Below are 115,343 nucleotides of genomic sequence, written 5' to 3' on the forward strand. Positions count from 1 at the left end.
TATATTTAAGAAGAAAAGCCATCTTTTCTACGGTTATCTTCTCACCTGCGATGATAAGATCCCCTTCATCTTCTCGCGAAGCTTCGTCAACAACAATAACAAATTTCCCCTCAGAGATATCTGCTATCGCCTTTTCTATTGGGACAAAACATGATGCAGATGCATCACCTTCGGATTTCATCATCAGAGCTCCTCCCAATTACTCACCTCTATTCTCCAGGGATGCTAATAGAAATCCCCTTTCACTTCAATCTCTTCCCCTACTTCCTCTACCCAACAACTTCCCAAGCCGTTTTTAAAGAATTTCCTAATACCTCAAAAAACTTAGGAAGAATTTTTTGAGCGGATTGCAGCTGGTATCCCAAATCTCCAAAAAGAGGCTTTCTTTGATCACCAAAAATTTTTGGTCCCAGATAAATAACGAGAGCGTTTGCTAAGCGTTCTTTCAAAAATGCCGTATGTAAAACCGGGCCACCTTCAACAAGAACCTGTAAAATCTGTTTAGTAGCTAGATAGGACATTAATTTATGTAAATTCACTCTAGAATCTCTAGGTTCTGTAACTAAGATATCGACACCAAGATCCTCGATACTTTTAATATGATCTTTTGAACATTGTGTTGTGGTCACATAGAGAGATTTTCCATGACTATGGAAAATTTTTGCCTGAGGGCCTACATTTCCCAAACTATCAACAACAACACGCAAAGGTTGATGAGAATAGAGTTCTCCGGAAGGTTCCCTTGCCGTTAGCAGGGGATTATCTTGTAAAACAGTTTTAGAGCCCACAACAATAGCTTGGGAACTCGCACGCAATTTGCCTACATCTGCACGAGCTTCTGGACAAGTAATCCATTGAGATTTTCCATGACTATCTGCAGTTTGTCCATCTACAGTAGCCGCACTCTTAATCACCACCCAAGGGGTACCATAAGTCCGTTGGTGAATGTAAGATTTTAAAGATTCCTCAGCTTCTTTTTTCCCTAGACCTTCAAAAACACGAATACCAGCCTCTTTTAAAGAGGCTACCCCTTTACCAGCAACCCGACTATCAGGATCTAACAAAGCCACGTAGACAGTAGATACCTTATGTTTAATTAATAGATTGACGCAGGGAGGCGTATTGCCATAATGGCAACACGGTTCTAAGGTTACATAAACTTCACTACCTTCTACAGATACAGATGTAGAATTTATGGCATTTTCTTCGGCATGTAGCTGACCTCTTTTTTCGTGATACCCCTCTCCTATAATTTGTCCATTTTTTACAATTACACAACCTACCCAAGGGTTAGGGGGAGCAGAAAATCTTCCTTTTTCGCCCAATTCTATAGCGCGACGCATAAAAAATAGTTGTTGCTCAGAGAAATCTTCCATATACTTTGCCTTTGTAAGAAAAGGTAATTAAAGAGATATAAGGATGTTGGATATAAAATTAATACGCAAGGCACCCGAAGAATGTGAAATCCGTCTTCGTAAGAAAGATCCCAATATTTCCCTTCTCCCTATTCTTGATTTGGATAAAGAAGTCCGCAGATTAAAAACCGACTCGGAATCTCTACAATCTCAAAGAAAACTTTTATCTACACAAATCCATAAAGCTAAAGCTCAAGGTGAAGACGCCTCTAATATGATTAGTGAAGTGGAGAGGATCTCCCAAGATCTAGAGAAATTAGAAGCTTCACTAGAGGAAAAGAACGCAACTTTACAAGACCTTCTTGTACGCCTTCCTAATTACCCTGAAGAAGATGTGCCCGTATGTCCTGACAAATCAGGAAATCAGGTAATTAAAAGTGTAGGTGCTTTACCAACATTTTCTTTTACTCCTAAACATCACGTAGAGCTTAATCAAAAATTACAAATTTTAGATTTTAAACTTCCTGCAAAAACTTCGGGATCTGGATGGCCTGCCTATAAAAATCAGGGAGTGATGTTAGAATGGGCATTGCTCACTTATTTATTAAATAAGCAACGGGAGCATGGCTTTCAATTATGGTTACCCCCCCTTCTTGTAAAACGTGAAATTCTTTTCGGCTCTGGACAAATTCCTAAATTTGACGGTCAATACTATTGCGTAGAAGATGGAGACCAATCTCTTTACCTGATTCCCACTGCTGAGGTTGTTCTCAACGGATTCCATTCTCAAGAAATTTTTAACGAAAAAGATCTCCCTATATATTATGCAGCCTGCACACCCTGTTTCCGCCGAGAAGCAGGCGCCGCGGGGGCTAACGAACGCGGTCTTGTTCGTGTACATCAGTTCAATAAAGTGGAGATGTTTGCCTTCACCACGCCAGAACAAGCGGATCAGGCTTATGAAAAGATGCTCGCTGTTGTTGAAGACATTCTTACGGAATTAAAACTCCCCTACCGTCTCTCTTTACTCTCTACAGGGGATATGTCCTTCACAGCATCAAAAACTATAGATGCTGAAGTGTGGCTGCCTGGGCAACAATCGTATTATGAAGTTTCTTCTATTTCGCAGTGCACAGATTTCCAATCACGCCGTTCAGAAACTCGTTATAAAGATAGCCAAGGGAAAATGCATTTTATTCATACCCTTAATGGTTCAGGTTTAGCAACACCACGTTTATTCGTTGCTATTTTAGAAAATAATCAACAAAAAGACGGCTCTGTAGTTATTCCTGAAGTTCTACGCCCTTACTTAGGAAATCAGGAAGTATTACTACCTCAAGAATGATCTGCTTTGCAAATATGAAAAAATCTAAGGCAATATAAATTGCTACACCGAATGGATAAGATTAATGAAGACCGACTATGATCATTTCAAAAACGCGACTCCTGAAGAACACCTCAAGACTGTTAAAGATCGCTATAGAGTGTGCGTTGGCGAACCTCATACAACAATACAAGGTTTTATCTATCATCTAGCCAGTGATGCCTTATCCACTGGAGTCTTCTTATTTTTCATTAGAACACTTGCTTTTCTTCTTCCTATTTCTCAAGGAACACAAGCGGAGCTTCTATTTTCATTAGGATTAGGATGGATTTTTTATCGAGGCTGCTTGAAAGCAAAAAAAGCCTGGTCTTACATGGAGCTCTCTCATCGTTTTATGCTCCAGGAAAAAGAAGAAATAGAACAACATCCCGAACAAGAACGTCTGGAACTCCATGTGATCTTTAAAAATCACGGATTCAAATCTCCTCTTCTTGAAGAAATGGTAGATTATATCAGTTCGGATTCTACCCTCCTTCTGGATACTATGATCCGTGAAGAACTGCATATTTCTAAAGAGAGCTTCCCTCATCCTTTAAAACAAGGCGGGACACGTATGCTCGGAGGGCTTATCGGTTTAATTCTCTTCTTACCACTAGTTCTCTGTTCTAGTTATACCGTAGCAGGCGTATTATCCGGAGTGCTTATCACCATACTCTCAGCTACTAAAGCAAAAATATTAGGAAATGATGTTATTACAGAGGTTGTGTGGGTGTTAGGGATTTTCATCACCTCCATAAGCATCGTTTGCACTTGTGTAAAATTTTTATAAAGCCCAGGTATCATAGTGTTTTCACGACTATTCTCCACGCCTTTTTCACCAGAAATACTAAACAATTTTTTTGAATCAGGAATGGCTGAAGATAACAGTCCCATGTTATCTCAAAAGAATCGGTTATTAAGTCGTAACCTTTCTTTAAAGTCTGCGTCGATTTCTTTAGCGACGTATCTCTGTGCCTTAGCTTTTTATTGGTTTCGCATTGTTGATATTTCTAATCTATTTGTTGTTTTTACATTCTTTCTTGCTGGAACCCCAGCGTTGATAAAGTCGTTGGATGATATTCGCAATAAGACTGTAAATATTGATATTTTAATGACCTCAGCAGCCTTCGGTTCTATTTTCATTGGTGGGGCCTTAGAGGGTTCTTTACTCCTTGTTTTATTTGCTATTTCTGAAGCTCTGGGACAAATGGTATCTGGGAAAGCGAAGAGTACGTTAGCTTCGCTCAAACATTTAGCGCCTACTATTGCCTGGATAGTCGGCACCGATGGCAACCTAGAAAAAAAACCCGTGAGTCAAGTTCAAGTTGGAGATATTATCCGCGTAAAAAGTGGAGAAATCGTTCCCTTGGATGGAGAAATTATTCATGGTTCCTCCTCTATAAATCTTATGCATCTTACTGGGGAAAAAATTCCTAAGTCTTGTCAGATAGGCTCTATGGTTCCTGCAGGGGCTCATAATCTCGAAGGAAGTTTTGATCTGAAAGTTTTAAAAACAGGTGCTGACTCAACAATTGCTCATATTATCAATCTCGTTATTCAAGCGCAGAAATCCAAGCCTCGTTTACAACAACGTTTGGATAAATATTCTTCAGCCTATGCCTTAACGATCTTTGCTATTTCTACATCTATAGCCGTTTTGGTCCCTCTATTTACCTCTATTCCTTTCTTAGGACCTAATAGTGCTTTTTATCGTGCATTAGCATTTCTCATTGCTGCCTCTCCCTGTGCATTGATTATTGCTATTCCTATTGCTTATCTCAGTGCGGTAAATGCTTGTGCGAAACACGGTGTCTTGCTTAAAGGTGGTGTGGTTTTAGATCGCTTAGCTTCTTGTAATTCTATTGTTATGGATAAAACAGGAACACTAACCACGGGAGAGCTTACCTGTATTGGCTGTGATAGTTTTGGGCCTCAAAACCCTGATTTCTTCCCTTTTATTTTAGCTTTAGAACAATCTTCTATGCATCCTATTGCACAAGCCATTGTTGCCTATCTGATGAAGAATAATGTCACCTCGTTTCCTGCTGATGAATACTGTATGATTCCTGGGAAAGGGGTCCGGGGGATGTTCCAAGGTCAAGAGGCATTTGTAGGAAGAGTCGATACTGCCTTACAAAATGTCCCTAAAGAGTATGTTCAGGAATTAGAAGAGCGTGTGCATACTGCCAGACAACGCGGGGAAATCTGTTCTCTGGCTTATTTACAAGGCAGTTGCGCATTATTTTATTTTAAAGATACCCCACGTCAGGATGCGGGGAAAATCGTCAAAGAACTCAAGGATGAAGGTTATCCGATCACCATGTTGACTGGAGACCATCATATTAGTGCAGAAAATACGGCTAAGCTCTTAGGAATTTCTGAAGTCTTTTCTGATCTATCTCCTGATGATAAATTAGAAAAAGTCCGTGAACTTGCTAAACAACGTCATATCCTTATGGTCGGTGATGGGATTAACGATGCTCCTGCTCTCGCTCAAGCGACGGTTGGTGTAGCTATGGGAGAGGCAGGAAGTGCTACAGCTATAGAAGCTGCAGATATTGTTCTCCTCCATGACGCGATTTCGCTATTGCCGTGGATCATAAGAAAAGCAAAGAAAACACGAAGAATTGTTACACAAAACTTAGGTTTAGCCTTAGCTATTATCCTTCTTGTTTCCTGGCCTGCCTCATTAGGAATCATTCCTCTATGGCTTGCTGTAATTCTTCATGAGGGAAGTACTATTATCGTTGGGCTTAACGCTTTGCGATTGCTAAAGTAATCTTAGTATTTTGCAAACCTACGACTATAGATACTTTGTAAAATTCCTAAAGAGGCCATTGTAGAAATTACAGAAGATCCCCCGTAGGATACCAAAACTAAGGGAACTCCAGTAATAGGCATCAATCCGCACATCATGCTGATATTAATTAACACGTGCATAGAGATATGCACGGTGATTCCTGCAGCTAATAATCTACCAAAATCATCAACAGCGACAGCTACAGTTCGGCAGCCAAAACAAATGAGACAGTAAAACATCCACAAGGCGAAAAATAGGCCTATCAAACCGAATTCCTCTCCTAAAGCAGAGAATACTGAATCTGTATAGCCGTAGGGCAACCATCCTCTACCGGCAAATTCTCCAGATTTCCATCCCCGGCCTTTAACACCGCCTAATCCAATAGAGATTAAAGATGCTCGCTGATGGTGATTCGAAGGGCTTAGCCTTTCGTATTGGTATTCTTTTATCACCTTTAATGCGTAAGGTTTGACTTTCTCATGGGAAATGATTCCTGAGAAAATTAGCAAAGAGCAGAGCATTCCCAAGCCTGCAATTGTCGCGCAAATTTTCACAAATAAAGGATGGATATTCCCAAGGTAAAAAATTGTCAAAGCAACGGGGCATAGCACCAAAGCTGTCCCTAAATCTGGTTCTTTAAAAATAAGAAAAAAAGGGATTCCCACAATAATACAAGCAAGTAAAGCAGTGGTCTTCGAAGAAATTACTGATTTGCGTATATCTAGCGTGTAGCTCAGCATGATCACAACAATAAGCTTCGCATATTCAGAAGGTTGGACGCTTAAACCAATGAAAGGGATTTTGTACCATCTATGAACATTTTGCACGGTAGGGACAAAAAATAGACCTGCAAGGCTCAAAAGCATAAGAATATAGAGAACCCACGCCCAGCTTCTTAATCTATGGTAATCCAGATACATACACAAAGAGAAAGCCAGCCATCCTAAAGCAAAATGACGAATTTGCATGATGCTTTTATTCGTAAGTAGTCCCTTCGATGATGTAACTAAAATCGTAGAGGGATCCATGGAAGAAATAACAACTAAGCTAGTCATCATTAATAAAATAATGACGATAAATACCCAAGAATTGACATAGCTGAAATATCTAATGTTTCTCATAATGCTCTTTATAGCTTAAGAATGGGATACTTCCAATGAAAGTTATTTATTATGAAATAGCAGAAACTCCTTCCACAAATGAGACAGCAAAACAGCTTATGCATCTGTGGAATCGCTCCGCGCTTACTGTTGTTTCCACCCAAAAGCAAACAACAGGGAAAGGGAAGTTTAACAAAACTTGGATCTCTTCTCATAAAGATCTTACCGTATCTCTCTGCTTTTTCATTAATGAATTAGATATCGACGCGAGTCAGTTATTTCGTTTAGGGACAGAAGCCGTTCTTAATCTCATCCAAGATTTAGGCATCCCTAACGGAATGATAAAATGGCCTAACGATGTTTTAGTAAATCAAGAAAAACTCTGTGGGGTTCTTAGTGAAACAATTCCCATGCAAGGCTATTTAGGCATCATTTTAGGCATAGGAATCAATGGCAACACTACGAAAGAAGAACTTTTTTCTATAGATCAACCGGCAACATCACTAGCCATACTATTAAATCATACTGTAGATCTTAGAGAAATCCGCGAAAAGCTTGTTGAATATGTAAGAAAGAGCATCTTGCAAAAATTTTCAAAAATTCTAGCGAGAGAAACAGATCATAGGGAGATCAAGAAAACGAAATAGCCTAGAGGCTATCCATAATGACGGACTTGATCTTTGCTTTAAATATTTCTCAACAGCCTGTTCATAAGCAGCTGTCTCAAAAGCAAAGAGATTATCCCTAGCCCAAAAATCCTCTAGAAGACTAACAATATCCTCGCGTTCATGATGTTCACCTATAGACTCTACAATCTCATGAACAAGCTGAGGAAGAGTCTCCTCCATTTCCTGAAATGCAAAAAGGATATCGTAACCGTGTTTTAAAAATCCTCTCCAGGACATCTTATGATGCTGCGTTAAAAACTCTGTTTCCTGAGATAATCGTGGCGAAGAAAAATTCCCCGAACGAGAAAGAGAAAGCAAAGCTTGACGCTTTGCTATTGCATGGGAAAGCAAACTCTCCCAAGAAAGCATAATATTCTTTACGAGATAGTATAATTGACAATACGCCCCGAGAAAAGCACCTAATAATACGCTGAAAATAACTACAAAGACTAATCCTGCCATAGGCTGCATATGGCTCTCCAATGATAAAAAAGCAACAGAGGGCTATAGATACGTAAGAATCTCAGCATCGGTAAGCTCACGATATTCCCCATAGCGAAGGCCTCCAAGAACAAAACTTCCTATACGGATACGCTTGAGCTCTAAAATAGGTAATCCCGCAGCTTCAGCAAATAAACGAATCTCATGTTTTTTGCCTTCGTTTACAATAATCTTAATTGTACCACGACGGATTTTCTCAACAGAAACAGGACGGATTCTCTTACCATCTATAATCGTTCCTTCCATGAGATCTTCAAGATTTTTTGCAGTAATCTCTCGGTTTACCTTAAGCAAATACTCTTTGGTAATTCCAAAAGAAGGATGAATAATCTTATTAGAAAATTCCCCATCATTAGTGACTAAAATCAATCCAGAAGTTTCCTTATCTAACCTTCCGACAGTAAATACCCGATAAGGAAGATGGGCAAATAAATCGATCACTAACTTATCCCCTGGGAACTTTTTCTCTGAAGAACATAAGTATCCCAAAGGTTTGTGAACCATGAAATAGACTTTCTTAGTCATGCCTACACGCTGACCATCTACCTTTACAGTATCCGTTTCTTCATCTACCGTCACAAAAGGACCTGCTGCTACGCGACCATTTACAGTGACATGTCCTGAAAAAATAATCTCATCACACTTCCTCCGCGAGGCAATACCTGAAGCAGCTAAAAACTTATTGAGACGAACCTTTGCCATAATATTCTCCATTCGAGACATATATTGTGCCCAAGAAGAACAATAGAGGTCCACTGTTCTTTGTTATAAAAAAATATTGTCAAAAAAAAAGATCTTTCTTCTAGACAAAAGTTTTCTGGTTCCTATGCTAGTTTTCTTAATCCACCACTCAGGAAATCATGGCTTTTCTTATCTTATTACGACACGGAAAATCCGTCTGGAATGAAAAAAATCTTTTTACAGGATGGGTAGATATCCCTCTAAGTCAACAAGGAATTGATGAAGCTATTCATGCGGGTCAGGTGATAAAAGATCTCCCGATAGACTGCATCTTTACCTCGTCTCTTGTTAGAAGTTTGATGACAGCGCTGCTTGCTATGACACATCACAGCTCTAAAAAAATTCCTTATATTATTCATGATGATGAGCAGCAGAAACTGATGAGTAGGATCTATAGTGATGAAGAAAAGAGTATGATCCCTCTTTATCGTTCTAGCGCACTAAACGAAAGAATGTATGGGGAGCTGCAAGGGAAAAACAAAAAAGAGACTGCTGAGGAGTTTGGTGAAGAACAGGTAAAATTATGGAGACGAAGTTATAAAATCTCGCCTCCTGGAGGAGAAAGTCTCTATGATACGGGATTGCGTACGGTTCCCTATTTTCAAGAAACGATCTTCCCTTTATTGAAAAATTCAAAAAATGTGTTCATTTCTGCACACGGGAATTCTCTACGCTCACTGATTATGGATATAGAAAAATTAAGTGAGGAAGAGGTACTCTCTTTAGAGTTACCTACAGGAAAACCCATAGTATATTTATGGACCGGCCACACATTCGAACGACATCCAGAACCACTTGGTTAAATAACCAACAAGCGATTCCTCCTTCAGTTTCAGTAAGAGAAAGTTTGGAGACCTATGCGGATCCTTTTTCTTTGATACCATCATCAGCAATGAAACTACTTAATGAAACTGAAGAGGCTGCTCGTAAGCTTGTCGGTTGCTCTGAAGAAACACATACGTTTCATTTTCTCCCCCACTTCCCCCATGCTCCAGCAATTATCGTAGCGGCTTTATTGGAAAATCTTACCTTTTTCCAAGGGAGGAATCATCTTTTAGTCTCCTCTCATGAACAGCAATACATTATTGATGCTATTTGCCGACGGCAAGGCCTCGGCACTACCTATGATTGGGTAACAATAAACTCTTCGGGACGACTGTCTCCTGAGCAACTTACAGAAGCACTGACACCACGCACCCTGCTCTTTTCCTTATCTGCTGCCAATGGTATGACAGGGCTGATTGAGCCTATAGGATCTCTACAACCCTTATGCAAAGATCGTGGCGTTGTTCTACATTTAGACCTTTGTGATATTTTAGGACGCGCACCACTCACTCCAGAAATGCTCGATGCCGATATCCTTACATTTTCTTCTTTAGCTTTAGGAGGGATTGGAAATATTGGAGGGATGTTTATTAAAAAATCCCTGAGCAAGTTTTTCAATTTATGGCTCTCTAGACATTCTCCGGGAACTTTATGTTTAGGATCTGTAGCAGCCATGAAAACAGCTTGCCAAGAACGCCTATCTTCTTTTGCTTCATTAATCTTATCTTCGATAAATCTAAGAAATAAACTTACTAAAGAGCTCCAAGCAGCTTGCCCCGACGTGGAGTTTCTTTTTCCAGAACTAGAGAATAAGCTCCCTAATGTCATGATTGCCACTATAGGAGATCTCCCTGCAGAAAGTTTAGCCTTTTTCCTACATCAACAAGGGATCTATCCAGGACTTGGCTACGAGCGTTTCCAACCTCTGTCTCAAATACTACAAAATTGTGGGGTATCGCCTTTCCTCTGTCACAGTGCGCTACATTTTTCTTTCACAGAGAGAACGAAAGATGAACAATTTACAACTTTAGGACGTGCTATCCAAGAAGGTAGCGCGCACCTACAATCTGCAATTGCGAGCTCCGTATGACAATTCCATTTCAACCTGTAGCCTCTTGGGCAAGTGTATCTCCGAAAGTTATGAAAAAATTTCATAAGTTTTATTGTGGGGGGACATTTTCAGCAGAAGATGCTGAAACAAAAGGCGCCTATCTGATTATCGGCAATCAGGGGCACAGACTTACCGGTAACTATGTGATATTTTATTGGCTGATAGATAAGATAAATGGAAAAATTATCGATGCGAAGTTCCAATATTTTGGACATCCTTTCCTACTTGTCCTTGCAGAAGTCACATGCAATTTAGTTATCGGAAAAACCTATGCACAAGCCTACAACTTAACTGTAAATACTATCGATACTGAGCTGCGCTCACATCCCAATAAACCTGCGCTTCCAGAAAGTAGCTTACCCTTATACCACTGCATCATCGATGCTTTAGATATTGCCGCTGAACAATGTATGGAAATTCCTCTTGAAGATGGTTCCCTACCTTTAAAAGAATCTTTTCTCCCCTCAGAGATCGAAGATGCTAATCCCTATACTAAAGAAGCTTGGGAAGCTCTATCTATAGAATCACGACTCCAGGTCCTACGTACAACCGCGGAAGATAAAATCTCCCCCTATGTAGCTATGGATGGCGGTAGTGTACTTATCGAAAATCTTGAAGGAAATATCGTAACGATTGCCTATGCAGGAAATTGTTCTGGATGTTTTTCCGCAATAGGATCTACATTGAATTCTATAGGCCAGCTCTTACGCGCCTACGTTTATTCCGAATTGCAAATTAAAGTAAATGAGGCCTCTTTAGATTTTTCTACGTCTCAACACTCCGAAGAAACTAATTAACTTTCATTGTTAGTGAATTGTCAATAATTCACATCTTTTGATAAAGAATGATGAAATGTTAATAACCCTATAATTATTTCATTATTTTTTCTTGAGGATTGTTGTGTTTTTCCAATTCCTAAAAAAGAAAGTTGCTTCATTAGGCATCTCTCCTTTAGGCCTTTTAGTTGTTTCTGCAGCTTTAGGGAGTGCCCTCCTTTTTGGGAAAAACACTTCGAAATCTCCAGATTTTTCCCAACCATCTGAAAAAAAAACTCCAGGTTGGTTTAAGCTTAGCCAAGTAGGAAATCCGAAATTATTAGAGTCTTTAGCAAAAAAAGAACAGATAGAAAGAGATCTTACCATGTTTCATTCAGTAGCCAACGCTACTGTGGCTCTATCTTTACCTACAGAAGATGATCCCGACATTATTCCTCAAGTTTCTGTTATTCTTTCATCGCATAAGGACGAAGTCTTCTCTTCCTCTTTGCTACTTTCTATCGTTGACTATCTATCTAGCAGCATTCCTGGATTAGCTAAAGAGCACATTACCTTATCGGATAACCTAGGGAATACGTATTCCCCAGGAGAGTTCTCAAACTCTCTATTATTATCTGCATGTGAAAGTTACTTAGGAAAAATTTTCCCTAAGGAACACTTCGCTCTTACCTGCCTAAATGCGAAACAAACGCCTACTATTCAGCTAACGGTTAATGAGAAATACCTAGCGAAATTCCCAAAAGACAAAAGAGAATCTTTCCTAAAGCATGCTGAAGATCAGCTAAAGAAAATCTCTGGGGATAACCATCCTATTGTTATCGAGAAATTTCCTTTTTCACAAACGATACAGAAAGACCGTCTCTCTTATAAGCTTCTCGTTGGGGGAATCATTTTACTTTCTAGTTTAGGAATTATTGCCTTGGCAAGCTTTTACCTTGCTTTTTACGCTTACGAACGCATTCCCTTAGAATCAAAAAAAATAAAACAAGGCATAAATATTACGAAGCTGGTAGAGATACTACAAAAAGAATCTCCCGAAAAAATCAGGGTGATTCTCTCGTATTTGGATCCTAAAAAAGCCGATGAGATCTTCCAACATTTGCCTGAAGATGTAAAACACCAAGTACTGAAATTATAAACATTAAGAATTAGGTATATCTTGTGACACTGTCTCAATCTCCTGGTTCGCTTTCAGATGCTGAAGATTCCCCAGAAAGAAAAAAAGACTGGAATGAGGGATACTCCCAAGGGTTTTCAGAAGGAGAAACCTCGGGATATGATAAAGCCTTTCAAGAACTCCTCTCTTTGATTCAGATATTTCGGAAATTATCGATTCGTATGCTTTCTGAAATAGAAAAGGTTCCCCAGCAACTCAAACCTGATCTTGTAGAACTCGCAATTTTAACATGCGAGAAATTCCTCTATAAGAAATTAGATAATATTGAAGAGCTCGCACTGTTAATTTCTTCTGCTCTACAACAGCACACATCCTTGCGATCTTTATCTCCCGTAAAGATCTTTCTTCATCCTGAAGATCACAAGAAACTTAATGATTGGATAGCAACGCATGAAATCCCCATGATTAAACATGCAGAGTTTCTCCCTGACATATCTTGTAAAAAATCCAGCTATAAAATGGAGTCTCCCTCAGGAATCCTACGACAAGAAATTGGAGAAGAACTAGATCATTTGCTTTCTGTTTTAACTACATGACGAACCTAAATTACGAAAAATCCCAACTGCAGTATTGGCAGCCTTACCGCACCTGTGGGCTTCTCTCAAGAGTGTCTGGGAACCTCTTAGAAGTTCAAGGGCTATCGGCATGTCTTGGTGAGCTTTGTCGTATTTGCACTCCAAAATATCCAGATCTCCTTGCAGAAGTGATTGGCTTTCACAATCAAACAACATTATTAATGTCCCTATCTCCTATGCACTATGTTGCTTTAGGATCTGAAGTTCTTCCCCTACGACGTCCCCCATCACTACATCTCTCTGATCACCTTCTTGGTCGTGTTATTGATGGTTTCGGAAATCCCTTAGACAATAAAAAAAGCCTGCCAAAAACACATATAAAGCCATTGATTGCTCCCCCACCACCTCCGATGTCTCGACAACCTATCCAAGAGATTTTCCCTACAGGGATTAAAGCTATCGATGCTTTTTTAACTTTAGGGAAAGGACAGCGTATCGGTGTATTTTCAGAACCAGGGAGTGGGAAATCTTCACTACTATCCGCAATAGCTTCAGGCTCAAAATCTACAATTAATGTTATTGCTCTTATTGGAGAAAGAGGCAGAGAAGTCCGCGAGTATATAGAACAGCACTCTTCAGGATTGAAACAACTTCGAACTATCATTGTTGCCTCTCCAGCGCATGAAACAGCACCAACAAAGGTAATTGCTGGACGTGCTGCTATGACAATAGCAGAATATTTCCGAGATCAAGGTCACGACGTGCTATTTATTATGGATTCTTTATCCCGATGGATAGCGGCTCTTCAAGAAGTTGCCCTAGCAACGGGAGAAACCCTAGCAGCGCACCAATACGCAGCGTCTGTTTTCCATCATGTATCAGAGTTTACAGAACGTGCGGGGAATAATGATCGGGGTTCTATAACTGCCTTATATGCTATTTTACATTACCCCAACCATCCGGATATCTTTACAGATTACCTAAAATCTCTCTTAGATGGGCATTTCTTCCTTACGAATCAGGGAAAAGCCTTAGCCTCACCTCCTATTGATATTCTTCTTAGCCTATCAAGGTCTGCGAAAAAACTTTCCCGTCCTCATCATTATGCTGCTGCGGAGAAACTTCGTGCCTTATTAAAAACATACCAAGAGGCGTTAGATATCATTCAGTTAGGGGCCTACACTCCAGGACAAGACAAAGATCTCGATGATGCTGTAAAAATTCTTCCCAACATAAAAAAATTCCTCTCTCAGCCATTATCAAGTTACTGTCAGCTAGAAAACACCTTGAAAGAGTTGGAGGCTTTGGTAAATCTTGAATAAGAAATTAGCGAGTCTTTCCTCTCTATCAAAGATAAAAATTTATCACTCTTTATTAAAAGTACGACACTTTAAAAGTGAAAAGTATTATCTATCTCAAGAGCTTGTCAGTATAAAAGAGCGCATGATGGTGGTTTCTAAAATCAGGAAGGAGAGGTTTTTATACCGCGACAATATAGAACATTACAATTTGCTTTTAGAAAACTTGCAAACATTACAAGTATCTATTTATAAACAACACAATATCTCCTGTCAGCGGCTACAAGAGCATCAAAATAAATTACTAGAATTAATTAACCGTAGAAAAATTATCGAAAAGATCAAGAATAATAAGTATTCTAACATCAAGAGATAGGAACGCAAGGCTAACTGTAATGACTGACTCTGTAACCTTTCCTTCTGCTGTGGAAATGTCTTCACTAACAGAAAAACTCAAGTCTATTAATCAAGAGCATTTATTAGATTCGTGGTCGTCCCTTTCTCAAAAACAACAACAACGTCTCCATCATCAAATTTCTTCCATAGATATTGAGCTTTTCCATAAACAACGCCAGCTAATCACCTCCCCAAAATCTATTTTAAAAGACTTCCAACCTTTAACTTCTTTCGCTTCTTCTGGAGAAGATCCTGAAAGAACAAAGATCGGGACAAATCTTCTAAAAGAAAAGAAGGTTGCCTGTGTAGTTCTTGCAGGAGGACAAGGGTCTCGATTGAAATGCGACGGTCCTAAAGGGCTTTTCCCGGTATCTCCTATCAAAAAAAAGCCTCTTTTTCAGCTTGTTGCTGAAAAGGTCTGTGCAGCAAGTAAACTTGCGCATCAGCCTCTGCCGTTAGCCTTTATGACATCCCCGTTAAATAATCGCCAGACACGCTCCTACTTCGAATCTAATGATTATTTTCATCTTGATCCCAACCAAGTAGACTTTTTCTGTCAGCCTCTTTGGCCTTTATTATCTTTATCAGGAGATCTCTTCCTAGAAGATACCGACTCCCTATCCTTAGGACCTAATGGAAATGGTTGCTTAGCAACCCTTCTATATACCTCAGGAGTTTGGGAAAAATGGAAAAAAGCAGGTATCGAAATGGTGAGTGTGATTCCTATCGATAATCCTTTAGCCCTACCTTTTGATGTAGAGCTTTGTGGATTCCACGGTATGGAAAATAACGAGGTGACTATTAAAGCTGCTTTACGACAGACAGCTATCGAAGATGTGGGCATCTTAGCACAATCTCATGCTTCTGGGAAAACCTCGGTTATTGAATATTCTGAAATACCTCAAAACGAACGTTTTGCTACAAATCCAGATGGAACGTTGAAGTATTGCTTAGCAAATATCGGTTTATATTGCCTGTCTATGGACTTTATTGCCCACGCCGCTCTTCGCGAACTACCTCTTTACAAAGCCCATAAACACGCGAAACAATTAGGGCTCTATTCCTCAGAGAAAAATTCTTGGAAATTCGAAGAATTTATCTTTGATCTATTTTGCTATAGCGAACGTTGCCAAACTCTTGTCTACCCACGTCAAGAATGCTTCGCACCATTAAAAAATCTTGAAGGCAACCACAGTCCCGCGACTGTTCGAGAAGCTCTTTCTGCTAGAGAACGTCAAATTTTCCATAAAGTGACTGGAAAAAAACTTTCTCCAAACACAACATTTGAATTAGAAGCCGATTTCTATTATCCTTCAACCTCTACGTCCCTACACTGGGAAAATAAAGCGTTTTTCGAGGAACCGTTTTTTGAGGCCTCATGAAAGAGAAAATTGCCTACTTAGGCATGGGCATTTGGGGATTTTGTCTCGCATCCTTATTAGCGAATAAGGGGTATCACGTTGTTGGATGGGCCCGCAATGCTGAATTGATTGCTCAACTACAAACAGAGAAGCGTCATCCGCAAGTTCCTGATGTTCCCATTCATCCGAATCTATCCTTTACTACAGATATGGCAGAAGCTGTAGAAAATGCTTCTATGATTGTTGAAGGTGTCTCCTCAGCAGGGATACGCCCTGTATCTGAACAGCTAAAAACAATTACGAATCTCAATGTTCCTTTTGTCATTACTTCAAAAGGTATCGAGCAGCATACAGGACTATTACTTAGTGAAATTGTCGTAGAAATTTTCGGTAACGACGCTTCGCAATATCTTGGTTATCTTAGTGGCCCCTCCATAGCTAGAGAGGTGCTTAAAGGCTGTCCATGTTCTGTAGTGATCAGCGCGTATAATCCAGATACCTTAAAGAAAATACACAATGCCTTTCTCACGCCGACATTTCGTGTGTATCCTAATAGCGATCTTAAAGGTGTGGCTCTCGGTGGAGCTTTAAAGAATATTATAGCTATCGCCTGTGGGATTTCTGATGGATTTCGTTTTGGAGATAATGCCAAATCAGGATTAGTCACTCGAGGACTTCATGAAATACGGAAATTTGCCACGATTATGAACTGCCGTCCCGATACTCTCAACGGTTTGGCAGGTCTTGGAGACCTTTGTACCACGTGTTTTTCTTCGTTAAGTAGGAATACGAAATTTGGGAAATTAATCGCTCAAGGAATGACTGTTGCGCAAGCAAAAGCAGAAATCGGTATGGTTGTGGAAGGGGTCTATACAGCTCTCTCAGCATACCAAATTGCCAAACATCATAAAATCGATATGCCGATAACTACAGGAATCTATCGCGTTTTATATGAAAATCTCGACATCCAAGAAGGTATCGCTGCACTTTTACAAAGAAATACTAAGGAAGAATATCTTTAAAAAGGTGGATATTTCCACCTTTCTCATCTCCTTAGATAGAAGTCCTGTTCTCACAGAGTTTTCATTTGTACATTTTTTTATCATTTGTTAAAGATGAATTTATAGCGCATAGTAAATAAGGTCATCTACTAAATGAATAGCAAGCTGAAAAAGCATCTACGTTTAGCATCTCTCTCTCTTCTAGCTTTATCAGGAATTTTTTCTTCCTCGACTCTGAATGCTATGCCGTCGGGAAATCCTGCCTATCCTGTAATTCCTAGCATCAATCCAGAACAAAAAGGCATGTGTGCTTTTGACCTCTGCAACAGCTATGATCTCTTAGCAGCACTTACAGGAAGTTTAAAATTAGGATTTTCTGGAGATTATATTTTTTCAGAAAGTGCAAGAGTGAAGAATGTTCCTGTGGTGACATCTGTCAATACGACAGGAACCGGGCCTACGCCTACAATTACCTCAACAGTAAAAGACTTTGACTTCGATCTAAATGATTCTAAGGTTAGCGCTAGCTACATCTTTGCCTCAGTAACTCTCCAAGATACTTCACCAGCTGCTATTCCCCTTTTAGACATCAGCTTTGATGTGAAAATCGGAGGCTTAAAACAATACTACCGTCTTCCTCTAAACGCTTATAGAGACTATACTTCTTCCCCTCTTGCTTCTGAATCACAAGTTACCGACGGTCTGGTAGAAATCCAAAGTAACTACGGTTTCGTTTGGGATTTAAATTTGAAAAAGATCATTTGGAAAGATGGGATTTCTTTCCTAGGCGTTGGTGTAGATTACCGCCATGCTGCCTGCCCTATTAACTACATCGTAGTCAATAGCCAGGCAAATCCTGAAGTATACTTCGAAGATTCTACCGGGAAAATCAGCTATAAAGAATGGTCGGCGAGTATAGGAATTACCACCTATGTCAATGACTACATCCTTCCTTATGTTTCTGCTTCTGTAGGGAGTTCTTCAAGAACAGTGCCCGCAGATAGTTTTAAACGTTTAGAAAGCCAGTTTTCTAACCTTAAGTTCAAAGTACGTAAAATCACGAACTTTCATAGAGCGAACTTTTGCTGTGGTGTCACAAGCTGTGCATCAGATAACTTCTTCTATAGCGTTGAAGGACGTTGGGGTTACCAACGTGCTCTAAACGTAACCGCAGGCTTCCAATTCTAATACGAGCTGATTAGCGTGCGGTATACGTTATGCATGAGTTTCAACGATGCTGCAATTAAGCTCCACTCCTGCTGCATAGCACGCATTTGAAGTTCTAACATTAGCTGGTGCGTCTGCGCTAAATCACCATAATTTTGCACGTCAGCAAGACAGTTGTTAAAGAAATTTAACAAACCGCCTTTTGACGTTCCCTTATCGATATCAATCTCTCCATCAACAACTATATGCTCCAAATCCTGCAATGTAATGATGGAGAAGTCAGAACCCATGATCTTATATGAAGGTTCGTATTCACTATTTCCAGGAATGAAAATAAGAGAACTCAGATTTAACATCAGGTTCTTCATCTGCTTTATCATAATGACTAATTCACTATCATAGGATTTGACGATATCCTGAAGCTGTTTTTTCTGTTCATCAGACAGTGAGGCGTTGTCTTGAATATTCTTAGAAATTTGCTTTAACAAAAGCTGAGCGTTTTCAGCGCTTTTTATATCATTTTTCAAATGTAGACACTCTTCCTCATAGCGATCTACAATCATCTGATAACCGTATTTAAAATTCGCCGTGTCTGATGTTTGAGAAATATAAGACCCTAAATTGTAAATGATAGGGGCAGAGTTAAAGCTCTTTATCGTCTCTAAAAGAGGACTAAATAAGTTCTGCGCATATCCTGAAAGATTGAGCTCTCTTCCTAGAGCATATAACGCTGTTTCTTGCGCAGGAATGTATTTATCCAAGAGAATATAGGCGAATGCCGATTGGAAAGGCATTTTATTAACTATAGAGTCTTTGACAGGAGCAAGTTCGGGAGCCGTTGTTAACGCTTGTGGAGATATCCTATCTAAATGTTCCTGGAAAACCTTATTTGCTTCCTTACGTAGCTCTTTATTTTCCTTTTCCGTAAGTACGGTTTGTATCACAGCTAGTTCAAATCCTGCGTCTAAAAAGTCCTGATTTAAAGAAGCTATAAATTCCCTACGCAATCCTAAATTACTCGCCTCTTTAAGCAAGTCTTGCATGATTTTTAGGTGAGAGGCTACCTCATTCATCTTTGTATAATCTGCAGCTACCTCAGCAGGAGAAACACGACGTTCTGCAAACACCGAGCCTTCAAAAATCTGATTAGACTGCTGATATCTTTGTATTGGAGAGTTTGTCATAACTTCACCTATTTAAATCTACGTGTTAACTTCGCAAATATCTGATTCATCAATGCTAAAGCAGCGCTGACCATAGTCCATTCTTGCTGAATTGCGGAAGATTCTAACTGTAATGCGAGCTGTTGGTTTTGGTTAAAGGTTGTAAAATTCTGTTGGGTAGCTTCTAAACTCTGTAAGATCTGCTGCTCACCACCAGGAATAATCCCGTTTTCACCACCTTCAATAACAAAGCTTTCAAAAGCTGATAAGAAACGAGGCCAATTGTCAGACTTCTGTTTGTTAACCTGAATATCAAAAGCCTCATCAACTTCGTCGGGTTTTTCTACAGGAGTAAACTCCATACTGTTTAGGAAGATATAAAGATTCCCAAGATTACGCAATAAAGCCTCGAACTGAAACTCATAGCCAGAAATTGTCTGACGAAGCTCCCGTTGTTGAGAAGAGGTCAACTCGGCATCACGTTTGATGTTGTCTAAAATTTTCTTGAGTTCAGTTTTTGTCCTCAGACAACGCTCAATGTCACTTTTACAACGTACTTTTTCCTTATCTAAAACACTCTGTGCTTTCCCTAACGCATCAGTAAGAGCCTGAAGGTTCATCTGACGCAGGTATATCGCTAAAGAATAATAGACATCTGCAGTTTGGAAATTTGTAACTTGAGAAATAATTTGATTCATGTACTTAGCAGCTTTATTAGAGAATGTCATCTGTACCCCTAACGTCTCTAAAACGTGCTGCTGATTGGGTAAATATTTATCTAATAATAAAGATGAGTAAACCATTTGTATTGGAGAAGTATCTACAAAGGTCTTTTTCCCCTCTTTCATGCTCTCGAAATAATTTAATGTCGTAGGATCCATAGAATCCTTTTGAGCCATTAACTTTGCCGATTCTTCTGTCCACTTAGTAATTTGAGCTTGGATTTGCTTAATACCGTTATTCATCCCATCAATTACTTTCTGATAATCAGAACGTGACATCACCTTACTAGGTTGCTTCGTCATTAACTCAACGCATTTTTGAAAAAATTCGGGGTTAAGATTAGTTTGGCTTCCGTTGTAAAATAAAGATATCCCTTCATAAGATGTTGTAGGGCTATTAGCAAACGTCTTTAAAGGGACATCTGCAACATTAAAACTACTATTGCCCCGTTCATCCCAATAAGATAGCTCTTCCTGAAGGACTTTTTTATAATCTGCCTGGGCTGAAGAAGATTTTTCCCCATACTGTCCTGCACACACTAAGTAAGAATACAGTAAACTTAGAAAACTAGGTAAAGTAGCTCTTTCTCCCATCTTCAGCCCACCCATAGCATTTATAAAAGTGGTCACCCCAGCTTTAACTTCTGTAGGCATAGTATCGGCTGCATTACTTGAATATTTATCCATAAGCATACGATACACTCCAGCAAGCACTATGTACGTCCGCGTCATACCACCTTGCATAGCGTTATAACCAGAACCTGTTAAATTAGTTGCTGTTGAAGAGATATCCCAAACAGGATTGAGTAGATCTTTAAGGGAACTTGAAAACTGACGTATGAGCTCAATAACTTTATTCGCTTCTTCAATATTTAATGAGCACTCAGCAATTTTAATATTTAATTGTTCAGAAACAGGATAAGACAAAGAGATCATGGCATTGTAAACCACCATCATGTTCTGCCAAAAATTGATAACCTTACTTTTTGGCGGTGCGTCTTTTCCCTCTAGCTTTTCTATTGTCCCTACAAATTCCTTAGCTAAGCCATATAGAGATGTGTATTGAGCATCTGTAGGGTTTCCTTCTGTAAAGGCCTGTTTTAACGTACTTAATCTTATTCTATATTCTTGAACTAATGTCTTTTCAGCTTCTGTAGGATTAAAAATCCCCCCCTGATCAATATCCTTCAGCCAATCATCAAAACTCCTCTCAAGTCCCTCTATATAAAGTTTTGCAGCAGCAAGATTTGGATTGGCTAAGATCTCATCTACTTTCATAGAATCATAATCCACATTCGGAAATGCAATTTTCTCTTCAGGGATATTTTTAAAGGCAGCATCTACAAACTCCGAAGAAATTTGCGCTACGGGCAACTTAGTCTCTGCTTCTTGCAACAAACCAAGCGCGTATTTTAATCCTTTTGCCTTCTGATCTAATTCTTGAAAAAGAAACACAGAACTAGAAAACGGCATTGTCATATCTACCTGATCACCAAGTAGTGCCGCCGTTACATTGCGATTAAAAGTAATGTAGGATGGTTGTACCGTCACTGTAATTTATCCAGAAGAGATTAATTATTTTTCTAATTTTAAAATAAAAAAATATTTCAAAAAATAAAAAATAATTAACTTTAAAACTAAAACATAAATAACAAGTGACTTTGATTATTTAATTATTTTAATTCTCTTTCTATTCTGAATAACTCATCCGTGATTGTTTGAGGAAGGTCTGACCCGAAGATCTTACAGTACTCACGAACATTAGCAACCTCTTTAAGCCATCCAGAAACATCTACAGATAGTAGATCCTGAAGAGCTTGTGAAGATAAGTTGAGGCCCTCTAAGTTTAAAGAAGATTCCTCTGGTAGATAACCAATAGGTGTTTTCTTAGCGATGGACTCTTCGCCGTTTGTCCTTCGGAAAATCCATTCTATAACACGAAGATTGTCACTAAATCCTGGCCAGATGAAATTGCCATCTTTATCCTTACGGAACCAGTTCACACCATAGATCTTTGGTAGTTTTAAACTTGTATTAGAAGCAAAGGATAGCCAATGATCAAAATAATGTGCCATGTTGTAACCACAGAAAGGCAACATAGCAAAAGGATCATGGCGTAACTTACCCTGCTCGCCAACAATAGCTGCAGTAGTCGCCGAAGACATGCTGGCACCAATGGTAACCCCATGCTGCCAACTTAAAGCCTCATAAACTAAAGGTATAGTCTCAGAACGACGACCACCAAAAATAATCGCCTCTATAGGTACACCTTCTGGACTATTCCATTGAGGATCTAAAACAGGACACTGTTTTACAGGAGCCGTAAATCTAGAATTCGGATGTGCTGCAGGAGCCCCTCCAGGTTGCCACGGATTCCCACGCCAATCTATAAGGCCTTCAGGAGGCTGACTCGTTAACCCTTCCCACCAAACGTTCCCATCTGGCGTTAAAGCAACGTTAGTAAAGACCGAATTAGTTTTGCAAGTAGCTAAAGCATTAGGATTTGTCGTTTCCGATGTTCCCGGAGCAACACCAAAGAAACCAAACTCGGGATTTACAGCATATAACCTGCCATCAGGACCAGGACGTATCCAAGCAATGTCATCGCCAATACATTCGACTTCCCAACCAGGAATTTTAGGCATGAGCATAGCCAAGTTGGTTTTACCACAAGCACTAGGGAAAGAAGCTGCGAAATACTTCTTCTGCCCTTCAGGATTAGTCACACCGATAATTAACATATGCTCCGCAAGCCAACCTTGCGAACGAGCTATATAAGAAGCTAAACGTAATGCTACGCTTTTCTTCCCAAGTAAAGCATTACCCCCATAACCACTACCAAAAGACATGACACTACTGTCATCTTGGAAATGCACGATACGCATATTCTTAGGATTGCAAGGCCAGGCAACATCTTTTTCACCTGGAGATAAGGGGGCACCCACACTGTGTAGACACTTATGGAAAGAACCTGTTGTTCCTAGAGATTTTAATACCTCCGCTCCCATCCGCGTCATGATCTTCATAGAACAAACAACGTATGGAGAATCAGTAAGTTCAACACCAATAAGAGAAAATGGAGAATTTAATGGTCCCATGCAAAAAGGAATCACATATAAGGTTCTTCCACGCATACACCCACGGAAAAGACCTTGTAATTCCTGACGCATCTCTTGAGGATCCCGCCAATTATTTGTAGGACCTGCATCCTCTTTTTTTGTAGTGCAAATAAAAGTAAACTGCTCAACACGCGCAACATCTTCAGGAGAAGAACGTACTAAAAAACAGTTGGGGTGTACGTCAGGATTTAAAGGAATAGCCACTCCTGATTTTTCCATTATGCCATAAACTTCAGCATATTCAGAATCGGAGCCATTACATATACGAATGTCGTCAGGAGTTACTAATTCAGCAACTTCTTGGATCCATTGTTTTAAACCTTCATGCTGAATTTCACTACTCCATGCACTGGTCATACCATATTCCCTTTGCGTTTTTTGAATTGATCTAAGTGTTCTAAAGCCTTTCCTGTTCCTAGACAAACAGCAAGTAAAGGATGAGGTGCAGTAATTACAGAAAGTCCTGTATTTTTACTCAAAGCTTTATCGAGACCTTTAATCAAGGCCCCACCCCCAGCCAATACCATACCACGCTCAACTAAATCAGCAGAAAGTTCGGGAGGACACTTCTCTAAAGTTAAACGGACGCATTCGATAATTTGTTGGATAGGCTCTGCTAAACATTCACGAATTTCAACAGAGTTAATCCTTTTTGTAATTGGCAGTCCTGCCACCTGATCACGACCGCGAACTTCCATTTCAAGTTCATGATCTCCCAAAGGATACGCAGAACCAATGGTGATCTTAATTTCTTCAGCAGTACGGGGACCAATCATAAGATTATACGTACGACGCATGTAATTGATAATGCATTCATCGAATTCATCACCAGCAATACGTAAAGAACGAGATTCTACAATTCCTCCTAGAGAAATAATAGCAATCTCCGTAGTTCCACCACCAATATCAATAATCATACTTGCAGCGGGTTCGTGAACAGGAAGATCCACACCAATAGCAGCAGCCATAGGCTCTTCTATTAAAATCACCTCCTGAGCTCCAGCATGTAAAGCAGAGTCTTCAACAGCACGCTTTTCCACACCAGTAATCCCCGAAGGTACAGCAATGAGAATTCTTGGTCGGAACATACTGCGAGAAGGCGTTACACGTTTGATCAACGCTTTTAACATTCCCTCTGCTATTTCAAAATCTGCAATCACACCGTCTTTCATAGGCCGGACCGCCATGATTTTCCTTGGGGTTTTCCCCAACATAGCCTTAGCTTTGTGACCAACAGCAAGCACTGTATGCGTTTGAGCATCGACAGCAACTACAGAAGGTTCACTAAGAACAATACCCCGTCCACGAACATATACTAAGGTGTTCGCAGTTCCTAAATCGATACCAACGTTGCCAGAAAAAAAGTTGAAAACTTTATCAAAACGGCCTAAAGTCTTGTTGTACAATCGATTGGAAAGATTTTTAATTTTAAATAAGCTTCGATGTGGGCTCATAGCATCATATCTGTAGCAATTCTAGCACTTCTTCCCAAGTCAACTTGGAAACGACTTCATCATCAGAGTTGATCACTTTCTTTACAAGGCTCTTTTTCCTGTTTTGAAGAGATAGAATTTTTTCCTCAATGGTATTTAACGTAACTAGCTTATATGAAGACACTGAGCGATTCTGCCCTATACGATGCACCCGATCGGTAGCTTGATTTTCTACAGCAGGGTTCCACCACATATCATAGTGAATTACCGTATCCGCACCAACAAGGTTCAATCCTGTTCCTCCAGCTTTTAAGGAAATCAGGAAAACTAGTAATCCCGGATCCTCGTTAAACTGATTGACTAACTCCAATCTGTTCTTGGTGGAACCATCTAAATAAACAAAGCGCACTCCACGAGCCTCTAGGTCTTTTTTGATGATGCTTAACATCTTGGTGTATTGACTAAAGAGAACCGTTTTATGCCCCGTCTCAACAAGAGAAGAAAGAAGATCCATCAGCAAATCATACTTTGCAGAATCGCCTGGTTCAGGAACATCTTTTGCAAAGATAGCTGGATGGCAGCAGATTTGTTTTAAACGTGTAAGCGTTGCAAGAACATGGATGTGTATACGATCGAATCCTTCTTGTTTAACCAAACGAGAAAGCTCTTTCTTCGCTGAAGCAGCATACGAATGGTACAACTCTTTCTGAGAATCTGTAAGATGACAATGGTACAGAATTTCTGAAACAGGCGGTAAATCTTCCAATACATCTTCTTTCATGCGACGAAGAATAAATGGCGCGACCTTCTTCTTCAAAGCAACCATATTGTCGGTCTTATTCCCCATGTAATTGCCTGTGCGGATATACTTACCAACAAAGCGGTCGTAACTACTCAATAAACCAGGCATCAAGAAGTCGAACAAGCTCCATAATTCTTCGAGAGAATTTTCGATAGGAGTACCTGTTAAGATTAACCTATGTCCCGAACGAATCATTTTTACAGATTTCGCATTACGCGTCGTGCGGTTCTTAATATGATGGGCTTCGTCTAAAACTACATAGTCAAAGACAAAATCCTTATAGGTGTCGATGTCCTTTTGCAACAGATTATAAGAAGTAATAGCAACATCATATTCCGACAAAGCTGCCAACTGTCTACGTCTATGAGAAGGAATTCCATCCACTATCATAGTTTTAAATTCTGGATTGAACTTGCGAAATTCTTCTTTCCAGTTATATACTAAGGATGTTGGACAGACGATGAGAGAACATCCCTTTCCCTTCTCTAATCTACTTTGTGTAATGGCAATAATTGCTTGCAGGGTCTTTCCAAGGCCCATATCATCAGCAAGAATACCGTTTAAATGCATTTTTCTAAGACGCTCTAACCAGTGAATTCCTTCTGTTTGGTAACTACGCAATGTCGCCTGTATTTGTTCAGGAACAGCTTGGAAATCAAAAGCGACTTCTCCACGAATTTGCTTTTGTATCTCAGCAAGTTTATCCGTCATTGTAAAATTGACTGGTAAACCTTTGAAAATCTCAGGAGAAATGCCTGTCAAACTCCATAAAGGACACTTTTCTACAAAGTTATCAAGAACCTTAAAGCCTATTTCATTAAAAATCTGAACAACTGGAGAGATCTTTTCTAAATCTAAAACTAAAATACATGGAAGTTTCGTAGTGCTAGAAGCTCTACCCCTTCTAGGAGTTTTTACATTACGGCCTTTCTTAGGCAACTCTAGGAAACGCTTTTTAGCACTTATACAATCCCAAAGTAAGTCTAAGCTAATTCCCTTCAGTAAGCCATTAACTTTGAGCTCGGCTTCATAAGTATTAACTTCTGAACTCTCTTTAAAGGAAAGATCAAAGACTGTTTCATCATAAATAAATTGATCCGAGAGCGTCTCAGGGCAGTTAAATGTAATCCTATGCTGATTATTCGGGATCGTTTCTGTCATAAACTCCACGATCTTCTTTTCACTTTTTACATGAAAAGCACCGTCGCGCTCGTCATAAATAAAGCCTGAGAAAACCTCTTCTGTAATCTTACGTTCTTCAACAAGATTCCTAGCTAAAATTCCATCATCACGAATAAACGCATGAACATCTTGGTATTTTAAAGCAAACGAAGCCGCAGGAATCGTGAGCGAATCATAGATAAAATGTAACTTCGCTTCTAACTCCCCATCTAAATAACTTATATTGCAGACTCCACGGATATCCTCAACATAAGGAAGAGTAACAAAGGGATTTAAAACTTCAACATTAGAAACCTCAGCGTATTCCTTAAACACAGGAAGCGCATTTTCCCGGAAAGATCCGAACAAAGCTTCCGGAATCGTGATATCTCGCAGCCTTAAGAAAGAACGTAAATGTGCTCGTCGAATCTGAGGAGCAAAATGATGGTAGACATTATTGTGGATAATTCCAGGTACATTAGACTCTAAAAGAATCGCCTGTTCAGGCTGAAGAGTTTCATCATCCACAAGAATTAATGGCGTCATTAATAGTGCCTTGTAGGGGGTATCGAAAAAATCTAAATCAAACTTCATCTTAGCGGCAGAAGCCGACCAATATAAAGGTTCTTCAAGGTTCCCACAAAACATACCTGAAAAACTTTCTTTCTCTCCGACTTGTCCCCCACCACGATCTGCCATCTGATGTTCATACATTTTTGCCAAAATCACACCTAATGATGTCAACGTCAGATAGGCTGATTTCAATAACTTTTCTTCAGGGGCTTGATTCGCATAACGAACATAACGGATCAATAAATCTATAAGTTTGCGATCGGAAACATTGAAAGATTGCATTGTGAAGAAGAAACGACGACCATTAAGGATTATCGGTTCTTGATACAAAACTCCTTCAAGGAAAGTTTTAATATTTGAAATATAAAATGGCTTAGAACGGCCAGGAAGACGTAAAACTAATTGGAATTCCACATGCTGATTCGGACGGAATACCTCGTCATTAGAAGCAACAAATAAAACAGCAAGTTCTGCAGAATTTTTTTCCAAATATTCCTGAGGAAGGAAAAATGGATTTGCACTCAACGCATTGGCTGCATGAACGTATTCACTTAAGATTTCTTTTTGATGCGCACGGTCTTTTCTTTCTTCTTCCCTACTTGCAGCAGCTACAAAAGTTTCTTGAAGCTCTTTCTTAACTTCTTCATTTATTTCTTGATTCGTCTCTAAATCAGCCTCCTGAGAGTAGGCCACCACCATTTCATTGAAATATTTCTCTAAGTAAAACAGTAGCGCTACTATGTGCTGACAGTCATAGTTATAAGAGCAATCACAGTTAGAATCTATAGTATCAGATTTCGAACGATCAACTTCTATTTCACATTCATATACGTTGTCGTATAGACCTCGAACCTGTGCTCCTATACACACCGACTCTCCATTCATTGACAGGATCTTCGCATTAATCACAGCTCCCTGGTCAAAAAGTTCCTTGCCATCTTGCAAAATATTAGCTGTAAAATCCCTTCGTAATTTGCGAAAATTAAGCATTGCTCCTCTAAACTATGGAGTTCTGATTGAATCAGCTTACTTGTACCTGTTTACCCATGCTAAATCAATGAAAAATTTTACCAGCCCCTTTCTCTTGTGTTTTAGGCTGTATTTTTTCACTAACTATTACTATTGTAATTGACTAGTCATTGATAAAAACTCATCAAATATCTAGAATATCACTTTTCTTGCGGGTGTAGCTCAGTGGTAGAGCGCCACGTTGCCAACGTGAAGGTCGTGAGTTCAAGCCTCATCACCCGCTTTTCCTTCCAGAAAAGCTTCAAAAGGTAGTCTTGTGTCGCGAAATTTTTCTAACGAGCAATTTTCTGTTGATTTAGAAGAACAATCAGGGTGCGTTGTTTCTGCTACAGTAAAAACCACACCGCAACTCTTAGATAAACTTCATAAACAGGCTATAAAAAAAATAAAAAAAGATGTTGTTCTACCAGGATTCCGCAAAGGTAAAGCTCCTGATGGAATTATCGTTTCTCGTTATCCTAGCCAAGTCACAAGAGAATTAAACCAATTATTGATTCAATCAGCTTACCAAGCCTTATCTACTGTAGGAGACCGACGACCTCTTTCTCCACAAGCCATCAAGTCTACATCTGTAGCAAAAGCAGATTTAAACGAAGGTGGACAAGTAGATTTCACTTACGAAGCCTTTCCTGTAATTTCTGATATTTCTTGGGACAAACTATCTCTAACAGAAGAAGCTCCTGTAAAAGATATCACTGATGAAGAAATAGAAAAGGGATTACTGAATATCTCTTATTTCTTCGCTACAAAAACTCCTGTAACTCGTCCTTCTCAAGAAGGAGATTTCATCTCCTTATCTCTTCATGTTTCCAAACAAAATGAAGAAGGAACTCCTACAGCAATCTTTGAAAATAAATATTTCAAACTCTGTGAAGAGGAAATGACCGATTCTTTCAAAGCGAAATTTTTAGGAATTTCTTCGGGTCATCGTGTCACAGAAATCATTACCTCTCCCGACATCCAATCATTTTTAAATGGGGATGTTCTAACCTTTACTGTTAATGCAGTCATTGAAGTTGTTGCTCCAGAACTTGATGATGAGAAAGCTCGTCAATTACAAGCTGAATCTTTAGAAGATCTAAAGAAAAAGCTACGCATTCAATTAGAAAATCAAGCAAAAGACAAACAGCATCAACAACGCTTTACTGAAGCGGAAAATGCCCTAGCAAACATTGTCGATTTTGATCTTCCAACATCTATGTTAGAAGATCGTTTAGCCATGCTAACGAGAGAAAAACTCCTCAACGCTCGTTTGATTCAATATTGTTCCGATGAAGAGTTGGAAGATAAAAAATCAGATTTATTAAAAGAAGCAGAAGCAGACGCTAAAAAAACTTTAAAACTATTTTTCTTAGCAAACAAGATTTTCACAGATGAAAAGCTTGTGATCAGCCGTGAAGAACTTCAATATATGATGGATGTATGCTCTAGAGAGCGTTACGGAGCCCAGCCTCCTCGAGATATATCTAATGAAGCTTTGCAAGAACTCGTGATGACTGCTCGCGATCGCTTAACTTACCATAAAGCTATGGAAAAAGTTCTACTCAAAGCGAAAGAATTAGCGACAGCACCCTCTGCGTAATTTAGCTAGAGGAAAACACTTGACCCAAGAAAGTCTTAAACATAGAATTCAACATTTTAATGCGTAGGCTTGTTTCCAAACAAAAAAGCATAAAAAATGAATGTATATATTGTTGGTATTGCCTTTACGCATCTTATATGTATATGCGGGAAAGAAACTATTTTGAGAGGAAATGCAAATGACATTGGTGCCTTATGTGGTCGAGGATACAGGTCGTGGCGAGCGCGCCATGGATATTTATTCGCGTCTTTTAAAAGATCGCATCGTAATGATTGGCCAAGAAATTACAGAACCTCTCGCGAATACCGTTATTGCCCAGTTGCTTTTCCTCATGTCTGAAGATCCTAAAAAGGATATTAAAGTTTTCATTAACTCTCCTGGCGGATATATCACAGCTGGATTAGCTATCTATGATACTATTCGTTTCTTAGGTTGCGATGTAAATACCTATTGCATAGGTCAAGCAGCTTCTATGGGAGCTCTGCTACTTTCTGCAGGAACTAAAGGTAAGCGTTATGCTTTACCTCATAGTCGGATGATGATCCACCAACCTTCAGGAGGGATTATAGGAACCTCTGCAGATATTCAATTGCAAGCTGCAGAAATTCTAACGTTAAAAAAACACCTAGCAAACATTCTTTCCGAGTGTACAGGACAATCTGTAGAAAAAATCATAGAAGATTCTGAAAGAGACTTCTTTATGGGAGCTGAGGAAGCTATCTCCTATGGTCTAATTGATAAAGTGGTCTCTTCGGCAAAAGACACGAAAGATAAGGATACTATCTCCTAGAGAGTCATTATGAACAAAAAAAATCTCACTATTTGCTCTTTTTGCGGGCGTTCTGAAAAAGATGTGGAAAAACTTATCGCAGGTCCTTCTGTTTATATCTGTGATTACTGCATCAAGTTATGCTCAGGGATTTTAGACAAGAAACCTACTTCTACTCCATCATCAGGAACGCCTACAGAAACTACGCCTCAGCATTCGGATCTTCAAGTTCTTACTCCAAAAGAGATCAAAAAACATATCGATAAATATGTTGTAGGCCAGGAAAGAGCAAAAAAAACCATAGCTGTGGCAGTATACAACCACTATAAGCGCATACGTGCGTTATTAAACAATAAACACGTAAGCTATGGGAAATCCAATGTTTTACTCCTAGGCCCTACAGGATCAGGGAAAACCCTTATTGCTAAAACCTTAGCAAAAATCTTAGATGTGCCTTTTACCATTGCTGATGCCACAACTCTTACAGAAGCTGGCTACGTCGGTGAAGATGTGGAAAACATTGTTTTAAGATTGCTACAAGCTGCTGATTATAATGTTGCCAGAGCAGAACGTGGGATTATCTACATCGATGAAATTGACAAGATTGGTAGAACTACTGCTAACGTTTCTATCACTCGCGACGTTTCCGGAGAGGGTGTTCAGCAAGCGCTATTAAAAATTATAGAAGGAACTACTGCTAACGTTCCGCCTAAAGGAGGACGTAAGCATCCTAATCAAGAATATATCCGTGTAAATACAGAGAATATTCTTTTCATTGTTGGTGGTGCTTTCGTCAATTTAGATAAAATTATTGCCAAACGTTTAGGAAAAACTACAATCGGATTTTCTGACGATCTAGGAGATTTTTCACAAGAAGATCGTGATCATTTACTTACTAAAGTAGAAACAGAAGATCTTATTGCCTTTGGTATGATCCCTGAATTTGTTGGTCGATTCAATTGCATCGTTAACTGCGAAGAGCTCTCTTTAGACGAGCTTGTCGCTATTCTTACCGAACCTACAAATGCAATTGTAAAACAGTATATCGAGCTATTTTCAGAAGAAAATGTGAAGTTGATATTCGAAAAAGATGCCCTATATGCTATAGCGAAAAAAGCTAAGCTGGCAAAAACGGGAGCTCGTGCTTTAGGTATGATCTTGGAAAACCTCCTCAGAGATCTGATGTTTGAGATTCCTTCCGATCCTACCGTAGAGGCAATAAGGATTCAAGAAGACACAATCTTAGAGAATAAAGCTCCGGTAATTATCAGAAGAACTCCTGAAGCTATAGCTTAAATTTCTTCTCTTCTTTATTTAGGGATGTAATGACAACGATCGCCCTAGAAGCTGCAAAAAAAATTCTCTTGAAATTGCGTAACTCTGGTTACCAAGCATATTTTGTTGGTGGTTGCGTTCGCGATATGCTCATGGGGAAACCCATAGAGGATATCGATATTGCCACCAATGCTCCCCCCGTCATTGTTTCTACTATCTTTACCGACACTTTATCCTTAGGTGCTGCTTTCGGCATTATCGTTGTTAAAGAAAATAACCGCTTATTTGAAGTAGCCACATTCCGTAGTGATGAAAATTATGAAGATGGACGCCATCCCGAACGCGTTGTATTTTCATCGATGAAAGAAGATGCCCTACGTCGAGATTTCACAATAAATGGGATGTATTATGATCCCTTTGAAGAGAAACTCTTTGATCTTGTTGAAGGAAGAAGAGATCTTGAAAAACGCGTTGTACGTGCCATTGGTCATCCTAAATTACGTTTTTCAGAAGATAAACTCCGTATACTACGTGCCGTACGCTTTAGCAGCTCATTAGGCTTTTCTCTAGACCCAGCTACAGAACGCGCGATTATTAAGGAAGCCCCCACCCTAGTAAATTCCGTATCTCCGGAAAGAATCTGGCAAGAACTAAGGAAAATGCTGAAAAAAAATCCTTATGAAGCCTTGTCCTTATTGATAAAACTGAAGATCATTACCGTGATTTTCCCAGAGCTTCGCGATGTTCCCCCTAGCCTATTACGAGTCAATATCGAGTTTGCCAAAAAACTTAATCCCCTAGAATTTCCGGAAATTTGCTTCCTACTCCCCCTATTTCAAGGAGTCAGCGAAGAAGCCGCTTGCGTAGCATTTACCCGCCTACGGGTATCAAACAAAGATTTAAAACTAATACAACTATGGTATCAAGCACTTCCACAATTTCAAAATATTAGTAATAATCGTGTTTTTTGGGCTCATTTTTTAGCCTCACCAACAGCACATCTATTTCTATCCCTATTTTCAGCAATCCAAAAAGACCCTTCCAAACAGCAGCATTTTATTGCTCGCGTTCAAGAATTAGAAACACGCCTAGAACAATTCATTTTAAGAATCAAAACTTCTTCACCCCTGGTTTCTGCTCCAGACCTTATTTCTAGAGGGATTGCACCAGGTCGACTACTCGGAGATCTTTTAAGGGAAGCTGAAACACTTTCTATAGAAAATGAGTGTCATGACAAAGAAAAAATTTTATTGCTTCTAAAGGAAAAAGGCTTCTGGAAGTAAGATTTATCTTAAAATAAACTTCTCCCTTAAACACTCAATCGATTTTATTTCTTTAGATTTAATTTTTTAGCTTTTATTATTTTCTCTGTAATTATTCAAAACTGAGATTAACTGGCTTATCATGCTACGGATCGCTATTTTAGGAAGACCTAACGTCGGGAAATCCTCTCTTTTCAACCGCATGTGCAAACGATCTTTGGCTATTGTCAACTCCCAAGAAGGGACAACACGAGATCGCCTATATGGAGAGATACGTGGATGGAGTGTTCCTGTACAAGTAATTGATACTGGGGGCGTTGATAAGGATTCCGAAGATCACTTCCAAAAGCACATCTACAAACAGGCTTTAGCGGGAGCTAACGAAGCAGATATTTTGCTGCTTGTTGTGGATATTCGCTGTGGCATTACGGAGCAAGATGCCGAGCTAGCCAAAATGCTGCTTCCTTTAAACAAGCCTTTGATCCTCGTCGCGAATAAAGCGGATACTTTCAAAGATGAACATCGTATTCATGAATTATATAAACTAGGAATCTCTGAGATTCTTGCTGTATCAGCAAGTCATGACAAACATATTGATAAGCTTTTACAAAGAATTAAAACTCTCGGTAATGTTCCTGAAGTTGTGGAAGAATTTTCAGAAGAAGAGGTCGAAGAAGAAGCCGTTCCTTCAATGGAACTACTCTCCAAAGAGCCTTTATCAGATTATGAAGAAGAAGAAATCCCCTTCTCTACAACATCAGCACCAGATAAACCTCTAAAAATTGCTCTTATTGGTCGTCCTAATGTAGGAAAATCTTCCATTATTAACGGACTATTAAATGAAGAGCGCTGCATCATCGACAATGTCCCAGGGACAACTCGCGATAACGTCGATATTCTATACTCTCATAACGACCGCTCGTATCTATTTATAGATACAGCCGGTCTAAGAAAAATGAAAAGTGTAAAAAATTCTATAGAGTGGATCTCTTCATCTAGAACAGAAAAGGCTATAGCACGCGCAGATGTTTGCTTACTAGTCATTGATGCTCAACATCATTTATCTTCTTACGATAAGCGCATCCTTTCTTTAATATCTAAACATAAGAAACCTCATATCATCCTCGTTAACAAATGGGATCTGATAGAAGGTGTACGTATGGAGCACTATATCCGCGATTTACGTGCTACTGATGTTTATATCGGTCAATCTAGGATTCTCTGCATATCAGCAGCGACAAAACGTAATCTACGTCATATCTTTTCATCAATTGACGAGCTCTATGAAACCGTATCCAGTAAAGTACCGACACCTGTTGTTAATAAAACACTCGCCTCAACACTACAAAAACATCATCCTCAAGTAATTAATGGAAGAAGATTGCGTATTTACTACGCCATTCATAAAACGGCAACACCCTTCCAGTTCTTATTATTTATTAATGCAAAATCATTACTAACTAAACATTACGAGTGTTATTTAAGAAATACTTTAAAATCATCTTTTAATTTATACGGGATACCTTTTGATTTAGAATTCAAAGAAAAAACGAAAAGAACAAATTAATTTGTTTAAAAAATAAAATATTATTATTACAAAAATAATAATAACAAATTAATTATTTCTTGGAGACTTTAACCATGAACCATGATCATTATGACGCATCAGAAGCTGATTACCACCACTCACTAGATGAACTTCTCTATCAATCAGAAGAAGCTTTCTCCTTGGATAAATACCAAGAAACTGGAGTTTATGTTGAAGAAGACAAGGAAAACGGCGATCTCCTTATCGTTCTTGGAGAATCTATCCTTAAAGGCGTTATACGTCAATTCTATATCAGTGATGATAACCACGCGTACACACGTAGCTGCCTGACAGGAGATTGGGAATTATGGTTTAATATTCCTCCAAAAACAATAGAAAGCAAAACTTACGACTTTAACTCTCTATTAGAATCCGATTTCCTTCTTACTACAAATGTAGAAGCGTTTGCAAATGCTCCTAAAGATTTCCCTAAAGGTTCAGAATCCTTAAATAACATTATTATTTGCATGACGACTCGTAATCGCGATCATCATGTACAGTTTCTGATTGGGGATAATCATAGAACATTTTGGATACGCCACCATGATGGAGATGCATGGTCTGAGTGGTCCACATTCATTTAAAATTATGCATTGGAAAGGGGAAAAGGCTGGAAGCTAGCCCAGCCCTAAAAGCTCTTTCTTATTCGTCGTCGTCAGCATCACTGATAACAGTTAATTCCATAGGACCAAAGTTCTCATCATTTTGGAATGATGTCGCAACAACAGGAATCACGTTTTGCGGTCTTTGTTCCCTAGTCATAGTTAACTCTAGACGGAATAAATGTTTTACAATGGCAATACGAATATCTCGAACAAGACTTTCAAATAGTAAGAATGACTCGTGTTTAAATTCGATTAGAGGATCTTTCTGACCCACCGTACGTAAACCTACTTCACTACGCAGTAAATCCATATCTACAAGATGAATTTTCCATTGCTCATCGATATGCATAATCATTACTGAACGTATGATGTCTCTACAAATACCTTTAGCATCAACATCATCTCCAGCAGCTGTAGTGATTTCCTCCACCATAGAAGAAAACTTATTTTGGAAAACTTCTATCAAATCTTCCGCTACTTGTTCTGCAATAGCGTCTAAAGTTGTTAACTTACGCAACTCATCAAGATTTAACTTTATAGGGAAGGAATAGTTCATCCACTCTTCTAAATTAGGAAGAGAGTGGCCCGTAGGGTGGTTACGACTTGTAATCAATGAAGCTATCATTAACGACACATGATAGATCGCTTCCTTAGCTAAGGGGAAGACATCCTCAGAACGTATAATCTCATTACGAAAAGCATAGATGGTTTGTCTTTGCTTATTCATAACATCGTCATACTCTAGAGTATGTTTTCGAATCGTGTAATTCCTTGCTTCAACACGCTTTTGAGCAGTTTCAATCAGCTTGTTAAACATAGGATCTGACATTGCCTCTCCTTCAGGAGGACGGAAATGTCGAATCAAAGCATTTAACTTCGGCGAAGCAAATAAACGCATTAAACGATCTTCAAAAGATAAGAAGAACTTCGCAGCACCAGGATCTCCTAAACGGGCACAACGTCCACGTAACTGCCGATCAATACGTCGAGACTGATGGCGGCTTGTACCAATAACATGAAGACCACCAACGACTACAGCTTCCTCATCTAACTTAATATCTGTTCCACGACCCGCCATATTTGTAGCAACAGTAACAGCACCTAGCTTCCCAGCTGCAGCAATAATCTCCGCTTCTTGAGCATGATTTTTCGCATTTAAAACCGTATGATCTATGCGATTCTGTTTCAAAATACGAGAAAGCTTTTCAGAGACTTCAACAGACTCTGTCCCTATAAGAATAGGATTACCCTCTTTGTGCACACGAGCAATTTCATTAACGATCGCATGATACTTCTCACGCTCTGTCATATAAAATTCATCATTATGATCTATACGTAAGCACGTTTTAAATGTAGGTACTTGTAAAACGTATAGATTATAAATCTCTTTAAATTCTTTAGATTCGGTAATCGCTGTTCCGGTCATACCTGCAAGCTTTTCATAAAGACGGAAGAAGTTCTGTAAAGTTACCGTCGCAAAAGTTTGTGATTCCTTACGGATGGTGACATGTTCTTTTGCTTCTATTGCTTGATGGAGGCCTTCAGAAAAACGACGACCAGGTTGTGGACGACCTGTATGCTCATCAATAATGATAATTTGATCATCACGGACAATATAGTCCACATCACGTTCCATAAGAAGTTGCGCTCTCAAGAGCTGTCGCAAACCATGTGCACGAGCTTTTCTTTGAGTATCTTCTTCAGAAACGGCAATTTTTCTATTAATTTTATCTGTTGGAGAGAGAGATTCGTCACTATCTATGAGAGAGTATTCATGCCCCATATCCATCATGACAAAATCTTCAGCAGAGCCTCCGGCCTTATCAACCCACTGCTGCATACCGCGGTCTGTCAATTCAAAATCATTATTGTGCTCATCAACAATGATATAAAGTTGAGATAACTGCTCTATACTCTCTTCCTTATTTTGCTCAGCATGATAATAAATATCCCACTTATCAATCATAGCGCGCAAATCTGGGTGTTCACGTACTCTACGTAAAACACGATTCAAAGGCATTCCCTTACTAACCAACCATAAACTACGGCAAAATTCAGAGATCCCTTCGACAACTTTTTTATCCTTAGGAAGGATATCCATGTCTAAGTAAAGTTCTAATCCCCTTCTAGCCTCAAGAGCTAATTGGTTGCATAGTTCCCTTTGCAATTGAACTAATCCAGCAACCTTATCTTTAAGCTCAAAATAAACAGGATTATGTTTCTCTCCAGGTCCGGAAATAATTAAAGGAGTTCTTGCTTCATCAATTAAAATTGAATCTACTTCATCAATAATAGCAAAATAGAAGCCACGGCCTACCTGCTCATCAACAGAAGTTGCTATAGAATTATCTCTAAGATAATCGAATCCAAATTCCGATGCTGTGCCGTAAACGACGTCACAACGATAGATTTCTTTTCGTTTTTCTAAAGGAGAACCTGCGATCAATACTCCGGTAGTTAAACCCAACCAACGCAATATAGAGCCAACCCATTCACAGTCCCTTTGAGCAAGGTAGTCGTTAACTGTGACCAAATGCACAGGCTTGCCTGTTAAAGCATTCAAATATAAAGGCATAACTGCTGTAAGAGTTTTCCCCTCGCCTGTTTGCATCTCAGTGATAAAGCCTTTATGCATAGCTATGGCACCGAGAATCTGAACATCATAGGGAACCATGTCCCAATTCTGATGATAACCAGAAACTTCTACAGGGGTTCCTGTTAAACGCCTACATACGTTTTTAACAACGGCATAAGCTTCGGGAAGCATATCGTCTAAGGATTCGCCTTCCTGATAGCGTTTTTTTAACTCTACTGTTTTATTACGCAACTCCTCATCGGACAAAGGAGCAAGCATCTCATCATAGAGATTTACCTTATCCACAAGTTTTTGAAATTTTTTTAAGGTACGCTCTTGAGAAGATCCAAAGAAACGTTTAAGAAAATCTAACATACGTCGCTTAATTCAATATAATTGCTTGGAAAATAATCTATTAATTCCTACGTGAACTCATCTGTCAATACCATACTCGATTCCAGTGAATAAAAGGAACAAAAGTTCCCTTGCTTGTATTCTTCTTTCTCCTGAACAAGAGATAAAAAACTTTTGTTATAAAGACAGAGAAATGAAAAAAAAGAATTTAAGCAGCAAGTAGCGTATCTACTTCTACAATATGCTGATGATTCAAAGGTAACTTCTGGCGTAAGTTACGCATAATTTGCGAGCGGCGCTTCTTTTGCTCTAAAGAAACATCTTGAGCCGATAAAAACGCTTGTATTTCATAAGCAGCATCAAAATTTCCCGAACGAGCTTCGCAGGCACTTAATAGTTCTAGAGTCTCCAAGGAATGATTTAACTGGAGAGCCTTTTTTGCATACTCTAAGCCAGCTTCTGCTGTTACTATTGAAGCGTATCCAACTCCTGAAAGCCATGCTAAAGCTTTGCATGCTGTAGGGCAGGAAGGATTTTTCTGAATGACTTTAAGATACATCTTTTCAGCATCAGAATATTTTTTTAAACAACATAAGCTAAATCCATAGCCTAAACCACATTGCCAATCTTCAGCGTATGCAGCGCATTGGAATGCCAAATTCCAACAGTACTCAGCTAGTGAGTAATCATTTTGATCCATAGCAGCGAAAGCTGCATGTTTCATTAACAAGGCATCTCCTCGAGACCATAAATCACTACTTTGATAGATAAGTAATGCCTTTCTCGATCGACCTTGTCTTTGTTCACACAAACCAATGTTAAATAAAGACTCTTCTCTATAGCTTGGCTCGGATAATAACTTGCGAAATAGCTTCCCTGCTTCAATATAGTTACCACAAATACGAGAAGAATGCGCTAAGTTATAGGTAACTTCTACAGGACAGGGGCCTAAAGCATAAGCGCGATTATAAAACTCTATAGCATCTTGATAGCGCTTTGACGTGAAGTAAATATCCCCAACGGTAATGTAGGTCTCTTGATGGGATAAAGGAGAAATCCAAGGCTCAATAATACTACACGCAGCATCCAAATGTCCTACATGCACCAAAGCAGATGCATACTTTGCAGCATCTTGTTCTTCGAATAGATCTTTCGCAATCAAAGAAAAGGCTTGGCAAGACTCTTTATATGCTCCATGACGATAAGCCTTGTAAGCAATCTCTAATAAAAATTGAGGGCCTCTCAAATTTAACTTTTGAGCTTCGGCTAATAGCTTTTCTACCTCATCAAAGCGATTCATACCGCGAAGAATACGCATGTAATCAAATAAACACTGACGACGGTAGGAACGCTTTTTTAAAATGGGCAGGAGCTTTTGTTCAGCAACAGACCATTCTTTCAATTCCATGCTCAGATGAACTTCTCGAATAATCTGCGCCGCATAACGACGGAAACGGGAAATATGACTATAGACTTTAAAAACTAAAGCTACCGTCAAACTTGCAACTAAAGCCCATAGGGTGACTAGCCACATAATTCGCCAATTTGCACTTTTCTCTCTCTTTGCAATACCAAAAAAAACCTTTAAAGTCTTTAAAATTATTCTCTCAAAGAACGCCCTAAAGACTGCCCCATAAGGCAACGTGTTTCTAATCCCATCCGCGAGTTCTTCAATAAGTCTGCGTCAAACTGAATAACTCCTGGTTCAAACAACACGATTACAGTAGACCCTCCGATTTCAAAAAAGCCCTTCTCATTGCCTTTAGAATACTTTTTTTCTGCCGTGTAGGTCTGAACAATGGAACCAACATTTAATGCTCCCACCTCCAAATAAAGCACGTCTCCGAACTTCTCTGTTTTCAGTTCAGTTAACGTACGCTTGTTCTCGCAAAAAATATTGAAATTATCTTTCAGCGCCATGGGGTGTACAGAAAATAAATAACCGTTAATGTTCCGCGTCGGTCCTGCCAAACAGTCTACGGGGAAATGAAAACGGTGGTAATCGAAAAGAGCTAACCGAGCAAAAACTACACTGCCAGAGGCGTATTTCTCAACAAGCTTAGCATCGCCTAATAATTTCGAAAGAGAGAATCGCTTAGATTTAACAACAAACTCCCCGAACTCGGCGATGTTTGGATAAATCAAATACGCCCCATCGACAGGCGTGACGCAGATATCGTCCCCCCGAGCAATAGGCCGTGCTTCCGGGCGCAGCTCTCTGGTAAAAAAATCATTGAAAGAGGTAAACTCGGAAATAGATTTTTTAAATTCTTTTGTACAGATGCGATTTTTCTTGATAAACCCTGGGATCTTTTTACGTGTCCAAGAACGTTTTTGAATCCAGCCATAAAGACGAGATAAAAATGGGGTTCTCGATAATAGCGTGGACACGCCTTTCCCTAATCTAGAGGTGTATAGAAACATCATAGTCTTTTCATAACACACCACTTCCGTTACTCTTTGATTAGTGGAACGGTCAATATACTGCAGTTTTTTCACTTGCCCTCGATCTGTAAGATCAAACAGGCGACTATAAAAAGTTATTAAAAATATTCCAAACTAATTAAATAGAAATCATTAAAAAACCTGCCTACATCTTTAATATGAAACCTGATATCCTATCTCTCAAGTTAGTTCAATTTTCATCCGTTTTTTATGATCAAAAACGATACTATTGCAGCTATAGCTACTCCCCCGGGAGAGGGAAGCATCGCTATAGTTCGTATATCGGGCCCGGAAGCTATTCAAATCACAGATAAAATATTCTCAGGATCCGTACCGTCTTTTGCCTCACACACCGCTCATCTGGGAATAGTAAATCATAAAGACCGTCAGATTGATCAGGTACTTTTGTTAATCATGCGCGCCCCACGCTCATTTACTGGAGAAGACGTTATTGAGCTACAATGCCATGGCGGCTACTTCTCTTGTTCTCAAATCCTAGAGGCTTTGGTATCCGAAGGGGCTCGGCCTGCTCTCCCTGGAGAATTTTCTCAACGAGCTTTTTTAAACGGGAAAATAGATCTTATCCAAGCGGAAGCCATTCAAAACATTATTGCCGCTGACAACTTAGATGCATTTTTTATTGCTCAGAACCATTTCCAAGGGCATTTTTCTAAAAAAATTCAGCTGATTTCTTCATTGATTGTCGAATCCTTAGCTTTCATTGAAGTTCTTGCCGATTTTCCGGAGGAAGAACAGCCTGATATGGACGTTCCTAAGCAAAGATTAAACGAAGCCATGCTCATTATTGAGGATCTTATATCGAGTTTCGATGAAGGGCAGCGCCTCGCTCAAGGGACGAGTATTGTTCTTGCAGGCCACCCTAATGTAGGAAAATCTTCTCTTCTTAATGCCCTAACGAATAAAAATCGCGCTATTGTTACCGATATTCCTGGAACTACAAGGGATATATTAGAAGAAAACTGGACGCTACAAGGAAAGCGTATCCGTCTTATAGATTCTGCAGGACAACGAGAAACTGATAATCTTGTCGAACAAGAGGGCATCGAACGGGCAATTTCTGCCATGGAACAATCTGAAGGAATTCTTTGGGTTATGGATGCTACGCAACCTCCGCCCTCTCTTCCAGAAATTTTATTTCAAAAACCTTCCCTCCTTCTTTGGAATAAATCCGATCTTGCATCACCACCACAACTCGATACTTCGCTCCCCCAACTAGCTATCTCTGCAAAGACAGGGGAAGGAATTTTTGAACTCAAACAATTTATCCAAAAATGGATGCAACAACAACAGCTAGGAAAGAACGCAAAAGTCTTTCTTGTTTCTTCTCGACATCATACCATATTGCAACAGATGCGTTCGTATTTGCTCTCGGCTAAAGAAGGCTTGCTAGCCCAACTCCCTCCCGAACTTATTGCTCTAGAGCTCCGACAAGCTCTACAAGCTACTGGGAACCTTTCCGGATCTGAAGTTAATGAAACGATATTAGGAGAAATTTTTAGCAGGTTTTGCATTGGAAAATAAAACTCTTATTAAAAATTTTATCATTTCTACATTAAACGATCTCTTCCCAAATCCGAAGCCATCTTTAACGGGGTGGGAAACTCCATTTCAGCTACTCGTTGCTATTTTGCTTTCAGGGAACTCTACCGATAAGGCTGTAAATTCTGTAACACCGGAATTATTTTCGGCAGCACCTGATGCGCAAGCATTAGCAAAACTTCCCTTAGACAAGTTATACTTTATTATTTCTCCTTGTGGCCTTGGCAAGAGAAAGGCTGCATATCTTCACGATTTATCAAAAATCATTTCAGAAAAATATCGTGGCGAACCCCCAGCTTCTTTGGAATTGTTAACTAAATTACCTGGAGTGGGGAGAAAAACAGCATCCGTCTTTCTTGGAATTATTTACAATATGGCAACCTTCCCAGTAGATACACATATCTTGAGACTAGCCCAACGTTGGGGCATCTCTAATAAGCGGAGCCCTTCAGCAGCAGAAAAAGATCTTGTCAGGTTCTTTGGAGATATGAATTCTCCAAAACTTCATTTACAACTCATCTACTACGCCAGAAACTACTGTCCGGCTCTCCATCATGATGTGAATACGTGCAGGATATGCTCGCACTTAAGAGATCTCTCTAGAAAAACAAACTAAATTCCTTAAGAAATAGGAGCTTCTGTTTATGAAAACAGAAACGATTCCCCATAAAGCTTTCTCTCTGTATATATCGAGGATGAAATTTACTTTGCTTTCTAACGGAGAAATCTTTTAAACTGGGAAATTACTTACTACTTCGATATCGCAATTTTTAATATAATGAATAAAAACGCTTCTAATAGGGCCAGCTCTAAAAAAGAGCTCTCTGTTTGGTCGATTGGAGGGTCTATTTTTGCTATGTTCTTTGGAGCAGGCAATATAGTATTTCCTCTAGCCTTGGGTTATCACTACCATTCGCATCCTTGGTTCGCCTGTTTCGGAATGATACTTACTGCGGTTTGTGTTCCTCTATTAGGTTTGTTTAGTATGCTATTGTATTCGGGAGACTACAAAAGTTTTTTTTCCTCTATTGGAAAGATTCCTGGGATGGTTTTCATTATAGCAATTTTATGTTTAATAGGTCCCTTTGGGGGGATACCTAGAGCTATTGCTGTATCACATGCAACTTTAGCATCTCTATCTGATTCAAAAACAACATTACTCCCCAATCTACATATTTTCAGTTTGATTTGTTGTGTTTTGATCTATCTATTCACATGTAAACTTAGTAAACTCATCCAATGGCTGGGGTCTGTATTTTTCCCCATTATGTTAGTCACATTGCTTTGGATAATTTTTAAAGGATTGACTATTCCTGCAAACCCCAGTTTCTTAGAATCTGCAAATGCTCGACAAGCTTGGGTAGCTGGAATTGCAGAAGGCTTCAATACTATGGACCTTCTTGCAGCTTTCTTCTTCTGCTCCATTGTATTAATTTCTATACGACAAATGATAGTAAATGGAGATGCTAGTGATGAAATACCTTTAAACTTTCAAAAAATCAGTAAAAAAGACAAACGCACTTTAGGTTTAGCTTTTGCTTTAGCTGCGGCTCTTCTTGGAATCATTTATTTAGGGTTTTCCCTATGTGCTTCTCGGCATGCAGGTTTATTAACCCATGTAAATAAAGGACAAATTCTAGGAAAAATTTCTGCTATTGCTCTTGGACCCAATAGTTTATTGACTGGTGTATGTGTGTTTGTTGCTTGCTTGACCACAGAGATTGCTTTAGTTGGGATTATTGCTGACTTCTTAGCCCGCATTATCTCATCGAAAAGAATGACGTATTCTAATGCAGTAATTTTCACTCTGATACCCTCCTACCTAATTTCTATTTTAAACTTTGAAAATATCAGTCTCCTTCTATTGCCCCTACTACAGCTAAGTTACCCTGCATTAATCGCTTTGACTTGCGGAAGTATTGCTTATAAGTTGTGGAATTTCCGACACGTCCAAGCTTTGTTTTATTTAACCCTCTCTCTTACGATTATTTTACGATTAGTGAGTTGAGATAACGCCTGTATTTGCTAACTAGCATAACGTTATGGTTTTAAACGCTTTAGCTGGCTTTCGTCAAACAGCGATAGATTATCTCGCTACGAATCGCCAAGACATCGCTTTAGATTTTTCTGGAGATTGTTACAATATCCGCATCCCTGATGAAGATTCTCCTGATGGGAATTGGCTCAGCACACTGAGATTTAGTGATATTGACAATCTAACTTTTGCCTCTTGTAGTTGCCCTGATGGGGATTGTTGCGTTCATTTAATGACCGCTTTTTTCTCTGCCTATGATGCTCACGGGTGGCTACCTCTACATCATAAATTTGACATATCTTTTTGGCATGCATTGTTCTTGAAGTTATTTCTAGAAGAGGCGCAGTTGCATGCTGATGGTGACCGACAGTATTCTATAACATCTCCCCACATAACATTAGAGATTTCTGCGTTATCTTCGGAGGCTTTTACAGAATGGTTGCCTATCATTCATCAAACTCCAGAACCTAAAACTTATACAAAGAAAACTTTCCCTCAGTCTGTTTTATATCGCGTAGCAAAACAGTTTTTCTTCTTTTCTGAAGCAGGAGCACGTTTAGATCTTATTGAAAATAGTCAGGGTTTCCCTACGCAATTTGCAATGCAATGGGAAGGCATCTCTTTAAAAGGAGAGATTTTAGATTTCTCTACTTTGGAAAATCTATTCCCAAAGATTAATTTCTCTCAAACATCTCTCCCCGGAAATTACAGTGATTTTTCTATAACGAAAGTACGCGTAGCTCCTGAAGAATCCAAAATATACTTCACCGTTGAACCTATCGCGCACGATCATGCAAATCAACCTATAACCGAAATAGGCTCTATTGGCTATATAGCAGGGTCTCAACAGGTTATTCTTCCCTCAAAAGAAACCTTCGTTTCTATTTATCTGATCTCCCTCCTTCCTGAAACGCTGAAAAAACAAATATTAGCACTGCTACATTACGATTCTGAAGAACGTCCTATTCGTTATTCTATTCATTTCTTAAGAGACTCTTCTATTTCCTTTTCGGCATATTTAGACACTCCTGGAGATCTAGAGAATGGGAAATTAATCTATCCTGATTTTTGTTATGTTCCTGAAAAAGGGTTATTCACAGTTGTAGGTTTACTCTCTCCCCAAATCTCATTTGTTATTAAAGCAGATCAGGTTGAAGAGTTTTTAAATAATGAAGGTATGTTAATTCGCGAACCGGGATTTGAGGTATTTACCGATCGCATTCCTGAAGGCCAATTAACCTATAACATTACACAACAGGGTGTTTTGTTATTCCATTACAACACAGGAAATCCCGCAGCTATAGACATTCATTATGGCCCGTGGACATACTATTCCGGACAAGGATTCTTCTTACAAAGAAAAGCTGACTTAGAAATTCAGGATGGTTTGATTGTAGAAGCGGATCACATTCCTAACTTCATTATGAAGCATGAAGTTGTTTTACGAACGATCCCTAATTTCTTTGCTCCTACACCACCTTTGAAAAACCTTTTCTTTGAAGTGCACAAAGAAACAAAAGGTTCAGGGTTGTATTTAAAACCTGTATTTCAAGGTTTGGAAGAAGAAAATTGCCGCCTATTTGGCGTTTTCCTTTATCGGGAAAATCTCGGTTTTAACCTACTTCCTACTCCCTTACAACCCTTATGCTCACTCCCTAGAAAAATCCCCGCTGAACAAGTTCCGGATTTTATAAATCAAAATTCCCAGAATGATAAGCTTGTCTTCACAGATCCGCAGCTTTGTCCTCCGGTAACATTTGAACTGGTCATATTGTCCATAACACGACCGCATCCATCGTCACCTCTACATCTACATCTAGAACTCAAGACAAATATTGGTTCTATACCGCTGGGCATCGTGCTGCAGGCGTTAAAAAACAAAAAGGCTTTTGTTTTCACTAAGGCGGGATTTTTAAGTTTCCAGCATTGCCTCTTTCAATTCTTAAAACAATTTATCTCGGCGCAAAAATGTCTCATCCCTGAAAATACTGTAATCGCAACGGTTACAGATATCTTCAAATTAGATGCTTTAGCACCTCTATCTACTCATGAACACATTAGCGCGAGCGCATCTGATTTAGCATTTTTCTCTCAGCTTAAAGCAGCATGTCTACCGCCTATTCCACAAAGTCTATTCTCTACAGATCACAAACTCCGCCCTTATCAAAATAGCGGCTTATTGTGGTTATGGTTCTTATATAACCACCGTCTATCTGGATTACTTTGTGATGAAATGGGATTAGGGAAAACTCACCAAGCCACAGCATTATTGGATATTGTCTTCCAATCGGCAGAGCCTACAGAACGACCAAAATTTCTTATTGTCTGTCCAACAAGCGTGCTGCCTCATTGGGAACACACGTTAGCAACACACTTACCTACAGTAAGTATTTTTGCTTTTCATGGTCCTAATAAACCTGAAAATCTTCCTCCTACTGATGTCATTATTACTTCATACGGCACTCTAAGGCAAAATTACGCCAAATTTTATAAGGTTTCATTTACGGTAACCGTGTTTGATGAAATCCACATGGCAAAAAATAAAAATAGCCAAATTCATAAGATTCTCTGTCGCTTAGATTCTCAAATGAAATTAGGCTTAACAGGAACCCCTATAGAAAATAACCTTCTTGAGTTCAAAGGTCTCTTGGATATCATTCTCCCCAACTACCTCCCGTCGGATGCTTTATTTAAGAAGCTATTTACAAAGAAAACACCTGCAGAAATAGATGATGAGATTATCCCTTCACAAGATCTATTACTCAAATTAACTCGGCCTTTCATTTTAAGAAGAACGAAAAAGCTTGTCCTTCCTGAGCTTCCTGAAAAAGTAGAATCGATAATTCCTTGTACGTTATCTCCAGAGCAAAAAAAGCTCTACCAGTCTACATTGAAGAGAGAAAAAGCGCAGATTCAACAGCTGGAATCTCCAGAAGAACAAACTGTCAACTACCTCCACGTATTCGCCTTATTGAATCACTTAAAACAAATCTGCAATCATCCAGCAATCTTCTTCAAAAATCCCGATAAATACCGAGAACACGAATCCGGAAAATGGAATGCTTTTGTACGCCTTCTCCATGAGTCCTTATCCTCGGGATATAAAGTTGTTGTATTCTCACAATACATCCATATGATTCGTATTATCATGCTGTATCTTGAAGAGATCGGCGTGAAATATGCCTCTATTCAAGGAAAATCCTTAAATAGAAAAGAAGAGATCGAATACTTCACCACAGATCCTGAATGTCGCGTATTCGTAGGTTCCCTACTCGCCGCAGGAACAGGCATTAACCTTACCGCCGGTAACGTCGTCATTATGTACGATCGCTGGTGGAATCCTGCTAAAGAAAACCAAGCTTTAGATCGTGTTCATAGAATAGGACAGAAAAATACAGTATTTATCTACAAGCTCATGACTGAGGATACGTTAGAAGAACGTATTCACTACCTCATTGAAAAGAAAATTCGCCTATTGGATAAGGTTATCTCTACCCAAAACTCTAATATCCTCCATATGTTAAATAGAGAAGATCTCATTACGATTCTATCTTATAAAGATGAACGCAATGGAGTCGATGATACAGCGAATATTCCTAACGATGAAGAAAACTCTATCTTTTAAATAGAAGAGCCGGAAGAACGTCTTATTCTTGAGAAAGCTTCAAATATCCACGATAGGCAAATACAGCGCCTATAATTCCATAAAGATAGGCACGGTTTTTAGGCCATGTCAAAGTCAACCCAGCATCTGTAGCAAATAAAAGAATAATCAAAGCAAAGGCTAAAAATCCTGCGCCTAAAAATAAGGCAACAAGTGGCCACTGCTGTAACCAGTTCCAATCTGCTTCAGATTGTTCCGTAGGCTTTTGGAAAGTATTTTGATCGCTGAGAACAGCTTCCCAATCTTCTGAAGAAACCGCAAAAAGATCTTCAGACTCGCCCTTTGTAGAACCTTCTGGAAAAGAAATATGGCATGAAGAAAACCCTCCCGAAGCTACCGGAGGATCTTGAAGAAACGCACTGCAGTAAGGACATTGGGGCATATGCATGGATACGCTACCCTCACACTTCCAACACGTGCGCTGCATATCTGCTTCTTTAGCAAATGGCATGGTAACCTACCTTCCCCAAAATTGGGATTTAATACAAAAAAACAGAAAGCTTCTTATTATGTCGATTTCTACACACTACGACTAATTACAGTACATAACTTAAATTATAATTTCTATTGGGAAAAAATCAATGCTGAAAATTAATCTTTAGATCTAGAATAAGCTAAAAGCTCGTCATAAAATAATATTACGACCTAGCATCTTAAAAAAGATCTTCTTAAGGACTTTTAAATTTCGATACTTACGAGAATTGGGAATAGAATATGAGTACAGATTTTGACTGTGTTGTTATTGGTGCTGGACCTGGAGGTTATGTTGCAGCAATTACTGCAGCACAACAAGGGTTAAAGACCGCACTTATCGAAGAACAACAAGCCGGAGGCACGTGTTTAAATCGTGGCTGTATTCCATCGAAAGCGCTATTAGTAGGCGCTGGTATTGTTTCTCAAATTAAACATGCCAAACAATTCGGAATACATATTGATGGTTATTCCGTAGATTACCCCACAATGGTCCAAAGAAAAAACACTGTCATCAATGGCATACGTCAGGGATTAGAAGGGCTTATACGTAGCAATAAAATTACCGTATTGAACGGTCGAGGATCTTTAATTTCATCCACAGAGGTAAGAGTTAAAGGTCAAGATACTACAGTAATCAAAGCTAAACATATTATCATAGCTACTGGATCAGAATCGCGTCCTTTCCCAGGAGTTCCTTTTTCATCCCGCGTCTTATGCTCAACAGGCATTTTAAACCTAACTGAGCTTCCTAAAAAACTAGCGATCATCGGCGGTGGTGTTATCGGTTGTGAATTTGCTTCTCTTTTCAACACTTTAGGAGTGGAAGTCACCATAATAGAAGTTGCTGATCAAATTCTTTCCGTAAACAACGCTGACATTTCCAAAACTATGCTAGATAAGTTTTCACAGCGGGGAATTCAGGTAATCACTAGGGCATCTATTAACCAGCTGGAAGACCTTGGTGATAGAGTAAAAATCACGGTGAATGATCAGCCACAAGAATACGAATATGTTTTGGTTGCTATCGGACGTCAATTCAACACTACAGACATTGGTTTAGACAATGCTGGAGTGATTCGCGATGAGCGCGGTGTCATTCCTGTAGATGAAATGATGAGAACCAATGTTGCCAATATCTTTGCTATTGGAGATATCACAGGAAAATGGTTACTCGCTCACGTTGCTTCTCATCAAGGAATTGTTGCGGGTAGAAATGCTGCGGGCCATAATGAAATTATGGATTATTCAGCAGTTCCTGCGGTGATCTTTACCTTCCCAGAAGTCGCCATGGTAGGCCTTTCTTTAGAGGCAGCTCAAAAACAAAATATCCCTGCAAAACTTACGAAGTTTCCGTTTAAAGCTATTGGGAAGGCCGTTGCCATGGCAGAAGCTGACGGCTTTGCAGCTATTATTAGCCATGAAACTACACAACAGATTCTTGGTGCTTACGTTGTAGGTCCTCATGCAGCGTCATTAATTGCAGAAATGACCTTGGCAGTACGTAATGAACTGACCTTACCCTGTATCTATGAGACTATCCATGCCCACCCAACACTTGCCGAAATTTGGTCAGAAAGTGCGCTATTAGCAACAAACCATCCTCTACACCTGCCTCCTCCACGACTATGAATACACCTTCCGATGAAACACGAAAACCTCCACAAGGTAAACGTTTCGCCGAGCGTCTTCCCAAATGGCTAAGGCAAGTTTTACCTACTGGTCCAGTCTTTGCCCAAACAGATACAACGATAAAGCGCACGGGAATGGCCACGGTATGCGAAGAAGCTCTATGTCCCAATCGGGCATGTTGCTGGTCAAGAAAGACAGCAACCTATCTAGCTTTAGGAGATGCGTGCACAAGACGTTGTGGTTTCTGTAACATTGACTTCACGAAAAAGCCTATCTCCCCTGATCCTGAAGAACCTCAAAAAATTGCAGAATCAGCAAAAATTCTTCAGCTTAAGCATATTGTTTTAACCATGGTAGCCCGTGATGATCTAGAAGATGGCGGTGCAAGTTTTCTCGTGCGTATTATTGATACTCTACATCAAGAGCTTCCAGAATCTACTGTCGAGGTATTAGCTTCAGACTTTCAAGGAAACATTGATGCTTTACACACACTATTGGATTCAGGATTAACCATTTATAATCATAATGTGGAAACGGTTGAACGTCTCACACCTGTAGTACGTCATAAAGCAACATATCGTCGTTCTTTATTTATGTTAGAGCAAGCGGCTATGTATCTCCCTGATCTTAAGATTAAATCAGGAATTATGGTGGGTCTTGGAGAGCAGGAAAGCGAGGTAAAACAAACGCTAAAAGATCTTGCAGATCACGGAGTGAAAATCGTCACCATAGGACAGTATTTACGTCCTTCCCGATCACATATACCAGTAAAAAGCTACGTTACTCCCGAGACTTTTGATTACTACCGTACAATAGGAACGTCTTTAGGGCTTTTTGTCTATGCAGGACCTTTTGTTCGTTCTAGTTTCAATGCAGATATCGTCTTGCATAATCTGGAGAACAAACAATCTGATGTAGCAAAAATGCAGAATTAGTCTGCATTTGCTTTGTTTACATTCGTCTTTTTTAGATATAAACTTGTATAACTATAACGTTATTAAAAGAGTTTCCATCGTCACATATAGATAGAAATCAGAAACATATTTATTGTTTAATGTTCACGATTGGCACTAATCCCCCCTTTTGTTATGGTGAGTAAAAAGGTATGCGTGGGTTATGTTTCGTAGTTCTATTTCTTGGTGCTTATTCTTTGTAATGACCTTATTTTGCTGTACAAGCTGTAACAGCAGATCGTTAATCGTTCATGGCCTTCCAGGAAGGGAAGCTAATGAGATTGTCGTTCTTCTTGTTAGCAAGGGCGTCGCAGCACAAAAACAACCACAAGCTGCAGCTTCTACAGGAGGCGCTGCTACTGAACAGCTATGGGATATTTCCGTTCCCGCTCCACAAATTACCGAAGCTTTAGCAATTTTAAATCAGGCTGGTCTTCCTCGTATGAAGGGAACAAGCCTCTTAGACCTATTCGCCAAGCAAGGTCTTGTTCCATCAGAAATGCAAGAGAAGATCCGTTATCAAGAAGGTCTTTCCGAGCAAATGGCCTCTACTATTAGAAAGATGGATGGGATTGTAGATGCTAGCGTACAGATCTCTTTCACAACAGACGCTGAAGATAACCTTCCTTTAACAGCCTCAGTGTATATCAAGCATCGTGGAGTTTTAGATAACCCTAATAGCATTATGGTTTCTAAGATCAAACGATTAGTTGCTAGTGCTGTTCCAGGTCTTTCTACAGAAAATGTTTCAGTTATTAGTGACCGCGCTTCTTATAGTGATATTACTATTAATGGTCCTTGGGGATTATCCGATGAAATCGACTACGTTTCCGTATGGGGAATCATCTTGGCGAAATCTTCATTAGGTAAATTCCGTCTTATCTTTTACTTCTTGATACTTACCCTATTCGTGATCTCTTGCGGATTGCTTTGGGTAATTTGGAAAACACATACATTGATTCTTTCCTTAGGTGGAGCTAAAGGTTTCTTCGATCCCTCTCCATATTCTAAAGTTGCCTTAGAAGCTAAGAAACCTGAAGAAGGTGCTGGAGAGAAAAAAGAAGGAGCTGCGCAACCTCATCAAGAGGAAGCAGAAGGTCCTAAAGACAATGCACCAGAGGAAGCAGAAGGAAACGAAGAAAATGAGGAGGTCTAGTGACCGCCAATACTTTCGGAACTTTAAACATCTTAATGAAGTATTCCAAAGAGGATGATCTTGCAAATTTTTTGCCGGAAAATCTCCTAGTCGCGCCTACGCACCATGAGGATATTCCTCTAAATTCTTTATCTTTTACTATGTGCTGGTTAGCGACAATTCATCCTTCATGGATTAGCGTAGCTATTAAAGAATTCCCTGAGGTAATACAAAGCCAACTACTCTCTTGGCTACCAGACTCTTTAACTCAAGAATTAGCTCCTCTGCTTCCGAATATTTCCATTGCGAAACAACGTTGCTCTAATTTCGGAGCTTTCTATCTATTAGATATGTTGAGCAAAAAAATCCGTCCTCCAGGAATTACCGAAGAGATATTTCTTCCTCCTTCGCCGTTCAATGCTATGTTGTATTATTCAGGAACGACGAAAATGACCCTGATTAATTGCTTAGGACTATTTTCCGTAGCAAAAGAACTGAAAAACATTGTTGATAAGGTGATTATCGATCGTGTCCATAAGATCCTCTCTCCTACAGAACAACTGTTTCTCTCTTATTGCCAATCACATCCTATGAAACATCTTGAAACAACGGAATTTCTAGTTTCTTGGGAGAAGGATAATGATTTCCGCAATTTTATTCACAAACAGGGATTGCAGTTTCTTGCTGTAGCATTGGCAAAAGAAGATGCCTCTTTCCTCTGGTATTTTCTACGTAGGTTGGATATCGGTCGGGGTTATATTTTTGAACAAGCTCTACGAAAATCTTATGAGCATCCTCACTGTGATTATTTTAAGAGCCAATTAGAATTATGCATAAAGATCTTAGTACAATAAGATCTCCACAACTCAGAGCATGAAATAAACATAGAATAAAGAGTCTTTCTCTTTCTCCTTGCGTATGAGTCAAGTGTTAATAATAAGGAATTAAAACAACAAAAAGAAGGAGCAGCGTTTCCTCCCTAAATGTAAAAATCTCGGGATTTTCCACGCTGTCAAATGAATGAAGTTTTTTAGTTTGATTTTTAAACATGATGAAGTCGCACCGAATAAAAAAATCCTTTCTCCTGAGGCTTTTTCAGCTCTGCTTGACGCTAAAGAACTCTTAGACAAAATAAAAGAAGATAGTGAATCTTACACTAACGAAACAAAACAAGAATGCGAAGTACTTCGTAAAGAAGCTAAAGATCAAGGATTCAAAGAAGGCAGTGAACAATGGAGTTCCCAGCTTGCTTATTTAGAAAAAGAAACCCATGATCTTCGTAATAAGGTTAAGGAAGCTCTTGTTCCTTTAGCGATTGCTAGTGTGAAAAAAATTCTCGGTAAAGAATTAGAAATCCATCCTGAAGCGATAGTCTCTATCATTGCCAAAGCACTAAAAGAGCTTACGCAACATAAAAAAATTATCATTCACGTAAATCCTAAAGATCTTCCCATTGTTGAGCAAAACCGTCCCGAATTGAAAAAAATTGTCGAGTATGCTGACACTTTAATTATTGCCCCCAAAACTGATATTACCCAAGGGGGTTGTGTTATAGAGACAGAAGCTGGTATTGTAAATGCTCAATTGGATGTACAATTAGCTGCTTTAGAAAAAGCGTTCTCTACTATACTAAAACAACAGAATCCTGTAGATGAAGCTCAACCTAAGCAACAAGCACCTGCAGATGAAGCTCAGGGCAAGCAAGAATAAAGGTATTTGACATCATGCGTTCCATTTTTCGTACTTTCCTTTGTATGTTTATCTTGAGCGCACCGTCATGTTTTGCAGATGCTTACGATTCATCCTGTTCTTCTCGCTGTAACCCCCCTCAATCTACAGAACTGTCGGCAATTGCTCAACCACCTGAGGTCAAGAAAACCTATCCTCAACCGGCTTTCCGAGAGAGGGTAACTGCTAATGATGTGCTTCCTCAAGAGCATCTTTCCGCAGGAAGTTTTTCAGATACGTATCCGGATCTAACAACACAAGCAATTATCTTAATTTTCCTAGCGTTATCGCCTTTCCTGGTGATGTTGCTAACATCGTACTTAAAAATTATCATTACTCTCGTTCTGTTAAGGAACGCTCTGGGAGTTCAGCAGACACCTCCCAGCCAGGTCCTTAACGGCATAGCATTGATTCTTTCTATTTATGTGATGTTCCCTACGGGAGTTGCTATGTACAACGACGCGAGGAAAGAGATACAAGGAAATGCCATTCCTAGAGATTTATTCTCCGCAGAAGGAGCGGAAACTGTTTTCGTAGCATTGAATAAATCTAAAGAACCTTTGCGATCCTTCTTAATACGCAATACGCCAAAAGCTCAGATCCAAAGTTTCTATAAGATTTCTCAAAAAACATTTCCCCAAGAGATCCGTGAGCATATGACAGCTTCGGATTTCGTGATTATTATTCCTGCTTTTATTATGGGGCAGATTAAAAATGCTTTTGAAATTGGCGTTCTAATTTATCTACCGTTTTTTGTGATCGACCTAGTCACAGCAAACGTTTTAGTAGCTATGCAAATGATGATGCTTTCTCCATTATCTATTTCGCTACCCTTAAAATTACTTCTTGTTGTGATGGTGGATGGTTGGACGTTATTACTTCAAGGTCTCATGATTAGCTTTAAATAGGGATATGCCGTGATAACACTTGCTGCAAGCTTTAAATCTATGCTCTTTGAGTATTCATATCAGTCATTGTTACTGATTTTGATTATCTCTGCGCCTCCTATTATCCTTGCTTCTATTGTGGGTATCATGGTTGCCATTTTCCAAGCCGCAACGCAAATCCAGGAGCAAACGTTTGCCTTTGCTATTAAGCTTGTTGTGATTTTTGGGACCTTAATGATTTCTGGAGGATGGTTAAGCAGTATGATTTTCCGTTTTGCCTCTCAAATCTTCCAAAACTTTTATAAATGGAAATAAACAGCTATGGCAATCTCTTTACCAGAGCTTGTTTCTGTTTTTGGTTCTTCATATCTTGATTACATATTGCAAAAGCCTCCAGCCTATGTATGGAGTGTTTTTTTGCTTCTTTTAGCTCGATTACTTCCTGTATTTGCTATTGTTCCTTTCCTTGGGGGAAAGCTATTTCCCGCGCCTATTAAAATAGGCATTGCCCTGTCTTGGGTGGCGATTATTTTCCCTAAGGTGCTGATGAACACCCATATCGCAAATTATCTAGATGATGATATGTTCTACATCCTCATTGTTAAAGAGCTTTGCATAGGCACGTTAATAGGTTTTATTCTTTCTTTTCCCTTCTATGCTGCGCAATCTGCAGGATCCTTTATTACCAACCAACAAGGTATTCAGGGGTTAGAAGGAGCTACATCACTAATTTCTATTGAACAAACATCCCCTCATGGGATCTTCTATCACTACTTTGTTACTATAGTTTTCTGGCTTTCTGGAGGACATAGGATCGTTTTAACGATCTTATTGCAATCTCTAGAGATCATTCCTATTCATAAGTTTCTCCCTATGGAGATGATGTCCTTAGACGCACCCATTTGGATAACACTAATCAAAATGTGTCAGCTTTGTCTTATTATGACTATTCAGCTTAGCGCTCCCGCTGCGGTAGCGATGCTCATGTCCGACCTATTCTTAGGAATTATCAATAGGATGGCACCACAGGTGCAGGTTATCTACCTGCTTTCTGCTTTGAAAGCCTTCATGGGTCTATTGTTCCTAACTCTTTCCTGGTGGTTCATAGTCAAACAAATCGACTACTTCACATTAGCATGGTTTAAAGAGGCCCCCATCATCCTTTTAGGATCGAACCCTAAAGTTCTATAACAAGAAGTCTCTAAAACAACACTGACTGTAGAAAAATATAGAAATGCAGCGAAAAGCTGCTTAAATTAAGCAGCTTCTTTCGCTAACGTGGCTCTAGATTTAAAGAGGTCTTTGAGAGTTGCTACTCTTATCGTCTTTGTTATCTCCAAGTAAAACAAGAATCAAACATAAGACTAAAAAGGATAATGTGAAGGGAAAGATATTTAAGAGGAAAAATAACAGTAAGCTGCAAAGGATAGCATTCTTCGCAGGACCATTCTTCGCATAGTAGCTTTGAAGATTTTTCAAAACAGCGCGGATCTCAGGATAAAAACTTAATACCACACCACAGGCGACAAATAGGCCTCCAACCCACGATACAAAATCAGTAATAATACCGAATAGTACTAACGCTCCACTAATAGCTTCGCGAGCGTGATGAGAAAGGAACTTCTTGATTCTTCCTACTTTAGGATTGGCGTGCAAACCCTTCACCTTACGCTTCAAAGACTCAAACTGAGAGGACGACTCTTTTGAAGAAGAGTTTTCTTTTGGTGTCTCATCTGCCATGGCCTTACCTTTAAAAAATCTTTTTTTATTTAAAAAATACTTATATACATAAGTATCAAAAAAATTATTTTAAAATAAATAAGAAATTTTTAATTATAATTTATTACTCTTTGAAGAACAACGACATCGAGAAACAGCTCCTGTTTCTGGATCCGTGAGATAAATGTAGTCTCCGGCGCTTCCTAATGTGAAGTCAAAGACCTTTTTATTTAGTAGGGCGAGTAGATCGTACTGAGAGAGAAGAACCTGGGTTTTATCTCTCAATTCCATACGAAAATCCGTACGTGTTTTAAATAATTCTAAAGCTGCGGCCTCCCCATGCTCTTGAATAGACTGTTCTTGACGTTTCACACTTTCCCAAATTCCCCCACGAAGAGCTTCTAACTCTTGGCAGGCAACGGAATGATCTACAACAGCTTCTAAAAGTAATGGGTCGGCAAATATCAGGTTTAACTTGATCAATCCTTGTGCCTTTTCCTCATAATGAAGGAAGTTTAGAAGAGATTGCGTTGTTTTAGAACCACGGAGCATTGTGTAGAGAATATCCGCTTCTTGAGAGGGAAGAGTCAGAGTCTCAATAACATCAGGGCCGAACATTTTCCCCCCCTCTAGGATTTCTGCTCTTTTACTTAGCAAAGCTTCGGTAATGGCATATTCGGATCCTGGGGGTACGGATCCCGTATCTACGTAAACACGTCTTAACAAACGGACAAATATCGCATGCCAAGATGCTGGATCAGCATACTCTTCCGGAGATTCTTGCATGAGAGCATAAAGGTTAAACCTAGAGTTATTTGGTGGTCGTGAAAACGGCACTTTTAAAAGGCGGTATTTACGTTTTTTCCTAGTCGCTACCTTTGCTGTCTTTTTCGCAGAAGAAATCTCCTCATCTTTAGAAATCTTCTCTATGGCAGAGATCTTTTTAGACTTTTCCTGATATTCCACTTCAGCACATGCAGAACGTTGAGCAGTAAAAAGAGTCTCACTATTTTCAATAATCCGTGAGCAAACACAACGTTTTCTCGCATTTACAGCATCAAAAGATACCATAGAAACCAGGGACGCCAGGCATAGTAAAGTGAAAATATAAGACTGCATAGCTATTTCCCCAACGCAAATTGGTATGTCAACACACGATCATTCCCTTTAGGGAAGCTCCGATGAATCACCATCAATATTCTCTCAGGGAGCTCTTGATCTCCCGTGTTCCTTTGAGGAACAATATCGACTTTCGAGACGTTATCTAAAAGTAATGCGGTTTCTATCTTAGTATGATTGCGCAAACTGCGTATTTGTAGTTCTAGTCTACCTTGACTTTGATGATAGTATAGAGAGCCGGCGACTTCTCCGGCAAGCTCAGGATCTCGATATACTCCACGATCAAAAACTACCGAACATAGTGCTCCGGGAATATCTTCAATACGTGATGTCGCACAAAATACCGTTCGCAATTTTTTATAGGCGTAGTTTTCCTGTAAGAAGGTTTTATAGACACGTTCATTACGTCTACTAGAGCAAAACATCTGCCTTTGCCAAAACCCTAAAACGCTAAAGAGCAGGGCAAGTAGGGTTATGGACACCAGAACTTCCATCAAGAAGAAGGACCGTTTCCTTTTTTTTGCGGATATTATGTTACTACGCATACGCTTCTTTGCACGGACGTTGTATATTTTTGATTAGGGAAAATCTCGATGACAACATCTGCGAAACATGCTTTGACAATGTTAGCCTCTATACGCATTCCCTTACGAATATCTACAGAATATACATAAGGGATACGTATCCCTTTTCCCTGACTCGTATAAACAACACAGGAGAGCTCTCCAGATCCCGACGTGGGAAAATTTCCCTTAAGCATTTGCTCTCGCATGTTATCTTCAACAGCAAAAAAACAATTATCAATTACAGCGGGCAACTGCAAATTAACAATATCGTCTTCAATAGATCTACGAACGCCAGAGTAAAAATGAATGCAGGGCATGAGCACGAGACAAACTAATGACAGTGATAGCAATACCTCTATAAGCAGAAAACTCCGCTTAACTCTTTTTTTACGAAGCGTCATAGCTATCTCTATCCACGCTTGCTATTTGTCCCTGATGCCTTCTCTGAAAAGACTATCAAATCATCGCCCTTATCATTGAGCTTTACTATAATGTCTTCTCCCCAAGCATCTTTCAGCAATTTCTTCCCGTCTTTGCACCACGCAGCACCTTCAAGAATAGATTCTTTCTGATCTACGATCTCTCTTAGAGAGTTTCCTCCAGTTGCGTACTCCATCATTAAGATGTCGTAAACTTTGGCACAATTTTGCTCTGATTGGAAAACTTTCCCTTTCTGAATGCTACCGCGCATATTAAAAGCTAAAGCTCCTCCAACAATACCGATCAATGTGATAACAACCATCATCTCGATTAATGTGATGGACTGTTTGCGTTTTTGTTTTTTCATAACTTTTGCCCTGTTTGTTCTATAAAATTTGAATATTGCTTGTTAGCGGGATAAGTATCGCCAACATAATAATCCCTATAATCCCTCCAAGAAACACAAGGATAATCGGTTGGCACCACGAGGTTATCCAGGTTAGTGTTTTTTGGGTATCTTCATTATAAATATGCGCGACATGTCCTAATACATCAGCAAGATCCCCAGATTCCTCTCCTAATGAGACCATGCCTAAGGCTAATTTCGGCACCCAGGGCCGTTTTGCTAATTCTTTACTTAATGAGCTTCCCTCGATAACAGCGTGTATCATCTGTTTCATATCCTCACGCAACATGGCATAGGGAACTGCTCCGCAACCTAGTTCTAATCCTTCTATTAGCGTCCCTCCACCGCGGAGAATCGCAGAAACTACGGAACAAAATCTGCTAAACCCTAATTTGATGAAGAACTTCTTCACTCCAGGAAGTGAAAATAGGGTTTTCTCAAACCATTTCTTCCAAAAGGGTTTACGTCGTGTAGCCGCCAATCCTGCGATTCCTAATCCCAGAGTTCCAAGAAGGAAATATTTGTAGTTACACACAAAATCGCTAAGGCTAAACACTATAGAAGTCAGTGTGTTAGGTTCCATATTCTCGAATGTCTCTTTCAAAGAGGGAATTACCCCCATCAAGAAAAAGAGAATTACAGCTACTGAAAATACGAGTAGCACTATTGGGTAGCTCAGGGCAGCCATCAGCTTTTTAGACATTTGCTCGCGTTCTTCTAAAACAACGATAATGTTTTGCAAACACCCTTCTAGATTCCCCACACTTTCTCCAGCAAGAACAGCACTACGGTAAAAAGTATCAAAAACATCGGGATAGGCTGCCATTGCCTGTGACAATGACCCTCCCGAACGTAAATTTTCCATGAATGCTGTGAGCAATCCCGAGATTCTCTGTCCCTGATATTGATATCTAAGAGAGGACAGACTTTCATATAGAGGCAATCCGGAACGAAGAAGAAGAAGCATCTGTTTTGAGAAGATGATCAGTTCACTATTTTTTACTCGCACGCGACGTGGGGGCACTTCCCGAATAGAGAGCAACTGCACTCCTTGTTGCGCGAGCTTTTCTCTTGCTTCTTGAATATGTAGTGCTTCCAGCCAATCTTGTTTACGTCGTTCTTTTGCATTGAGGTAGGTATAGCGATATCGTGGCATATCCTCATCCTCCCCTAGTCATTCCGTTTCGTAACACGGAATACTTCTGACAGCGTTGTCTCTCCCGACAACGCTAAAGCAACTCCATGTCTTAGTAATGGATGAAATCCCTTCTTCTCAGCATGCTCTCGCAATACATGATAAGGTTTATGCATAGCGATTTCAGAACGCAACGCTGTATCGGGATGTAGAAATTCATAAATTCCCTGACGTCCTTTATATCCTGATCGGAAACAGTGAGAACACCCCTCTCCGCGATATAAGGGGATATCCGGATCTTGTCCTATAGACTGTAGAAATGCCCGTTCTTGGACATCTGCTGCGCATTGCTGCTTGCAATGAGGGCAGATTTTTCTCACTAATCTCTGAGCAACAACACCAACGATTGTTGCTGATAATAAATAAGGCTCTACTCCCATATCTAAAAGACGGGGAATTGCAGAAATCGCATCATTAGTGTGCAATGTGCTGACAACAAGGTGCCCTGTTAGCGCGGCTTGTATAGCAATTTCCGCCGTTTCTTGATCACGAATCTCTCCAACCATTAAAACATCGGGATCCTGACGCAATAAATGTCTTAAACCACAAGCAAACGATAGACCTATCTTTGGTTTCACAGCAATTTGCGCTATTCCTGATAACTTATATTCAGGGGGATCTTCTATTGTCATGATATTGGTAAAAGGTCCTGAAAGATGTTGGATCACACTATAGAGCGTTGTTGTTTTCCCACTCCCCGTAGGGCCTGTAACTAAAAGTATCCCTTCAGGAACAGCAATCACTTCTTTAAAAGAACTTTCGATATCTTTAGGCATGTGCAATCCCGAGATATCTAAAATCACATTACGCTTATCTAAAATCCTAAGAACAACACGTTCACCATAGATTACAGGAACGGTACTCACACGCATATCGATTTCCTGACCACCTATTTGGATTTTTATTCTCCCATCTTGAGGCAAGCGGTGTTCCGCTATATCCATTTTTGCCAATACTTTAATCCGAGTGATTAATGCTGAATGCAGATGGGCTGGTGGAGAATGACGATCATGCAAAACGCCGTCTATACGGTAGCGTATGCGTAGAGAGTCTTCTAAAGGTTCAAAATGAATATCTGAGGTACGTTCTTCAATTGCTTCTTTCAAAATCAGATTTAAAAAGCGTACAACGGGAACAAGGTCAGTACTTTCTAAAAGATCTTCCTCTTCATTTATTGGCGAGGTATCGCCTTCTTTCATGCTTAACAGCATGTCGGAGGCCCTCCCCTCTAAATTCGAGTAAATCTTTTGTAAACTCTGTATAATCTCTGTTTCGTCTTTAAGAACAAAAAGCACAGGCTTTTTTATAAGCAGCTGCACTTCGTCTTTTGCCATGAGTGAGGAGGTCTTTGCATAAGCTATCGTCACACTGTCTTCCTGCTCTTTTAACGGCAGAAGGCAGTGCTTCTTTAAAAAAGAATAGGGAAGAGCATTCAATAGCTCCTGAGATAGCACAACCTTATCGCCCATCGTACTCTAGCCCCTCTACTTGAGACGCGGGTAGTTCTATGGCAGAAATCAGTTCTAATTTTTTATGCGCTGCCTTTGCGGCTTCTTCTCCAGCAAACAGGGCTTTACGAAATTCAATATTCTCTCCAGGACGCGAAGAAAGAACAGCTTCTTCGTGGCGCTCTTTTTTCTCAGCAGGATTATCGAGGATTTTCGGAGTGATAAAGACGAACATTTCTGTTTGACTATCCGAGGTCGAGTTCATCCCAAAAAGCTTCCCTACTCCGGGAATCTCCCCAAGAAAAGGAATGCCATCTTGAGAATCCGAGACGTGTTTACAACGTAACCCCCCAATGATTACCGTCTCACCATCAGGAATACGCACTTTATTGGTGATATTACGTCGAGTAACATCAGGACGCTCGTTAGCATTTTTTCCTGTAGTATCAAAGGTAATATCCGTCTCTAGGGTAATGTAGCTTTTCCCATCTTCCTCACCCACGTTAATAACAGGAAGCATCTTAATCATAATTCCGTATTGAGCACGGTTATATTGAGCTTTCTCCTTATCTGCCGAGACTGCTATCGACATCTCTTCTACAATGGCAATTCTTGCGGGAGTTTGGTTCATAGTCACAACAGAAGGACTCGCATTTATACGTACATCTTCCTGAGCCATTAAAAATTGATAGGCAAGATCATAACCCGGGACTAAAGACGCCCCCGTACTGCCTTTAAATAAAAACTCTAAAATCCCTGAGCTTGCCCAAGAAATCCCCATTGATGATTTTTTACAAACCTCTTCGCCAAGTCTTAACAGATTTAACCCTGCTTTACGCTGGTTAGAAAGCTTTCTCTCAAAAAGCAAAACTTCTATACGCACCATCTTTTTAGGCACATCGAGCTTTTTCAATAACATCTTGATTCTGGGTAAAGCCTCTTTCTCCACGACCATGATCAAGGTGCCCGTCTTAGAATCTGCAATGAAATTTCCATACTTTACAGAACCCTCTTTTGCAGTTCCTGCGGAAGATGTATCGATATGTATCGTAGAAGTCGCTTCCTTTAGCATAGATTCCTGAGAAGCAAGAGATCCCCCTTCCTTCCCTGCAAAGACATCGTGTACCTGAGATAGCAATACTGCAAGCTCTTGAGGGTCGGAGTGCTTCACGCTATACCAAAAGACAGTTTTGTCTGTAGGGTTCTCAATCCCCTCTTCAAGATCTTTAATTAAATCCATCGCTTGATGAACTAAAGTCGCTGTACCACTTAAAAATAAAGAGCGCCCTTGATATTGTAGAGGAACAACTTTAAGACCAAGATTCTCATCATTGTCCTCTTTAGTGATATCTTCTCGAAAAGCGGCTTTAAGAATAGAAATCATCTCCGAAGCTTCTATCTTCGTTAAAGGAACAACGCGATATTCCTGACGAACACTATCTTCTTGGACGAAATCATAAATTTTAAGGAGTTCACCTATCTCACCAACAGAACCGAATACCCACAACTTCCCTCCGAAAAGATCAATATGCGTTGTATCAAGGTTAGCAAACTTTCTTAAGATATGCTGATCAGCTCGTATATCGATATTCTTCGAGTTTAATACATAGCCAATATAAGCAGTTGCAGGGAGTAAATCTAAATCCTTCCTAGAAGAAAAGACTCCAGCAACTCCACAACCCTCTTTATGCGTTGTATAGAGCTCTTTTATCCATGGGCTTATCTGACGCACACCTATACCAAGACGTGTTAGCAACTGCGTAAGACACTCTTCAAAACCCTCTTTAGGAACAGTAAATTTTGATAATGCGGAAACTTTAATCGATCCGATATCCTGAGGGACCAAGTAAATGACGTTATCTTCACCATAATCAGAAACTAAATTGTAAATTGTCGTTTCAGGATGATGCCATAAGGCATAATCATCAGGATTATCTCCCCTTTCGCGAATCTCTGCTGACCAGAGATTCTCTATATGCTTAATTTGCTTTTTAACCTCTGCCAGCTTATGCAGAAGCTCTTTCCAGCGCGCTTCGTCTTCACATCCGGACTCTCGTAAAGCTGCAGCCTCATCGTAAAGATTTTTTAACTGAAGATTGTACTCCTTCATATCCGCATTGAATGAAGCGAGCCCAGGGGAACTGTCTATAAAATCTCCGGTTTTTTCTAAGGACGCAGCTTTTTCCGAAATAGTCAAAGCTAAGCTTGGCACGCAACACGCCAAACCTGACAATCCGAAAAGATAAACTAAAGGACTACGCAAAAAACGCATTTATGATCCCCCACGATTGGTTCCTTCACCACCTATAAGAGGCTGCCTTCCGGGACGTGCTTCTTCTTTCGTAGAGGCGGCTCCAGAATCAAAACCTTGTTTTAGCGGTAATGTCACAGTCTCTACTAGTGTTCTTTGCGCGTTAAATACGTGAGCACGCACAACAAACTCTCTAGAGTCTTTTTCTAATTTATCAAAAACCAGTAACGGCCCTTGAGTCTTTCCTGAAAGATAGTCTTCCAGCTGCTCTTTGCGAGAGATCTTCTCCCAAGTTTTTCCCGTATATACTACCCAATCGTCGGGAGAAAGAATCATCCTTTGTCCCCCAGCTTGTATAATAGGACGGGACCAAGAACGCATCCCCACAAATTCAAATTCCTTAACGATCTCTGCAATCTCTATTGGGGAACTCATGCCTTTTACTAAACTCATGGACTGATGGGATGTTCCCCCAACATTCCACAGCTCGATCACCATGACTTTCTCATCTATTTTCTTAACCTCTAATAGAGGCGCCTGAGAACTCTCTCCTCTAAATTCCCCACAAGTCTGCCAACGATCGCCATCCCAAAGCAAAACATCCCCAACAGCAAGGTAACGGCTATAGTTCTCATCAGATAAAGAAACAAAATCTACACGCTCTTTAACAGCTTTATCAGCATAATCCGCTCCCCCGTGCATTAGAAGAAACTTGTCACTCCCTATACGACGAATCTTTTGCTTCACAGGGAAACTCGCATCTACACGAATACCACCGATTTCCCAAGACTCTAATCCCTTAGCAGGAGACGTTAAAAATAAGGTCTCGCGCTCTCTAGGAGAGGTAACTAGCTCCCCATTGACTCCCTTTAAACGGACTTTGACTTCTATACGGTTATCCATGCTCAAAGGACGGCACTCTAACCATAAATCTGTGGGTTCCCCCTTAGGACTAAAGGTGAATACCCCTCCCTCAGGAGAAGAAAGTACCTTGACATAGACTTTTTCATTCACACTAGCCACATAGGAATCCTTGGAGGTAGCAAACTCTAAAAAAAACTTGCCTCCACAAGCGTCAGGACGCTTATTGCTCCCTAAAAACACAAGCTCCTGCCTAAGATCTGGTAATCTTTCCCTAAGCTCCGGCGACTCTAAAGCCCAAATCCCTGAAGAAACATCCTGAGCCATAGGTAATGTCTTTTGCTTCCCCTTCAACCCATCAAATTTCAAAGAAACACTGTACAGGCTTTCCAGGTGATTCGGAGCCACACACACCATCCAAAGCAAAGCAGCAATACTTATCAGGCAGTGTCCTATCGAAAAAAGGTGGTGCATAGTAGAAATAAGCTAAAAATAAAGTTATAAGATAACCGATTACAGAAAAAAAATCAATTTATACAAACAAAAGTATTAGCGTTAACATTAAAAAATAATTAAAACAAGGAGTAAATACTTTTATAAGAAAACTAACTCCGTAGACACAGGACGGCTGGTTAAACTAAAATTTTTATTACCATCTATCAGGACTGTATCTTCGATACGTATGCCTCCGATCCCTGGGAAATAGACTCCGGGCTCCACAGTAACTGTCATTCCGGTTTCTAGGGTAGCTGTGTCCGATTTTGGAGAAAGCTGGGGGTATTCGTGAATATTCCTTCCTACGCCGTGACCTACGCCGTGGCAAAAATATTCCTCGAGCCCGTATTCTCTTAATACGCGGGCAGCTTCGTTATGAATGTCTAGACATAGAGCTCCGGCACGGCATAATTTCATCCCGGCTTGTTGAGCTTTTACGACTGCAGGATAACTTTCAATAAGACGTGTATCTGGGCGTCCCCAAGCTACTGTACGCGACATATCCGAGCAGTATCCTTGATACAGAACGCCTATGTCAATAAGCACAATATCCCCCTTGCGCAACTCCCTATCCGTGGGAACAGCATGAGGGAAGGCAGCGTGATGGCCGAAAGCCACGATCGGAGAAAATGAAGGCCCTTCAGCACCAGCTTTAGCCCAAAATACACGAAGGAGCCGCACAACCTCTTGTTCTGTTATCCCCTCTTGCAATACGGAGAGAACATAGTCATACCCTTCAGAGCCCAAAGTGGCTGCTTGACGCATTTTTTCTATTTCATCTGCAGACTTTATACTGCGTAATTTTTCCGTGAATAACGTTATAGGCACCCAAGAGCATGAAGCATTTTCTCTTTCTTGGTATCTTTGATATGAAGTATGGAGGCTATCAAAGCCCAAAGTTTGATAAGCAGTTGTTTTAAGATAGGGAAGAAGAAATTCTGCGATGTTTCTATCACAAAATACAAGAGAGGGCCCCTGAAGATCAGCATAGAGCTCTTTGTCCATACGATAAACAAAAAACACTACCTCATCTTTGCCTATGAGAAGGGTTCCTGTGGTTACTTTATCTCCAAGAAAATACGCAAGATCTTCTCCTCTTTCTACGATAAACCCCTCTATACCATAATCTGCAAGAGCTGCTTGCGCTCTAGCTACGCGATCTTGGAACATAATTTACTCCTTAATAAAATCCTCATCTAAAACTAATCGGCGTATTTGTGAGCCGTCAAATGCTTTTTCCGGCTTACCTAGTTGCCAAAGCAAAGATAACCAAGAAATATCGAATGCCCTCAGTGTTTTACAAAAGATGGTCTGTGTTAAAGCCTCTTTAATTAAAAGAGTCATCGCTCTTTTATCCACTTTGGCACTCTCTGCTGCCAAGGAGAGAATCCACAATTTCAACTCTTCCTCACCTATAAATGTTGGAGCACTTTCAATGGAGAATACACAAGGACCCATTTGAGAAATCTCTATTCCTAACAGCTTAAATTCCTCGATATGAGATGAGAGGAAAATACGCTCCTGAGGCGTCACCTCCAAACATAAAGGGACTAAAAAAGACTGACTTTTATAGTTATGTTGATGGTTTTCTACTAAAGATAGGTAAAACAAATGTTTTCTAGCCGATTCTGTAAAAATAGCATGAACACCTTCCGAGTCCTCTGCAAGAACTATTTTCCCTAGAGAAGTTAAAAAACGCACTTCTTGAGAAGCTCCCCAAGAAATTTGTGTTTGCCTATCTACAGGCAAGGGATCTGGCTCCCTATCCAAGAAAGGAAGAGATCCAGAGGAAGATGGCGTCAATTTTACTACCGGCAAAACATTAGAACCCTGCAGCCCTTCTAAAGCACTTTCAGGGAGCTGTTCATCAAAAAAGCGTAGCGCAGGCAACGTAGAAGCTGTTTCAAAAACAGAGACCTCTTGAGGGCGCGCTAAAACCTCTCCTATTGTCTCTGAAAGGAATTCCCCAACAAATTCTTCTCTAAGAATCCTCACTTCTGTTTTCTGAGGATGCACATTGAAATCGCACCACTCGGGAGGAAGATACAGTTTTAAAACAAAAACAGGATACCTTTGTGGAGGCAAAAGCATGGAATAAGCCTCGCTTATTTTTTTTGATATAAACGTAGAGTCCACGGGACGATCATTGATAAAAACTCTCTGTCCTAAACGTGTAGGCCTGTGAAAGCCCGGAGAACCTAAAAAACCGACAACACGTACAAGATTGCCCCCCTTATCCACACGTAAGGCTTCCTGCATAAAGCCCTCTCCCATGACAAAAGCTACGCGCTCGGCAAATCCCTGATGCTTGAAAATATGAAATTCCTGTTGCCTTTCACTTACCCAAGACCAGCCCACATTCTCTACAGATAGAATTCTATTCTCCAAAAGCTTTCTCATAGCCATCCGATCTGTCTGAGGACTCTTTTGAAATCCCCGACGTACAGGAACGTTGTAAAATAGCGAATCTATAGAAATTGTCGTCCCTACCTGACGTGGCTTAGCTTCTGATGTAACGATCTCTCCCCCATGGATAATTGTCCTAGAGCCTTCTCCCGCTCTAGGACAAGAAAGAATTTCCATTTTAGAGATAGAAGCTATCGCGGGGAGAGCTTCCCCACGGAAACCGAAACTCGACAAAGAAAAGACATCGGAAAACTCACCGATTTTTGACGTGGCATGACGCTTAAGAGCAAGAGCAACATCTTCTGAGCTCATTCCACAGCCATTATCTTTTACAACAATTAGCCCCTGCCCTCCTCCTAGAGTTTCAACCTCTATTTCATCCGCCCCAGCATCTAAGGCATTCTCTACCAACTCTTTAACTACAGATATAGAGTTTTCAATAACCTCTCCTGCAGCTATCTGATTGATAGTGATCGTATCGAGTAATTGAATAGGGTTTCTTGAACTCATAGTAAATTCTAATCAAGGGTCTTGCGAAAGCAAAAAGTAAAATACTAAAAAACTAATGTCAAGAAACCTAATTTTTATAATTAACAAGACCCTCTATAAGAAGAGTTTATGAAATAATTATTTATAAAGACTATAAATTACATTCAATTAATAACTTGTCTTTTCAAAAGAATTAATTTTAAAATTGATTTATGAATTAAATAATTTTAATTTTAGGAATTATATTAATGAGCAAGCCTACTTCTAATAATTCTAAAAAGCCATCAGCCTCGTTTAACAAAAAAACACGTAGCCGACTCGCTGAGCTTGCTGCACAAAAAAAAGCTAAGGCTAATGATTTAGAACAGCAATATCCAGTCCCTACAGAAGAAGAAACAAAGAAAGCTTTGTCAGACATCTTACATGGTCTTGGTGAGGGATTAACTCTTCAGCAGATCTTAGGTCTATCCGACGTTTTGTTAGAAGAGATTTACACAATTGCTTACACCTTCTATTCCCAAGGGAAATACAACGAAGCCATAGGTCTTTTCCAAATTCTTACAGCTTCAAAACCTCAGTGCTACAAGTATATCCTAGGCTTAAGCTCATGCTATCATCAGCTCAAAATGTACAATGAAGCAGCCTTCGGCTTCTTCCTTGCTTTTGATGCGGAGCCCCAAAACCCCATTCCTCCTTACTACATAGCAGATAGCTTGATGAAGATAGACCAAGCGGAGGAATCTCGAGATTTCTTAGATATTACCATCGATATTTGCGCTAACAAACCTGAGTACAAAATTCTGAAAGAACGCTGCAATATTATGAAAGACTCTCTCAAAGATATGATTAAAGAAACAGCTCCAAAAAAGAAAAAAGCCACTGCTGCCAAATCAAAAACAGCAGACAAAAAGAAATCCGGTGGGAAACGTTAATTTAGGGTTAGGAGAACTCCAACATGAATAAAAAAGTTAAAAAAACAAACAAAACTACTACTAAAAAAACAGCTACTAAGAAGACATCTGCAAAACATACACATGTTGCTCCTGTCCTATTCACAAATGAAACAGACAAACAAGAAGTAGCAATTTCAAATTTGGAGAACTTGGTTTCTTCTATTTATGAAGATTTGCCTCTAGCTCAAACATTTTCTGGGATTCAAGACGAAAAGCAACTTGCAAAGATGATGGCTGCGTTAAACGGCACTTTAGACTCCCTCCCTATTGAGACTCTTACAGAAGGCTTGTTTAACAATCCTAAAGAAGATGCAAAATTTGCTAAAGATTTAGCTTCGGTCCTTCATGGATTGAAGAACCTATCTTCAACAGTAAATAAGCATATCTCTGACAAACACTAGTCTTAGTAAAAAATTAGATAACATAGGGTAAATTAGCATGTCTCTTTCTACCTCAGGTCCAGACAACGCCAACCAGAAAAATATCATGGCTCAGGTATTAGCTTCTACACCGCAAGCTGTACCCACTCCAGATAAACTTGCTGGCAATGAAACTAAGCAAATTCAGCAAACCCGACAGGGGAAAAACGCTGAAATGCAAAGTGATGCTGGTATTGCTGGAACTCAAGGTAAAGAAAAAACCAGTGCTGTTTCTGAAGCTCAAGGCGCAGATAACATCATGGCGGGTCAAGGAATTGCCGCAGGTCAAGAGACTGAAGCTGCAGAAGCTGCCGCCGGCGCTAACCAAACAGCCGGCGCCGCTGCTTTCCGAGCAAATTTACAAGCTTCACTTGAAGAAACTAACAAAACATTGGAGACCACTCTCTCCTCTTTATCTTCCTTAGATTCTACTCAGCTACATGAAGTTCAAGAGTTGGTTGCCTCTGCTGTTAGCAGATCATCAAACTCTGCGATTCGAGGATTAGAGACTCCAGATCTTCCTAAACCTTCTATAAGCAAGCCTAGACAGGAAGTTATGGAAATTAGCATGTCCATAGCAAAAGCTATCGCTGCTCTTGGAGAAGCTACCGCTTCGGCCCTTTCTGACTATCAAAGCACCCAGGCCCAAGCTTCAACGATGAACCGCTTATCCTTAGAATCTCAAGGATTGAAAATCGATTCTGAACGTGAAGAATTCCAAAAAATGAAAGAGATTCAAGCAAAAGCAGACGGGAATAAAACACTCGAAACTGTAAACACCGTGATGATTGCTGTTTCTGTAACTATTACCGTGGTCTCTGTTGTTGCTGCATTATTTACCTGCGGTCTAGGTCTTATAGGTACTGCCGCTGCTGGAGCTACTGCCGCCGCTGCCGCTGCAACTGCAGGGGCTACTGCAGGAGTTACTGCCGCAACATCCGTAGCCACAACTGTAGCTACACAGGTTACCGTTCAAGCTGTGATGCAAGCAGTCAAAACTGCCATTGTACAAGCAGTCAAAACTGCCGTTATGGAAGCTGTTAAATCCGCTATTAAACAGGGGGTCAAACAAGCTATTAAAGCTGCTGTTAAAGCCGCCGTTAAGACATTGATGAAGAACATGTCCAAGATCTTCAAAACAGGGCAAAAAGCCCTTTCCAAGAGCTTCCCAAAACTTTCTAAAGTAATCAATACTTTAGGGAATAAATGGGTCACTGCTGGAATGGGAGTGGTTGTTGCCGTTCCTTCTTTAGTCAAAGGTATTGGAGATCTTAAATTATCCGAAATGCAAACCGAACTTGCCGATATTCAGAAAAAAACAGGGATGCTCACCGCTCAAGCCGAAATGATGAACATGTTTACCATGTTTTGGCAACAGGCAAGTAAAATCGCCGCGAAACAAACTGACAGTGCAAATGAAATGCAGCAACAAGCAACTAAATTAGGTGCTCAGATTGCTAAAGCCTTCCAATCTATCAGCTCGGGCTTAGCAGCAGCAGTATAAAAATTATTTATTAAGGGGATATTTTTGCTATGACATCAGGAGTTAGTGGAAGTAATAATACTGATCCTTCATTAGCTGCTCAGCTTGCGCAAAATGCCAGTCAAGCGGCTTCTAAATCTCAAGGACAACAAAAATCAGGTAATGCTCAAGAAACACAAGAAGCAGCTGCAGGGTTTGAGGATCTAATCCAGGAGACACAAACTCAAGGAACTTCTAAAAAAGAAGCGACTTCGCAAACAACCAAAAGCTCTAAAACTGATAAATCTGCTAAATCTTCTTCCTCTACGTCAGTAGCTAGTGCCTCAAGTACTGTTACAGCTCAAGCTGTAAAAGGACCTAAAGGGCTGCAGCAAAATAACTATGAGCTCCCCCAACTTCCGATGCCTGAGAATACGGAAGTTAACGGCGTAGTAATCAAAAAAGGCATGGGAACTCTTGCCTTATTGGGACTCATTATGACCTTACTTGCACAATCTAGTGCAAAATCTTGGTCCTCACAGTTCCAACAACAAAACCAGGCAATTCAAAACCAAGTAGCTATGGCCCCAGAAATAGGGAATGCGATTAGAACTCAAGCAAATCACCAAGCTTCTGCTACAGAAGCTCAAGCTAAACAAAGTATGATCTCCGGGATCGTTAACATCGTTGGTTTCGCAGTTTCCGTCGGCGGGGGTCTTCTCTCTGCTGCAAAAAGCTTAGGAGGAATAAAATCTGCAGCTTTTGCAAAAGAAACAGCGGGTGCTGCGGGATCCGCAGCGAGCTCAGCCGCCTCTCAAGCTTCAAAAATGGCCACAGATGCTGCTACTACAGCCGCTAAAACAGCATCAACAGCTGCTTCTGGTGTTGCAGGTTCTGCAGCTCAAGGTGCTGCAAAAGCTGCAGCAGGATTAACCGACGATATCGCTGCTGCAACTGCAAAAGCCACTGCAGGGACTGCAAAAGGCGGGGGATTATTCGGCAAAGTATTAAACACCCCTGGCTGGAAAGATAAACTTACACGCGGAATGAACGTAGTGAAAACTCAAGGGGGACGCGCTGCTGCTTTTGCTGGTAGAGCCCTTTCTACATCCATGCAGATGTCTCAGATGGTTCACGCTCTCACAGCAGGTATTGACGGGATCGTTGGTGGTGTTATGGGAGCTGAAATTGCTCATCACCAAAGACAGGCTGGTATGGCTGAAGCTCACGCTGAAGAGTTGAAACAACTTTCCTCCATTCAGGGTCAGTACGCAGGACAAGCGCAACAACTTCAAGAGCAGTCGCAACAAAGTTTCAACTCTGCTTTGCAGACTCTACAAAATATTGCCGACTCTCAAACCCAAACAACATCAGCAATCTTTAGTTAAGACATCTTTTTACACACTTAAAGTAACGCAAAGGCTCAAACACTGTGTTGGGCCTTTCTTATGTAAAGCCGCTTTACATTAAGAAACAATGTAGCCTTGGCGAAATTCTTCATGGTAGATCAGGCGGCAGCCTACAACCATAAATACAACAGCCATGAGCAAAGATCCTGATAAGCTCTCCCCTAACAACAACCAGCCATAAAATGCCGAGAATAAAGGCATAACAAGATTGCAAAAGGAAAGGAATGTTGAAGAATACTTTCTCAATAATTTTGCATACAGATTGTAGCTAATCAGATTGGAGAATAGTACAAGGCAAAAAACTGCCTGAACGAACACGACCCCATTACTCACGGGGATAGGATTCCACGTCTCGACAACCATAGAGTGTCCTAAAGATAAAACCCCGGAAATAAGCATTGCGTAGGCATTTATTGCCATTACCGATAAAGAGGAGTTCTTTTCTATCTTTCTTAATAATGTCCAGCCAAAAGCAGACAAACAGGTCGCAAGCAATAACAGTAGCTCAGGAACCCCCAATTGCCAGCTCCATGTCTCCGTAGAGTTACTACCTCCAAAAAATAGATAAAACAGGTAGCCAACCAACCCAAGGCTTAATCCAGCTATTTTTTTCACCGTTACAGTTTCCCGTAACTGGATATAGGAAAATAAAGCGGAAATAAACGGAGAAAGTCCGTAGATAAAACAAGCTTTAGAAGAAGATAAGTTTTGTAAGCCTACAAACTCACAGACATTCGTCAGGTAGAATCCAACTAAAGCTAAAATCAAAACAGGAACATAAACCTGTTTTGGTAATTTTAAAGACCCTTTTTTCCACAACACTATTGCTGCTAAAACCAAACCAGCAACAAGCATACGGCTTCCTGTTACAAATAAAGGTGCTGAAACCTCCATCGCCAATTTGCTAAAAGCAAAAGATGAAGACCAAATGAAAGCGGTAAAAAATACTAAAAAAATAGACATGAAGAAGTCATTTCTGGGATAGAAAACACCCCATTGTAAAAGAAAAAATCTTTGGCTCCAACTCAAATATATTTTTACCTATAGATATCTTTTAACATAACCTCTTATCCCTCACGTAAATCTTAGGTTTTTTTTAATAAAACTCCCTTGCTTTGATCCAGAAAAACGTTACAATAACAGGCATAGAAAAACAGTCTTAAAAACTTCTTAATGGAGAGAATATGATCCGCGTGATTTGCAACAACGAAACTGTTGAGCTGCCTAAAGGCGCTACTGCTGCTGATTTCGCGAGCAAAATAAAAAATTCTCATTACTTTGCTGGCGTTGTCATAAACGATCAAATTAAAGATCTATCTACAACCCTAAACGAAGGCGATACCTTAAGATTTGTCACCTTTGAAGATTCCGAAGGAAGAGAAATTTTTCTACATACTTCTGCCCATATCCTAGCCCAGGCTGTATTACGTCTCTGGCCACAAGCAGTTCCAACAATCGGACCTGTTATAAACCAGGGATTCTATTACGACTTCGCAAATCTTTCCGTGAGTGAAGAGGACTTGCTCGCGATTGAAAATATGATGGAGCAAATAGTTCAAGAAAAACTTGAGGTGTCCAAAAAAACATTTAATGGCAAGGAAGAAGCTCTAAAAGAATTCATGCATAATGCATTTAAAGCAGAGCTGATTCAGGAACTTCCAGAAGGAGAAAGCATCACAGCCTACTCCCAAGGGGAATTTATGGATCTTTGTCGAGGACCCCACCTGCCCTCCACGGCTCCTGTAAAAGCTTTTAAACTTTTACGTACATCCGCAGCCTATTGGAGAGGGGATCCTAGTCGGGAATCTTTAGTAAGAATTTATGGGATATCTTTTCCTACAACAAAGGAGTTAAAAGAACATCTCCATCAACTAGAAGAAGCGAAAAAACGCGACCACCGCGTTTTAGGAGCAAAACTTGACCTATTTTCTCAACAAGAATGCTCTGCTGGGATGCCTTTCTTCCATCCTAGGGGAATGATTGTTTGGGATGCATTGATAGGTTATTGGCAACGCTTACATCAACTTGCGGGTTATAAGCAAATCTTAACCCCACAACTGATGAATCGTAGTCTTTGGGAAACTTCCGGACATTGGAGCAACTATAAAGCGAACATGTACACTCTAAAGATAGATGAGGAAGACTACGCCATTAAGCCGATGAACTGCCCCGGATGCATGTTATATTATAAAACACGCCTGCATAGCTATAAGGAATTCCCTCTACGCATTGCGGAAATAGGTCACGTGCATCGCTATGAGGTTTCTGGAGCTCTTTCGGGACTTATGCGTGTACGCGCATTCCATCAAGATGATGCGCACGTATTTCTAACTCCTGAGCAAGTGGAAGAAGAAACTCTAAATATTTTAAATTTAGTTTCTGAACTCTATTCAACATTTGGTCTTGAGTATCACTTGGAGCTATCCACACGTCCGGAAAAAGACACCATCGGTAGCGATGAGCTGTGGGAATTAGCAACGTCTGCTTTAGAGCGCGCTCTTATAAATTCCAACACGCCGTTCATCATTAATCCTGGTGATGGCGCCTTTTACGGACCAAAAATTGATATTCACGTAAAAGATGCTATTCAACGTACGTGGCAATGTGGAACGATACAGTTAGACATGTTCTTACCTGAACGCTTCGAATTAGAATATACAAATGCACAGGGAGAAAAAAGCACGCCTATTATGCTGCACCGCGCTTTGTTTGGTTCGATTGAAAGATTTTTAGGAATTCTCATAGAACATTTCAAAGGTAAGTTCCCCTTGTGGTTAAGCCCTGAGCATATTCGCCTGATTACCGTAGCGGACCGCCATCAGCCGCATGCTAAAGAACTGGCCGCTGCATGGCAGAAATTAGGTCTTGTTGTTACTGTGGACGACTCTAACGAGTCTGTAAGCAAAAAAATCCGTAATGCACAAAATATGCAGGTAAACTACATGGTCACCTTGGGAGATCGGGAAATAGAGGAAAATACCTTAGCGATACGCACCCGTGATAACCGAGTTTTAAACGCTATGACAGTAGAGACATTTATAAATACTATACTTGAAGAAAAGAACTCTTTGAGTTTAACTCCACTATTGTAGAAAACCCAGATCTAAGGACGAACACCTCGAATGAAAACCATCGCTGTCAATAGCTTTAAAGGTGGAACAGCAAAGACATCAACTACCTTGCATTTAGGAGCCGCTTTAGCACAATATCATAACGCACGAGTACTACTCATTGATTTTGATGCTCAAGCAAATCTTACTTCAGGACTAGGTCTTGATCCCGATTGTTACGACAGCCTTGCTGTCGTACTTCAGGGAGAAAAAAACATTCGCGAGGTGATTCGTCCTATCGAAGATACGGGATTAGATCTAATTCCCGCAGACACCTGGTTAGAACGTGTCGAAGTTTCTGGAAATTTAGCCGCGGATCGTTATTCTCATGAACGGTTAAAACATATCTTAACCTCCGTAGAAAACGATTACGACTACGTAATTATCGACACTCCCCCATCTTTATGTTGGCTTACAGAATCTGCATTAATCGCAGCACAGTACGCTTTAATTTGTGCTACCCCTGAATTTTATAGCGTTAAGGGGCTAGAAAGACTTTCATCATTTATTCAAGGCATCTCCTCAAGACATCCCTTAAATATCCTCGGTGTTACTCTTTCTTTTTGGAACTATCGTGGGAAAAATAACGCAGCGTTTGCTGAGTTGATTCACAAGACGTTTCCCGGCAGGCTATTAAATACTAAGATTCGTAGAGATATTACGATTTCTGAAGCCGCGATTCATGGAAAACCTGTATTTGCCACAGCACCTTCAGCACGAGCTTCTGAGGATTACCTAAATCTGACCAAAGAATTGTTAATTTTACTGAGAGACATGTAATCCCATGGGAAATTTAAAAACGTTGTTAGAGAGTCGTTTCAGGAAAAATACTCAAGATAAAATGGAAACGCTAACACGCAAGCGCATGGAAGGAGAGCTCTCACCTTTCTTAAGCAGATTTTCCGATATAAAATTATCACCAAAAGAAGAAGAGAAATTCCGTCAACTTCTAGAAAACTACACTTTTGAAGATCAGATTTCCGAAGAAGATTTGAAAAATCTCTGTACTCTCTCTGCACAAATAAAACAAATCCATCATCAGGCTGTGCTCTTACACGGAGAACGTATTAAAAAAGTCCGTGATTTATTAAAAACGTATCGCGAAGGAGCCTTCTCGGCTTGGTTACTCATCACCTACGGGAACCGACAAACTCCTTACAACTTTCTCGTATATTACGAATTATTTTCTACTCTTCCCGAACCATTGAAAATAGAAGCTGAGAAAATGCCCAGACAGGCTATCTACACACTAGCTTCTCGACAAGGACCTCAAGAAAAAAAAGAAGCCATTATTCGTAATTACCGTGGAGAAAGTAAAGGCGAGCTTTTAGATATTATTAGAAAAGAATTTCCTTTAATTTCTACAGATCGTCGTCAAACATGTTTAGCAAAACAAGCGCTAGCTATACTTTCCAAAGGTTCACAATTATTAAAAAAATGCTCGGAATTATCTCCTGAGGATTATTCTTCCCTGGAAAAATTGATAAAAAAGCTTCAAAAAGTTAAAAATAACTTCTTTCCCAATACAAAGGTCTAATATATGGCAGCTAAATCAAAAACACTAGAACTGGAAGATAATATTTTTCTTATTCTTGAAGGAAATTTAAAAAGAATTTTTGCCACCCCTATTGGCTACACTACATTCCGAGAATTTCAAAATGTTGTTTTTAATTGCTCTCAAGGCCAACAAGAAACAGCGAATTTCTTTTTTGAAATGCTCATCAACGGAAAACTCATTCATGAACTTTCTGTCGATCAAAAACAAGCAGCTCAAAGTCTAATCACTGAATTTATGATGCCTATTCGTGTTGCTAAAGATATTCATGAGCGTGGTGAATTTATTAACTTCATTACATCAGATATGCTTTCTCAGCAAGAGCGCTGCGTATTCTTGAATCGCTTATCTAGAGTAGACGGACAAGAGTTCCTATTAATGACCGATGTGCAAAATACCTGCCATTTAATTCGTCATCTATTAGCAAGACTTTTGGAAGCGCAAAAGAACCCTGTGGGAGAAAAAAATCTTCAAGAAATTCAAGAAGATATCATATCCTTGAAGAATCATTTTGAAGAACTTGAAAAGTCTGTTCAATAAGTAAAGATTTATGAATAAAAAAAAACGCGTACTCACTGGAGATCGGCCAACAGGAAAGCTGCATTTAGGTCATTGGGTCGGATCCATCAAAAATCGTTTAGATTTACAGAATAACCCCGCTTATGATTGCTTTTTCATCATAGCAGATCTCCACACTCTTACAACCAGGGTGCGTAAAGAACAGGTTGTAGATGTTGATAATCACATTTACGAAGTTCTTGCAGACTGGTTGAGCGTGGGGATAGATCCGAACAAATCCTCTATTTACCTACAATCAGCAATTCCTGAGATTTATGAGCTCCATTTGCTATTTTCCATGCTAATTTCCGTAAACCGCATTATGGGAATTCCTAGTCTTAAAGAAATGGCGAAAAACGCTTCCATTGAAGAAGGTGGGTTATCTTTGGGATTGATGGGTTATCCTGTATTACAAAGTGCTGATATTCTTCTTGCAAAAGCTCAGCTTGTTCCCGTAGGGAAAGATAATGAAGCACACATAGAGTTAACACGTGATATTGCGCGCAATTTCAACCGTTTATACGGAGAGATTTTCCCCGAACCTGAAACCCTACAAGGAGAACTTACCTCTCTAGTAGGTATTGATGGTCAAGGGAAAATGAGTAAATCGGCAAACAATGCTATTTACCTTTCTGATGATGACGCTACTATCGAAGATAAGGTCAGAAGGATGTATACGGATCCAAATCGAATTCATGCATCAACTCCGGGCCGTGTTGAGGGAAATCCTCTATTTATCTATCACGATATTTTCAACCCTAATAAAGAAGAGGTTGAAGAGTTTAAAACACGTTACCGTCAAGGATGTATAAAAGATGTTGAAATAAAAACTCGTCTTGCTGAGGAGTTAATCCGCTTCTTACAACCTTTTAGAGAGAAACGTGCTGAGCTACTAGCACATCCTAAAATTCTTCAAGAAGCCTTGCAGAAAGGCACCGAAAACATGTGTGCTTTAGCAAAAGAAACTATGGAAGAAGTCCATAATACCCTAGAGTTAAGTCGTAAATGGCGTTCGCGTCTATCGCTATAACCTATTCATGCTATGACTTTTGAATTACGAGCAGCTTTTGCCCCTTGTGGCGATCAGCCAGAGGCGATTGCTAAACTTACTCAAGGCATACGTAATGATGTACAATCTCAAGTACTTTTAGGGACTACGGGCTCTGGGAAAACTTTCACCATTGCCAATGTTGTTGCTAATGTTAATCGTCCTACGCTCGTATTGGCACATAATAAAACATTAGCAGCACAATTATACCAAGAATTCAAAGAATTCTTTCCCAACAATGCTGTCGAGTATTTCATCTCCTATTACGATTACTATCAACCTGAAGCCTACATTGCGCGTAATGATACCTACATAGAAAAAAGCCTCTTAATCAATAGTGAAATCGATAAACTCCGTTTATCTGCAACACGATCTATTTTAGAGCGTAGAGATACCTTAATCGTCTCTTCTGTGTCTTGTATTTATGGTATTGGTTCTCCCGAAAACTATGCTTCTATGGCTTTAGAGCTAAAGGTAGGAAAAGAATACCCACGCACGTTACTTGCTGCTCAGCTTGTGAAAATGAACTATCAAGCTTCTCCTGTAGCACAACGTTCAACATTTCGTGAACGCGGGAGCGTTATTGATATTTTCCCTGCTTATGAAAGTGATCAAGCTATCCGCTTAGAATTTTTCAATGATACGCTATCCTCCATAGAATATAGCGACCCCCTGACTATGATCCCTACAGCGTCGGTAGCCTCAACGATTATCTATCCAGGGTCGCATTACGTCACTCCTGAAGCTGTGCGTGAACAAGCTATCTGCTCTATACGGGAAGAATTAGAAGAGCGTATGCTATTCTTCCACGATCGCCCTGTAGAACAAGATAGATTATTTCATAGAACCACGCACGATATCGAAATGATAAAAGAAACAGGATTTTGTAAAGGAATAGAAAACTATTCTCGTCACTTTACAAAAATGCCTCCTGGAGCACCTCCTGCTTGCCTTTTAGATTATTTCCCCGAAGATTTCCTATTAGTCATAGATGAATCACATCAAACACTACCGCAGATACGAGCTATGTACCGCGGAGATCTATCTAGAAAGCAGTCTTTGGTAGAATATGGCTTTCGGCTTCCCTCTGCTTATGACAACCGTCCTTTGACCTATGAAGAAGCTCAGAAGTATTTCCATAATGTAATTTATGTATCTGCAACGCCCGGAGAAACAGAGCTAAACGAAAGTCAAGGACATATCGTAGAACAAATCATCCGCCCTACAGGAATTCCTGATCCTATTCCAGAAATTCGTCCTGCAACAGGGCAAGTAGATGATCTACTTGAAGAGATCCGCAAACGCTTATCTAAATCTCAGGAAAAGATTTTAGTCATTTCTATTACTAAAAAGCTCGCTGAAGATATCGCTGCTTTCCTTTCAGAATTAGATATTGCTGCAGCATATCTACATTCTGGAATAGAAACTGCAGAGCGTACTCGTATTCTTGCAGATTTACGTTTGGGAAATATTGATGTACTTATAGGCGTAAACTTACTCCGCGAAGGATTAGATCTTCCTGAAGTCTCTTTAGTCGCTATTCTTGATGCCGATAAAGAGGGTTTTTTACGTAGTACCTCTTCTTTAATACAGTTTTGTGGAAGAGCGGCAAGAAATGTAGAAGGGAAGGTTATCTTCTACGCCGATCAAAAAACACGCTCTATAGAACAAACCCTAAAAGAAACGGAACGCCGTCGGCAGATACAATTAGATTACAATAAGGCAAATAACATTACGCCTAAACCCATTATTAAAGCGATCTTTGCCAATCCTATCCCTCAGGGAGGGAAAAAAGAATCACAAGAGCCTGCTAAAACCCCTCTATCGATAAAAGAATTAGAAAAGCTGATAAAAAAATTTGAAAATCTCATGCAAGAAGCAGCTCATGAATTTCGATTTGATGAAGCTGCAAAATATCGAGATAAAATGAAAGCTGCTAAAGAACAACTTCTTTATCTTTCATAAAACATTGCTAAAATCCCGAATGAAATCTGCTTGCTTTTTGTAAAATCAGCCCCTAATATTGCCATTAAGCTCTCCCCTATGTAACCCGATCTAATAACATAATGAGTATACGCAGATTATGTTAAATAAGTTCCTGGGAGCTAATATCCAACCCCTTGACAAAAGAGATTAAAGACTCATGTTAGAAGTTGTCATTTCCGATATCCAAGCTAGAGAAATTTTAGACTCCAGAGGATATCCAACATTATATGTTAAAGTAACTACAGACGCAGGCACTTTCGGAGAAGCTTGTGTGCCTTCGGGAGCTTCTACAGGAATAAAAGAAGCTTTAGAACTTCGTGATCAAGATAGTTCTCGATTCCAAGGGAAAGGTGTTTTACAAGCTGTAAAAAATGTGAAAGAAGTACTTCTCCCTGTCTTACAAGGAATCAGTATATTCGATCAAATCCTTATCGATTCTATCATGGTAGAGGCTGATGGCACACCAAATAAAGAGAAGCTAGGGGCGAATGCCATTTTAGGAGTTTCTTTAGCATCTGCAAAAGCTGCTGCTGCTACATTAGGACGTTCTTTTTACCGTTATCTAGGAGGATGTTTCGCTCATGTGCTTCCTTGCCCTATGATGAATCTTATTAACGGAGGGATGCACGCAAATAACGGTTTGCAATTCCAAGAGTTTATGATTCGTCCTATCGGAGCAACTTCTCTAAAAGAAGCTGTACGGATGGGCGCTGATGTTTTTCATTCTTTGAAAAATATCCTCAATGAAAAAAACTTAGCTACAGGGGTTGGTGATGAAGGAGGCTTTGCTCCACAACTAAAATCTAACTCTGAAGCATTAGATCTTCTTGTACTTGCTATCGAAAAAGCAGGTTTCCAACCTGGAGAAGACATCTCCCTAGCTCTCGATTGCGCAGCTTCTTCCTTCTATGATACGAAAGCAGAAACCTATGATGGAAAGAGCTATGAAGAACAAGTGAACATACTTGCCGATCTCTGTGATCGCTATCCTATCGATTCTATAGAAGATGGCCTCGCTGAAGAAGATTTTGACGGTTGGGAATTGCTAACAGCAGAACTTGGCGAAAGCATTCAAATCGTTGGAGATGATCTCTTTGTTACCAATCCTGAATTAATAGCTGATGGCATTAGTAGAGGTCTTGCTAATGCTGTGTTAATCAAACCAAATCAAATTGGTACATTAACAGAAACTTCAGAAGCTATACAGCTTGCCCATAGCCAAGGGTATACAACTATTCTTTCTCACAGATCTGGAGAAACCGAAGATACAACAATTGCAGATCTTGCTGTAGCTTTCAATACAGGACAAATTAAAACAGGATCGCTATCACGTTCTGAGCGTATTGCCAAGTACAACAGGCTTATGGCAATAGAAGAAGAACTCGGTCCTGAAGGACTATTTAAAGATTCTAATCCATTTTCTGGAGAATAGAATCGCCTACAGATCGCTTTCTAGAAATAACTAGAAAGCGATTGTCTTTTTATTCTAACAACACTTCTGCACTACCCATCTGATCTCTTTTAGACAAGCTATACAGATAGATAAACTCTCTTGGTGCATTAAATAGTAGATGTCTGCTTAAGCAAAATTTTCTATATACTTAAGAAATGAAGAAAGAGGGCATATGACGATCAAAATGATCTTTCATATCCTATCTTATAACTACTGATTTAATGTAGATGATCCCTTTTACAAAAACGATAGGCTACCGTTTATGGTTAGCATGTGTAGCTGCGATATTAATTCCCCTAGGAATTAATATCGTGCTACTCAACTTCCGACAATACCACACTACAGTTTCATCAGTTGCCGCAGCATTTAAAGAAAATGCTTCTTTTAAGGCGGATACTCTCATGCAAATAGTTCCGCTAAATGCTGATGTTTTAGCATTATTTTCAGAAGTTTTAGATCTTGATGAGGGAGTTCCCTCGGTTCCTAATGTTGAACTTAGCAATGAAATGCAAAGGATCTTCAGCTCAACATATGACGAAATCTCTTTAATTAAACTGCAACCTAACGGAGAGAAAATCGTTGTAGCCTCTAGCCAGCCAGAACGTCTTGGGGAAAATTATAAAAATAAAATAGATATTCCTAGCCACTTGCCTTTAGCAGCAACTTTTAAACAATCTTCAGACAAGCATGAAGTTTTTTCAGTAATGCAGGTAAATATCTTTGATAATGATACCCACGAACTCCTAGGGATTCTCTATACAACTCATAATATTGAAAAATTCCTAAAAGATATTCTTATAAATACTCAAGCTTACTTCACTGTAAAAACAGCTATTTTATCTAAAGACGGTGTTATATTAAAAGCCTCTGACCCAGATTTAGACCTTCGAGCTATTTATCCTCATGTTACTGAAAAACAATTCTGCGATACTTTCCTAGATATAGATTCCTGCCCAAAAGGAATTGCTCTAAATCCTCTTTCGCTAACGCCTTTACCTATAGAGCCAAACTTTTTCTCCTTTAAAAACGGAAATCAGGAAATATGGAGTTATCTCGCTAACGTTCCTCATATGGATTTGTCCGTTCTCTCTTATGGGACAAAGACTGAGCTCTTTTCTACCTTATGGAAACGTACGTTAATTTATTTTGCTTACTTTTTATGCGTTGTTTTAGGGAGTATCATTGCCTATCTTGCTGCGAAGAGATTATCTTTGCCGATCCGCAAACTCGCCACTGTCATCATACAAACAAGAGACAACATCCGCGATCCTTATGTGGATGATTCCCTAGGGTTTGAAGTTAACAGGTTGGGGCATATTTTTAACGCCATGGTACAAAGTTTAGACCAACAACAAACCTTAGCTGAGAAAAATTACGCTATTAAAGAAAGTGCACAAAATGCCCTGCGTCTTGGTGAACAAGCCCAACAAAGACTCCTCCCCAATACTCTTCCTAACTATCCCCATGTTGAATTAGCAAAAGCCTATATCCCCGCGATTACCGTAGGAGGAGATTTCTTCGATGCCTTTATCGTAGGTGAAGGAGATAAAGCTACATTATTTTTAATTGTTGCTGATGCTTCTGGGAAAGGTGTCCATGCTTGCGGATATTCTTTATTCCTTAAGAATATGTTGCGCACATTCCTATCGCAAACCCCTTCTATAAAAGAAGCTATAGAACAAACATCCTTGCTATTTTATAAGAACACCGCGAATTCAGGGATGTTTGTCACCTTATGTGTCTACAGCTACAATTATAAAACAGGAAGTGTAGAGTTTTACTCCTGCGGCCATAATCCCGCATGTTACCTATCTCCTAATGGAGAGGTTTCCCTTCTTTATCATCAAGGAATGGCCCTGGGATTCCTTCCTAACATTCCTGATATCCCTACAACAAGTTTCCAACCAGCTCCAGGATCTTTGATTATCTTATATTCAGATGGCATTACAGAAGCTCATAATAAAGCTTTTGAAATGTTTGGTGAAGAACGGTTAAAAAGCGCTGTAAAAACCTTAGTAGGAAAAAGCGCAGAAGATGCTATGCATTCTTTAATGCTATCTGTGAAAACTTTCGTAGGGAATAGCCATCAACATGATGACATTACCTTGCTGATTCTTAAAATAGCGGACTCATGAAACAAACTTTTACCAAACGCATTTTGCTGTTCCTTTTTTTGGTAATTCCGATTCCTCTAGTTTTGAATCTGGTAGTTCTATCGTTATTTTCTTTTTCAGCAGCGAAAAATAACCTGATGGAAAATCTCCATACCCATGTGACAAACTTCAGCTTAGAATTTGAAAAAAAACTCACCATTCACAAAATCTTTCTTAAACGTTTAGCAAATACCTTAGCACTTAAAGCCTATGCATCATCAGCGGAAGATTTCTACTCTCAAGCGTATAATGAGATGTTCGCCCTATCGGATACGGACTTCTCCCTTTGTTTAATCCCTCTTATCGATGGGAATATAAAAACAAAAAATCCCCACGATCCATTTATCCACTATTTAAAAAGTCATCCGGAAATAAAAAAGAAACTCAGCATGTCTTCAGGGAAGGCCTGCATCATTACAATCTCTTCAGATACTTACCAAAATTATCCTAAAAATTATCTTGTGATTACCGAAGATATCGAAGTATGGAATGCACCAACAAGCGCGGGGTTACTTGTTAGCTTCTATCCTATGGACTTCTTACAAAAGGATTTATTCAAATCTTTACATCTAAAAAATGAAGCTATCTGTCTATTAAACAAATATGGGGAAGTCCTCTTCGCTTCAGATCCTAAATTCTCTTCAGAAGTCTTTTCCGTAGATATCCCTGATCTTCCTAAAATCACGGCTAGGAAACAAGCTCTTGCTGTAACAACGGCTCCTAAAATTCTTCGAGAACACAATCTTATAAGCATAAAAATAAAAAATAAAAGCTATCTAGGGATTGTTTTAAATAAACTTCCTATTCAAGGAACCTATACCTTATCTATCATTCCTCTTTCTTGGTTTATCAATAAGGCTATCCATCTGCCTTTGAATGTGATTTTCTTTTATTCGTTAGCCTTTCTCTTCATGGGATGGGTACTCACGAAAATAAACAAACGGTTAAATCAGCCTATCCAAGAACTTACAACATGTATGGAAGCTGCATGGCGAGGAAATCATAACATCCGTTATGAACCTCAACCTTACGGATATGAAATTAATGAATTAGGGAATATCTTCAACTGCACTCTATTGTTACTCCTCAATTCAAGAGAAAAAGCAGAAATCGAATATGCCTCTGGAGATCAATTACAGAAAGAATTAGCTATTCTTGCTTCCCTTCAACAAACACTTCTCAGCCCTACCTTCCCCGAATTTCCTAATATCTCTTTCATTTCCAAACACCTTCAGGGAATTCAGCTATCAGGGCATTTTTATGGATGGAAAACTTCCTTCCCTGAACAGACTCTCATTGGCGTTATAGGCCTCGCCGGAGATATAGGACTCCCATCCTATCTTTATGCTCTATCTGCACGAAGTTTATTCCTGGCTTATGCAAACCTCTCTTCTTCCTTAGAGAAAATAAGCTCAGATACTTTTGATGCCTTCGGGAAAACTACAGAAGGTGATGAAGCTACCGTCTCCATGACTTTTATCCGCTACGATTCCATAGATTCCACATTATCTATTTTATCCGTAGGGGAAACCCCTCCCATAGCCTTTTTAAAAAGACAGGAAACCTTTTCCCGTCTTGCTTCACCCACTAAGCACAAGATAGAACCCGGTGATATTCTAGTATGTATCACAGGAAATTATGAACTTACTGAATATCTCATGCGTTTACCTATTGAAGAACTCATTAAAGATCCCCTAGCACCTTTAAATTCAGAAAATTTCATAGAGACTCTTACAGAAATGCTGAATAAAGAAACGCAGTCACAGATAGATGGAACGTTAAGTTTCCTGTCTTTCAGTTGAGTTGAGATTGTCAATAGTTATAGATTCACTACTAGGTTCTTGAAATAATTTAGGCGTCTTTCCCAACCATAACAATATCGCTGAAACTAAAAGAGCAACAACACCAAGAATAGTAATACCAGAGACAATAGTTACAAATGCTGGTGAGGTTACCGTTAGGCCAATGATAACTAAAGCTATGCCAGCAATAACAAGAGCTATGAAGCTTTTATTGATTTTTGATAATTTCGACTGATGGTTTTGCACAAACTGTTTAACTGAAGGGCAGTAAGATGTTAATTGTTCCTGTATATTCATACTTAATACTCATTTGTTTAAAATTAAGACGGAACATGTTATCCATTAAAGACTTTTATTACAAAATAAGAAAACCCTTCTAGAAATAGCTCTCGAATGATTTTTCTATTTTCTTATTATTTCCCTTTATTTTCTCCATCTTGCTCATTCTATGAATGCTAATCATCTTCTCTTCCTAAAATAGCTTTTCTTGAGTTTCCCCTGGGGAATCGTTTGCTGACAGAAACCAGGAATTCATGATAAGAAGTAGGAAAAGCCCAAAGTTTTCTCTGTATTCTCTATGTCACGACTGGATTTTTTTGTTTTTGATGCCCTAGTTCTTAAGCAAAAGCATAATGAGTTAGAAGAGATCTTTTGCTCAGAAAATGACGATCTATTTCGTGCTTATCAGACGACTTCCCTACAATCTCCCCTCGCAGCGAAAAATCTCACCATAGCAAGAAACGCAGCTCGTTATATCCTCGCAGAAAATGGCGAAATCGATACAACTAAAGTCGTAAAAGCTATAGAGCATCTAACAAAATGTCTCTATCCCCTAGGGCCTCATAGACATAATGAAGCTAAGCCTAGAGAACATCTCCTGAAAATGCTTCAAACTATCAAACAAGAACCTGAGATTAAAGAAAGGATAAAAAAGTTTTTTGTTCCCTCTTATAAGAGTATCCAAGATCTCATTCGTAATACTATAGCCTTATCCCCAGAGATTACCTTAACGCCTATTCACGCACGCCAGGCAGCGCTTACAGCGCTATTTTGCTACCTACGTCAAGATGTGGGATCTTGTTTTGCAACAGCCTTCGCCATTATTATCCATCAAGAATATCCCAAGTTATTCATAAAAGATATTGGTGATCTACTGACTTCGGGAAAACTTACAAGAATCATCGGCACAAGAGAAATCTGCGTCCCTATAAACCTATCGGGATGCATCGGAGAATTATTTAAGCCGTTAAGAATATTAGACTTATATCCTGACCCTATTGCCAAACTTTCAGCATCTCCAGGTCTACAACGAGCATTCGCAGCTGCAGGTATCGTGGATACTTTAGACGATCCTCAAGTTCGTGTTCAGCAGATTCTGGCTCATGAATATCTTCTAAATAAACTGCAGCACGTCGATAATATCCTAACAGCGAATGAAGTAATCCAAAGTACGTTACTACATCATTATCAAATTACAGCGGATTCTGTCTGCTCTATCTTATTTCAAGAGGGCTTCTACAACAAGGAGCAGGTCTTTTTCTCCATTGAACATTCTCATAAGCTCTCCCAAACTCAAAGGGTCTATAGCTATCTCACAGCATACGAGCAGGCTAAATCTGCTTTTATTAGTGACACACAAAATCCCCTACTAAAATCCTGGGAATATACATTAGCGACTCTTGCGGATGCTAATGATTCCTCAACGTTAAATCATATTCGCGTAGCCCTAGGATGGCGCCATGATGAGCCTGATAGCCTAGCACATATTATCCAAACGTTTGTAGAAGAAGCCGTTGATAATGCTCGTGAGCTTATACAACAATGCGAGCAGACATATAATGAAGCGCGTGCTCAGCTTGAATATATAGAAAGCCGCATGAGAAATCCGCTAAATGAACAAGATAATAAAATCTTGCTCATGGATCACTTACGTTTTCGCCAAGAGCTCAATAAAGCTCTCTACGATTGGGATACTGCTCAAGAAAAGGCAAAAAAACTCTTCGCTCTTCCTAATTTCTTACTCTCCTTTTACACGAAGATCATTCCACAATATTTCCGCAGTTCCTATGATGCTTTCATTCAAGAATTCTCCCATCTTTATGCGGATTCTCCTGCAGGATTTCGTATACTCTTTACTCATGGAAGAAGCCACCCAAATACCTGGTCTTCCATCTATTCAATTAACGAATTTATCAGCTTTTTATCTGAATTCTTTTCCTCAACCGAAGGAGAACTCCTCGGAAAACACGGTGTTTTAGGATTAGAAAAAGAAACTTCTGCTCTCATCCACCGTATTATTTCTTCTCTTCATAAGAACTCTTTCCAAGAAGCTGCGATAACACGTATCCTTAAAGGATATAACCTTCCTGTTCCCGAACCTGTTCTTAACAATTTAGACAAGATTTCCCACACTCCCTGGGTATATGTTTCCGGAGGAACAGTAGAACATTTATTGAAAGACTACTTCGAAAATTCCGAAGAGGTCTCATCTATGGAAAAACATCCTGAAACTGCCCATGAACTAGCAGCTTTTTTCTCAGACGCTTTAAAAGATCAGCCATCAGCAGTAAAAAGCTATTTAGAAGATGGCTCTCATTCGCTACTAGCTTCATCTCCCACACATGTTTTTTCTGTCACTGCAGGAGCTCCTTTATTTCGTGAAGCTTGGAATAACGACTGGTATAGCTATACCTGGTTACGTGATGTTTGGGTAAAAAACCACCAGGATTTCCTAGCAGATACTGTGCTAAATCAACAAGGGATCTATACATTTATAGAAAGATTCTGCTCAAAATACAGCTTAGAAAATCTTACTTATGACTTTCACGATTTCTGCTCTGATCATTCTTTAACGCTTCCGGAACTCTATGAAAAAGCCTCGAGATTTTTACAAGAAGCTCTACCAAGCTCAAAAAGCATCTTCCCCTTATACCAAAGACGCTTAGCACATCAGATTGTCCAAGATATTCCCTATACCTCGGACCAACAGCTCCCTGAGGTTTTAGACAATGTCAGTTCTTATTTAGGAATTTCCTCTAGAATTACCTATGAAAAGTTCAGCAAACTCATAGAACAATTCATCCCGAATTTCTCCTTATTATCCTCGGAAGAGATTCGTCATCTTTTTAAAGGATTGCTGATGGAAAGCTATCAGCAATTGTATTTTGAAGAAGATCTCTTCTTCAGATTAGCAACAGCTATGCGCCATCATAACCTTGCTTATCCAGCTCCTCTACTCTTTGGAGATAGCAATTGGGCTTACAGCTATTTCGGATTCATTCTTCATCCAGGAACTCAAGAAATTGATCTCTGGCAGTTTAATTATGCTGGATTACAAGGCTATCCGTTAGAAAATACTGACAAACTACTTTCCGTCTCAAGACCTTGGACTCTCTACGCAAATCCTATAGACTATGGCATGCCGCCGCCTCCAGGATACCGCAGCCGCATGCCTAAGGGATTTTTTTAATCCGTATCGCTATCTTTTTTCTTTCTTTGGAAAATCGCTCGGAATAAGGATTTTAAAGAATATTTAGAAATATCTCTTCCCATTGCAGAAATACTTTCTGTTAATGGGAGTTTTTTAGGGCACACGCGCACACAGTTATGCGCTTGCCCACAACCTTCTATACCTTTCTTGCCCATAAGCGCACGCAAACGTTTTTTAGACTGCTTATCTCCAGGATAGGTATTAAACAAACGCGCCTGAGCAATAGCTGCCGGCCCAATAAAATCGTTATGCTCATTAATTTGAGGACAAGCCTCCGTACAGCACCCGCATGTCATGCACATAGATAAGGCATACATCAGCTCTTGCTGTTCTTGCGATACTTTCACGCCACTATTTTCTCCATCAGCATCCGCAGCTACCCATCCTTGAATATTTTGTAAGTTATCAAACATGACGGAACGATCTACAATAAGATCACGAATTAATGGGAATTTCGTTAGCGGAGCTAAAACAATCTCTCGAGATCCTGTTTCTTTTATATACTCTTCAATAAGCGCTGTGCATGCCTGACGAGGCGTACCATTGACCAATAATGAGCAAGAACCGCAAACCTCTTCTAAACACCCCTGTTCCCATACAACAGGATCTACAGTTTCCCCTAAAGTATTTACAGGACGTTTTTCGATTTCCATAAGAGCGCTAATTACATTCTCTCCTGGATGCAACGCTAATTCAAAACTTTCCCAATATTGTTTTCCTGGGGTCCCCCGATAGATTTTCAATATAAAAGTTTCAGGAATATCCATAATCCTCTCTTTATTTATATGGGCAAACGCACGGTTTCAGGAACGTTGGCAAGCTCGATTTTCCCTGTCGAAGATTTTGTATAATCTCGTAATGTAGGTTGCACGTGACGTGTATCTACAGGCTTATAAGTAATCTCAGGTTCTTCAGGAGAATACGACGCTAATGTTGTCTTTAGCCAATGAACATCATCACGTTTAGGGAATTCTTCTTTATAATGCGAACCGCGGAATTCATCACGCAATAGTGCTCCCTTTGTAATCGCTAATGCCAATTCTATCATAGGGCCCATCTGTCGTACAAAATGGAAAGTCTTATTGGCAAACTGTGAGGAATCATGCACAGAAACTCTCTGAAGCCTCTCTCTAAACTCTTTTAGCTGTTCTAAAGTATCTCTTAGATCTTTGTTATTTCGTTTCACAGTAACGTTTTTAACCATAACCTTAGCGATATCTTCATGTAAGACGAAGATATTCTCTCCGCCTCTTCTTGAAAGTAAAAGAGCATTCATCTCTTTCTCTTGTTGAAGAGCGTCGGAAAAATCTGTCGAGGTTGTTGGACAAGAGCCAAAAGCAGTAATGTAACGAGCAGCTTCTTCTCCAGCGACAAGTCCTGCATACAAACAAGATAGCAGCGAATTTGCTCCTAAACGATTCGCTCCGTGATATTGGAAGTCCGATTCCCCACAGTTGAAACATCCTGGGATATTTGTCATCTGACGATAACGACTATCGCGATCGGGATCATCTGCAGCGGGCCAATCTACCCAAGCACCTCCCATGGAATAATGCACAGCCGGGAAAATTCTCATAGGAACTTTATCAGGATCTTCACCTGTAAACTTCCTATAAATATCTAAAACAACTTCTAGCTTATGTCGTGTAGAAGCTGGCAAATGAGTGACATCTAAAAAGACTTCCATACGACCATCTATTCCTAACCCTGCTTCACATACCTGTAAGATAGCGCGAGCGCCTACATCACGGCTGACTAAGTTCCCATAAGCAGGATACATTTCTTCTAGGAAATACCAAGGTTTTCCCGTTTCTCCACAAGGGCGTCGTGAACCATCAGGGAAAATAATTGTCTTTGATGCATCTCCAGGAACCCAAACGCGTCCACCTTCACCACGAACGGACTCGGATATTAACCGCAGCTTATCAATGCCAGGAATGGCTGTAGGGTGAATTTGTATAAACTCTGGATTTGCATATGTCATTCCCTGTAAGAATAACCGACCGTTTGCAGCTCCCGTACAAAATGTCGAGTTTGTAGACATTTTGAAAATGACTCCAGGACCTCCTGTAGCAACAATAACAGCGTCTCCTTTAAGAACTTCTAGGCGATTATTGAATAAATTCATCAATACAACCCCGCAGGTTCTTCCCGCGCTGTTCGTAATCAATCTTACAAATTCATGATTCTCAAATTTGTTAACTCTTCCCTGGCTTTCACGACGGCGCACTTGCTCATCTAGGGTATACATAAGCTGCTGCCCAGTAGAAGCCCCACAAAATACTGTGCGGTGGTATAGCGTCCCTCCAAATCTACGCACGTCTAATTCTCCATTAGGAGTACGGTTAAAAGGGCATCCAAAATTATCTAACATACGGATAATCCTAGGCGCTGCTAAACACATTTCTAAAACAGGAGGCTGATCTGCTAGGAAATCCCCGCCTTTTATCGTATCGTAAGCATGTATATAGGGAGAATCTGCTTCTTCTTGTTTAAGATTAAGAGCAGCATTTATCCCTCCCTGAGCACATACAGAATGAGATCTTTTCACTTTTGTCAGTGATATGAGGTCAACAACGATACCATGATCTGCCAATTTCATGGCTGCCGACAACCCTGCTAAACCACCACCGACAACTATAACCCTACAACTCTGTGCTTCCATAATCTTATGCCACGCTATACAAATTCCAAATCACACTAATGCCCATGGTAGAAACGATAACCATGGCAAAATAACACAAACTACGTAAAAGAGCCTGAGACCGAAAAGATATAACAACTCCCCATCGAGAACAAAATGTCCATAATCCATTAAACCCATGAAATGCAGCAGCAATCACAAGCAGAGTATAGAAAATAGCAATCCATAAGGATCCTAAAGAATCACGAACAATATAGAGAAAAGCTGCCCCAACATTAGGTGTAAGAACATACGCCTTATTTTCTGACAATTTAGAAACAGCACTACCCTCAAGATCCTCCCTATCCAGACGGATAGTTCCCCCTTGAGGAGCTGAGAAATTTATAGTGAAGAATCCCTTAGTACCACGCACTATCGCTGGGTAACGGGAGGAATTGATATCCACAACATAGTATGTCTGCCCATGCAACTCTACGTGAAGAGGATAACGAAGAAAACGAAACTGAACAACGTGAAAGATAAGCCCGAAAAGTAAAATCCATGCTGTTCTTCTCTGCCAGGTATAGGCAATATTTCTTGCATAAACTAATGCAGGCTTACTGCCGTCAGAAGCCCCAGAATTACTTTTCCCTTGGAAAAGATAGACAATGCCTATGATAGCATGACAGATAAAAGGCAGGGCTAAAAAGGTGATTTCTATAATCTTAAGACCAGGAATCTGATGAAATTTGCTCACTAACTGAACAAATCCCTTCCCCTCATTAAAATAAGAAGAGGCGAGCATATTAATAAACATATGCTCACAAAGAAACAACGTAAATGCAACTCCCGCTAAAGAATGAACACAACGTAAAACAAAGCTAGTGTAGTACTTCCATGGCTTCTGAGCTGTCCCAGAACAGGTTCCCCTTTCTTTCATCGTAAGCCTTTATTTCACAATCTCTTTTTCTGGCAACCATAAAAGTTTAAATAAAATTATGTGAAGCTATTTTTACTAACAAATTGGAGTGAAGGCTACCCTTTTTTACGTCCCTCTAAGAAACGTAAAACATTACTTCGCGCTATACCTGCAAGCTCTTGGGAATCAATACCATGAATAGCTGCAATAGCTTGTATCGTATGGGTTATGTACGCAGGCTCATTTTTTTTACCCCGATAAGGCGTAGGGGCAAGAAAAGGAGCGTCTGTTTCTATTAACAAGTGATCCAGAGGGATTTGAGAAACTACTGAACGCAAATCCTGAGCATTTTTAAATGTAACAATCCCACTAATAGAGAGATACCATCCACGAGAAATCAGCTCCTGCGCCTCTTCTAAAGATCCTGTAAAACAATGCAGCATGCCAGGACAAGAGCGTTCGTCATGATGATAATACTGATCTAGCATATGGAAAAAATCATCGAAAGCACCACGACAATGCACAACAAGAGGAAGCTCACATTCTAAAGCCAAGGACAAATACTTCTTTAGCACCTTTTTTTGACGTTCTTTAGCAGCATCGTCTTCCCCAAAACAATAATCTAAACCTACCTCACCAACAGCAGCTAATTTTCCTGCTTGAGCAAAACCTTGGAAATATTGGAAATGCTCATCTATATCTGTATGAGCATCTTGAGGAGGCGTCCCAGCAACATGACAAAAACGCAATTCTGGAAAACGTTCAGCATAATCAAAAGATTTATTCAGCTCATCAATGGTTGTTGTGACATTAACAAGGAGGGAAATTCCGGAGTCTTTTGCACGACAAATCACCTCGTCTCCATCTTCCATAAAAGCTTCGTCTGAAAGATGTACGTGTGCATCTACTAAATCCATAACCCTTCTCCTTAAAAATCTTGATGCGAGGAAAGGGATGATCATACATCTCCTAGTAAAATATCTTCAAAAGAATCAATCTTTTAAGAGGCATTTCTTAAATTAAAGACAAAAAAAGGGTGTATTTATTCAAATACACCCAACAAAATCCTATCTAAAATTATAGACTAGCTTTTCGAAAAGACCATGTCCTCAAGAACCGCCTGTGTAATCTTCTCAGGAAGCACCACAGGCTCCGACTGATCAGCAGGATAATAGACATACGAAGGAACACTGGCTCGTCCTAAACGCGCGAGCTCCTCGGTAATACCAGGATCCTTACGTGTCCAGTCAGCCTCTAGAGTAACTACCCCATGCTCTTTAAACATTTCCTTTATAGCAGCTGCGTGTAACACAGTCTTGTTCATCTGACAGGTTAAACACCACTTAGCTGTAAAGTTGACAAATACCGCTTGCCCTTCTTTGCGCAGCTGAGCGAGTTTTGTTGCAGAAAATGGCTGCCAAGAACTTCCTTCTTGAACGACCACAGTTTCTGCTTCTTCTGCAAAATACCGAGAAGCAATAAAGCTCAAAGATAAAGCTCCCGCAAGGAATCCAAAAAATAGAGTCGATGCAAATACCCTCTGCTTCCTAGGAGAAACAGGAGTTCCCCATTTTCCTAAAATCCAGGCCCCTATCCCCGCAAGCCACAATCCAGCAAGTAGGAGAATTAACGCTGTTGTACTCGTTTCCGATCCGAAAATCCATGCTAACCAAGTTACCGTTCCTAATAACATAAACCCAGTAAGCTGCTTAAACGTACTCATCCAATTTCCAGGTTTAGGCAGAACAGATAACATCTTAGGAAATACAGAAAAGACAAGATAAGGCAAGGCCATTCCCAAACCAATAGATGTAAATATCATCAACTGCTTGATAAACGATAAAGACATCACTAAGCCAAGTATAGAACCTAAAAATGGTCCTGTACACGGTGTTGTTACTAAAGTAGCCAGCACCCCGTTAAAGACAGCTCCCACAATTTTACTCTTAGAGGCTCCCGCATCCGTAGACTGGAGTTTCCCTCCAAGGTTAGCAAACATGGTGCCTATTTCAAATAAGCCTAAAGAGCTTAAAGCAAATAGGAAGAATACAATAATTAGGGTTGCCACAAACATGGGCTCCTGAAGTTGGAAACCCCAACCAATGTTGTGCCCTAACATCTTTAACAGAAAAGCAACTCCTGCTAATCCCCAAAAACAACCCACAACTCCTAAAGTGAAGCAAAGGCCATTGAGAATCACAGAGGAGCGATGCTCTCCCGCAGATTTAATCAATCCATAAACCTTAAGGGTTACTAATGGCAGAACACAGGGCATGATGTTAAGAAGAAGTCCCCCGAGGAACGCCATTGCTATAATTGTTATATAATTCCATAATTCAGAGCTTTGTCCAGAATCACTAATTTGACCATGAACTATAAAAGACTCAATCTCTTGACCCGCACTATCTGTAAGCAGTAAAACTCCTTGCAGCTCCTGATTCTTTTCCACTCCCGATAGGGTTTTGATCTTCAGTTTCCAAGCTGTTCCAGAAGTCTCATTTATCGCCTCTTCGGAATAAGCAAAAATCTTATCAGCCTTCTCTGAGATAAACCAGGCCTTCTTAGCGTGGTGTTGACTTCCAGTAATATTTAAAATGATCTCGCCTTCCTGACTACGTCCCAAAGTAATCGCTTGATTATCTTTTAATAGACGGGGTTGAGATTGTAGAGTTTGAGCAAACTCTACAGATCTTTCAGGATGTAAGGCGGCAACGCCGTCACGATACGGCAGCGATAGCACCAAATCGACGTTTCCAGGGACACAACTCTCCCCACAGGCCAACCACTCGACATGAGCTTTTAACTCTACGGCTTCCTTATCAGCGCCTCCTTCGGGGGCACGAATATCCGCAACTATAAACGCGTTATCGTCATAACCAAAGAATGTCATTCCATCCTCTTCGAAGACCTTTGGCGCAGGCCAATGCTCCTCCTCGACGACAAATCCTTTGGGTAAATTCCAGTTAATTCTTAATGGGCTCCCCACTTCTCCGGGGTTTTTCCAATAAATATGACTTCCCTTAGGGGCGGTTATCTTAATCCCCAATCTAAATATTCCACCTTTGGGAATATGAGACCCCTCAGAAACTAGAGTAGCACCTGGCAAGGCCTTCTCTACTACAGGCTCTGCAGCATGCAATTTCTGACCATACCCAGTAAAGGCAGGCAAGGAAAATAGAAAGGCTACCAATATAGTTTGAAAATGCTTTTTGATTTTATTCAAAATAACTCCAATTATTTCTAAATCAGGTAGATAATTATACACTATGTAATTTTATTTTTATAAATGCTTTCGTAAATCTCTTGAACAAAACCTACTTGGCTCTATACCACAATTTTGATAGGATCGTCTTTTGTATGATCCCCTCATTATGTAAAGAATTTTATACTCTATGTTACAATTCACCCATAATCCAATTATCCAGGCCTTCAGGGAAGCCGATCTCTTCGGTAAGGGGATATTCTTCAGCTTGCTCATACTTTCCTTATGCACTTGGACAGTACTACATCAAAAGCTTGCTATTCAAAAAAAATTTCTAAAATCAGGGAAATCTCTTAAAGATTTCTTGATAAAGAATCGTCATGCTCCGTTGTCTTTAGAAATTCATCCGGAGTTAAATCCCTTTGCGGATTTATATTTTACTATTAAGCGAGGAACTTTAGAGCTTCTTGATAAAAATCGCCAACAGGCTCCAGATCACGGTCCAGTATTGTCTATGGAGGACATCCAGTCTCTAGAGACTTTGCTGGGGGCTATTATGCCGAAATACCGTGCTATCATGCATGAGAACAACTTTATCCCCGCGACAACGATCAGTTTAGCCCCCTTTTTAGGCCTTTTGGGGACTGTTTGGGGCATTTTGGTAGCTTTTTCTCATATTAGCTCGGGAGAAGCTGGGGGAACAGCGATGATGGAAGGTCTGGCAACAGCTTTAGGAACGACAATTGTAGGGTTATTTGTTGCTATTCCCTCTTTGATAGGATTTAACTATCTTAAAGCCCATTCTTCTAGATTAATTCTAGAAATAGAGCAGACAGCGTATTTGCTGTTAAATTCTATAGAAGTTAAGTATCGTCAGACAAATCTATGAAACGTATCATCATTGAAGATGCTGAAGAAGACCCTAATGTCAATCTCACTCCGTTAATTGACATTGTCTTTGTTATTTTAATGGCATTTATGATTGCCATGCCTTTAATACGGCTTGATTCTATAGCCTTAGCACCAGGAACGAAAGAGCATAAGGTTCTTGGAAAAGACAATGATCTACCCACAACCATAAAAGTATTAGCGGATAATACGATCCTATTAAATGATCAGGCTCTTTCCTTAGGAGAATTAAAAACACAACTTAGCCTGTTATATCAGCAACACCCCAATAGAGTGCCTCTGCTATTACAAGATGGCGATACACCTTTTAGATTATACCAAGAAGTAAAAACCATAATAGAATCTGCAGGATTTCACGAACTCCATATAGCTTTAAAAAGCTAATTATGAAAAAAACGCTTCCCTATAGCCTCTTTGCCATTGTTCTTCACGGAGTGTGCATAATTCTCCTTGCGTATTCCCCAACACAAAAAAAACAACCTAAGCTTCTCCCTTTCACAGAAAAACTCGTTACTTTAAGCGAACCTATTTCCGTTGTAAAAACGCATACAACGCCTTCTCAGCAAGCTCTAAAAGCAAAAATAGAAAAACCTCACGTTGAGAAACCCCCTCAACAACCTTCCCCTAAAACTCCTGCTGAGAAGAAGAAAACAGATAGTGTTAAAAAAACGCCCTCCCCTAGCAAACCTGTAAAAAAAGAACAGTCTGTAGCGAAATCACAGGGAGAACAAAAAATTGCAGCAAAGACAAATCCTGCAAAAGAAGCAAAGCTCAAAGCTATAGCAGATCTTGCAAAAACACTTTCTCAGCATCTCGAGGATAGTGATGCACGGCTTGCTGATATTTCCCTCCCTACATGTAGAGAACTAGCCATAAACTCATCTTTAGCAGCAACTCAAGAAGAAGAATTATGCCAACTACTTCGTGAATATATCGTTCTACCCTTTTCTGGAGAAGTACGCGTAAAACTTGTACTCACGCCTCAAGGGAATATCCAGGAGTGTATATTACTATCTGAAATTAGCGAAGCTGAGAAACAACTCATTCTTATGCGTATTCACAAAATTCCTTTTAAAAAATTCCTGGACAAATACAAAGTCTCGAAAAATATCGCTTTTCATATTAAACTCCTGAGTAATGAGTCTTAACACAGTAGGGGCTGTCGGAATGTTACGACGTATCTTTGTCAGTACTTTCCTTGTTTTTGGGATAGTTTCTCTCTATGCTAAAGATTTAGAGGTCTCCGTACGTTCCGAAATCTCTCTATTGCCTATTCATGTAGAATTAAAAATAGGTCCTAATGATGCAAAACAGCAAAAATACCTACGCTCATTATGCAATACCTTCATTAGCGATTTAGCCCTTGGAGATCGTCTCCAGCCCTCCTCAGTTAAATCTGAAGCTTTGTCTCCACCTTTTAGTATTGCTATTGTTTCTCGTTACCCTGAAATCGCATTTACCATAGCGCGAGGCTCCCAAAATCATCAGCAATTTCATTCTTTAGTACTTACAGAAGATATCTCCAGTAACCGTCAGAAAATACATGAAGCTGCTGATAAGATTCATTATGCCCTCACCAAGGTTCCAGGAATTAGCTCCGGGAAAATAGTTTTTTCATTAAGTAAAAATCCTCAAGACGGCGAGTTAAAACAAGGAGAACTTTGGTCCGTAGACTATGATGGGGCGAACTTACGCGCTCTCACACAAGAAAACTCTTTATCCATCACTCCCAATTGGATGAACATAGGGAATTGTAATCCCTACCTTTATGTTTCTTATAAATATGGCATTCCTAAAATTTTCCTAGGTTCTTTAGAAAACACCACAGGGAAAAAGGTTCTTAATTTACAAGGGAACCAGTTTATGCCGACATTTTCCCCAAGAAAAAAGCTTTTAGCTTTTATTTCCGATACTTATGGGAACCCCGACCTCTTTCTTCAGAGCTTTTCTTTATCAAAAGGCGTTATGGGGAAACCTCGAAGAGTGTTGAACGAAACTTTCGGAACTCAGGGGAATCCTTCTTTCAGTCCCGATGGTTCTAAGTTAGTTTTTGTTTCTAATAGAGATGGTCGACCGCGTCTATACATTATCCAAATAGATCCAGAAATTCAGACACCACGGTTACTCACTAAAAAATATAGAAATAGCAGTTGCCCTTCATGGTCTCCAGATGGTAAAAAAATAGCCTTTTGCTCTGTAATTAAGGGAGTTCGTCAAATCTGTCTGTATGACCTTTCTACTGGCAAAGATTATCAACTAACAACAACTCCTATAGACAAAGAAGGGCCCTCATGGGCTATTGACAGTCAACATCTTGTTTATAGTGCAGGAAATTCAGGAGAGTCAGAACTTTATTTATTAAGTCTGATTACCCAAAAAACTAAGAAAATTGTTATAGGATTGGGGGAAAAACGTTTTCCTTCCTGGGGAGGATTCCCTAATAACCAATAAAGAGAATCTTATGAAAAAGAAATATTTAGGCGTTATCAGTTGTTTATTACTTGCGCTTTTCGCCTTACCTTCATGCTCATATCCTTATGGTGATTGGGATACCGTTTGCGAAGACTATCAGCATTCTAAAAAAAGAAAACAAAATTTTGCTTTTGTTCCTCTCTATACCGATGATGAAATGAATCAAAACTTCGCAGATGCTTACGATTCTAAGGAGGAGCAATTATACAAAACGAGTAGCCAATCAGTTTCTTTCAGAAATATTACTTTTGCAACCGACAGCTATACTATTAAGGGCGAAGAAAACTTAGCTATTTTGTCTAGTCTTGTTCGTCAAATGCAAAAATCTCCAAAGACAACTCTGTATATAGAAGGTCATACTGACGAGCGCGGTGCAGCGGCATACAATTTAGCTTTAGGAGCACGACGCGCTAATGCTGTTAAACAGCACCTAATTAAGCAGGGAATTTCTGCAGATCGGTTATTTACTATATCTTACGGAAAAGAGCAGCCGGTAAACTCTGGCCATAACGAACTTGCTTGGCAACAAAATCGTCGTACAGAATTTAAAGTTCATGCACGTTAACTACAAATATTTGTTCTACTGTGGCTTATGGTTTTGTCTTGGGATAATGTCCCCTACGGACGCTGCCAATAAAACCCCCTCTATACAAGCTGTACTTGCAGAAGTAGAAGATGCTTCTGCAAAGTTATTATGTCATGAATCTGAAATTCAGATGTTAGCAGATCGTATAGACGAACACGATGGTAAAATCCAAAGACTGTCGTCAATAAAACCAGAATCTTTCACAAAACAAATTCAGCAATTAGAAATCGAACAAAAAACCCTAGCAAAAACTGTTGCAGTCCTTACCTCTTCTGTAAAGGACATCCAAACTACTCTGAATAACAAGCTTCAAGAAATCCAAAAAGACCATAAGACTCTCTCTCAAGATATTCGTCTTTTACGACGTTCTCTTCTAGCTCTCATTGATGGCTCTTCCCCAGAAACCTATACAGATCTTTCCGATGAGATCCCCGCGCATATCCATGTTGTGAAACCTGGAGAAACCTTAGGGAAAATTGCTGCAAAATATAAGATCTCCGTATCAGAATTAAAAAAACTTAATAAGTTAAATTCTGATATTATTTACGCTAATCAAAAGCTTTGTTTACCAGAGAATAAGAAATAATCATCAGTTTTTTCATAACTAATATTCTCTTCTCACTATAGATAATAAACAAAGTCTTTTGTAGGATCGGAAATAAAGTTCGATTTATCTACAATTCAATGAAACTAACAATTGCGTTATTTGGTGAAGCAGAAAAAGGAAGCTATGACACTGCTTACCTATGCCGCAGTGCTGCAGATCTTTATGACCATCTCGGCGGAGGATCTGCAACAACTAGGTCAGGAATAGCTTTAGCCATACAAGCTCTGATGTACAATTACAATGTACTTTACTTCAGAGTAAAAGAAGAAGGATACTGCGTAGACAGTTATTTTTTCGGGCTACACTTCTTAAATACTCAGACTACTTTAAAAAATATCATTGCCATGGGTCTTCCCGGTGTTGGAGACCAACACATCATAGAAGCCTCTAAATCTCTCTGCAGAAAATACAAAAGTTTCCTTTTATTCTTCGAACAAGATCTCTATGACTTATTAACTTTTAATAAAGTTTTCTAATCAATAGTTCCGAAATATTCTTTCAACCCCTCTTCATTCGGGGCCATAGCCTTCTGCCCTTGCTGCCAATTTGCAGGACATACGAGTCCGTGATTTTCATAGAAAATCAAAGCGTCTAACACACGAAGCTCTTCGTCTATAGAACGACCCAAAGGAAGATCGTTGATGACCAGATGTCTGATTATACCTTCCTTATCGATCAAGAAAGATCCGCGGAATGATAATCCCGACAGGGAATCTAAAACACCATAGAGTTTAGAAAGTTCATGAGTTGTATCAGAAACTAGGGGATAGGTAATGCCTTTAACGCCACCAGCTTTTTTGTCGGTATTTAACCAACGTTTGTGCGTATCGAGATCATCAACGGAACAACCAATAATTTGTGCACCGCGATTTTCAAATTCTTCTAAAGAATCTTGAAAAGCGTGAAGCTCTGTAGGACAAACATAAGTGAAATCTTTAGGATAAAAGAAAAGAATAACGTATTTACCACGATAATCTTTTAAAGAAACATTCTTTACTTCGCCGTTAACGACTGCTTGTACAGAAAAATCTGGGGCAGCTTTCCCAATAAATAGCGATTCCATTACCACCCTATTTTTTATGATTATGCATCGCACCAGAGAGGATTTGAACCTCTGACCACCTGGTTCGTAGCCAGGCACTCTATCCACTGAGCTACTGGTGCGCAGCTCTTTCGATAAAAAGTGTAGTCAAGTTAGGCCAAATGATCAAGTCTTTCTCCTTATCTTTGAAAAAAAGATCGTTCTAAACTAAAAAGATATTACTACATGGAGAATAATATAAAATTTATTTGCTGGCAGAGATCATCAGAAAACTAGGTTTCCTTAAAAAAGAGGGGGATTTTGCATTTTTTCCGAGGAGTCTACAATAAAAAATGAGCTAGTCAAAAGTAAGCAAGAGATTGAAATAGAATATTTCAAAGCACATTTAGTTACCGAGAAAGGATCAAACACTCCCGACGTAATTAAATTTTCAAAAGAATCGTTTATGCAATTATATCCGAAATAAGGGTCCGCATGCTTTAAAACAGTATCTACTACGTACTCAGGGTCTTTCCCGCAGTTCGTTGCCAAGACTCTAAGAGGCTCTTCTGCTGATTGCAGCATACACTTACATCCAAACATCACACCTATAGGCAATTCATTAGGGATCTTTATAATAGATGCTGCACGAGCCAAAGCCACGCCGCCTCCAGGGAGACAGCCTTCTTTAAAAGCAGCTTTTACTGCTTTTAAAGCGCTCTCTAATCGAATTTTCCTTTCTTTGTATTCGTTTTCTGTTGCAGAGCCTAAATAGATTTGAGCGACTCCGCCAACAAACCTAGCTAAACGCTTTTCTAAATCTTGAGTGTCCATTTCAGAACTACTTTGGACAATAGCCTGGCGTAAATAATCAATACGTTGTTCTAGACTTTCTTGATTTCCCTTGCCTCCAGAAAAAATCGTTGTATTTCGTTTAACAATGATTTTCTCCACGCGACCTAAAACATCTAAACTACTCTCACTTAAGGAAATTCCCAATAAATCTCCTACAAGAGTAGCTCCTGTCAAAATCGCGATGTCTTCTAAAGTCTCCTTGCATTGTTGCCCGTAGCCTGGAGCTTTTATGGCGCATACAGGCAGGTTTCCCTTGAGCTTATTAACAATCAAAATAGAGAGAAGCTCAGGATCAAAATCTTCAGCTATAATAATTAAAGGTTTTCGATTTGTCTGAAAGGTCTGCTCTAAGAAGTGAATAAACGATTGATTTAAGCAAGATAACGCCTGATTACACAATAAGATAGAAGCGTCTTCATAGATAACTTCCATAGTCTCTGGATGCGTTACAAAATATGAAGATAGATATCCCGAGTTTAATCCCACATGTCTAGTAGCTTGTAACGTCGTCTCTGTCCCCCGTCCTTCTTTTATCGAAAGGACTCCTTCGATACCTATTTGCGCTATAGCATCAGCTAAAATTTTCCCTATGGCGGCATCATGATTTGCTGAGCTTGTGGCTATATGAAATATATCTTCAGATTCACTTATCTTAACTACGAGCTTCGCAAGCTCTTCATCTAACATAGCTCCAGCAAGCTGGATGCCTTGTTTGATTTCTAAAGGGTCTAAACCTACAGCAACACCTTTAAGCCCTGAGGCAAATAATGCATCTGTTAATACAATAGCCGTTGTAGATCCATCTCCTACCTGAGCTTCCATTTGTAATGCAGCTTCCTTAATTAGCTTAAGACCAGTATTTTCGAAAGCATCAGGCAGAATGATCTCTTTAGCTATTGAAGCCCCTTGTTTTGTAACATAAGGAGAGGAGTGATCTTTTTTGATAACGACATGAGAACCTTGAGGCCCTAAAGTAGAGGTGACGGCCTTAGCTAAAGCACGCACGCCTCGATTTAACGCTCTAAGCCCTTCTAGTCGATTCTTGAATATTTTAGACACGTTCTTTCTATGGTTCCCCCCAACTTCAGGGATAAGGCGACCCTATAAGGTCGCTTATAGAAACAACAAAAATTCCTGTCAAACAGAGGAATCCCTAGAGAAAATAAACCCTAATCATCGTAGTCAGCTATTAAGAACGGCTTACGTATATTTTCAAACTTTGTTCTCCCTTCAATACACAATCTTTTTAAAGGCCAAATAATATACCGCTCGTTTTGACAAACATGTAAAAATTTTTCTTCTCCTAAACAGCGCTGTATCGACGTTCTTCGTAAAGGAATTTTCTCCAAGGTTTTAAAAGCATTCTCTACTTGTTTAGGATAAAGAGTCTTTAGGGTCCCTAAAATTGTACATTGCGTTTCCATAGGAAGAAATTTTTCAGGCTGTTCTAATATGAGTAAAACCCCTGAACAAAATTCCATCTTATATTTACCAAAAAAAGGTTCGTAACAAAAAGGGTAGAACTTGATTCCCGGTAATCGCGCATCATTTAACTTCTTTGCAACAAGATTTCCATCCATCCAAGGTGCTCCGATCACCCTAAAAGGAAGAGTATAGCCTATACCGATACTCGATATGGATAAAGCGCCTATAATTCCTGTAGCAGCATAGAAAAATGTCGTTTGTGCATTCGGAATTTGTGGGCTTGTCGGGATCCAATTTAATCCTGTTTGAGAAAATGTCATAGATCGTTTCCAGCCCTGCATGGGAACTACAGATACCTGAGCTTGGGGGGCGTACTTTGCTTTATAAAAAAGTGCTAATTCTCCGGGGGTCATTCCATAGCAATAAGGAATTTCTGGAGCATAATCTGATTGCGATGGGATGGGGCCATCGATTAACCTCCCCCCCATAGGATTCGGGCGATCTAATATGATTAACGTCTTTTTATACTTTTGTGCAGCACGCACCAAATAGAGTAATGAAGAAACGAAAGTATAAGAACGCACTCCAATATCTTGTACATCGTAGATTAAGACATCACTACCTTGCACAGCACATTCAGGGATATCTTTAATACCGTAGAGAGACACCGTACGCAATCCTTGAATTTCAGGAACTGCTCCAGGAGTTTCTGCAGGCGCAGTACCGTAATAGCCATGTTCTAATGTGCACAAGATACTCAAAGAACATAAATCTTTATGTTCGCGAAAAACAGATAGGGCGTCCTTTCCCTCGTGATTAATAGCCGCATTATGAGAAATTAATGTCACTTTCTTTCCACGAATCCAAGAGAGGTAGGTTTCATCGGTAAAAATACGATCTAGCCCCACCGCTACGTGAGAGAATCCTAAAGAAGGAAAGAAACACAATAAAATGAAAAACGAGCGTATAACTCTCATAACACCTATCTGACTATAAAAAACAACATTCTGATAGTTTGTTGTTAGTTAGGTACTGCTAGCAAAAAAGATATCTTTGTGCAACCGTGCTAATAGTTGTGTAGATGCGCCTATTTCGATTATTTTGTAATATAATCGAGAGAGGCACTACAATCGACAAAATTGCTAGTGTAATTTCAAACGAGACAAAAACTTTTAGTTATTTGCTCTTTTCCCTTTTGCTAAGGAGAAACCCATGAAGATAGTCATTGCTAGCTGCCACGGTTATAAAATACGAGAAACCAAGACTTTTTTAAAACAATTAGGAAGTTTTGATATTTTCTCATTAACAGATTTCCCTAACTATTCTGCTCCTAAAGAAATAGGTTGCCTTCCTGAAGAAAACGCCTTAGCAAAAGGCCTTCATGCAGCAAAAGAACTCAATTCTTGGGTGATTGCTGATGATACCATGCTTATGGTGCCAGCATTGAATGGGCTTCCTGGCAAACTTTCAGCCACTTTTGCCGGAGAAGATGCCTGCGATAAAGATCACAGAAAAAAACTTCTGCAAGAGATGCAGTCTTTAGAAAGTATTGTAGATCGCTCTGCCTATTTTGAATGCTGTATTGTTCTTGCTTCTCCAGAAGGAAAATTTTTTAAAGCTCGAGGAATTTGTGAAGGCTATATTAGCAATCAAGAAAAAGGTTCTTCAGGGTTTGGTTACGATTCATTATTTTTAAAATATGATTATAAACAAACGTTTGCTGAACTTTCTGAAGATGTGAAAAATCAGGTTTCGCACAGAGCCAAAGCTTTACAAAAGCTCGCTCCTTATTTGCAAAACCTGTTAGAGAAACAGCTAGTCTCTAGGAACTAGCGTTTCCAATGAATGTTCTAAACAGCCGCGAATTTCACGCATTTCTGCAAGTATAGCTTCTGCTCTTAAGAAATCAGCTTCTAAACTTGCCGCTGCGGGCATGCCTTCTTTACCTTGAAGTTTCTGTGTCGCTACGGGCATTTCTAAACTAACTGTAGATTTCGCGGTGAGTCGGTGTGTCTTGTTAAAAGAAACGGTTTGAATACCTTCATTCATGGGAGCTTCCAATTGATCATGGGCTTATTCAGCTTTTTAAGCAGGTAGTTAATTTTTGAAAAGTGTGAACAACCAAAAAAGCCCCGATGTGCCGCCAAAGGAGAGGGATGTGGCGCTGTTAAAATCGCATGTTTATGCGAGGAATGAAAAAGTAAGTCGCATTTCTTTCTTGCTGCATTTCCCCATAATACAAAAATCACATGGGAACGATTTTCTATAAGCTTAGTAACAATAGCGTCGGTAAATTGTTCCCATCCCTGACCAGCATGGGAAAAAGGCGTTCCTGCGCGTACAGTCAACACAGTATTTAACAATAGGACGCCTTGATCTGCCCAGGATTGCAAACATCCTGTAGTATTTTCTATTCCTAAATCGGTCTGTAATTCACGAAAGATATTGATTAGGGATGGGGGTAGACGCACCCCTTGCGGAACGCTAAAGCTCAATCCATGAGCTTGGCCCTCTCCTGGATAAGGATCTTGTCCAAGAATAACAACACGCACAGAATCAAAAGGTGTGCTTTTTAATGCGGTAAAGATATTGTCTTTTGCAGGAAAGACGGTTGTCTGGGAATACTCAGATTGTAAAAATTCCCTAAGCTTATGCATGTAGGGCTGAGACCATTCAGTTTTAAGCTGCTCTTGCCAAGACAAAGGAAGCTGGTCTATAGTAAAGGCGTTTTGCATAAACCTCCCACTTTTATTATTTGAAAATAGAAGTATATTAACCTTCTTAGATTATTTTAGCTTCAGGGATCCTAATTTTTCGGTCAGAAGCTATCAGTTAGGATATCACTATGCTCACCTCAGAATTAAACGAAGCACAAATTGCAGCCGTCACTTCACCATTAAGTCCTACTTTAGTTCTTGCTGGAGCCGGAGCTGGAAAAACTCGCGTAGTAACATGCCGTATTCTCCACTTAATTAACGAAGGTATAGCTCCTAAAGAAATCCTAGCTGTTACTTTTACTAATAAAGCAGCAAAAGAACTTAAAGAACGCATTTTACATCAATGTCCCCAAGCTCACGGTTCTGACGTTCCTATGGTATGCACGTTCCATAGTTTAGGAGTATTTATCCTACGACGGTCCATACATGCTTTAAATAGAGAAAATAATTTTATTATCTATGATCAAAGTGACACGGACAAGCTTCTCAAGCAATGTTTACAAAAATTTAATCTCAAGAAAACTCTCAGTAGTTCGATACAATACCACATATCTCAAGCAAAAAACCGTCTGCTCTATCCTGAGGATTTAGATCCCGAAGAGTATATTGATCCTGTAGTGTCTATTTATAAAGAGTACCAGCAGCGCTTAAATGAAACTAATGCTTTAGATTTTGATGATCTTTTATTTCTTACTGTGAAACTGTTTAAAGAATTTCCTGAGATCAGAAAAGAATATAGTGAGTTATGGAAAGCTCTTCTTATTGACGAGTATCAAGATACCAACCACGCACAATATATGATGGCGCAGACCATCGCTGGAAAACACCACAATATATTTGCTGTAGGAGACCCTGATCAATCTATCTACTCGTGGCGCGGAGCCAATATCCATAATATTTTAAATTTTGAAAAAGACTATCCTAGAGCTCTTGTCCTACGTTTAGAAGACAATTACCGCAGTTATGGAAACATTCTTAATGCTGCTAATGCTTTAATTCAAAACAACGTCTCAAGATTAAAAAAAGACCTACGCAGCGTAAAAGGCCCGGGAGAAAAAATTCGTGTATTTCTAGGCAAAACAGATAAGGAAGAAGCGGAATTCGTAGCTGAAGAAATCTATCGTCTTCATAAGAGAGCGAATATTTGTCTTCGTGATATTTGTATTTTTTATAGAACAAACTTCCAATCTCGAACTTTCGAAGATGCTTTATTACGTAGACGCATTCCCTATGAAATTCTTGGGGGATTATCTTTCTACAAACGTAAAGAAATTCAAGATATTTTAGCTTTTCTAAGGATGTTCTCTGCCAAATGCGACGTTGTCGCATTTGATAGAACTGTAAATCTTCCCAAACGTGGTTTAGGGCCTACGGCGATTTCTTCTTTAATAGACTACGCTCTTACTAATAACCTCCCTATGTTAGAAGCATGTAAAAATGCTTTAGAAACTCAAGCTGTGAAGTTATCTAAAAAGCAACAAGAAGGCTTAAGATGTTATCTGAGTATTTTCCAACAGCTCGAACATGCCTATGAAACTCTTTCTCTTAACGAATTTGTTGTCGCGACGATAAGAATCACAGGATATCTCCAGGTTTTAAAAGAAGATCCCGACACTTTCGAAGATAGAAAGAGCAACCTTGATGAACTCGCTTCAAAAACTTTTGAGTGGGAACAGCAAAATACAGAAGGCTCTTTAGAAAGTTTCCTAGATGATTTAGCTTTAAAAAGTTCTACTGATGACTCGGAGCTCATTGCTGATCGTGTCAATCTTATGACAATTCATAACGGTAAGGGACTAGAATTTCGGATAGCCTTTCTTGTCGGTTTAGAGGAAAACCTCTTCCCTCATGCAAACTCTAAAGGAAATTATGAAAACCTTGAAGAAGAACGACGGCTATGCTACGTAGGAATCACTAGAGCCCAAGATCTTCTTTATTTAACCGCAGCGCAAACTCGCTTTCTTTGGGGCACAGTTCGTGTCATGAAGCCGAGTCGATTTCTTAAGGAAATCCCTAGAGATTACTTGATTCAAGTACATTAGGTATGTTTCAACAACATCAAAAACTTTCTCAAAACTACCTTCCCTCGCTGCGTATGCAGCAGGGATTGCAGATGTTGCAATCTCCAATTACTGAACTTGCCTCTTATGTACTCCAACAAATCATTCACAATCCCTTCTTTGATCTCTCTTCTTTAGAAGATGAAGAATGGTCCGTATGTTCTTCTCTTCCCTCTGTAGATGCTGCATATTCTCGTCCGGAATCTTTATTTTCCCATCTTCTCACACAAGTGCAGCAAACATTTGATCGTTCTGAAGACCTGCTCATTGCTCAGCACATTATAGGGAATCTATCAGATCAAGGTCTGTTTCTCTCTTCTACTGAAGAGCTCTCCTTACAATTAGAAATGCCTTTAGAAACTATCCATACTGTTTGGGAAACTATTCAGCATTTTCACCCTTTAGGGATAGCTTCTCCCTCTCTTCAAGATTATTGGCTATTACATTTAGAAGGCTCTGCACATGCTCTTGCTTATAAGATCATCAAAGAACACTACTCTCTTTTGATTAACTGTGATTTCTTACGTATAGCAAAAAAATGTCGCTGTTCCCCTTCAGATATAAGAAAAGTTCTTAAGACAGCCTTAGCAAAAATTCCTTGGTGTCCTGCGGAAGGTTATGCTTCTTTATCTCATGTACAACCTGCGCTTCCTGATGTTTACGTCACTAAAAAACATCAAATTTGGGAAATCCAAATAAGCTCTCGAGGTTTACCTCCTATAAAACTTAACAGCGAAGTATTTCATATTTATGAACAGCTTCCTAAAGAAGAAAAAAAAAATCTCACACAGCAAATTCTCTCTGCTAAATGGCTTATCAAAAATCTAAGAAAACGAGAACAAACCTTATTTTCTATAGTAGAAACTATCCTCCCTCATCAAGAAAGCTTCCTTCTTGGCAAGTCTTCTTCTCCCAAAGCATTATCTGTAAAAAGCTTATCTGAAGAGCTTTCCTTTCATGAATCAACGATATTTCGTGCTATAGAAAATAAAACATTAGCCGCGCCTATCGGGATTATTCCTCTGAAACAGCTTTTTCCACGCGCTGCTGGTGATAACGATTCTCAATCTAAAGAAACCATACTGCAGTGGATTCACGAATGGATAGCTTCAGAGACAACACCTTTATCTGATGCTGATATTAGCGAACGGATCTCTCAACAGGGAATTCAATGTGCCCGTCGTACGGTAGCTAAATACCGCACACAGTTGAAAATTCTCCCCGCGAATAAAAGGAAAGCCTATTTTGAAATGTAAAGCGGTTTTACATCTCAAAAATTAGGTGAAGTAACTAACATAGATTTGCTGCCAGCGAATGCTTTCTAACTTTTGCTCTCTAGCATACTTTTCAAGAACTGGAATTGGCTGAGTAGCGAACATCCGGATCTCAGCATCTGTAAGTCTTAACATCACCCATAAAGGAGGAATTCCGAGCATCTTGCGGATCTTTTTCATGGCACGACGGAAATAGCTCTGTACAATGAGCAATCTTGTACCAAAATACGCCGGAGTAGCGAGAATACAAGCAAGGCCTCCTAAGGGAGACCATAAACTTAATCCCAAACCCGAAAGAACGAAAAAGAATAAACAGTAACTCTCTCCAGGAGAACGAAACAAAGGCCCTAAAAATCGTCTCCATACCTTTGGTGAAGTCTGATAAGCCAAGACTTCTTCAAACATAGGCTCATAGAATTTCATACGTGCGGCATGAACAGCTTCGTGGGCAAGAATCTCTTCTTTAGAATACATATACAACCAACGCGCAGCTTTGCGTAGGGGTTTGCGCAGTTGTATAGTGACCTGATTATTTGCTATCCACGTGCATCCCGCCTCCCAAACGTCCATACCTTCATTAGTATATAAGACTTCCAAGTGTGTAGGATTGATATCAAAGAGCTCTTGTAATCTTTTTGGGAAAGCTGTGGGATAATCAGGAGCATTATCGATAATATCTTGAGCGCGATAAAGAAAGGGGGGTTTTAATTCTTCAGGCCCGGCTATAATTCCCTGTTTATTCAAATCAAGTAGGTCATCTTCTAGAGATTTTGGAGGAATTAAAAACTCAAATTTTTCCACGTTTTAGTTCCTTTTTCTAAGATACTCACTGCCATCCAGAAATACTACTTATCTACCGTTAAAATCAAAAAACGCAGTTAAATCAACTCCAGGAGTTTTCTCAGCAAATACCTAATTAGATGTAAGATTTGTTTCTCATCTTTTCAACTTTCAAAAACAAGAAATATTCTTATTAAAGTTTTCTTATAGAGCCACATTCCATAAGTATTACATTATTCCCTTGAAAAGAATCTACCTCATACTGAATAACGATTAGGACGTGCCAGGGCCTCTGGTCAAATCTCTTCTGAAGAATTAAGGTTTTGTTCTTTTTAATATGTTTCATATGGGACAGCCTACAAATCGTAGAAAATGGAGACAACGTGTTCTCAATAATCCACGGTTTTTTTCTCTGAGAGAAAAATAAAATTACCTATTTTTAACCCTTCTTGATTTTGGAGATTTCCTCTTTATATTAAGAAGATTATTGTCAAAAATTCTAGCTTGTCCGTTATTACAATAAGCTGAAATACGTACGTAGTGAGGCTTGCAATAAATAATAGATGCTTGCATGAGGATTTTTTTTAGATAGGGAACATAAACAATAAAAAAGGAGAGGCGTTTTTACTCCGATCACAATGCGGAGCTCGCCATTTAATATTAATGAAAAAATCCTTAATCGTAGTGGAATCCCCTGCTAAAATTAAAACCTTGCAAAAGCTCTTAGGAAAAGGTTTTATTTTTGCTTCATCACTAGGACACGTTGTTGATCTTCCCGCCAAGGAATTCGGTATCGATATCGACCATGATTTCGAACCAGATTATCAAGTTCTTCCTGATAAACAAGAAGTTATCAGTCAAATTCGCAAATTAGCCTCTAGCTGTGATGTTGTTTATCTGTCTCCCGACCCGGATAGAGAAGGAGAAGCGATAGCTTGGCATATTGCCAATCAGCTCCCTAAGAATACGCATATGCAGAGGATTTCTTTTAATGCGATTACCAAAGGCGCTGTTAATGAAGCTTTAAAGCATCCTCGAGAAATCGACATGGCTTTAGTAAATGCTCAGCAAGCTCGCCGTCTATTGGATCGCATTGTAGGCTATAAGATTTCTCCTATTTTAAGCCGCAAGCTTCAACAGCGCTCAGGAATATCTGCGGGGCGTGTGCAATCTGTTGCGTTAAAGCTCGTTGTCGATCGTGAAAAAGCTATAGAAGCTTTTGTTCCTACAGAATACTGGAATATTCGTGTTTTCCTTCAAGACCCTAAAACCTCAAAAACTTTTTGGGCGCATCTCTATTCTGCGGATGGGAAAAAATGGGAAAAGGAACTCCCTAAAGGAAAAACTGAAGATGAGATTCTATTAATTAATTCTGAAGCTAAGGCTCAACATTATGTAGAGCTTCTAGAAGACGCTTCCTATAGAGTGACTCGCGTAGAAGCAAAAGAAAAACGCCGTAATGCAGCACCACCATTTATTACATCGACTTTACAGCAAGAAGCAAGCCGGCATTTCAGATTCTCCTCTTCCAAGACGATGTCTGTAGCGCAAACACTTTATGAAGGTGTTGAGCTAGATAATGAGGATGCCACAGGATTAATTACCTATATGCGTACAGATTCTGTACGTATAGATCCTGAAGCACTAAACAATGTCAGAGACTATATTCAAGATACATTCGGGCAAGACTATCTTCCAAAATCTCCCAATCTCTATGCTACAAAGAAGATGACTCAAGATGCCCACGAAGCTATTCGCCCTACGGATATTCAGTTATCTCCAGACAAGCTTCAGGGAAAGCTTACGGATGATCAGTTCAAACTTTATTCTCTCATTTGGAAACGTTTCGTTGCTTCACAAATGAATCCCGCGATTTACGATACGTTAGCAATGACTATCTCCACAAATGTGAAAATCGATTTACGTGCTTCTGGGTCCCTGCTGAAGTTTAAAGGGTTCTTAGCTGTATACGAAGAAAAAATCGATGATGATGTAGCTGAAGAAGAGAACCTTTCTCTTCCTCAGCTACATGCTCAAGATGTTTTAGATAAAGAAAGGGTTTCTGCAGAACAGGCATTTACAAAACCTCTTCCAAGATTTACAGAAGCTTCTTTAGTAAAAGAGTTAGAAAAATCTGGTATAGGCCGTCCATCTACATACGCAACGATTATGAATAAAATTCAAAGTCGTGAGTATACGATCAAAGAAAATCAGCGTCTGCGTCCTACAGAATTAGGGAAAATTATTTCACAATTCCTAGAAACCAATTTCCCTAGAATTATGGATATAGGTTTCACAGCTCTTATGGAAGATGAGCTAGAGCTTATCGCTGACAATAAAAAGTCGTGGAAACTGCTTCTTAAAGAGTTTTGGGATCAATTTCTCCCTGTAGTCACCACAGCAGAAAAAGAAGCTGTTATCCCACGTGTTGTAACTGATATCGAATGTTCGGCATGCCACAAAGGCAAACTTGTTAAAATCTGGGCGAAAAATCGCTATTTTTACGGCTGCTCAGAATATCCTGAATGTGACTTTAAAACTTCAGAAGAAGAACTTGCCTTTAATAAAGATGATTATGCTGTTGACACACCTTGGGATAGCCCCTGCCCTGTTTGCGCAGGAAAAATGAAAGTCCGCCATGGACGTTTCGGTACGTTCTTAGGATGTTTAAACTATCCTGAATGCCGTGGAACCATTTCCATTCATAAGAAAGGCGAGGAAGTAGAGAAAGAAGAATCGATTCCTTGCCCTGCTATAGGCTGCTCGGGGAAAATCTTAAAGAAACGTTCTCGTTATAATAAAACATTCTATTCTTGCTCAGAATATCCCGACTGCAGCGTGATCGGCAATACTATAGACGCTGTTGTTACTAAATATACAGGGACAACAAAAACTCCTTACGAAAAGAAAACAACGGGAAAGAAAAAATCCGCCTCAAAAAGTAGAAAAACTACAAAAACCCCAGCTAAGAAAAAGAAAAGCGAAGGGAAAACCACGAAAACCACTCGAGTAGGAGCTTTGCTTACACCTTCTCCTGAGCTTGCTTTGATGATAGGCGATGAGCCTGTAGCACGTGGAGAGGCCACAAAGAAAGTCTGGAAATATATCAAGGATCACAATCTACAGTCCCCTGAAAACAAAAAGATGCTCGTCCCCGATGATAAGTTTCAGGCAATTATTGGCCCTGAACCTGTCGATATGTTCCAATTACCAAAATTGCTAAATCAGCATTTATTTAAAGCTGGTTGATCTCGATGCTCGTCGTCAGCTTCTTCATAATCATCAATTAGCTGATACACTTCTTGCACAGATGTAGCTTTAGATAAAGCTGATCGCAAAAATCGCACTTTAGAAGCGGATATTAAATAATGTCCGCAAAGCTTTCGCGTTTCACAGAGAAACTTTGCTTCACTTTGATAGTATTCCTCTACCCACTGTAAATGTTGAATAAATGCTTGTTTTCTCGTTGAGAAAGGCATTTTTTCATATGTCCCTGTATTAAGATAATCTTCTATCTGTCTTACTATCCACGGGGTTCCCATCGTGCCACGAGCAACAAGCACGCCGTCACATCCTGTAGTGTCTAACATTACCTTGGCAGCTTCTGGAGAAAAGACATCACCATTTCCAAATACAGGAAAATCCTTACCTGCGGCGGCCTTGGCTCGCGTTATATACTCAAGATTACTAGGGCCGACATAGCCCTGTGCTCGCGTTCTTCCATGTACAAAAATCGCACTAGCTCCAGCATCTTTGATAATACGCACAGTTTCTTCAACATTGATGTTATTCCCATCCCATCCAGAGCGTATTTTTACAGTAACAGGAATAGAGACAGCCCCAATGATCTTTTCTAGAACTTTTCCAATAAGCTCAGGAGATTTTAACATCCCCGACCCACTACCATCTTTTGTAATCCTATCCGTAGGACAACCACAGTTTAAGTCTATTAAATCAAAACCTAAACCCTCTAATACCTTAGCAGCTTCTCCAGCCATATCAGGCTTACTCCCACAAAGCTGTCCCCCTATAGGACGCATGGATTCAGAATATTCTAAGAGTTTCAATGTGCGCGAAGGAGAATAGTGCAACCCCTCTATCTTCACCATCTCACAAAACATTAAAGCAGGAGGACCGTAAAGCGAAGACATTCTCCGGTAAGGATAATCCGAAAAACCCGCTAAAGGCGCGTAAACAACAGGAGATCTTAGTAAAATATTTCTTATATATATTGAAGAAGCCATGGAGACTGAAAAATATTAAGAATAACAAACCTCAGGGTTCGTATCACAATAAAAGGAACAGCCTCTAAGCAAAGTAGAGCAATCAAAGGACTTATATCGATGAAGCCAATACGAGGAATAAATTTTCTAAATAGCGCCAAATAGGGATCTACGAGCTTATAAACGTACTGGTACCATTTTGCATTGTGGCATTCGGGAA

General features: G+C 39.7%; 97 protein-coding genes and 2 tRNA genes (2 of these 99 running past the window's edge). 58 read left to right on the top strand and 41 right to left on the bottom strand.

The window, feature by feature from the left end:
- Positions 1 to 184: the start of a bifunctional 3,4-dihydroxy-2-butanone-4-phosphate synthase/GTP cyclohydrolase II gene (locus CCA_RS04500; protein ID WP_011006849.1), read on the bottom strand. It extends 1,076 nt beyond the left edge of the window; only the first 184 of its 1,260 coding nucleotides appear in the window; its start codon is at positions 182 to 184; its stop codon lies beyond the left edge, outside the window.
- 85 nt (positions 185 to 269) lie between these two features.
- Positions 270 to 1,376 carry a bifunctional diaminohydroxyphosphoribosylaminopyrimidine deaminase/5-amino-6-(5-phosphoribosylamino)uracil reductase RibD gene (gene ribD, locus CCA_RS04505; RefSeq protein ID WP_011006850.1) on the bottom strand — a complete coding sequence of 369 codons (1,107 nt, stop codon included), beginning with the start codon at positions 1,374 to 1,376 and terminating at the stop codon, positions 270 to 272.
- Between the two features lie 43 nt (positions 1,377 to 1,419).
- Between ribD and serS the strand changes: the two genes are divergently transcribed.
- From serS to CCA_RS04520, 3 genes are all read left to right on the top strand, one after another.
- Positions 1,420 to 2,700: a serine--tRNA ligase gene (gene serS, locus CCA_RS04510; RefSeq protein ID WP_011006851.1), complete on the top strand. Its 1,281-nt coding sequence runs from the start codon at positions 1,420 to 1,422 to the stop codon at positions 2,698 to 2,700.
- Positions 2,701 to 2,764: 64 nt separating this feature from the next.
- Entirely contained in the window at positions 2,765 to 3,508 is a 744-nt protein-coding gene (locus CCA_RS04515; protein WP_011006852.1) for a VIT1/CCC1 transporter family protein, read from the top strand.
- A gap of 15 nt (positions 3,509 to 3,523) precedes the next feature.
- On the top strand, positions 3,524 to 5,497 hold the full coding sequence (locus CCA_RS04520; protein ID WP_011006853.1) for a cation-translocating P-type ATPase: 1,974 nt from the start codon (positions 3,524 to 3,526) through the stop codon (positions 5,495 to 5,497).
- A gap of 2 nt (positions 5,498 to 5,499) precedes the next feature.
- Here the strand turns inward: CCA_RS04520 and CCA_RS04525 are convergent, their stop codons facing one another.
- Positions 5,500 to 6,639, bottom strand: a complete 1,140-nt coding sequence (locus CCA_RS04525) for an FtsW/RodA/SpoVE family cell cycle protein (protein ID WP_011006854.1) — start codon at positions 6,637 to 6,639, stop codon at positions 5,500 to 5,502.
- A 35-nt stretch (positions 6,640 to 6,674) separates the two neighbouring features.
- Between CCA_RS04525 and CCA_RS04530 the strand changes: the two genes are divergently transcribed.
- Positions 6,675 to 7,265 (top strand): biotin--[acetyl-CoA-carboxylase] ligase, encoded by a 591-nt coding sequence (locus tag CCA_RS04530; protein WP_011006855.1) that lies wholly within the window; start codon positions 6,675 to 6,677, stop codon positions 7,263 to 7,265.
- On the opposite strand, the gene CCA_RS04535 is transcribed toward CCA_RS04530, so the two are convergent.
- Together CCA_RS04535 and CCA_RS04540 are read right to left on the bottom strand one after the other, a co-directional pair.
- Entirely contained in the window at positions 7,221 to 7,748 is a 528-nt protein-coding gene (locus CCA_RS04535) for a hypothetical protein (RefSeq protein WP_041462292.1), read from the bottom strand. The two genes, CCA_RS04530 and CCA_RS04535, sit on opposite strands and share 45 nt — an antisense overlap.
- A gap of 42 nt (positions 7,749 to 7,790) precedes the next feature.
- On the bottom strand, positions 7,791 to 8,489 hold the full coding sequence (locus CCA_RS04540) for a pseudouridine synthase (RefSeq protein WP_041462293.1): 699 nt from the start codon (positions 8,487 to 8,489) through the stop codon (positions 7,791 to 7,793).
- A gap of 158 nt (positions 8,490 to 8,647) precedes the next feature.
- On the opposite strand from CCA_RS04540, the gene CCA_RS04545 reads away from it, so the two are divergent.
- The 10 genes from CCA_RS04545 to CCA_RS04590 all read left to right on the top strand — a co-directional run bounded on the left by CCA_RS04545 (position 8,648) and on the right by CCA_RS04590 (position 18,176).
- Positions 8,648 to 9,331, top strand: a complete 684-nt coding sequence (locus CCA_RS04545; RefSeq protein ID WP_011006857.1) for a 2,3-bisphosphoglycerate-dependent phosphoglycerate mutase — start codon at positions 8,648 to 8,650, stop codon at positions 9,329 to 9,331.
- Positions 9,286 to 10,443 (top strand): aminotransferase class V-fold PLP-dependent enzyme, encoded by a 1,158-nt coding sequence (locus CCA_RS04550; protein ID WP_011006858.1) that lies wholly within the window; start codon positions 9,286 to 9,288, stop codon positions 10,441 to 10,443. Before CCA_RS04545 ends, CCA_RS04550 begins: the two co-directional genes overlap by 46 nt.
- Positions 10,440 to 11,261, top strand: a complete 822-nt coding sequence (locus CCA_RS04555; RefSeq protein ID WP_011006859.1) for a NifU family protein — start codon at positions 10,440 to 10,442, stop codon at positions 11,259 to 11,261. Before CCA_RS04550 ends, CCA_RS04555 begins: the two co-directional genes overlap by 4 nt.
- A 103-nt stretch (positions 11,262 to 11,364) precedes the next feature.
- Positions 11,365 to 12,378: a type III secretion system protein gene (locus CCA_RS04560; protein ID WP_011006860.1), complete on the top strand. Its 1,014-nt coding sequence runs from the start codon at positions 11,365 to 11,367 to the stop codon at positions 12,376 to 12,378.
- Positions 12,379 to 12,407: 29 nt separating this feature from the next.
- On the top strand, positions 12,408 to 12,953 hold the full coding sequence (locus CCA_RS04565; protein ID WP_193328810.1) for a flagellar biosynthesis protein: 546 nt from the start codon (positions 12,408 to 12,410) through the stop codon (positions 12,951 to 12,953).
- On the top strand, positions 12,950 to 14,254 hold the full coding sequence (locus CCA_RS04570) for a FliI/YscN family ATPase (RefSeq protein WP_011006862.1): 1,305 nt from the start codon (positions 12,950 to 12,952) through the stop codon (positions 14,252 to 14,254). The genes CCA_RS04565 and CCA_RS04570 overlap by 4 nt, the downstream gene beginning before the upstream one ends.
- Positions 14,247 to 14,606 (top strand): hypothetical protein, encoded by a 360-nt coding sequence (locus tag CCA_RS04575; protein ID WP_011006863.1) that lies wholly within the window; start codon positions 14,247 to 14,249, stop codon positions 14,604 to 14,606. Before CCA_RS04570 ends, CCA_RS04575 begins: the two co-directional genes overlap by 8 nt.
- Positions 14,607 to 14,625: 19 nt before the next feature.
- Entirely contained in the window at positions 14,626 to 16,008 is a 1,383-nt protein-coding gene (locus tag CCA_RS04580) for a UTP--glucose-1-phosphate uridylyltransferase (RefSeq protein ID WP_011006864.1), read from the top strand.
- On the top strand, positions 16,005 to 17,009 hold the full coding sequence (locus CCA_RS04585; RefSeq protein ID WP_011006865.1) for an NAD(P)H-dependent glycerol-3-phosphate dehydrogenase: 1,005 nt from the start codon (positions 16,005 to 16,007) through the stop codon (positions 17,007 to 17,009). Before CCA_RS04580 ends, CCA_RS04585 begins: the two co-directional genes overlap by 4 nt.
- A gap of 132 nt (positions 17,010 to 17,141) precedes the next feature.
- Positions 17,142 to 18,176, top strand: a complete 1,035-nt coding sequence (locus CCA_RS04590) for a membrane protein (protein WP_011006866.1) — start codon at positions 17,142 to 17,144, stop codon at positions 18,174 to 18,176.
- Here CCA_RS04590 and CCA_RS04595 read toward each other — a convergent pair.
- The 5 genes from CCA_RS04595 to CCA_RS04615 form a co-directional block, all read right to left on the bottom strand.
- Positions 18,173 to 19,339: a CT620/CT621 family type III secretion system effector gene (locus CCA_RS04595; RefSeq protein ID WP_011006867.1), complete on the bottom strand. Its 1,167-nt coding sequence runs from the start codon at positions 19,337 to 19,339 to the stop codon at positions 18,173 to 18,175. The genes CCA_RS04590 and CCA_RS04595 overlap by 4 nt on opposite strands.
- A gap of 8 nt (positions 19,340 to 19,347) precedes the next feature.
- Positions 19,348 to 21,591, bottom strand: a complete 2,244-nt coding sequence (locus CCA_RS04600; protein ID WP_011006868.1) for a CT620/CT621 family type III secretion system effector — start codon at positions 21,589 to 21,591, stop codon at positions 19,348 to 19,350.
- A 122-nt stretch (positions 21,592 to 21,713) separates the two neighbouring features.
- Entirely contained in the window at positions 21,714 to 23,516 is a 1,803-nt protein-coding gene (locus CCA_RS04605; protein WP_011006869.1) for a phosphoenolpyruvate carboxykinase (GTP), read from the bottom strand.
- Entirely contained in the window at positions 23,513 to 24,613 is a 1,101-nt protein-coding gene (locus CCA_RS04610; protein WP_006343575.1) for a rod shape-determining protein, read from the bottom strand. The genes CCA_RS04605 and CCA_RS04610 overlap by 4 nt, the downstream gene beginning before the upstream one ends.
- Positions 24,614 to 24,617: 4 nt before the next feature.
- A complete protein-coding gene (locus tag CCA_RS04615; protein WP_011006870.1) occupies positions 24,618 to 28,118 on the bottom strand; it encodes a DEAD/DEAH box helicase in 3,501 nt (1,166 codons plus the stop codon).
- A gap of 190 nt (positions 28,119 to 28,308) precedes the next feature.
- Here CCA_RS04615 and CCA_RS04620 point away from each other — a divergent pair.
- The 7 genes from CCA_RS04620 (at position 28,309) to CCA_RS04650 (ending at position 35,217) form a co-directional block, all read left to right on the top strand.
- Positions 28,309 to 28,380 (top strand) — tRNA-Gly (locus CCA_RS04620).
- 33 nt (positions 28,381 to 28,413) lie between these two features.
- Positions 28,414 to 29,739 (top strand): trigger factor, encoded by a 1,326-nt coding sequence (tig, locus tag CCA_RS04625; protein ID WP_011006871.1) that lies wholly within the window; start codon positions 28,414 to 28,416, stop codon positions 29,737 to 29,739.
- 178 nt (positions 29,740 to 29,917) lie between these two features.
- Positions 29,918 to 30,529, top strand: coding sequence for an ATP-dependent Clp protease proteolytic subunit (locus tag CCA_RS04630; protein WP_011006872.1), 612 nt, complete (start codon positions 29,918 to 29,920; stop codon positions 30,527 to 30,529).
- Positions 30,530 to 30,538: 9 nt separating this feature from the next.
- A complete protein-coding gene (gene clpX, locus CCA_RS04635) occupies positions 30,539 to 31,804 on the top strand; it encodes an ATP-dependent Clp protease ATP-binding subunit ClpX (protein WP_011006873.1) in 1,266 nt (421 codons plus the stop codon).
- 29 nt (positions 31,805 to 31,833) lie between these two features.
- A complete protein-coding gene (locus tag CCA_RS04640; RefSeq protein ID WP_011006874.1) occupies positions 31,834 to 33,066 on the top strand; it encodes a CCA tRNA nucleotidyltransferase in 1,233 nt (410 codons plus the stop codon).
- A 121-nt stretch (positions 33,067 to 33,187) separates the two neighbouring features.
- The gene (gene der, locus CCA_RS04645; RefSeq protein WP_011006875.1) at positions 33,188 to 34,612 is read left to right on the top strand and encodes a ribosome biogenesis GTPase Der; all 1,425 of its coding nucleotides are present in this window, start codon (positions 33,188 to 33,190) and stop codon (positions 34,610 to 34,612) included.
- Positions 34,613 to 34,686: 74 nt separating this feature from the next.
- The gene (locus tag CCA_RS04650; protein ID WP_011006876.1) at positions 34,687 to 35,217 is read left to right on the top strand and encodes a hypothetical protein; all 531 of its coding nucleotides are present in this window, start codon (positions 34,687 to 34,689) and stop codon (positions 35,215 to 35,217) included.
- Positions 35,218 to 35,275: 58 nt separating this feature from the next.
- On the opposite strand, the gene secA is transcribed toward CCA_RS04650, so the two are convergent.
- The 3 genes from secA to CCA_RS04665 form a co-directional block, all read right to left on the bottom strand.
- Positions 35,276 to 38,188, bottom strand: coding sequence for a preprotein translocase subunit SecA (gene secA, locus CCA_RS04655; RefSeq protein WP_011006877.1), 2,913 nt, complete (start codon positions 38,186 to 38,188; stop codon positions 35,276 to 35,278).
- A 187-nt stretch (positions 38,189 to 38,375) separates the two neighbouring features.
- On the bottom strand, positions 38,376 to 39,701 hold the full coding sequence (locus CCA_RS04660) for a tetratricopeptide repeat protein (RefSeq protein WP_011006878.1): 1,326 nt from the start codon (positions 39,699 to 39,701) through the stop codon (positions 38,376 to 38,378).
- Positions 39,702 to 39,766: 65 nt separating this feature from the next.
- A complete protein-coding gene (locus tag CCA_RS04665) occupies positions 39,767 to 40,666 on the bottom strand; it encodes a phosphatidylserine decarboxylase (protein WP_011006879.1) in 900 nt (299 codons plus the stop codon).
- A gap of 156 nt (positions 40,667 to 40,822) precedes the next feature.
- On the opposite strand from CCA_RS04665, the gene mnmE reads away from it, so the two are divergent.
- From mnmE to CCA_RS04685, 4 genes are all read left to right on the top strand, one after another.
- A complete protein-coding gene (mnmE, locus tag CCA_RS04670) occupies positions 40,823 to 42,154 on the top strand; it encodes a tRNA uridine-5-carboxymethylaminomethyl(34) synthesis GTPase MnmE (protein WP_011006880.1) in 1,332 nt (443 codons plus the stop codon).
- The gene (locus tag CCA_RS04675; protein ID WP_011006881.1) at positions 42,144 to 42,788 is read left to right on the top strand and encodes an endonuclease III domain-containing protein; all 645 of its coding nucleotides are present in this window, start codon (positions 42,144 to 42,146) and stop codon (positions 42,786 to 42,788) included. Before mnmE ends, CCA_RS04675 begins: the two co-directional genes overlap by 11 nt.
- A gap of 162 nt (positions 42,789 to 42,950) precedes the next feature.
- On the top strand, positions 42,951 to 44,180 hold the full coding sequence (gene brnQ / locus CCA_RS04680; RefSeq protein WP_011006882.1) for a branched-chain amino acid transport system II carrier protein: 1,230 nt from the start codon (positions 42,951 to 42,953) through the stop codon (positions 44,178 to 44,180).
- Positions 44,181 to 44,214: 34 nt separating this feature from the next.
- Entirely contained in the window at positions 44,215 to 47,832 is a 3,618-nt protein-coding gene (locus tag CCA_RS04685; RefSeq protein WP_011006883.1) for a DEAD/DEAH box helicase, read from the top strand.
- A 22-nt stretch (positions 47,833 to 47,854) separates the two neighbouring features.
- Here the strand turns inward: CCA_RS04685 and CCA_RS04690 are convergent, their stop codons facing one another.
- A complete protein-coding gene (locus tag CCA_RS04690) occupies positions 47,855 to 48,322 on the bottom strand; it encodes a phage holin family protein (protein ID WP_011006884.1) in 468 nt (155 codons plus the stop codon).
- A gap of 263 nt (positions 48,323 to 48,585) precedes the next feature.
- Here CCA_RS04690 and lpdA point away from each other — a divergent pair, with 263 nt between their 5' ends.
- The 8 genes from lpdA to CCA_RS04730 all read left to right on the top strand — a co-directional run bounded on the left by lpdA (position 48,586) and on the right by CCA_RS04730 (position 55,868).
- Positions 48,586 to 49,974 carry a dihydrolipoyl dehydrogenase gene (lpdA, locus tag CCA_RS04695; protein WP_011006885.1) on the top strand — a complete coding sequence of 463 codons (1,389 nt, stop codon included), beginning with the start codon at positions 48,586 to 48,588 and terminating at the stop codon, positions 49,972 to 49,974.
- Entirely contained in the window at positions 49,971 to 50,909 is a 939-nt protein-coding gene (gene lipA, locus CCA_RS04700; RefSeq protein WP_011006886.1) for a lipoyl synthase, read from the top strand. The genes lpdA and lipA overlap by 4 nt, the downstream gene beginning before the upstream one ends.
- Positions 50,910 to 51,090: 181 nt before the next feature.
- Positions 51,091 to 52,083: a type III secretion system inner membrane ring lipoprotein SctJ gene (sctJ, locus tag CCA_RS04705; RefSeq protein WP_011006887.1), complete on the top strand. Its 993-nt coding sequence runs from the start codon at positions 51,091 to 51,093 to the stop codon at positions 52,081 to 52,083.
- Entirely contained in the window at positions 52,083 to 52,916 is an 834-nt protein-coding gene (locus CCA_RS04710) for a hypothetical protein (protein WP_011006888.1), read from the top strand. Before sctJ ends, CCA_RS04710 begins: the two co-directional genes overlap by 1 nt.
- A gap of 166 nt (positions 52,917 to 53,082) precedes the next feature.
- Positions 53,083 to 53,772 carry an HrpE/YscL family type III secretion apparatus protein gene (locus tag CCA_RS04715; RefSeq protein WP_011006889.1) on the top strand — a complete coding sequence of 230 codons (690 nt, stop codon included), beginning with the start codon at positions 53,083 to 53,085 and terminating at the stop codon, positions 53,770 to 53,772.
- Between the two features lie 14 nt (positions 53,773 to 53,786).
- Positions 53,787 to 54,698, top strand: coding sequence for a type III secretion system export apparatus subunit SctR (sctR, locus tag CCA_RS04720; RefSeq protein ID WP_011006890.1), 912 nt, complete (start codon positions 53,787 to 53,789; stop codon positions 54,696 to 54,698).
- A gap of 9 nt (positions 54,699 to 54,707) precedes the next feature.
- Positions 54,708 to 54,992: a type III secretion system export apparatus subunit SctS gene (gene sctS, locus CCA_RS04725; RefSeq protein ID WP_011006891.1), complete on the top strand. Its 285-nt coding sequence runs from the start codon at positions 54,708 to 54,710 to the stop codon at positions 54,990 to 54,992.
- Between the two features lie 6 nt (positions 54,993 to 54,998).
- On the top strand, positions 54,999 to 55,868 hold the full coding sequence (locus CCA_RS04730; RefSeq protein ID WP_011006892.1) for an EscT/YscT/HrcT family type III secretion system export apparatus protein: 870 nt from the start codon (positions 54,999 to 55,001) through the stop codon (positions 55,866 to 55,868).
- A gap of 99 nt (positions 55,869 to 55,967) precedes the next feature.
- Here the strand turns inward: CCA_RS04730 and CCA_RS04735 are convergent, their stop codons facing one another.
- The 11 genes from CCA_RS04735 to mutL form a co-directional block, all read right to left on the bottom strand.
- A complete protein-coding gene (locus CCA_RS04735) occupies positions 55,968 to 56,417 on the bottom strand; it encodes a hypothetical protein (protein WP_011006893.1) in 450 nt (149 codons plus the stop codon).
- A 93-nt stretch (positions 56,418 to 56,510) separates the two neighbouring features.
- Positions 56,511 to 57,515: a hypothetical protein gene (locus CCA_RS04740; protein WP_011006894.1), complete on the bottom strand. Its 1,005-nt coding sequence runs from the start codon at positions 57,513 to 57,515 to the stop codon at positions 56,511 to 56,513.
- 2 nt (positions 57,516 to 57,517) lie between these two features.
- On the bottom strand, positions 57,518 to 58,009 hold the full coding sequence (locus CCA_RS04745) for a DUF1494 domain-containing protein (protein WP_238374164.1): 492 nt from the start codon (positions 58,007 to 58,009) through the stop codon (positions 57,518 to 57,520).
- A 35-nt stretch (positions 58,010 to 58,044) separates the two neighbouring features.
- Complete coding sequence (locus tag CCA_RS04750) at positions 58,045 to 58,482, bottom strand: hypothetical protein (protein ID WP_011006896.1); 438 nt, start codon at positions 58,480 to 58,482, stop codon at positions 58,045 to 58,047.
- Positions 58,483 to 58,490: 8 nt separating this feature from the next.
- Positions 58,491 to 58,868, bottom strand: coding sequence for a type II secretion system protein (locus tag CCA_RS04755; protein ID WP_011006897.1), 378 nt, complete (start codon positions 58,866 to 58,868; stop codon positions 58,491 to 58,493).
- Positions 58,869 to 58,887: 19 nt separating this feature from the next.
- Entirely contained in the window at positions 58,888 to 60,063 is a 1,176-nt protein-coding gene (locus CCA_RS04760) for a type II secretion system F family protein (protein ID WP_011006898.1), read from the bottom strand.
- Positions 60,064 to 60,077: 14 nt separating this feature from the next.
- Positions 60,078 to 61,571, bottom strand: coding sequence for a GspE/PulE family protein (locus CCA_RS04765; RefSeq protein ID WP_011006899.1), 1,494 nt, complete (start codon positions 61,569 to 61,571; stop codon positions 60,078 to 60,080).
- The gene (locus CCA_RS04770) at positions 61,561 to 63,822 is read right to left on the bottom strand and encodes a secretin N-terminal domain-containing protein (protein ID WP_011006900.1); all 2,262 of its coding nucleotides are present in this window, start codon (positions 63,820 to 63,822) and stop codon (positions 61,561 to 61,563) included. Before CCA_RS04770 ends, CCA_RS04765 begins: the two co-directional genes overlap by 11 nt.
- Positions 63,823 to 65,136: a hypothetical protein gene (locus CCA_RS04775; RefSeq protein WP_011006901.1), complete on the bottom strand. Its 1,314-nt coding sequence runs from the start codon at positions 65,134 to 65,136 to the stop codon at positions 63,823 to 63,825. It abuts the gene before it with no gap.
- A gap of 120 nt (positions 65,137 to 65,256) precedes the next feature.
- Complete coding sequence (locus tag CCA_RS04780) at positions 65,257 to 66,327, bottom strand: M24 family metallopeptidase (RefSeq protein ID WP_011006902.1); 1,071 nt, start codon at positions 66,325 to 66,327, stop codon at positions 65,257 to 65,259.
- 3 nt (positions 66,328 to 66,330) lie between these two features.
- Complete coding sequence (mutL, locus tag CCA_RS04785; RefSeq protein ID WP_011006903.1) at positions 66,331 to 68,073, bottom strand: DNA mismatch repair endonuclease MutL; 1,743 nt, start codon at positions 68,071 to 68,073, stop codon at positions 66,331 to 66,333.
- A gap of 227 nt (positions 68,074 to 68,300) precedes the next feature.
- Between mutL and CCA_RS04790 the strand changes: the two genes are divergently transcribed.
- Genes CCA_RS04790 through sctE form a run of 4 tightly spaced genes read left to right on the top strand, consistent with a single transcriptional unit; the run spans position 68,301 to position 72,274 of the window.
- A complete protein-coding gene (locus CCA_RS04790; protein ID WP_011006904.1) occupies positions 68,301 to 68,984 on the top strand; it encodes a SycD/LcrH family type III secretion system chaperone in 684 nt (227 codons plus the stop codon).
- Positions 68,985 to 69,007: 23 nt separating this feature from the next.
- A complete protein-coding gene (locus CCA_RS04795) occupies positions 69,008 to 69,406 on the top strand; it encodes a hypothetical protein (protein ID WP_011006905.1) in 399 nt (132 codons plus the stop codon).
- Between the two features lie 37 nt (positions 69,407 to 69,443).
- Positions 69,444 to 70,928: a type III secretion system membrane protein gene (locus CCA_RS04800; RefSeq protein WP_011006906.1), complete on the top strand. Its 1,485-nt coding sequence runs from the start codon at positions 69,444 to 69,446 to the stop codon at positions 70,926 to 70,928.
- Positions 70,929 to 70,957: 29 nt separating this feature from the next.
- Complete coding sequence (gene sctE, locus CCA_RS04805) at positions 70,958 to 72,274, top strand: type III secretion system translocon subunit SctE (protein ID WP_011006907.1); 1,317 nt, start codon at positions 70,958 to 70,960, stop codon at positions 72,272 to 72,274.
- 78 nt (positions 72,275 to 72,352) lie between these two features.
- On the opposite strand, the gene CCA_RS04810 is transcribed toward sctE, so the two are convergent.
- Complete coding sequence (locus CCA_RS04810) at positions 72,353 to 73,258, bottom strand: DMT family transporter (RefSeq protein ID WP_011006908.1); 906 nt, start codon at positions 73,256 to 73,258, stop codon at positions 72,353 to 72,355.
- Between the two features lie 221 nt (positions 73,259 to 73,479).
- Here CCA_RS04810 and thrS point away from each other — a divergent pair, with 221 nt between their 5' ends.
- The 9 genes from thrS to CCA_RS04855 all read left to right on the top strand — a co-directional run bounded on the left by thrS (position 73,480) and on the right by CCA_RS04855 (position 85,960).
- A complete protein-coding gene (gene thrS, locus CCA_RS04815; protein ID WP_011006909.1) occupies positions 73,480 to 75,387 on the top strand; it encodes a threonine--tRNA ligase in 1,908 nt (635 codons plus the stop codon).
- Positions 75,388 to 75,417: 30 nt separating this feature from the next.
- Positions 75,418 to 76,185: a ParA family protein gene (locus CCA_RS04820; protein WP_011006910.1), complete on the top strand. Its 768-nt coding sequence runs from the start codon at positions 75,418 to 75,420 to the stop codon at positions 76,183 to 76,185.
- A 4-nt stretch (positions 76,186 to 76,189) separates the two neighbouring features.
- Positions 76,190 to 76,942, top strand: coding sequence for a pGP6-D family virulence protein (locus tag CCA_RS04825; RefSeq protein ID WP_011006911.1), 753 nt, complete (start codon positions 76,190 to 76,192; stop codon positions 76,940 to 76,942).
- Positions 76,943 to 76,945: 3 nt separating this feature from the next.
- The gene (locus tag CCA_RS04830) at positions 76,946 to 77,500 is read left to right on the top strand and encodes a DUF5414 family protein (RefSeq protein WP_011006912.1); all 555 of its coding nucleotides are present in this window, start codon (positions 76,946 to 76,948) and stop codon (positions 77,498 to 77,500) included.
- Between the two features lie 10 nt (positions 77,501 to 77,510).
- Positions 77,511 to 78,548 (top strand): tryptophan--tRNA ligase, encoded by a 1,038-nt coding sequence (gene trpS, locus CCA_RS04835; RefSeq protein ID WP_011006913.1) that lies wholly within the window; start codon positions 77,511 to 77,513, stop codon positions 78,546 to 78,548.
- A gap of 12 nt (positions 78,549 to 78,560) precedes the next feature.
- Positions 78,561 to 80,531 (top strand): excinuclease ABC subunit UvrB, encoded by a 1,971-nt coding sequence (gene uvrB / locus CCA_RS04840; RefSeq protein ID WP_011006914.1) that lies wholly within the window; start codon positions 78,561 to 78,563, stop codon positions 80,529 to 80,531.
- Positions 80,532 to 80,709: 178 nt separating this feature from the next.
- Positions 80,710 to 81,984 (top strand): phosphopyruvate hydratase, encoded by a 1,275-nt coding sequence (gene eno / locus CCA_RS04845; RefSeq protein WP_011006915.1) that lies wholly within the window; start codon positions 80,710 to 80,712, stop codon positions 81,982 to 81,984.
- Between the two features lie 248 nt (positions 81,985 to 82,232).
- Positions 82,233 to 84,140: a PP2C family protein-serine/threonine phosphatase gene (locus CCA_RS04850; protein WP_011006916.1), complete on the top strand. Its 1,908-nt coding sequence runs from the start codon at positions 82,233 to 82,235 to the stop codon at positions 84,138 to 84,140.
- Positions 84,137 to 85,960 carry a SpoIIE family protein phosphatase gene (locus CCA_RS04855; RefSeq protein ID WP_011006917.1) on the top strand — a complete coding sequence of 608 codons (1,824 nt, stop codon included), beginning with the start codon at positions 84,137 to 84,139 and terminating at the stop codon, positions 85,958 to 85,960. The genes CCA_RS04850 and CCA_RS04855 overlap by 4 nt, the downstream gene beginning before the upstream one ends.
- On the opposite strand, the gene CCA_RS04860 is transcribed toward CCA_RS04855, so the two are convergent.
- Positions 85,937 to 86,257: a hypothetical protein gene (locus tag CCA_RS04860; RefSeq protein WP_238374150.1), complete on the bottom strand. Its 321-nt coding sequence runs from the start codon at positions 86,255 to 86,257 to the stop codon at positions 85,937 to 85,939. The genes CCA_RS04855 and CCA_RS04860 overlap by 24 nt on opposite strands.
- Before the next feature lie 280 nt (positions 86,258 to 86,537).
- On the opposite strand from CCA_RS04860, the gene CCA_RS04865 reads away from it, so the two are divergent.
- Positions 86,538 to 89,429: a hypothetical protein gene (locus tag CCA_RS04865; protein WP_011006918.1), complete on the top strand. Its 2,892-nt coding sequence runs from the start codon at positions 86,538 to 86,540 to the stop codon at positions 89,427 to 89,429.
- Here the strand turns inward: CCA_RS04865 and sdhB are convergent.
- The 5 genes from sdhB to CCA_RS04890 all read right to left on the bottom strand — a co-directional run bounded on the left by sdhB (position 89,426) and on the right by CCA_RS04890 (position 96,215).
- Positions 89,426 to 90,217 (bottom strand): succinate dehydrogenase iron-sulfur subunit, encoded by a 792-nt coding sequence (sdhB, locus tag CCA_RS04870; RefSeq protein WP_011006919.1) that lies wholly within the window; start codon positions 90,215 to 90,217, stop codon positions 89,426 to 89,428. The genes CCA_RS04865 and sdhB overlap by 4 nt on opposite strands.
- 14 nt (positions 90,218 to 90,231) lie before the next feature.
- A complete protein-coding gene (sdhA, locus tag CCA_RS04875) occupies positions 90,232 to 92,115 on the bottom strand; it encodes a succinate dehydrogenase flavoprotein subunit (protein ID WP_011006920.1) in 1,884 nt (627 codons plus the stop codon).
- Between the two features lie 4 nt (positions 92,116 to 92,119).
- Entirely contained in the window at positions 92,120 to 93,013 is an 894-nt protein-coding gene (locus tag CCA_RS04880; RefSeq protein WP_011006921.1) for a succinate dehydrogenase cytochrome b558 subunit, read from the bottom strand.
- Positions 93,014 to 93,108: 95 nt separating this feature from the next.
- Entirely contained in the window at positions 93,109 to 93,909 is an 801-nt protein-coding gene (locus CCA_RS04885) for a TatD family hydrolase (RefSeq protein ID WP_011006922.1), read from the bottom strand.
- 167 nt (positions 93,910 to 94,076) lie between these two features.
- Positions 94,077 to 96,215: a protein-disulfide reductase DsbD family protein gene (locus tag CCA_RS04890; protein ID WP_011006923.1), complete on the bottom strand. Its 2,139-nt coding sequence runs from the start codon at positions 96,213 to 96,215 to the stop codon at positions 94,077 to 94,079.
- Between the two features lie 169 nt (positions 96,216 to 96,384).
- Between CCA_RS04890 and CCA_RS04895 the strand changes: the two genes are divergently transcribed.
- The 7 genes from CCA_RS04895 (at position 96,385) to CCA_RS04925 (ending at position 101,244) form a co-directional block, all read left to right on the top strand.
- A complete protein-coding gene (locus tag CCA_RS04895; protein ID WP_011006924.1) occupies positions 96,385 to 97,083 on the top strand; it encodes a MotA/TolQ/ExbB proton channel family protein in 699 nt (232 codons plus the stop codon).
- Complete coding sequence (locus CCA_RS04900) at positions 97,080 to 97,487, top strand: ExbD/TolR family protein (protein WP_011006925.1); 408 nt, start codon at positions 97,080 to 97,082, stop codon at positions 97,485 to 97,487. The genes CCA_RS04895 and CCA_RS04900 overlap by 4 nt, the downstream gene beginning before the upstream one ends.
- Before the next feature lie 2 nt (positions 97,488 to 97,489).
- Positions 97,490 to 98,251 carry an inclusion-associated protein gene (locus tag CCA_RS04905; protein ID WP_011006926.1) on the top strand — a complete coding sequence of 254 codons (762 nt, stop codon included), beginning with the start codon at positions 97,490 to 97,492 and terminating at the stop codon, positions 98,249 to 98,251.
- Between the two features lie 19 nt (positions 98,252 to 98,270).
- A complete protein-coding gene (gene tolB / locus CCA_RS04910; RefSeq protein WP_011006927.1) occupies positions 98,271 to 99,554 on the top strand; it encodes a Tol-Pal system protein TolB in 1,284 nt (427 codons plus the stop codon).
- A 10-nt stretch (positions 99,555 to 99,564) separates the two neighbouring features.
- A complete protein-coding gene (locus CCA_RS04915; RefSeq protein ID WP_011006928.1) occupies positions 99,565 to 100,140 on the top strand; it encodes an OmpA family protein in 576 nt (191 codons plus the stop codon).
- Between the two features lie 46 nt (positions 100,141 to 100,186).
- A complete protein-coding gene (locus tag CCA_RS04920) occupies positions 100,187 to 100,747 on the top strand; it encodes a LysM peptidoglycan-binding domain-containing protein (RefSeq protein ID WP_238374151.1) in 561 nt (186 codons plus the stop codon).
- A gap of 98 nt (positions 100,748 to 100,845) precedes the next feature.
- On the top strand, positions 100,846 to 101,244 hold the full coding sequence (locus CCA_RS04925) for a hypothetical protein (protein ID WP_011006930.1): 399 nt from the start codon (positions 100,846 to 100,848) through the stop codon (positions 101,242 to 101,244).
- On the opposite strand, the gene CCA_RS04930 is transcribed toward CCA_RS04925, so the two are convergent.
- The 4 genes from CCA_RS04930 to CCA_RS04945 form a co-directional block, all read right to left on the bottom strand.
- Positions 101,241 to 101,831 carry a peroxiredoxin gene (locus CCA_RS04930; protein WP_011006931.1) on the bottom strand — a complete coding sequence of 197 codons (591 nt, stop codon included), beginning with the start codon at positions 101,829 to 101,831 and terminating at the stop codon, positions 101,241 to 101,243. The two genes, CCA_RS04925 and CCA_RS04930, sit on opposite strands and share 4 nt — an antisense overlap.
- A gap of 28 nt (positions 101,832 to 101,859) precedes the next feature.
- Positions 101,860 to 101,932: transfer RNA gene (locus tag CCA_RS04935), tRNA-Arg, on the bottom strand.
- Between the two features lie 160 nt (positions 101,933 to 102,092).
- Positions 102,093 to 103,703, bottom strand: a complete 1,611-nt coding sequence (locus CCA_RS04940) for a molecular chaperone GroEL (RefSeq protein WP_011006932.1) — start codon at positions 103,701 to 103,703, stop codon at positions 102,093 to 102,095.
- Between the two features lie 110 nt (positions 103,704 to 103,813).
- Positions 103,814 to 105,046 carry an exo-beta-N-acetylmuramidase NamZ family protein gene (locus tag CCA_RS04945; protein ID WP_011006933.1) on the bottom strand — a complete coding sequence of 411 codons (1,233 nt, stop codon included), beginning with the start codon at positions 105,044 to 105,046 and terminating at the stop codon, positions 103,814 to 103,816.
- Positions 105,047 to 105,281: 235 nt separating this feature from the next.
- Between CCA_RS04945 and rdgB the strand changes: the two genes are divergently transcribed.
- Positions 105,282 to 105,902, top strand: coding sequence for an RdgB/HAM1 family non-canonical purine NTP pyrophosphatase (gene rdgB, locus CCA_RS04950; protein ID WP_011006934.1), 621 nt, complete (start codon positions 105,282 to 105,284; stop codon positions 105,900 to 105,902).
- Here rdgB and CCA_RS04955 read toward each other — a convergent pair.
- Positions 105,885 to 106,118: a hypothetical protein gene (locus tag CCA_RS04955; protein ID WP_011006935.1), complete on the bottom strand. Its 234-nt coding sequence runs from the start codon at positions 106,116 to 106,118 to the stop codon at positions 105,885 to 105,887. The two genes, rdgB and CCA_RS04955, sit on opposite strands and share 18 nt — an antisense overlap.
- Complete coding sequence (gene ung / locus CCA_RS04960) at positions 106,115 to 106,804, bottom strand: uracil-DNA glycosylase (protein WP_011006936.1); 690 nt, start codon at positions 106,802 to 106,804, stop codon at positions 106,115 to 106,117. Before ung ends, CCA_RS04955 begins: the two co-directional genes overlap by 4 nt.
- 110 nt (positions 106,805 to 106,914) lie before the next feature.
- Here ung and CCA_RS04965 point away from each other — a divergent pair, with 110 nt between their 5' ends.
- Positions 106,915 to 108,828 carry an ATP-dependent helicase gene (locus CCA_RS04965; RefSeq protein ID WP_011006937.1) on the top strand — a complete coding sequence of 638 codons (1,914 nt, stop codon included), beginning with the start codon at positions 106,915 to 106,917 and terminating at the stop codon, positions 108,826 to 108,828.
- Between the two features lie 2 nt (positions 108,829 to 108,830).
- The gene (gene rpoN, locus CCA_RS04970) at positions 108,831 to 110,102 is read left to right on the top strand and encodes an RNA polymerase factor sigma-54 (protein ID WP_011006938.1); all 1,272 of its coding nucleotides are present in this window, start codon (positions 108,831 to 108,833) and stop codon (positions 110,100 to 110,102) included.
- 21 nt (positions 110,103 to 110,123) lie between these two features.
- Here rpoN and CCA_RS04975 read toward each other — a convergent pair whose 3' ends face one another.
- Positions 110,124 to 110,921: a hypothetical protein gene (locus CCA_RS04975; RefSeq protein WP_011006939.1), complete on the bottom strand. Its 798-nt coding sequence runs from the start codon at positions 110,919 to 110,921 to the stop codon at positions 110,124 to 110,126.
- Positions 110,922 to 111,563: 642 nt separating this feature from the next.
- Here CCA_RS04975 and topA point away from each other — a divergent pair.
- Complete coding sequence (gene topA / locus CCA_RS04980) at positions 111,564 to 114,149, top strand: type I DNA topoisomerase (protein WP_011006940.1); 2,586 nt, start codon at positions 111,564 to 111,566, stop codon at positions 114,147 to 114,149.
- On the opposite strand, the gene dusB is transcribed toward topA, so the two are convergent.
- Both dusB and CCA_RS04990 read right to left on the bottom strand, forming a co-directional pair.
- Complete coding sequence (dusB, locus tag CCA_RS04985; protein ID WP_011006941.1) at positions 114,125 to 115,144, bottom strand: tRNA dihydrouridine synthase DusB; 1,020 nt, start codon at positions 115,142 to 115,144, stop codon at positions 114,125 to 114,127. The two genes, topA and dusB, sit on opposite strands and share 25 nt — an antisense overlap.
- Positions 115,123 to 115,343: the 3' portion of a YggT family protein gene (locus CCA_RS04990; RefSeq protein WP_011006942.1), read on the bottom strand. It continues 76 nt past the right edge of the window; only the last 221 of its 297 coding nucleotides appear in the window; its start codon lies beyond the right edge, outside the window — the gene reads right to left on this strand; the stop codon is at positions 115,123 to 115,125. The genes dusB and CCA_RS04990 overlap by 22 nt, the downstream gene beginning before the upstream one ends.

Source organism: Chlamydia caviae GPIC, from assembly GCF_000007605.1.
GTDB classification, from domain to species: Bacteria; Chlamydiota; Chlamydiia; order Chlamydiales; family Chlamydiaceae; genus Chlamydia; species Chlamydia caviae.

Excerpts from the sequence above, each read along its gene's own strand:
- ribD (WP_011006850.1), bottom strand. The coding sequence starts at position 1,376 with ATGGAAGATTTCTCTGAGCAACAACTATTTTTTATGCGTCGCGCTATA.
- serS (WP_011006851.1), top strand. The coding sequence starts at position 1,420 with ATGTTGGATATAAAATTAATACGCAAGGCACCCGAAGAATGTGAAATC.
- CCA_RS04515 (WP_011006852.1), top strand. The coding sequence starts at position 2,765 with ATGAAGACCGACTATGATCATTTCAAAAACGCGACTCCTGAAGAACAC.
- CCA_RS04525 (WP_011006854.1), bottom strand. The coding sequence starts at position 6,639 with ATGAGAAACATTAGATATTTCAGCTATGTCAATTCTTGGGTATTTATC.
- CCA_RS04530 (WP_011006855.1), top strand. The coding sequence starts at position 6,675 with ATGAAAGTTATTTATTATGAAATAGCAGAAACTCCTTCCACAAATGAG.
- CCA_RS04535 (WP_041462292.1), bottom strand. The coding sequence starts at position 7,748 with ATGGCAGGATTAGTCTTTGTAGTTATTTTCAGCGTATTATTAGGTGCT.
- CCA_RS04540 (WP_041462293.1), bottom strand. The coding sequence starts at position 8,489 with ATGGCAAAGGTTCGTCTCAATAAGTTTTTAGCTGCTTCAGGTATTGCC.
- CCA_RS04545 (WP_011006857.1), top strand. The coding sequence starts at position 8,648 with ATGGCTTTTCTTATCTTATTACGACACGGAAAATCCGTCTGGAATGAA.
- CCA_RS04550 (WP_011006858.1), top strand. The coding sequence starts at position 9,286 with ATGGACCGGCCACACATTCGAACGACATCCAGAACCACTTGGTTAAAT.
- CCA_RS04555 (WP_011006859.1), top strand. The coding sequence starts at position 10,440 with ATGACAATTCCATTTCAACCTGTAGCCTCTTGGGCAAGTGTATCTCCG.
- CCA_RS04570 (WP_011006862.1), top strand. The coding sequence starts at position 12,950 with ATGACGAACCTAAATTACGAAAAATCCCAACTGCAGTATTGGCAGCCT.
- CCA_RS04580 (WP_011006864.1), top strand. The coding sequence starts at position 14,626 with ATGACTGACTCTGTAACCTTTCCTTCTGCTGTGGAAATGTCTTCACTA.
- CCA_RS04585 (WP_011006865.1), top strand. The coding sequence starts at position 16,005 with ATGAAAGAGAAAATTGCCTACTTAGGCATGGGCATTTGGGGATTTTGT.
- CCA_RS04590 (WP_011006866.1), top strand. The coding sequence starts at position 17,142 with ATGAATAGCAAGCTGAAAAAGCATCTACGTTTAGCATCTCTCTCTCTT.
- CCA_RS04595 (WP_011006867.1), bottom strand. The coding sequence starts at position 19,339 with ATGACAAACTCTCCAATACAAAGATATCAGCAGTCTAATCAGATTTTT.
- CCA_RS04605 (WP_011006869.1), bottom strand. The coding sequence starts at position 23,516 with ATGACCAGTGCATGGAGTAGTGAAATTCAGCATGAAGGTTTAAAACAA.
- CCA_RS04610 (WP_006343575.1), bottom strand. The coding sequence starts at position 24,613 with ATGAGCCCACATCGAAGCTTATTTAAAATTAAAAATCTTTCCAATCGA.
- CCA_RS04615 (WP_011006870.1), bottom strand. The coding sequence starts at position 28,118 with ATGCTTAATTTTCGCAAATTACGAAGGGATTTTACAGCTAATATTTTG.
- CCA_RS04630 (WP_011006872.1), top strand. The coding sequence starts at position 29,918 with ATGACATTGGTGCCTTATGTGGTCGAGGATACAGGTCGTGGCGAGCGC.
- clpX (WP_011006873.1), top strand. The coding sequence starts at position 30,539 with ATGAACAAAAAAAATCTCACTATTTGCTCTTTTTGCGGGCGTTCTGAA.
- CCA_RS04640 (WP_011006874.1), top strand. The coding sequence starts at position 31,834 with ATGACAACGATCGCCCTAGAAGCTGCAAAAAAAATTCTCTTGAAATTG.
- der (WP_011006875.1), top strand. The coding sequence starts at position 33,188 with ATGCTACGGATCGCTATTTTAGGAAGACCTAACGTCGGGAAATCCTCT.
- CCA_RS04650 (WP_011006876.1), top strand. The coding sequence starts at position 34,687 with ATGAACCATGATCATTATGACGCATCAGAAGCTGATTACCACCACTCA.
- secA (WP_011006877.1), bottom strand. The coding sequence starts at position 38,188 with ATGTTAGATTTTCTTAAACGTTTCTTTGGATCTTCTCAAGAGCGTACC.
- CCA_RS04660 (WP_011006878.1), bottom strand. The coding sequence starts at position 39,701 with ATGTGGCTAGTCACCCTATGGGCTTTAGTTGCAAGTTTGACGGTAGCT.
- mnmE (WP_011006880.1), top strand. The coding sequence starts at position 40,823 with ATGATCAAAAACGATACTATTGCAGCTATAGCTACTCCCCCGGGAGAG.
- brnQ (WP_011006882.1), top strand. The coding sequence starts at position 42,951 with ATGAATAAAAACGCTTCTAATAGGGCCAGCTCTAAAAAAGAGCTCTCT.
- CCA_RS04685 (WP_011006883.1), top strand. The coding sequence starts at position 44,215 with ATGGTTTTAAACGCTTTAGCTGGCTTTCGTCAAACAGCGATAGATTAT.
- CCA_RS04690 (WP_011006884.1), bottom strand. The coding sequence starts at position 48,322 with ATGCCATTTGCTAAAGAAGCAGATATGCAGCGCACGTGTTGGAAGTGT.
- lpdA (WP_011006885.1), top strand. The coding sequence starts at position 48,586 with ATGAGTACAGATTTTGACTGTGTTGTTATTGGTGCTGGACCTGGAGGT.
- lipA (WP_011006886.1), top strand. The coding sequence starts at position 49,971 with ATGAATACACCTTCCGATGAAACACGAAAACCTCCACAAGGTAAACGT.
- sctJ (WP_011006887.1), top strand. The coding sequence starts at position 51,091 with ATGTTTCGTAGTTCTATTTCTTGGTGCTTATTCTTTGTAATGACCTTA.
- CCA_RS04715 (WP_011006889.1), top strand. The coding sequence starts at position 53,083 with ATGAAGTTTTTTAGTTTGATTTTTAAACATGATGAAGTCGCACCGAAT.
- sctR (WP_011006890.1), top strand. The coding sequence starts at position 53,787 with ATGCGTTCCATTTTTCGTACTTTCCTTTGTATGTTTATCTTGAGCGCA.
- CCA_RS04730 (WP_011006892.1), top strand. The coding sequence starts at position 54,999 with ATGGCAATCTCTTTACCAGAGCTTGTTTCTGTTTTTGGTTCTTCATAT.
- CCA_RS04735 (WP_011006893.1), bottom strand. The coding sequence starts at position 56,417 with ATGGCAGATGAGACACCAAAAGAAAACTCTTCTTCAAAAGAGTCGTCC.
- CCA_RS04740 (WP_011006894.1), bottom strand. The coding sequence starts at position 57,515 with ATGCAGTCTTATATTTTCACTTTACTATGCCTGGCGTCCCTGGTTTCT.
- CCA_RS04745 (WP_238374164.1), bottom strand. The coding sequence starts at position 58,009 with ATGGAAGTTCTGGTGTCCATAACCCTACTTGCCCTGCTCTTTAGCGTT.
- CCA_RS04750 (WP_011006896.1), bottom strand. The coding sequence starts at position 58,482 with ATGACGCTTCGTAAAAAAAGAGTTAAGCGGAGTTTTCTGCTTATAGAG.
- CCA_RS04755 (WP_011006897.1), bottom strand. The coding sequence starts at position 58,868 with ATGAAAAAACAAAAACGCAAACAGTCCATCACATTAATCGAGATGATG.
- CCA_RS04760 (WP_011006898.1), bottom strand. The coding sequence starts at position 60,063 with ATGCCACGATATCGCTATACCTACCTCAATGCAAAAGAACGACGTAAA.
- CCA_RS04765 (WP_011006899.1), bottom strand. The coding sequence starts at position 61,571 with ATGGGCGATAAGGTTGTGCTATCTCAGGAGCTATTGAATGCTCTTCCC.
- CCA_RS04770 (WP_011006900.1), bottom strand. The coding sequence starts at position 63,822 with ATGCGTTTTTTGCGTAGTCCTTTAGTTTATCTTTTCGGATTGTCAGGT.
- CCA_RS04775 (WP_011006901.1), bottom strand. The coding sequence starts at position 65,136 with ATGCACCACCTTTTTTCGATAGGACACTGCCTGATAAGTATTGCTGCT.
- CCA_RS04780 (WP_011006902.1), bottom strand. The coding sequence starts at position 66,327 with ATGTTCCAAGATCGCGTAGCTAGAGCGCAAGCAGCTCTTGCAGATTAT.
- mutL (WP_011006903.1), bottom strand. The coding sequence starts at position 68,073 with ATGAGTTCAAGAAACCCTATTCAATTACTCGATACGATCACTATCAAT.
- CCA_RS04790 (WP_011006904.1), top strand. The coding sequence starts at position 68,301 with ATGAGCAAGCCTACTTCTAATAATTCTAAAAAGCCATCAGCCTCGTTT.
- CCA_RS04795 (WP_011006905.1), top strand. The coding sequence starts at position 69,008 with ATGAATAAAAAAGTTAAAAAAACAAACAAAACTACTACTAAAAAAACA.
- CCA_RS04800 (WP_011006906.1), top strand. The coding sequence starts at position 69,444 with ATGTCTCTTTCTACCTCAGGTCCAGACAACGCCAACCAGAAAAATATC.
- sctE (WP_011006907.1), top strand. The coding sequence starts at position 70,958 with ATGACATCAGGAGTTAGTGGAAGTAATAATACTGATCCTTCATTAGCT.
- CCA_RS04810 (WP_011006908.1), bottom strand. The coding sequence starts at position 73,258 with ATGTCTATTTTTTTAGTATTTTTTACCGCTTTCATTTGGTCTTCATCT.
- thrS (WP_011006909.1), top strand. The coding sequence starts at position 73,480 with ATGATCCGCGTGATTTGCAACAACGAAACTGTTGAGCTGCCTAAAGGC.
- CCA_RS04820 (WP_011006910.1), top strand. The coding sequence starts at position 75,418 with ATGAAAACCATCGCTGTCAATAGCTTTAAAGGTGGAACAGCAAAGACA.
- CCA_RS04825 (WP_011006911.1), top strand. The coding sequence starts at position 76,190 with ATGGGAAATTTAAAAACGTTGTTAGAGAGTCGTTTCAGGAAAAATACT.
- CCA_RS04830 (WP_011006912.1), top strand. The coding sequence starts at position 76,946 with ATGGCAGCTAAATCAAAAACACTAGAACTGGAAGATAATATTTTTCTT.
- trpS (WP_011006913.1), top strand. The coding sequence starts at position 77,511 with ATGAATAAAAAAAAACGCGTACTCACTGGAGATCGGCCAACAGGAAAG.
- uvrB (WP_011006914.1), top strand. The coding sequence starts at position 78,561 with ATGACTTTTGAATTACGAGCAGCTTTTGCCCCTTGTGGCGATCAGCCA.
- eno (WP_011006915.1), top strand. The coding sequence starts at position 80,710 with ATGTTAGAAGTTGTCATTTCCGATATCCAAGCTAGAGAAATTTTAGAC.
- CCA_RS04850 (WP_011006916.1), top strand. The coding sequence starts at position 82,233 with ATGATCCCTTTTACAAAAACGATAGGCTACCGTTTATGGTTAGCATGT.
- CCA_RS04855 (WP_011006917.1), top strand. The coding sequence starts at position 84,137 with ATGAAACAAACTTTTACCAAACGCATTTTGCTGTTCCTTTTTTTGGTA.
- CCA_RS04860 (WP_238374150.1), bottom strand. The coding sequence starts at position 86,257 with ATGAATATACAGGAACAATTAACATCTTACTGCCCTTCAGTTAAACAG.
- CCA_RS04865 (WP_011006918.1), top strand. The coding sequence starts at position 86,538 with ATGTCACGACTGGATTTTTTTGTTTTTGATGCCCTAGTTCTTAAGCAA.
- sdhB (WP_011006919.1), bottom strand. The coding sequence starts at position 90,217 with ATGGATATTCCTGAAACTTTTATATTGAAAATCTATCGGGGGACCCCA.
- sdhA (WP_011006920.1), bottom strand. The coding sequence starts at position 92,115 with ATGGAAGCACAGAGTTGTAGGGTTATAGTTGTCGGTGGTGGTTTAGCA.
- CCA_RS04880 (WP_011006921.1), bottom strand. The coding sequence starts at position 93,013 with ATGAAAGAAAGGGGAACCTGTTCTGGGACAGCTCAGAAGCCATGGAAG.
- CCA_RS04885 (WP_011006922.1), bottom strand. The coding sequence starts at position 93,909 with ATGGATTTAGTAGATGCACACGTACATCTTTCAGACGAAGCTTTTATG.
- CCA_RS04895 (WP_011006924.1), top strand. The coding sequence starts at position 96,385 with ATGTTACAATTCACCCATAATCCAATTATCCAGGCCTTCAGGGAAGCC.
- CCA_RS04900 (WP_011006925.1), top strand. The coding sequence starts at position 97,080 with ATGAAACGTATCATCATTGAAGATGCTGAAGAAGACCCTAATGTCAAT.
- CCA_RS04905 (WP_011006926.1), top strand. The coding sequence starts at position 97,490 with ATGAAAAAAACGCTTCCCTATAGCCTCTTTGCCATTGTTCTTCACGGA.
- tolB (WP_011006927.1), top strand. The coding sequence starts at position 98,271 with ATGTTACGACGTATCTTTGTCAGTACTTTCCTTGTTTTTGGGATAGTT.
- CCA_RS04915 (WP_011006928.1), top strand. The coding sequence starts at position 99,565 with ATGAAAAAGAAATATTTAGGCGTTATCAGTTGTTTATTACTTGCGCTT.
- CCA_RS04920 (WP_238374151.1), top strand. The coding sequence starts at position 100,187 with ATGTCCCCTACGGACGCTGCCAATAAAACCCCCTCTATACAAGCTGTA.
- CCA_RS04925 (WP_011006930.1), top strand. The coding sequence starts at position 100,846 with ATGAAACTAACAATTGCGTTATTTGGTGAAGCAGAAAAAGGAAGCTAT.
- CCA_RS04930 (WP_011006931.1), bottom strand. The coding sequence starts at position 101,831 with ATGGAATCGCTATTTATTGGGAAAGCTGCCCCAGATTTTTCTGTACAA.
- CCA_RS04945 (WP_011006933.1), bottom strand. The coding sequence starts at position 105,046 with ATGAGAGTTATACGCTCGTTTTTCATTTTATTGTGTTTCTTTCCTTCT.
- rdgB (WP_011006934.1), top strand. The coding sequence starts at position 105,282 with ATGAAGATAGTCATTGCTAGCTGCCACGGTTATAAAATACGAGAAACC.
- CCA_RS04955 (WP_011006935.1), bottom strand. The coding sequence starts at position 106,118 with ATGAATGAAGGTATTCAAACCGTTTCTTTTAACAAGACACACCGACTC.
- ung (WP_011006936.1), bottom strand. The coding sequence starts at position 106,804 with ATGCAAAACGCCTTTACTATAGACCAGCTTCCTTTGTCTTGGCAAGAG.
- CCA_RS04965 (WP_011006937.1), top strand. The coding sequence starts at position 106,915 with ATGCTCACCTCAGAATTAAACGAAGCACAAATTGCAGCCGTCACTTCA.
- rpoN (WP_011006938.1), top strand. The coding sequence starts at position 108,831 with ATGTTTCAACAACATCAAAAACTTTCTCAAAACTACCTTCCCTCGCTG.
- topA (WP_011006940.1), top strand. The coding sequence starts at position 111,564 with ATGAAAAAATCCTTAATCGTAGTGGAATCCCCTGCTAAAATTAAAACC.
- dusB (WP_011006941.1), bottom strand. The coding sequence starts at position 115,144 with ATGGCTTCTTCAATATATATAAGAAATATTTTACTAAGATCTCCTGTT.